The 115,343-nt window shown below is 48.3% G+C and carries 106 protein-coding genes and 5 tRNA genes (1 of these 111 running past the window's edge); 44 read left to right on the top strand and 67 right to left on the bottom strand.

Going from position 1 to position 115,343, the window contains the following annotated elements; translation table 11 throughout:
• Together DUW71_RS15000 and DUW71_RS14995 are read left to right on the top strand one after the other, a co-directional pair.
• Positions 1–572, top strand: the 3' portion of a protein-coding gene (locus DUW71_RS15000) for a MalY/PatB family protein (protein ID WP_158584155.1). Its footprint begins 529 nt before the window's first position; the window shows 572 of its 1,101 coding nt (coding positions 530–1,101); its start codon lies off the left edge, out of view; it ends in the stop codon at positions 570–572.
• A 1-nt stretch (position 573) separates the two neighbouring features.
• A complete protein-coding gene (locus tag DUW71_RS14995) occupies positions 574–990 on the top strand; it encodes a hypothetical protein (protein ID WP_119396078.1) in 417 nt (138 codons plus the stop codon).
• 74 nt (positions 991–1,064) lie between these two features.
• On the opposite strand, the gene DUW71_RS14990 is transcribed toward DUW71_RS14995, so the two are convergent.
• The 6 genes from DUW71_RS14990 to DUW71_RS14965 all read right to left on the bottom strand — a co-directional run bounded on the left by DUW71_RS14990 (position 1,065) and on the right by DUW71_RS14965 (position 8,368).
• Complete coding sequence (locus DUW71_RS14990) at positions 1,065–1,505, bottom strand: DNA binding protein (RefSeq protein ID WP_119396077.1); 441 nt, start codon at positions 1,503–1,505, stop codon at positions 1,065–1,067.
• A gap of 173 nt (positions 1,506–1,678) precedes the next feature.
• Complete coding sequence (gene lysS / locus DUW71_RS14985) at positions 1,679–3,175, bottom strand: lysine--tRNA ligase (RefSeq protein WP_119396076.1); 1,497 nt, start codon at positions 3,173–3,175, stop codon at positions 1,679–1,681.
• A gap of 15 nt (positions 3,176–3,190) precedes the next feature.
• Positions 3,191–4,289 (bottom strand): peptide chain release factor 2 gene (gene prfB / locus DUW71_RS14980; protein WP_119396110.1). Its coding sequence is split into 2 segments (ribosomal slippage): positions 3,191–4,213 and positions 4,215–4,289, totalling 1,098 coding nucleotides; the frame shifts between segments, so codons are not numbered across the junction.
• Between the two features lie 67 nt (positions 4,290–4,356).
• Positions 4,357–6,069, bottom strand: coding sequence for a single-stranded-DNA-specific exonuclease RecJ (recJ, locus tag DUW71_RS14975; RefSeq protein ID WP_233546161.1), 1,713 nt, complete (start codon positions 6,067–6,069; stop codon positions 4,357–4,359).
• A gap of 126 nt (positions 6,070–6,195) precedes the next feature.
• Positions 6,196–7,698, bottom strand: coding sequence for a hypothetical protein (locus DUW71_RS14970; protein ID WP_158584154.1), 1,503 nt, complete (start codon positions 7,696–7,698; stop codon positions 6,196–6,198).
• A gap of 106 nt (positions 7,699–7,804) precedes the next feature.
• Entirely contained in the window at positions 7,805–8,368 is a 564-nt protein-coding gene (locus DUW71_RS14965; protein ID WP_119396074.1) for a rhomboid family intramembrane serine protease, read from the bottom strand.
• 130 nt (positions 8,369–8,498) lie between these two features.
• On the opposite strand from DUW71_RS14965, the gene DUW71_RS14960 reads away from it, so the two are divergent.
• On the top strand, positions 8,499–9,242 hold the full coding sequence (locus DUW71_RS14960) for a flagellin (RefSeq protein ID WP_119396073.1): 744 nt from the start codon (positions 8,499–8,501) through the stop codon (positions 9,240–9,242).
• Between the two features lie 83 nt (positions 9,243–9,325).
• Here the strand turns inward: DUW71_RS14960 and DUW71_RS14955 are convergent, their stop codons facing one another.
• The 16 genes from DUW71_RS14955 to gyrA all read right to left on the bottom strand — a co-directional run bounded on the left by DUW71_RS14955 (position 9,326) and on the right by gyrA (position 25,014).
• On the bottom strand, positions 9,326–11,272 hold the full coding sequence (locus DUW71_RS14955) for a HAMP domain-containing methyl-accepting chemotaxis protein (protein WP_199671237.1): 1,947 nt from the start codon (positions 11,270–11,272) through the stop codon (positions 9,326–9,328).
• Between the two features lie 329 nt (positions 11,273–11,601).
• Positions 11,602–11,686: transfer RNA gene (locus tag DUW71_RS14950), tRNA-Leu, on the bottom strand.
• A gap of 30 nt (positions 11,687–11,716) precedes the next feature.
• Positions 11,717–11,792: transfer RNA gene (locus DUW71_RS14945), tRNA-His, on the bottom strand.
• 14 nt (positions 11,793–11,806) lie between these two features.
• A tRNA-Arg gene (locus DUW71_RS14940) sits at positions 11,807–11,883 on the bottom strand.
• 11 nt (positions 11,884–11,894) lie between these two features.
• Positions 11,895–11,971: transfer RNA gene (locus DUW71_RS14935), tRNA-Pro, on the bottom strand.
• Between the two features lie 427 nt (positions 11,972–12,398).
• Positions 12,399–12,474: transfer RNA gene (locus DUW71_RS14930), tRNA-Glu, on the bottom strand.
• Positions 12,475–12,629: 155 nt separating this feature from the next.
• Positions 12,630–13,493, bottom strand: coding sequence for a hypothetical protein (locus DUW71_RS14925; protein WP_119396072.1), 864 nt, complete (start codon positions 13,491–13,493; stop codon positions 12,630–12,632).
• Positions 13,493–13,693 carry a hypothetical protein gene (locus DUW71_RS14920; protein WP_119396071.1) on the bottom strand — a complete coding sequence of 67 codons (201 nt, stop codon included), beginning with the start codon at positions 13,691–13,693 and terminating at the stop codon, positions 13,493–13,495. Before DUW71_RS14920 ends, DUW71_RS14925 begins: the two co-directional genes overlap by 1 nt.
• A gap of 51 nt (positions 13,694–13,744) precedes the next feature.
• Positions 13,745–14,047, bottom strand: a complete 303-nt coding sequence (ihfB, locus tag DUW71_RS14915) for an integration host factor subunit beta (RefSeq protein WP_119396070.1) — start codon at positions 14,045–14,047, stop codon at positions 13,745–13,747.
• A 150-nt stretch (positions 14,048–14,197) separates the two neighbouring features.
• Positions 14,198–15,877, bottom strand: coding sequence for a 30S ribosomal protein S1 (rpsA, locus tag DUW71_RS14910; RefSeq protein ID WP_119396069.1), 1,680 nt, complete (start codon positions 15,875–15,877; stop codon positions 14,198–14,200).
• Positions 15,878–16,215: 338 nt separating this feature from the next.
• A complete protein-coding gene (gene cmk, locus DUW71_RS14905; protein ID WP_119396068.1) occupies positions 16,216–16,890 on the bottom strand; it encodes a (d)CMP kinase in 675 nt (224 codons plus the stop codon).
• On the bottom strand, positions 16,887–19,085 hold the full coding sequence (locus tag DUW71_RS14900; protein WP_119396067.1) for a prephenate dehydrogenase/arogenate dehydrogenase family protein: 2,199 nt from the start codon (positions 19,083–19,085) through the stop codon (positions 16,887–16,889). Before DUW71_RS14900 ends, cmk begins: the two co-directional genes overlap by 4 nt.
• Positions 19,082–20,182, bottom strand: coding sequence for a histidinol-phosphate transaminase (hisC, locus tag DUW71_RS14895; protein ID WP_119396066.1), 1,101 nt, complete (start codon positions 20,180–20,182; stop codon positions 19,082–19,084). The genes DUW71_RS14900 and hisC overlap by 4 nt, the downstream gene beginning before the upstream one ends.
• A 7-nt stretch (positions 20,183–20,189) precedes the next feature.
• Positions 20,190–21,302, bottom strand: coding sequence for a prephenate dehydratase (pheA, locus tag DUW71_RS14890; RefSeq protein ID WP_119396065.1), 1,113 nt, complete (start codon positions 21,300–21,302; stop codon positions 20,190–20,192).
• A complete protein-coding gene (gene serC, locus DUW71_RS14885) occupies positions 21,299–22,375 on the bottom strand; it encodes a 3-phosphoserine/phosphohydroxythreonine transaminase (protein WP_119396064.1) in 1,077 nt (358 codons plus the stop codon). Before serC ends, pheA begins: the two co-directional genes overlap by 4 nt.
• Before the next feature lie 2 nt (positions 22,376–22,377).
• Positions 22,378–25,014, bottom strand: a complete 2,637-nt coding sequence (gyrA, locus tag DUW71_RS14880) for a DNA gyrase subunit A (protein ID WP_119396063.1) — start codon at positions 25,012–25,014, stop codon at positions 22,378–22,380.
• Between the two features lie 298 nt (positions 25,015–25,312).
• On the opposite strand from gyrA, the gene DUW71_RS14875 reads away from it, so the two are divergent.
• Complete coding sequence (locus DUW71_RS14875) at positions 25,313–25,960, top strand: rhomboid family intramembrane serine protease (RefSeq protein WP_119396062.1); 648 nt, start codon at positions 25,313–25,315, stop codon at positions 25,958–25,960.
• A gap of 197 nt (positions 25,961–26,157) precedes the next feature.
• On the opposite strand, the gene DUW71_RS14870 is transcribed toward DUW71_RS14875, so the two are convergent.
• Together DUW71_RS14870 and DUW71_RS14865 are read right to left on the bottom strand one after the other, a co-directional pair.
• Entirely contained in the window at positions 26,158–27,423 is a 1,266-nt protein-coding gene (locus DUW71_RS14870; protein WP_119396061.1) for a metallopeptidase TldD-related protein, read from the bottom strand.
• A complete protein-coding gene (locus DUW71_RS14865; protein WP_119396060.1) occupies positions 27,423–28,781 on the bottom strand; it encodes a TldD/PmbA family protein in 1,359 nt (452 codons plus the stop codon). Before DUW71_RS14865 ends, DUW71_RS14870 begins: the two co-directional genes overlap by 1 nt.
• Before the next feature lie 203 nt (positions 28,782–28,984).
• Here DUW71_RS14865 and DUW71_RS14860 point away from each other — a divergent pair, with 203 nt between their 5' ends.
• On the top strand, positions 28,985–29,449 hold the full coding sequence (locus DUW71_RS14860) for a hypothetical protein (RefSeq protein ID WP_119396059.1): 465 nt from the start codon (positions 28,985–28,987) through the stop codon (positions 29,447–29,449).
• A gap of 49 nt (positions 29,450–29,498) precedes the next feature.
• Here DUW71_RS14860 and DUW71_RS14855 read toward each other — a convergent pair whose 3' ends face one another.
• The gene (locus DUW71_RS14855) at positions 29,499–32,195 is read right to left on the bottom strand and encodes an ImpA family metalloprotease (RefSeq protein WP_119396058.1); all 2,697 of its coding nucleotides are present in this window, start codon (positions 32,193–32,195) and stop codon (positions 29,499–29,501) included.
• Between the two features lie 250 nt (positions 32,196–32,445).
• On the opposite strand from DUW71_RS14855, the gene DUW71_RS14850 reads away from it, so the two are divergent.
• Together DUW71_RS14850 and DUW71_RS14845 are read left to right on the top strand one after the other, a co-directional pair.
• Entirely contained in the window at positions 32,446–34,608 is a 2,163-nt protein-coding gene (locus tag DUW71_RS14850; RefSeq protein WP_158584153.1) for a substrate-binding and GGDEF domain-containing protein, read from the top strand.
• Complete coding sequence (locus tag DUW71_RS14845) at positions 34,580–36,844, top strand: diguanylate cyclase domain-containing protein (RefSeq protein WP_119396056.1); 2,265 nt, start codon at positions 34,580–34,582, stop codon at positions 36,842–36,844. The genes DUW71_RS14850 and DUW71_RS14845 overlap by 29 nt, the downstream gene beginning before the upstream one ends.
• Here the strand turns inward: DUW71_RS14845 and sbcB are convergent.
• Positions 36,831–38,264, bottom strand: coding sequence for an exodeoxyribonuclease I (sbcB, locus tag DUW71_RS14840; protein WP_158584151.1), 1,434 nt, complete (start codon positions 38,262–38,264; stop codon positions 36,831–36,833). The genes DUW71_RS14845 and sbcB overlap by 14 nt on opposite strands.
• A gap of 45 nt (positions 38,265–38,309) precedes the next feature.
• Positions 38,310–39,152, bottom strand: coding sequence for a universal stress protein (locus DUW71_RS14835; RefSeq protein WP_119396054.1), 843 nt, complete (start codon positions 39,150–39,152; stop codon positions 38,310–38,312).
• A gap of 200 nt (positions 39,153–39,352) precedes the next feature.
• Here DUW71_RS14835 and DUW71_RS14830 point away from each other — a divergent pair, with 200 nt between their 5' ends.
• From DUW71_RS14830 to DUW71_RS14800, 7 genes are all read left to right on the top strand, one after another.
• The gene (locus DUW71_RS14830; RefSeq protein WP_119396053.1) at positions 39,353–39,895 is read left to right on the top strand and encodes a GbsR/MarR family transcriptional regulator; all 543 of its coding nucleotides are present in this window, start codon (positions 39,353–39,355) and stop codon (positions 39,893–39,895) included.
• Position 39,896: 1 nt separating this feature from the next.
• On the top strand, positions 39,897–41,216 hold the full coding sequence (locus tag DUW71_RS14825) for a cytochrome ubiquinol oxidase subunit I (RefSeq protein ID WP_119396052.1): 1,320 nt from the start codon (positions 39,897–39,899) through the stop codon (positions 41,214–41,216).
• Positions 41,209–42,228, top strand: coding sequence for a cytochrome d ubiquinol oxidase subunit II (locus tag DUW71_RS14820; RefSeq protein WP_119396051.1), 1,020 nt, complete (start codon positions 41,209–41,211; stop codon positions 42,226–42,228). Before DUW71_RS14825 ends, DUW71_RS14820 begins: the two co-directional genes overlap by 8 nt.
• Before the next feature lie 618 nt (positions 42,229–42,846).
• Entirely contained in the window at positions 42,847–44,658 is a 1,812-nt protein-coding gene (locus DUW71_RS14815; RefSeq protein ID WP_119396050.1) for a S8 family serine peptidase, read from the top strand.
• Positions 44,655–45,089, top strand: a complete 435-nt coding sequence (locus DUW71_RS14810; RefSeq protein WP_119396049.1) for a hypothetical protein — start codon at positions 44,655–44,657, stop codon at positions 45,087–45,089. Before DUW71_RS14815 ends, DUW71_RS14810 begins: the two co-directional genes overlap by 4 nt.
• Positions 45,090–45,213: 124 nt before the next feature.
• A complete protein-coding gene (gene putA / locus DUW71_RS14805) occupies positions 45,214–48,357 on the top strand; it encodes a bifunctional proline dehydrogenase/L-glutamate gamma-semialdehyde dehydrogenase PutA (protein ID WP_119396048.1) in 3,144 nt (1,047 codons plus the stop codon).
• Positions 48,358–48,620: 263 nt separating this feature from the next.
• The gene (locus DUW71_RS14800) at positions 48,621–48,947 is read left to right on the top strand and encodes a hypothetical protein (protein ID WP_119396047.1); all 327 of its coding nucleotides are present in this window, start codon (positions 48,621–48,623) and stop codon (positions 48,945–48,947) included.
• Here the strand turns inward: DUW71_RS14800 and DUW71_RS14795 are convergent.
• On the bottom strand, positions 48,944–50,161 hold the full coding sequence (locus tag DUW71_RS14795) for an NADH:flavin oxidoreductase/NADH oxidase family protein (protein ID WP_119396107.1): 1,218 nt from the start codon (positions 50,159–50,161) through the stop codon (positions 48,944–48,946). The two genes, DUW71_RS14800 and DUW71_RS14795, sit on opposite strands and share 4 nt — an antisense overlap.
• A gap of 64 nt (positions 50,162–50,225) precedes the next feature.
• Between DUW71_RS14795 and DUW71_RS14790 the strand changes: the two genes are divergently transcribed.
• Complete coding sequence (locus tag DUW71_RS14790; RefSeq protein WP_119396046.1) at positions 50,226–50,597, top strand: MerR family transcriptional regulator; 372 nt, start codon at positions 50,226–50,228, stop codon at positions 50,595–50,597.
• On the opposite strand, the gene DUW71_RS14785 is transcribed toward DUW71_RS14790, so the two are convergent.
• Both DUW71_RS14785 and DUW71_RS14780 read right to left on the bottom strand, forming a co-directional pair.
• A complete protein-coding gene (locus DUW71_RS14785) occupies positions 50,594–51,475 on the bottom strand; it encodes a helix-turn-helix transcriptional regulator (RefSeq protein ID WP_119396045.1) in 882 nt (293 codons plus the stop codon). The genes DUW71_RS14790 and DUW71_RS14785 overlap by 4 nt on opposite strands.
• The gene (locus DUW71_RS14780; protein WP_119396044.1) at positions 51,468–52,265 is read right to left on the bottom strand and encodes a hypothetical protein; all 798 of its coding nucleotides are present in this window, start codon (positions 52,263–52,265) and stop codon (positions 51,468–51,470) included. Before DUW71_RS14780 ends, DUW71_RS14785 begins: the two co-directional genes overlap by 8 nt.
• A gap of 269 nt (positions 52,266–52,534) precedes the next feature.
• Between DUW71_RS14780 and DUW71_RS14775 the strand changes: the two genes are divergently transcribed.
• Positions 52,535–54,400, top strand: coding sequence for a phytase (locus DUW71_RS14775; protein ID WP_158584149.1), 1,866 nt, complete (start codon positions 52,535–52,537; stop codon positions 54,398–54,400).
• A 7-nt stretch (positions 54,401–54,407) separates the two neighbouring features.
• Here DUW71_RS14775 and DUW71_RS14770 read toward each other — a convergent pair whose 3' ends face one another.
• The 11 genes from DUW71_RS14770 to DUW71_RS14720 all read right to left on the bottom strand — a co-directional run bounded on the left by DUW71_RS14770 (position 54,408) and on the right by DUW71_RS14720 (position 63,490).
• Positions 54,408–55,271 (bottom strand): VanZ family protein, encoded by an 864-nt coding sequence (locus DUW71_RS14770; RefSeq protein WP_119396042.1) that lies wholly within the window; start codon positions 55,269–55,271, stop codon positions 54,408–54,410.
• Positions 55,265–55,951: an SDR family NAD(P)-dependent oxidoreductase gene (locus tag DUW71_RS14765; protein WP_158584148.1), complete on the bottom strand. Its 687-nt coding sequence runs from the start codon at positions 55,949–55,951 to the stop codon at positions 55,265–55,267. Before DUW71_RS14765 ends, DUW71_RS14770 begins: the two co-directional genes overlap by 7 nt.
• A gap of 19 nt (positions 55,952–55,970) precedes the next feature.
• Positions 55,971–56,291 carry a DUF2288 family protein gene (locus tag DUW71_RS14760; RefSeq protein ID WP_119396040.1) on the bottom strand — a complete coding sequence of 107 codons (321 nt, stop codon included), beginning with the start codon at positions 56,289–56,291 and terminating at the stop codon, positions 55,971–55,973.
• A gap of 12 nt (positions 56,292–56,303) precedes the next feature.
• Positions 56,304–57,059, bottom strand: a complete 756-nt coding sequence (locus tag DUW71_RS14755; protein WP_119396039.1) for a Nif3-like dinuclear metal center hexameric protein — start codon at positions 57,057–57,059, stop codon at positions 56,304–56,306.
• A 71-nt stretch (positions 57,060–57,130) separates the two neighbouring features.
• Complete coding sequence (locus DUW71_RS14750) at positions 57,131–57,712, bottom strand: DUF459 domain-containing protein (RefSeq protein ID WP_199671236.1); 582 nt, start codon at positions 57,710–57,712, stop codon at positions 57,131–57,133.
• A 124-nt stretch (positions 57,713–57,836) separates the two neighbouring features.
• Positions 57,837–58,700, bottom strand: a complete 864-nt coding sequence (locus DUW71_RS14745; protein ID WP_119396038.1) for a DUF2971 domain-containing protein — start codon at positions 58,698–58,700, stop codon at positions 57,837–57,839.
• Positions 58,701–59,211: 511 nt separating this feature from the next.
• Complete coding sequence (gene hisD / locus DUW71_RS14740; protein ID WP_119396037.1) at positions 59,212–60,513, bottom strand: histidinol dehydrogenase; 1,302 nt, start codon at positions 60,511–60,513, stop codon at positions 59,212–59,214.
• Positions 60,514–60,579: 66 nt separating this feature from the next.
• Positions 60,580–61,209, bottom strand: a complete 630-nt coding sequence (hisG, locus tag DUW71_RS14735) for an ATP phosphoribosyltransferase (protein ID WP_119396036.1) — start codon at positions 61,207–61,209, stop codon at positions 60,580–60,582.
• A gap of 9 nt (positions 61,210–61,218) precedes the next feature.
• Positions 61,219–62,478: a UDP-N-acetylglucosamine 1-carboxyvinyltransferase gene (gene murA, locus DUW71_RS14730; RefSeq protein WP_119396035.1), complete on the bottom strand. Its 1,260-nt coding sequence runs from the start codon at positions 62,476–62,478 to the stop codon at positions 61,219–61,221.
• A gap of 6 nt (positions 62,479–62,484) precedes the next feature.
• The gene (locus DUW71_RS14725) at positions 62,485–62,715 is read right to left on the bottom strand and encodes a BolA/IbaG family iron-sulfur metabolism protein (RefSeq protein ID WP_119396034.1); all 231 of its coding nucleotides are present in this window, start codon (positions 62,713–62,715) and stop codon (positions 62,485–62,487) included.
• A gap of 148 nt (positions 62,716–62,863) precedes the next feature.
• Complete coding sequence (locus tag DUW71_RS14720; protein ID WP_119396033.1) at positions 62,864–63,490, bottom strand: MlaC/ttg2D family ABC transporter substrate-binding protein; 627 nt, start codon at positions 63,488–63,490, stop codon at positions 62,864–62,866.
• Between the two features lie 139 nt (positions 63,491–63,629).
• Here DUW71_RS14720 and DUW71_RS14715 point away from each other — a divergent pair, with 139 nt between their 5' ends.
• The 13 genes from DUW71_RS14715 (at position 63,630) to DUW71_RS14655 (ending at position 73,129) form a co-directional block, all read left to right on the top strand.
• On the top strand, positions 63,630–64,592 hold the full coding sequence (locus DUW71_RS14715) for a KpsF/GutQ family sugar-phosphate isomerase (protein ID WP_119396032.1): 963 nt from the start codon (positions 63,630–63,632) through the stop codon (positions 64,590–64,592).
• Positions 64,592–65,113 carry an LPS export ABC transporter periplasmic protein LptC gene (gene lptC / locus DUW71_RS14710; protein WP_119396031.1) on the top strand — a complete coding sequence of 174 codons (522 nt, stop codon included), beginning with the start codon at positions 64,592–64,594 and terminating at the stop codon, positions 65,111–65,113. The genes DUW71_RS14715 and lptC overlap by 1 nt, the downstream gene beginning before the upstream one ends.
• Entirely contained in the window at positions 65,076–65,570 is a 495-nt protein-coding gene (lptA, locus tag DUW71_RS14705; RefSeq protein WP_158584146.1) for a lipopolysaccharide transport periplasmic protein LptA, read from the top strand. The genes lptC and lptA overlap by 38 nt, the downstream gene beginning before the upstream one ends.
• Positions 65,551–66,273: an LPS export ABC transporter ATP-binding protein gene (gene lptB / locus DUW71_RS14700; protein ID WP_119396029.1), complete on the top strand. Its 723-nt coding sequence runs from the start codon at positions 65,551–65,553 to the stop codon at positions 66,271–66,273. Before lptA ends, lptB begins: the two co-directional genes overlap by 20 nt.
• Positions 66,274–66,321: 48 nt before the next feature.
• The gene (locus DUW71_RS14695) at positions 66,322–67,806 is read left to right on the top strand and encodes an RNA polymerase factor sigma-54 (RefSeq protein ID WP_119396028.1); all 1,485 of its coding nucleotides are present in this window, start codon (positions 66,322–66,324) and stop codon (positions 67,804–67,806) included.
• A gap of 94 nt (positions 67,807–67,900) precedes the next feature.
• Entirely contained in the window at positions 67,901–68,200 is a 300-nt protein-coding gene (gene hpf, locus DUW71_RS14690) for a ribosome hibernation-promoting factor, HPF/YfiA family (RefSeq protein ID WP_119396027.1), read from the top strand.
• Positions 68,201–68,207: 7 nt separating this feature from the next.
• Positions 68,208–68,660, top strand: a complete 453-nt coding sequence (locus DUW71_RS14685) for a PTS sugar transporter subunit IIA (protein ID WP_119396026.1) — start codon at positions 68,208–68,210, stop codon at positions 68,658–68,660.
• Positions 68,657–69,517, top strand: a complete 861-nt coding sequence (gene rapZ / locus DUW71_RS14680; RefSeq protein ID WP_119396025.1) for an RNase adapter RapZ — start codon at positions 68,657–68,659, stop codon at positions 69,515–69,517. The genes DUW71_RS14685 and rapZ overlap by 4 nt, the downstream gene beginning before the upstream one ends.
• A complete protein-coding gene (locus tag DUW71_RS14675; protein WP_119396024.1) occupies positions 69,510–69,779 on the top strand; it encodes an HPr family phosphocarrier protein in 270 nt (89 codons plus the stop codon). Before rapZ ends, DUW71_RS14675 begins: the two co-directional genes overlap by 8 nt.
• 148 nt (positions 69,780–69,927) lie before the next feature.
• Complete coding sequence (gene mgtE / locus DUW71_RS14670; RefSeq protein ID WP_119396023.1) at positions 69,928–71,283, top strand: magnesium transporter; 1,356 nt, start codon at positions 69,928–69,930, stop codon at positions 71,281–71,283.
• Between the two features lie 7 nt (positions 71,284–71,290).
• Positions 71,291–71,824, top strand: a complete 534-nt coding sequence (gene yjgA, locus DUW71_RS14665) for a ribosome biogenesis factor YjgA (protein ID WP_119396022.1) — start codon at positions 71,291–71,293, stop codon at positions 71,822–71,824.
• Between the two features lie 61 nt (positions 71,825–71,885).
• Positions 71,886–72,500 carry a sigma-70 family RNA polymerase sigma factor gene (locus tag DUW71_RS14660; RefSeq protein WP_199671235.1) on the top strand — a complete coding sequence of 205 codons (615 nt, stop codon included), beginning with the start codon at positions 71,886–71,888 and terminating at the stop codon, positions 72,498–72,500.
• The gene (locus DUW71_RS14655; RefSeq protein WP_119396021.1) at positions 72,497–73,129 is read left to right on the top strand and encodes a ChrR family anti-sigma-E factor; all 633 of its coding nucleotides are present in this window, start codon (positions 72,497–72,499) and stop codon (positions 73,127–73,129) included. The genes DUW71_RS14660 and DUW71_RS14655 overlap by 4 nt, the downstream gene beginning before the upstream one ends.
• A gap of 63 nt (positions 73,130–73,192) precedes the next feature.
• Here DUW71_RS14655 and DUW71_RS14650 read toward each other — a convergent pair whose 3' ends face one another.
• From DUW71_RS14650 to DUW71_RS14630, 5 genes are all read right to left on the bottom strand, one after another.
• Positions 73,193–74,689 (bottom strand): TyrR/PhhR family helix-turn-helix DNA-binding protein, encoded by a 1,497-nt coding sequence (locus DUW71_RS14650; protein WP_119396020.1) that lies wholly within the window; start codon positions 74,687–74,689, stop codon positions 73,193–73,195.
• Between the two features lie 294 nt (positions 74,690–74,983).
• The gene (locus DUW71_RS14645) at positions 74,984–75,511 is read right to left on the bottom strand and encodes a phosphatase PAP2 family protein (protein ID WP_119396019.1); all 528 of its coding nucleotides are present in this window, start codon (positions 75,509–75,511) and stop codon (positions 74,984–74,986) included.
• Between the two features lie 53 nt (positions 75,512–75,564).
• The gene (locus DUW71_RS14640; protein WP_119396018.1) at positions 75,565–76,632 is read right to left on the bottom strand and encodes an MJ1255/VC2487 family glycosyltransferase; all 1,068 of its coding nucleotides are present in this window, start codon (positions 76,630–76,632) and stop codon (positions 75,565–75,567) included.
• Positions 76,633–76,636: 4 nt separating this feature from the next.
• Positions 76,637–77,149 (bottom strand): phosphatase PAP2 family protein, encoded by a 513-nt coding sequence (locus tag DUW71_RS14635; protein WP_119396017.1) that lies wholly within the window; start codon positions 77,147–77,149, stop codon positions 76,637–76,639.
• Between the two features lie 204 nt (positions 77,150–77,353).
• Complete coding sequence (locus tag DUW71_RS14630; protein WP_119396016.1) at positions 77,354–77,779, bottom strand: HIT domain-containing protein; 426 nt, start codon at positions 77,777–77,779, stop codon at positions 77,354–77,356.
• Between the two features lie 38 nt (positions 77,780–77,817).
• Here DUW71_RS14630 and DUW71_RS14625 point away from each other — a divergent pair, with 38 nt between their 5' ends.
• From DUW71_RS14625 to DUW71_RS14610, 3 genes are all read left to right on the top strand, one after another.
• Positions 77,818–78,915, top strand: a complete 1,098-nt coding sequence (locus tag DUW71_RS14625) for a GNAT family N-acetyltransferase (RefSeq protein ID WP_158584144.1) — start codon at positions 77,818–77,820, stop codon at positions 78,913–78,915.
• Positions 78,916–79,186: 271 nt separating this feature from the next.
• On the top strand, positions 79,187–80,920 hold the full coding sequence (locus tag DUW71_RS14620; protein ID WP_119396014.1) for a proline--tRNA ligase: 1,734 nt from the start codon (positions 79,187–79,189) through the stop codon (positions 80,918–80,920).
• A 226-nt stretch (positions 80,921–81,146) separates the two neighbouring features.
• Positions 81,147–81,554, top strand: coding sequence for a CBS domain-containing protein (locus DUW71_RS14610; protein WP_119396012.1), 408 nt, complete (start codon positions 81,147–81,149; stop codon positions 81,552–81,554).
• Positions 81,555–81,575: 21 nt separating this feature from the next.
• On the opposite strand, the gene DUW71_RS14605 is transcribed toward DUW71_RS14610, so the two are convergent.
• From DUW71_RS14605 to DUW71_RS14585, 5 genes are all read right to left on the bottom strand, one after another.
• Positions 81,576–82,052 (bottom strand): YbjN domain-containing protein, encoded by a 477-nt coding sequence (locus DUW71_RS14605; RefSeq protein WP_119396011.1) that lies wholly within the window; start codon positions 82,050–82,052, stop codon positions 81,576–81,578.
• A gap of 113 nt (positions 82,053–82,165) precedes the next feature.
• Entirely contained in the window at positions 82,166–82,732 is a 567-nt protein-coding gene (gene dcd / locus DUW71_RS14600) for a dCTP deaminase (protein WP_119396010.1), read from the bottom strand.
• Positions 82,733–82,876: 144 nt separating this feature from the next.
• Positions 82,877–83,230: a HopJ type III effector protein gene (locus tag DUW71_RS14595; protein WP_119396009.1), complete on the bottom strand. Its 354-nt coding sequence runs from the start codon at positions 83,228–83,230 to the stop codon at positions 82,877–82,879.
• Between the two features lie 193 nt (positions 83,231–83,423).
• Positions 83,424–84,431: an iron-sulfur cluster carrier protein ApbC gene (gene apbC / locus DUW71_RS14590; protein WP_119396008.1), complete on the bottom strand. Its 1,008-nt coding sequence runs from the start codon at positions 84,429–84,431 to the stop codon at positions 83,424–83,426.
• Between the two features lie 59 nt (positions 84,432–84,490).
• Entirely contained in the window at positions 84,491–85,171 is a 681-nt protein-coding gene (locus DUW71_RS14585; RefSeq protein ID WP_158584143.1) for an HAD family hydrolase, read from the bottom strand.
• A gap of 99 nt (positions 85,172–85,270) precedes the next feature.
• Between DUW71_RS14585 and phnX the strand changes: the two genes are divergently transcribed.
• Complete coding sequence (gene phnX / locus DUW71_RS14580; protein WP_119396006.1) at positions 85,271–86,080, top strand: phosphonoacetaldehyde hydrolase; 810 nt, start codon at positions 85,271–85,273, stop codon at positions 86,078–86,080.
• Positions 86,080–86,952 carry an EamA family transporter gene (locus DUW71_RS14575; RefSeq protein WP_119396005.1) on the top strand — a complete coding sequence of 291 codons (873 nt, stop codon included), beginning with the start codon at positions 86,080–86,082 and terminating at the stop codon, positions 86,950–86,952. Before phnX ends, DUW71_RS14575 begins: the two co-directional genes overlap by 1 nt.
• Here DUW71_RS14575 and DUW71_RS14570 read toward each other — a convergent pair.
• On the bottom strand, positions 86,949–87,659 hold the full coding sequence (locus tag DUW71_RS14570; RefSeq protein WP_119396004.1) for a UTRA domain-containing protein: 711 nt from the start codon (positions 87,657–87,659) through the stop codon (positions 86,949–86,951). The two genes, DUW71_RS14575 and DUW71_RS14570, sit on opposite strands and share 4 nt — an antisense overlap.
• Before the next feature lie 190 nt (positions 87,660–87,849).
• On the opposite strand from DUW71_RS14570, the gene DUW71_RS14565 reads away from it, so the two are divergent.
• The 4 genes from DUW71_RS14565 to DUW71_RS14550 all read left to right on the top strand — a co-directional run bounded on the left by DUW71_RS14565 (position 87,850) and on the right by DUW71_RS14550 (position 92,751).
• A complete protein-coding gene (locus DUW71_RS14565) occupies positions 87,850–88,860 on the top strand; it encodes a putative 2-aminoethylphosphonate ABC transporter substrate-binding protein (protein WP_119396003.1) in 1,011 nt (336 codons plus the stop codon).
• A gap of 114 nt (positions 88,861–88,974) precedes the next feature.
• On the top strand, positions 88,975–89,943 hold the full coding sequence (locus DUW71_RS14560) for an ABC transporter ATP-binding protein (RefSeq protein ID WP_119396002.1): 969 nt from the start codon (positions 88,975–88,977) through the stop codon (positions 89,941–89,943).
• Positions 89,943–91,655 (top strand): putative 2-aminoethylphosphonate ABC transporter permease subunit, encoded by a 1,713-nt coding sequence (locus DUW71_RS14555; RefSeq protein ID WP_119396001.1) that lies wholly within the window; start codon positions 89,943–89,945, stop codon positions 91,653–91,655. The genes DUW71_RS14560 and DUW71_RS14555 overlap by 1 nt, the downstream gene beginning before the upstream one ends.
• Position 91,656: 1 nt before the next feature.
• Positions 91,657–92,751: a 2-aminoethylphosphonate--pyruvate transaminase gene (locus DUW71_RS14550; RefSeq protein WP_119396000.1), complete on the top strand. Its 1,095-nt coding sequence runs from the start codon at positions 91,657–91,659 to the stop codon at positions 92,749–92,751.
• 79 nt (positions 92,752–92,830) lie between these two features.
• Here DUW71_RS14550 and cspE read toward each other — a convergent pair whose 3' ends face one another.
• Positions 92,831–93,037 (bottom strand): transcription antiterminator/RNA stability regulator CspE, encoded by a 207-nt coding sequence (gene cspE, locus DUW71_RS14545; RefSeq protein ID WP_119395999.1) that lies wholly within the window; start codon positions 93,035–93,037, stop codon positions 92,831–92,833.
• A gap of 257 nt (positions 93,038–93,294) precedes the next feature.
• A complete protein-coding gene (locus DUW71_RS14540) occupies positions 93,295–95,490 on the bottom strand; it encodes an OsmC domain/YcaO domain-containing protein (RefSeq protein ID WP_119395998.1) in 2,196 nt (731 codons plus the stop codon).
• Between the two features lie 138 nt (positions 95,491–95,628).
• On the opposite strand from DUW71_RS14540, the gene DUW71_RS14535 reads away from it, so the two are divergent.
• Positions 95,629–96,324: a substrate-binding periplasmic protein gene (locus DUW71_RS14535; protein WP_119395997.1), complete on the top strand. Its 696-nt coding sequence runs from the start codon at positions 95,629–95,631 to the stop codon at positions 96,322–96,324.
• On the opposite strand, the gene DUW71_RS14530 is transcribed toward DUW71_RS14535, so the two are convergent.
• Positions 96,317–97,921 (bottom strand): methyl-accepting chemotaxis protein, encoded by a 1,605-nt coding sequence (locus DUW71_RS14530; RefSeq protein ID WP_119395996.1) that lies wholly within the window; start codon positions 97,919–97,921, stop codon positions 96,317–96,319. The genes DUW71_RS14535 and DUW71_RS14530 overlap by 8 nt on opposite strands.
• Positions 97,922–98,020: 99 nt before the next feature.
• Between DUW71_RS14530 and metG the strand changes: the two genes are divergently transcribed.
• Together metG and DUW71_RS14520 are read left to right on the top strand one after the other, a co-directional pair.
• Positions 98,021–100,153 (top strand): methionine--tRNA ligase, encoded by a 2,133-nt coding sequence (gene metG / locus DUW71_RS14525; protein WP_119395995.1) that lies wholly within the window; start codon positions 98,021–98,023, stop codon positions 100,151–100,153.
• Between the two features lie 401 nt (positions 100,154–100,554).
• Entirely contained in the window at positions 100,555–102,288 is a 1,734-nt protein-coding gene (locus DUW71_RS14520) for a choice-of-anchor I family protein (protein ID WP_119395994.1), read from the top strand.
• A 258-nt stretch (positions 102,289–102,546) separates the two neighbouring features.
• On the opposite strand, the gene DUW71_RS14515 is transcribed toward DUW71_RS14520, so the two are convergent.
• The 11 genes from DUW71_RS14515 to DUW71_RS17605 form a co-directional block, all read right to left on the bottom strand.
• Positions 102,547–103,467 (bottom strand): hypothetical protein, encoded by a 921-nt coding sequence (locus DUW71_RS14515; protein WP_119395993.1) that lies wholly within the window; start codon positions 103,465–103,467, stop codon positions 102,547–102,549.
• A 201-nt stretch (positions 103,468–103,668) separates the two neighbouring features.
• Positions 103,669–104,160 (bottom strand): hypothetical protein, encoded by a 492-nt coding sequence (locus tag DUW71_RS14510; protein ID WP_119395992.1) that lies wholly within the window; start codon positions 104,158–104,160, stop codon positions 103,669–103,671.
• A gap of 241 nt (positions 104,161–104,401) precedes the next feature.
• Positions 104,402–105,445, bottom strand: coding sequence for a hypothetical protein (locus tag DUW71_RS14505; protein ID WP_199671234.1), 1,044 nt, complete (start codon positions 105,443–105,445; stop codon positions 104,402–104,404).
• Positions 105,446–105,557: 112 nt separating this feature from the next.
• Positions 105,558–105,830 carry a hypothetical protein gene (locus tag DUW71_RS14500; protein WP_119395991.1) on the bottom strand — a complete coding sequence of 91 codons (273 nt, stop codon included), beginning with the start codon at positions 105,828–105,830 and terminating at the stop codon, positions 105,558–105,560.
• 118 nt (positions 105,831–105,948) lie between these two features.
• A complete protein-coding gene (locus tag DUW71_RS14495; protein ID WP_119395990.1) occupies positions 105,949–106,308 on the bottom strand; it encodes a Ypar14, super integron cassette in 360 nt (119 codons plus the stop codon).
• Between the two features lie 190 nt (positions 106,309–106,498).
• Positions 106,499–106,744, bottom strand: coding sequence for a hypothetical protein (locus DUW71_RS14490; protein ID WP_119395989.1), 246 nt, complete (start codon positions 106,742–106,744; stop codon positions 106,499–106,501).
• Complete coding sequence (locus DUW71_RS14485) at positions 106,741–107,892, bottom strand: hypothetical protein (RefSeq protein WP_119395988.1); 1,152 nt, start codon at positions 107,890–107,892, stop codon at positions 106,741–106,743. The genes DUW71_RS14490 and DUW71_RS14485 overlap by 4 nt, the downstream gene beginning before the upstream one ends.
• Before the next feature lie 2 nt (positions 107,893–107,894).
• Complete coding sequence (locus DUW71_RS17610; protein WP_158584141.1) at positions 107,895–108,038, bottom strand: hypothetical protein; 144 nt, start codon at positions 108,036–108,038, stop codon at positions 107,895–107,897.
• A gap of 82 nt (positions 108,039–108,120) precedes the next feature.
• A complete protein-coding gene (locus tag DUW71_RS14480; protein WP_119395987.1) occupies positions 108,121–108,366 on the bottom strand; it encodes a LysR substrate-binding domain-containing protein in 246 nt (81 codons plus the stop codon).
• Positions 108,367–108,424: 58 nt separating this feature from the next.
• Positions 108,425–109,720, bottom strand: a complete 1,296-nt coding sequence (locus DUW71_RS14475; protein ID WP_119395986.1) for a hypothetical protein — start codon at positions 109,718–109,720, stop codon at positions 108,425–108,427.
• Positions 109,686–110,246, bottom strand: a complete 561-nt coding sequence (locus DUW71_RS17605) for a c-type cytochrome (protein WP_158584139.1) — start codon at positions 110,244–110,246, stop codon at positions 109,686–109,688. The genes DUW71_RS14475 and DUW71_RS17605 overlap by 35 nt, the downstream gene beginning before the upstream one ends.
• Before the next feature lie 535 nt (positions 110,247–110,781).
• On the opposite strand from DUW71_RS17605, the gene DUW71_RS14460 reads away from it, so the two are divergent.
• On the top strand, positions 110,782–112,284 hold the full coding sequence (locus tag DUW71_RS14460) for a hypothetical protein (RefSeq protein WP_119395983.1): 1,503 nt from the start codon (positions 110,782–110,784) through the stop codon (positions 112,282–112,284).
• On the opposite strand, the gene DUW71_RS14455 is transcribed toward DUW71_RS14460, so the two are convergent.
• A complete protein-coding gene (locus tag DUW71_RS14455) occupies positions 112,279–112,563 on the bottom strand; it encodes a putative quinol monooxygenase (RefSeq protein WP_119395982.1) in 285 nt (94 codons plus the stop codon). The genes DUW71_RS14460 and DUW71_RS14455 overlap by 6 nt on opposite strands.
• 237 nt (positions 112,564–112,800) lie before the next feature.
• Here DUW71_RS14455 and DUW71_RS14450 point away from each other — a divergent pair, with 237 nt between their 5' ends.
• Together DUW71_RS14450 and DUW71_RS14445 are read left to right on the top strand one after the other, a co-directional pair.
• Entirely contained in the window at positions 112,801–114,243 is a 1,443-nt protein-coding gene (locus DUW71_RS14450) for a leucine-rich repeat domain-containing protein (protein ID WP_119395981.1), read from the top strand.
• A 134-nt stretch (positions 114,244–114,377) separates the two neighbouring features.
• Positions 114,378–115,139, top strand: coding sequence for a Fic family protein (locus DUW71_RS14445; protein ID WP_233546158.1), 762 nt, complete (start codon positions 114,378–114,380; stop codon positions 115,137–115,139).
• Positions 115,140–115,343 lie beyond the last annotated feature (204 nt).

Below are 115,343 nucleotides of genomic sequence, written 5' to 3'. Positions count from 1 at the left end.
GTCATCAACACAATGTATTATTAGTTAGTGATGAAATTCATGCTGATTTGGTGCTAGCAGGCAAAGCGCACGATAGCGCCTTGCATTACAACACGGATCATCTAGTGGTATTAATGGCCGCCAGCAAAACCTTTAATATTGCTGGCCTTGCCACCAGCTATATGATCTGCCCAAATGCCAAGCTTAGAAAACGGGTTCAAAAAGCGGGGGCGGGCATTGCTGGGCATGCCAATGTATTAGGGGTAATGGCTACAGCGACCGCCTATCAGGCCGCTAAACCTTGGCTTAATGAGGTAAAAACCCTGCTCACGAATAATTTGTCGGTGCTGAATCGCTGGCAAGAGACGCAAGACAGTCTTATAAGCTACCCGGTCAATGCAACCTATTTAGCTTGGATGGATTGGCGGCAGTTAACAGACACCCCCTATCCACATTTATTATCATATGGCATTGCCCTATCAGATGGCGCTCCTTTTGGGGCTCCGGGTTGGGCACGACTTAACTTCGCTTGCTCAAGCGACACTTTGAGCCAAGCCCTTCAACGTATGCAGCAAGCTATTGAGGCACTTTAAAATGAAAAAATGGTTATTGGTTCTGGCAACACTAGTAAGCAGTCAGAGCTTTGCTTTGGCAATAGGGACGGATGTAGTGAAACTGGCCGACCAAGGGCAGTTTAATATCACCATTGAAAGCCCGTTAACACGCGTTTCCTCGCTACATTTGAACTTAGCGACGCAATCTGGCAATACGTTTGCGATCGATGCGCTGTACAAGGCCTACACAGGTAGCATGTTTAACAGCGTCAACCTGCAGGCGGGTGGTAGCATTAACTCAGGTGAGAACACCCAGTTTGGTTTTGTTGGCGCCATCGGCTATGAAACCTCACCAGCACGCAGCTTTGTTGGTTTTGGTAGTGTACGCCTGACTTATTACCCAGGCAGCAGTGACATTATGTGGTCACCAACCTTAGGCATTATGTTTGCCTTTTAACTCAGTCAACAACTTCAATGGAACTGCCATAAAAAAAGCGCCGTAGTGGCGCTTTTTTTTAATAAGTCTACAAATTAGTCGACTAACCAGCTAGCAACGGTATCGAAACCGTTTTCGTCAATCCACTGGTCAAGCGGCTTAGGGTTACGCTTGATTTTTTCGATTACTTCACCAGTATTCGGGTTGCGGTACTTACCTACTTTTAACTTAGGGCCAGTAGATACCGCTGCTTTCTTCTTCTTGCCATCATAACGTGAGAAGTATGCATTTAATGCATCAACAATGGCAGCAGGTGATTCAGAACGCGCTTGTGCTTTGATCCACTTTTCAATTTCTTTTTGCTTAAAGGCAAAATAGTCGTCTTCAGTTAATGAAAATTCGCTGTAAAAACCAGCAAATTTTGCATCTAATTGACGCAAACCTTCTTGGCGTTGAAGCTCTGCTTCTTTTTGCTGAACTAATTGTTCGATTTCTTTCTTTTTCTGCTCAATAAGTGCGTCAAAATTCTCGGCCATGCCTGTGACTCCTCTGAATATATACACTGGTCAAATCGACTGCCTTAGTATAGGCAGCTAAAGATAAAATACAAACATATTAATCAAAAAATATTTATTCGCTCACATACTCTTTAGACAAGTACGCTTTTTTTGGCATAAAAAAAGGAGCATTGCTGCTCCTTCTTTATTACTTACTGGTTATCTACCGGCTTCATATGCGGGAATAAGATAACGTCTTTAATGGTTGGCGAGTCGGTAAAGTACATCACTAGGCGATCGATCCCAATACCTTGACCAGCCGTTGGCGGAAGGCCATATTCCAGCGCACGAATATAGTCAGCATCATAAAACATGGCTTCATCATCACCAGCTTCTTTTTCTGCTACCTGTGCTTGGAAACGCTCAGCTTGATCGATTGGATCGTTTAACTCAGAGAAACCATTGGCAATTTCGCGACCACCAAGGAAGAACTCGAATCGATCAGTTACTTCTGGGTTATGATCATTGCGACGCGCCAATGGCGACACCTCAGCTGGGTATTCAGTGATAAATACTGGACCAGCGAGCTTTTCTTCCACCGTCTCTTCAAAGATCTCGGTTAATACCTTACCCCAGCCCCAAGATGGCTTAATATTAATGCCAAGGCGCTTAGCCACTGCGGTGACACCCTCTAGGGTTTGCAGCTCTTCCAAGGCAATGCCGTCGTTGTATTTAACCACTGAAGCAGTCATTGGCAGGCGCTCAAAGGCCGCACCTAAATCAAAGGTTTGCTCTTGATACGTTAGCGTGGTGGTACCGAGTACATCTTGCGCAATTTGGCGCAACATGTTCTCGGTATGGTCCATCATGTCATTATAGTCAGCGTAGGCTTGATAGAACTCTAACATGGTGAACTCAGGGTTGTGACGCGTTGACACCCCTTCATTACGGAAGTTACGGTTAATCTCATACACCCGCTCAAAACCACCTACTACCAAGCGTTTTAGATATAGCTCAGGTGCAATGCGAAGATACATATCGATATCCATTGCATTGTGGTGGGTAATAAATGGTCGCGCCGTTGCACCACCAGGTATTACTTGCAGCATAGGCGTTTCAGCTTCTACGAAGTTCTGCTCAGCTAAATAACTGCGAATGCCTTGAATCATTTTGGCGCGCACAGTGAAGGTATGACGTGTTTCTTCGCTAACAATTAAGTCGACATAACGTTGGCGGTATTTAACTTCCTGGTCCGATAAACCTTTCCATTTATCTGGCAGTGGTCGCAGTGTTTTGTTTAACAAACGAAACTGCTCTGGCTTTTGTGCCTGCACATATAGCTGACCACGACCCGAAAGGCTGATGACACCTGAAACCGATACAATGTCACCAATATCTAGCGCTTGCCAGTCTTCCGATTCTTTTTGATCCTGTTTACCAAGATATGCTTGCACTGTGCCCGACATATCACGCACCGTAATAAACGGCCCACCACGGCGTACAACACGACCAGCAATGGTTGCCGTTGCACCTAACTCAGCTAATTCGTCTTGGCTTTTACCATCATATTTTGCTTGCAGTTCACCTGCGTAGGCATCACGGCGAATATCATTTGGGTAAGCGTTGCGTTTAGCTTTAATCTTTTCTAGCTTTTCTTTGCGCAAGGCGACGATTTGGTTTTCATCTTGAAGTGGCATGTCATTAGCCATAGTTAGCTCCTGTTGTTATAGGCCTTGCTTAAGTGACGCTTCGATAAATGGGTCGAGAGCGCCATCGAGTACTTGTTGGGTATTGCGATTTTCAACGCCAGTGCGTAAATCTTTAATACGGGCATCGTCTAAAACGTATGAGCGGATTTGACTGCCCCAGCCAATATCTGACTTAGAGTCTTCTTGCGCTTGTGCCGCTTCATTACGCTTTTTCATTTCTAGCTCATAAAGCTTGGCTTTTAGCTGCTTCATGGCGGTATCTTTGTTTTTATGCTGCGAGCGGTCATTCTGACACTGCACCACAACATTGGTTGGCAAGTGGGTGATGCGCACGGCGGATTCAGTTCTGTTTACGTGCTGACCACCGGCACCACTCGCGCGATATACATCAATGCGCAAATCTGCAGGGTTGATATCAATATCAACATTGTCGTCAACTTCAGGCGAAACAAACACCGATGAAAATGATGTATGACGACGACCGCCTGAGTCGAATGGTGATTTGCGAACCAAGCGGTGCACGCCTGTTTCGGTGCGCAACCAACCAAATGCATATTCACCTTGGATGTGCAGGGTTACACTTTTAATCCCGGCGACTTCACCGTCAGACTTTTCCAACACGTCAACTTTAAAGTCTTTATCTTCGGCCCAGCGCGAGTACATGCGCAGCAGCATTTCGGCCCAGTCTTGCGCTTCGGTTCCGCCAGAACCTGCTTGGATATCTAGATAAGCATTGTTCTCATCCATTTCGCCAGCAAACATGCGGCGGAATTCCAAATCTGCAAGCTTGGCTTGCATGGTTTCAACTTCCGCTAAAATATCTGCCACGGCATCTTCATCATTTTCCTCAACCGACATGTCTAATAAGTCGCTTGAGTCTTCGATGCCTGCGTTTAGATCATCAATGGTTTTCACCACTCGTTCTAAACTTGAACGCTCTTGACCTAGCTTTTGCGCCCGCTCAGGATCGTCCCAAACGGATGGCTCAGCTAGCTCCATTTCAACTTCAACTAATCGTTCTTTGCGATTGTCGTAGTCAAAGATACCCCCTAAGCACGTTGGTGCGGGTTTGAAGGTCTTTTAGCGCCTCGCGAATTGGATTAACTTCCACAATTAACTCCAGCAAATAAATGGGGCGCGTATTGTAGCCTAAACGATGGCTTAGCTCTATAAAGCTAGCACTATTTAGGCTCAATATATTGCACCATTAATTGCAGGCTGGTATTGCCGCGAAAATGATTGGCGTCTAACTGATAAACAACATGCGCTTGGCGCGCTTGGTTTGGCCAAATATCTAGGTCGACATTAAACGCGATGGCGTCGATGGTTTGACCGGCTTCGTCTTGTAGCAGGAGTTTTAGGTGCTTTTCACCCACAATGCGCTGCTGAATAATAGTGAAATAATCATCAAAGCATGGCTCCGGAAACTTTTGTCCATAAGGGCCAAAGGTTTTTAATTGATAACAAAACTCTATGGTGCGCAACGACGCCGGTAGTGAGCCATCGGTCAATAATTCAGGGTTAAGCAGGTTGGCATCAATTTGCGTTTCAATGACATGGTTGAAGGCTTGGCGAAATGCTTGAATATTGTCCGCTGCGATCGTCAAACCGGCCGCCATGGCATGACCACCAAACTTGCTAATCAGGTTGGGATATCGCTTGTCTAGTAGGTCCAGCATATCGCGCAAGTGCAGGCCGGGTATCGAGCGGCCAGAACCTTTTAGTTCGGTTTGCTCATCATTCATGGCAAAGGCAATCACCGGTCGATGCAGGCGCTCCTTAATGCGAGAAGCGAGTATACCCACTACCCCCTGATGCCAACTTGGCTCAAACAGCACCACCCCAGTTGGCTGCTCATCCAGTTTAATCGCTTGCAGTGCTTGCAGGGCGTCATCATGCATGGACTGCTCAATGCTGCGCCGGTCACGGTTGAAACTGTCTAATAGGGTGGCAAGCTCACGGGCTGTGGCTGCGTTCTCTGTTAATAAGCATTCAATGCCAATCGACATATCATCTAAGCGACCGGCTGCATTGATTCTAGGGCCAAGGGCAAAACCAAAATCAGCCGCTTCTATACGCTGGTATTGACGCCCTGCCACTTCGATGAGCGCCATAATCCCAGGGCGAGCTTGACCTTTGCGAATACGTTGAATGCCAGCGGCTACCATTATTCGATTATTGTGATCAAGTGGCACCACATCCGCTACCGTTGCCAACGCCAATAAATCGAGAAACTGCCCCATATTGACCTGCCAGCGAGGATCATTGGCTGCCTTTAACCTAGCTCTGAAAGCAGATAGCAGGTAGAACATCACCGCACAGCCACAAGCAGCCTTAGACGGAAACTGGCAGCCTGGCTGGTTAGGATTAACAATGGCCTGCGCTTCTGGCAACTGGTCACCAGGCAAGTGATGGTCGGTGACTAGCACCTTAATACCCAGCGCCTGAGCTGCCTGCACCCCATCGACGGCGGCAATGCCATTATCAACCGTGATGATTAAGTTGGGGTTTAGCTTGGCAGCCTCACCCACCAGCCCAGGTGTAAGCCCATAACCATAGGAAAAGCGATTAGGTACCAGGTAGTCTACTTGCTGAAAGCCAAATGCCTTTAAGCCCTGCACTGCCAGCGCTGTACTGGTTGCACCATCCACATCAAAATCACCTACGATGAGCACAGACCATTGCTCGAGCAAGGCTTGTTGCAGTAGTTCCGCGCCTGCATCAATGCCTTTTAATGATTGGAAATGCGCTAGCGACTGCAGCGATAGATCACCATCTTGCGGGGTATTCACGCCTCGAGCAGCCAGCAAGCGGGCAATTACCTCGCCATGCTGCGCAACCATGTGTGGATTTAGCTGATCAACTTGGCGGCGAACAATAGCAGGATGTCTCAAGAGCAGGCCTTAAAAAATATGAATGGGCGCCAGATGGTAAAAGAATTGCAAGATAGGGTAAATAACCAATGCCTTGCTTCGCTCTGTGGGTAAGGCGCCATGAAGCAAGGCGTTAGTAGGTGATGGCTATTGTGCTAGCACGTCCACCATTTCCTCTTTCGCTGCCTGGTTAAACATAATCGCCCAACCGTTTTTGCTCGCTGATACGCGTGAAAATTCAAACCAGTTGGCTAATAACAAATGCTTAATTTCACCCGTTGCAGTGTTCGTTTGCTTGCCTGTACCGCGAACACGAACGAGATAATGCGCTTCGAAGAACTCATTCGCGGCAAACTCATAGCCAACAAGATTGCCAGCACTAAACGGCATAACGCTTACAAACCCAAGAGAGGTGCTGTCCTCTGCCAATACTTCGCCTGTACTTAGGTTAATTTTGCACGCTTCACCTTGGCAAACAAGTGGATGCTCATCGACTGGATATTGATCGACACGACGTTTATCACAAGGACTATCCGTGCATTCAATGAGCACCTTTAACTTAAGTGTTGGGTTAGACCTTGGCAGGGCTGACTGTGTTCGGTAAATGGCCATCCGCGCTTGCTCACTAAAAAGCGTGCCGTTAGCAAGCGATTGCTCCGGGCAGGATATTAGCCCACAAAAAACTCCACCGAAGATTTCAATGCCCTCGAGCGTAAAAATGGCGCTGTCAGTAATACTCACGTCGGTTTGCTCAACACTTTGCAACGCATTGCCTAGCTCGAAGCGGTTTTGTACCCGCCAACCATTAGGCAAACGACTATATGCCATTTCCCTCTCATCGTAAGAAATATAACCAGGCTGATCATTTACCAAGGACAAGCGAGGCTGAGGCGTTGCCAATACCTGCGCCACCTGAATTGGTTGGCAAGCATCAACAAGTTGATCGTTTTCTGCTACACAGGCGACAGGCGTATCACGCATATCGCTATATATCATCTTATAACCACTAGCAATACGACCAAAGGCATCTAGCTGAATACCATAAACATCCAATAAATGTTGATTGGCGATCGGTGTCGGCACCACCTCATCCAATGTAGTTGATGGGAACGAAGTTGGCTGCACATCTTCGGTGACCACAACAACGGTTTCTGTTGTGACTGGTGTTGGGGTCAGTACTGGCGTATTGCTTGGTGTAGTACTTGGTATTACAGCACCAGTTGGCAATGACGTTACCGTAGCTGTGACAGGTGCAGTAACGTGAGCCGTAGTGGTGACAGACACAGTTGGCGATGCAATTGGCACTGTCACTGATGGCGAAGGCAGAACAGTGACTGGCAATGGCGTAACCAAGTTGGTTACCGTGGCTAGCGTGTTTGTCACGACAACCTGAGTGACTGTCGCCTGTGAAGTGGGTTGCGTCGTAGGCTGCGTAGAAACCTGAATCGTTGCCTGGCTAGTAGGGCTGATTGGCGTAACAGCAGAAGTAATAGTAGTTGGAACCCGAGTTACGAGCGCCTGAGAAGGCTTTGTAGCCACCTGAGAATCGTCTTGCTTAGGACTATGATTAGGCTGACTACACCCCACCAAAAGCACTACTGGCAGAAGTGACAGCATTAAGTTTAGTCGCACGGCCTTGCGCAGCATCACGCCCACTCCATAAGATTGGTATTAGGTGATAAGTTTAACACCCTTCTATGGCATGTTTTGTACTTTTTTTGTGCGAAAAGCAGCCAATAAAATGGCTAAATAACTGTCAAATATTTGATTCCTTTATATTTCGGCGCAACCAGGCAGCCAACACACCAGCCAATAACCCAAAAAAGTGGCTCGACCAACTGACATTGGGCAATAAACGAAAGAGCGACCAAAACAGCCCACCGTAAATTGCTAACACAAGGATAGCGATGACAACATCCGTCAACCGGCGACGAAACACTGCAATACTAATTAAATACCCCCAGTAACCAAACACTAAAATACTGGCCCCTGCGTGATATCCAAGGCTGGCAAACAGCCATACCGCTAGTCCTGCAACCATAGTAACTAAGAGTGTAACGAACAAATAGGCTCGAACGCCTTGCCGAAGTATTAACCAGCTTAATAGTAAAAACGGAATAATATTGGCAAAAAAGTGCGACCAATTATGGTGAATAAATGGTGCAATGGGAATATACAATAGCGCATCGAGCTGGCGTGGCACGATACCAAAACCAGATACCCAGCCGCTTGTGATGAAGTTGATCAATTGCAAGGCAAACATTACCAATGCGAGCGCCACTAATAGTGTAAAGTCCTTTTTTACCTTGTTATCAGTCATGTTTTTCCTCTTACTAACGACTCGCTGTTGCAACAATATGTAAGCAACTGAATCGATTTGTCTACTTTTTAACCACTCAGGGCAGTATAACGCTAAAATATAAGCCATAACCAGTTGTCGAGGAGCAGCTATGGCGATTTCATTAGATGCCAACATGGCAGTTCAGCAAACGCAGCAAAGAATTAGCAGTGGCAAACAGATCAACAGCGCCAAGGACGACGCCGCTGGAAGTGCCATCAGCACTCGTATCGACGCTGCCGTGAATGGCAAAACACAAGCGATTAAAAATGCTGGTGATGGCGCTTCACTTCTGCAAACCGCCAGCGGCACATTATCGTCTGTGACTGATGGGCTGCAACGATTGCGCGAACTAACTATGCAGTCTGGTAATGGCATATACAGCGAGTCAGACAAAGCACTGCTTGAAAAAGAAAAGCAGCAACTACTGTCGGGCATTAATGAATCATTAAAGAGTGCTTCGTTTAACGGACAGTCGTTGTTCAGCGAATCAAAATCACTCGACTTACAGGTTGGCGACCAAGCTGGCCAAACGTTAGCTGTTGCATTGCCCGATTTAAGTGATTTGAGCAATAACCTGAACAGTCTCGACGATATAGATGCTGCAATTAGCACGGTAACAGAGCAAGCCGTCAACTTCGGCGCTGCCCAAAACAGGCTAGACGCCACGGTAGAGCGCCTAAGTCAATCAAGCCTAGATGCCCAGCAAGCCAGATCACGGATAGAAGACGCAGATCTTGCCAAAGAAATCAGTGAGCTAACGGCAAATAATGTGCGTGATCAAATAGATATCGCGATGCAAGCACAAGCGAACCAAGACCAAGGAAAAGTACTTCAGTTACTAAATCTAGCCTGATCACAATTAATAATACGATACAAAAAAGCGCTGATATTCAATCAGCGCTTTTTAATGCCAGCCCCTTGTTAAGGCTTGCATCATTAGAATCTCACGTAGGATTGAGCACCCTCATCATGGTCATCATCATTGCTAGATACCGCAGGCTTAGGCTTAGTCGATGCTGCTGACAACGGCCTTACTGCATTTCTAGTTGTAGCGTTAATTTGAAAGAACGTCATTAGCTGCTGCAATTGCTGCGCCTGACTGCTCATTTCTTCTGATGTGGACGCTAGCTCCTCTGCAGACGAAGCGCTTTGTTGGGTAATACTATTAAGTTGCTCCATCGCCGTATTAATTTGGCTCGCCCCAGTAGCTTGCTCCACTGATGCAGCACTGATTTCTTGTACCAAGCTGGACGTTTTTTCAATCGAAGGCACCATTTCATCTAACAAACTGCCCGCCTTTTCTGCCAAGCTGACACTGCTTTGTGCCACCTCGCCGATTTCTTGCGACGCAACCTGGCTGCGTTCAGCCAACTTTCTCACCTCAGCCGCCACAACGGCAAAGCCTTTACCGTGCTCTCCGGCCCTCGCAGCCTCGATAGCAGCATTCAAGGCCAGCAAATTGGTTTGGTAGGCAATGTCATCGATGATACTGATTTTCTCAGCGATGGATTTCATTGCAGCAACGGTATCATTTACCGCCACACCGCCTTCTCTCGCTTCAATCGCAGATTTTGTCGACATGCTGTCGGTGACTTTGGCATTTTCATTATTCTGCGCAATTGACGCCGACATTTGTTCAACCGAGGCAGTTGTTTCTTCAACACTTGCCGCTTGCTCGCTTGCCCCTTGGCTAAGGTTTTGAGCCGTTGCTGACACCTCTTCTGAAGCCGAGGCGAGTGCATCACTGGCGCTATTTACCTCAGAAACAATCTGAGTTAACCGGTCAACCATAGATATGATGGCAGCGTAGAGACCGGTCGCGGCATCCCGATTGGTAAACGTCATCGTCAAATCACCCTCGGCTAGGCGCTCAGCAATAGCCTTCATCTCTGCCGGTTCACCACCAAGTGGACGCTTAACGATTCGCACTAAGAAAAACGATAACACAATTGCCAATAAAACTGAGGCGACAGACACCCAGATAATCATTTGTTGGGTTGCTTCGTTATTGGCTCGAACCTGCGGACCCAGCGTATCCTGATCGGTTTGCACGGATAGTTTTACATCTTCCGTTGCTTGCGCAATTACAGGCCCAATGCGGTCTAGCTGATTAACAATTAGATTCTCTCGTTGAGAAATAACCACATCAAGCCGATCTAAAGCTGTTGCATAGCTCTGCATCGCCGTATCAAATTGGCGCACTAGATCTCGGGTTTCACGATCGACAACTACGGCAGTTAAACGCTCTAGGTTAGTTGCTGTATTATCATCCAGCTCTTGATGAGCAATCTGAACCTGGGCTGGGTCGGCGGACTCTAAAAACTTGGCAACAGCCAGTCGAGCTTCCAACATAGAAGCTTGTACCTTACCAGCGTAATAGAGTGCTCTGGTGTTATTGTCTGAAAAAGTGCGATCAGTGATTTGCTCAATACTGTCAATCATGGCAGCACCTGCCGTCAGTATCTGTTGATTTACGATTTGCTCCTCTTCGGAGAGCAGCTCAACAACCCGCTCGAAAGCAGTGCGATAGCTATCTAGTTCATTGACGACGATATCAACTTTTTCAGCCCGTTCCGGCTTTTGAATTTCTTCGTCTGCCTGCGCTACTAACTCTTTCAAAAGTTCATAGCGTTGCTCAAAGTTATTCTTCGCTTCTTGCGTGCCATTTAAAATGTAGTTTTTGGCATCAATGCGGACTTCAGACATATTAGCCTGAACTCGACCAGACAGGTTGGCATCTCGCGCCAGATTTCGGTATTCGTTAAACCCTGCAATCGCTGAGCTAAGACCAATAAAAGAAACAACTGAGATAACTAATAGAAATACGACGACTACGCCGTATCCGAGGCTGAGTTGTGTACCGAGCTTCATCTTAGAGAACATCGCGAACTCCTTGTGGGCAGCAACCATTAGGCGAGTTAACTGCACGACATACGTCACCGCTATTCGCTTGCATACCGCTTCCGTCCCCATGCGGCTCGACTAGGTCTGGACTGTTAACTTCCGGTAATAAAGCAGTTATTGTTTAGCGTAGACGAGCAATGAGCGCTAAAACGCAGCGTATTGTTCATTCGTGTTAAGAAGTGTTGGATTTGTATTAATACGAGTGATTTTTATTGATGGACATCAATTGGCACATTAACAGTGGCCATTGAGCAATATCCTTAAAAAGCAAAAAACCCGAAGGCGTTAACCTTCGGGCTTCTTTAAATTGGTGCGGATGGAGAGACTCGAACTCTCACGCCTCGCGGCACTGGAACCTAAATCCAGCGTGTCTACCAATTCCACCACATCCGCATAACTTGTTGCAGCATTTAAAGTGCTACTTGGGGTGACCGATGGGGATCGAACCCACGACCGCTGGAGCCACAATCCAGAGCTCTACCGACTGAGCTACGGTCACCACATTTGTCAACTTGGCACGCCCGGCAGGATTCGAACCCGCGACCCACGGCTTAGAAGGCCGTTGCTCTATCCAACTGAGCTACGGGCGCTCAGTTTTCATTGGTCGGAGCAGAGGGATTCGAACCCCCGACCCTCTGGTCCCAAACCAGATGCGCTACCAGACTGCGCTATGCTCCGATCAATCTCGCCGACGTCATCGCCGTTGACGGGGACGCATTATAGGGATTCCCAAACCAGCGTCAACACCTTTTTTGCCATATTTTCTTAATAAGACAAATAAAATTTTCATTTGCTTACAATTTAAACAATTTTTGCCAGCTGGTAATTGTTTCGAAAACCAACCGTAGGTTGTACGGCGCATGTTTTCGCGCCGGGCAACAGTCATTCCCGCGTAGGCGGGAATCTAATCACCACATTCGAAACAACAAGCTAGACACCCGATAAAAGCACTCGGGTGTGACGCAGTGATTTGTTTCCCAAACCTTCGGTTTGTAAAACCTACAGACTTTTTATTTCGCAGAAACCAAAAAAGCCAGCTATTTCAAGCTGGCTTTAANCCCCAACCTTGGCAAGGTTGTGCTCTACCACTGAGCTATTCCCGCAATGGCATCCCGTAGGGGACTCGAACCCCTGTTACCGCCGTGAAAGGGCGGTGTCCTAGGCCACTAGACGAACGGGACGCAGTTACTAACTTTTTAAACCTGCCTAACAGGCTTTGTTAGCTTCCGAACAGCTTATTAGCTGTTGGCCTCGGAACGGTTGTGTATATTACTGATATCACCGTTCCTTGCAAGGACTTTTTTAAAAATATTTAAAAAAATCAAAAGCTTAGCGGCTACACTTCATCTTTTAACGTCTCCCAGTGCTCGCATTGAGGGCATTGCCAGTAATGCTGACTGGCTGTGTAGCCGCAATAGTTACATTGATAGCGTCGTTGCAACCATCCTGCCTGTTCCAACTGACTATAAAGCTGAGCAAGCGACAAACCATTTTTATGGGCTATCAGTAGTGCTTGCTGAAACTTCGCCATATTCGGTTCAGACTCAAGCAACTGCGCCAGCGATTGGCTGTGTGGCAACTGCCCGGTCGCCGCTGGCTGGGTGGCCATCATCTTGACTCTAGGGTGCTCAGCAAAAGATTTCTGTAGTCTCTTAATTGTTTCGTCGGCAAGCTCTACTAGCCCATGCTCCCTATGGCGTAAGGCTATTTCGCATTGACTATGCACATAAAGTTTCGCTAGTTCACCCTCTAAGCGTTTTTCACTGCTTAACAACTCACTTAAGCGCTGCCAGTCACGCAACCTAGCAGCAATACTCGCAAGTCTTAGTAATGCTTTGTGGTGAAATTCTTTGGTTTCTAGCGCTAGGTGATAAATACGCTCGGCTCGGTCATATAGGCCCGAAAAATAGAAGTCTTCGGCTAGTTGAAACTGTATAGACTGATAGCATGATTGCCATTGATCGTCGGCAAGCATCGACTGATGTAACTGCACCGCTTCGTCGTAGCGCCCTTCTTTGCGCAGCTTTTCACCAAAGCTTAGCAGCTGCTCCCAGGATGAGAACTCTACTTTGACGTCTGGAACTTTTAGGCGCTCGGTGAAGTCTTTTTTCAGCACACGCTGGCGTTTGAGCCGGTAGCCTACAAGCAGCCCTATAGAAAAAACGATACCAACAGCCAATAGCACTTCAACAGAAATCATTATTTGCGACGTACCAACAACAAGCTAGATAAAATACCGGCCAGAAAGGCCAAGCCTAACCACACTTGCACGCCTAACGCAGGCGATTGCCAAATAACAAACTGTAAGGAAACCGCTTGGTGATTTTGAATACCAAACACCAAAGCAATACATGATATGAGCAGAATCAACGCTATGCGAAGCCACTTTAGAATTTGCATGGTCCCTCCATGAAGAGCAGACCTTGATCTTACCTTAGCGCGCTTTGAATGCTAGCGTTTTTTTGCAGCATTGACTTGCTCGCGCAGGTCTTTACCTGGCTTAAAATGCGGGACAAACTTGCCTTCTAACTCTACCGCTTCGCCCGTTTTAGGGTTGCGCCCTACTCTAGGCGCGCGGTAGTGCAAAGAAAAACTACCAAATCCACGAATTTCAATTCGATCACCTTCAGATAATACATCTGACATTTGCTCAATAATCGACTTTACCGCTAGCTCTACTTCTCTGGAAGTAAGCGAGACGTCTCGCTCAAGCGCAAGTGCTGTAACCCTTTCAATCAACTCTGACTTGGTCATAAGTTGTCTCCGTCGTACTTAGCTTGTTTAAAGCTTATACAACAAAGATGACAGAATTAGTATGTTTTTCAACCACTTATGGAAAATTGATTTATGTCTAGTCATAAAAAAACCGCGCCTGAGCGCGGTTTTTTTTGATAAAAAGAAGAATTACTTGTCTTCTTCCATCTTCTGGCGGATCAACTCACCTAGTGTCGTTGGGCCGCTAGTGTCAGCTTGTGGCGCGTTACGTAGTTCGCGAACTGCTGCTTTTTCTTCTTCTAGGTCTTTAGCCTTGATAGAAACAGCTACAGTGCGGTTCTTACGGTCAACGTTGATGATCTTAACTTCGATCTCTTCGCCTTCTTTCAGCTCGCTACGTGCATCTTCAACACGCTCAACGCTGATGTCACCCACTTTCAAGAACGCTTCAACGTCTTCAGCTAGCTTAACCACTGCGCCTTTGGCGTCTACTTCAGTGATTGTACCAGTTACGATCGCGCCTTTGTCGTTCTCAGCAACGTACTCAGCGAACGGATCGCTATCTAGCTGCTTGATACCTAGTGAGATGCGCTCGCGCTCAGGGTCGATAGACAGGATAACTGTCTCAACTTCGTCACCTTTCTTGAACTTGCGTACCGCTTCTTCACCAGACTCGTTCCAGCTGATGTCTGATAGGTGCACAAGGCCGTCGATGCCACCGTCAAGACCAATGAAGATACCGAAGTCAGTGATTGACTTGATCTTACCAGAGATCTTGTCGCCCTTGTTGAAGCTTGAAGAGAAGCCTTCCCATGGGTTCTGCTGAGTTTGTTTGATACCCAGAGAAATACGACGACGCTCTTCGTCGATATCAAGAACCATAACTTCGATCTCGTCGCCAACTTGAACAACTTTCGAAGGATGGATGTTCTTGTTCGTCCAGTCCATTTCAGAAACGTGTACTAGACCTTCAACGCCTTCTTCTAGCTCAGCGAAACAACCGTAGTCAGTTAGGTTAGTTACTTTCGCTTTCACAACTAGCTCTTCAGGATAACGCTCTTTGATGCTTACCCATGGATCTGCACCTAGCTGCTTAAGACCTAGTGATACGCGGTTACGTTCACGGTCGAACTTAAGTACTTTAACGTCGATCTCGTCACCAACTTGTACGATCTCGCTTGGGTGCTTGATGCGCTTCCAAGCCATGTCAGTGATGTGTAGTAGACCGTCAACACCACCCAAGTCAACGAACGCGCCGTAGTCAGTAAGGTTCTTAACGATACCTTTAACTTGCTGACCTTCTTGTAGGTTAGCCAGTAGCTCTTCACGCTCAGCACTGTTTGCTTCTTCAAGCACCGCACGGCGAGATACAACAACGTTGTTACGACGACGGTCAAGCTTGATTACTTTGAACTCAAGCTCTTTGCCTTCTAGGTGTGCAGTGTCACGTACAGGGCGTACGTCTACCAAAGAACCAGGCAAGAATGCACGGATACCAGTAATGTCAACAGTGAAACCACCCTTAACTTTACCGTTGATGATACCCATAACCACTTCTTCTTTTTCAGAAGCAGCTTCTAGCTCGCCCCAAACTTCGGCGCGCTTAGCTTTTTCGCGAGACAGACGAGTGTCACCGAAGCCATCTTCAACCGCTTCAAGTGCTACTTTCACTTCGTCGCCAACAGCAACTTCCAACTCGCCTTTATCGTTTAGGAATTGGCTACGCGGCACAACACCTTCAGACTTAAGGCCAGCGTGGATAGTTACCCAGTCGCTGTCGATAGCAACCACAACACCATTAATGATGCTGCCTGGCTGCATTTCAATTTCTTTTAAGCTTTCTTCAAATAATTCAGCAAAATTTTCCATTCGGAAAAACCCAGTTCTTTGTGATTAACGGTCTACAGATAAAACTCTGCAGACTTCTCCGTACCCCAGCTAGCACGGGTCAATCTAGTTTAGCGACGCAATCTGCAATGCTGGTTTCGGTAAGAAACAAACTACGCCGCACCCAAAATAGTGGTTCGTTTATAGAGATAAACGGGCGCATATTGTACATGATTTAAGCGCAATAACAACGCTTCGAGGGATTCTTTGTAGGATGTGTGTAGATGGCGCTGGTTTTACAGTTCATCGCCATAGCCAAGGTTGACCGGCAGCAAAAAAAGCGCCGTGCAACCTAGCGACTTGAAACGCGAAAATATGGCTTATTTAATCAACCCTTTTTCAATAAGCAAGCGCTCAACGCGTTGAATCACTTCGTCGATGCTAAGCTTGGAAGAATCAATCTCAATGGCATCCGCAGCCGGTTTCAGCGGCGCAACAGTGCGATTCATATCGCGATCATCGCGCGCTTTTATGTCGGCGAGAATGGTTTCATAGTCGACCTTTTCACCTTGTTCTTTTAGCTGTAGCACACGGCGCTTGGCACGCTCTTCGGCACTGGCCGTTAAGTAAACTTTAGCTGGCGCATCAGGGAACACCACAGTGCCCATATCACGACCATCAGCAACTAAACCTTGCTCGGCAGCAAAGTCTCTCTGGCGCTGTAATAACGCATCCCGAACCGATGGTAATTTTGCCACTCTTGATGCAAGAGCAGCCACTTTTTCGGTGCGAATGGTAGCAGTGACATCAACCTGCTCTAGCAGTACGCGTGTTGATCCTTCGGTCTGGTCAAACTCCACATCTAGATTGCGCGCCACTTCGGCAACGGCTGGCTCGTCTTCTAGGTCAATGTCTTTACGGTCACAAGCCAAACCGGTGAGACGATATAGCGCACCCGAGTCGAGCAGCATCCAGCCGGTATCGAGCGCGATACGAGCTGCAATAGTGCCTTTACCAGAGCCACTAGGACCGTCGATGGTTAATACTGGTTTCATACCGTTTCCTCTCTTATGTGCACACCAAACTGGCTCCAATTCGGCCACTCTGGGTACAAGCCCGACAAGTCTCCGGGCTCAGTGATCTCGACCAACTGGTCATTACGACATTGCAGCAACATGAGCGCAATGGTCAATACGGGATCGTTTTGGGCTGATATCACACCGCCACTCAACTCACCACCTTGCACACTCAACACATCACCATGTAATTCTGTTTGTATACCTAACTTTGCCAGTGCTGTCATTAAACCCGTTAGCCGGTCTGACAGGTTATCGCGCAACACAGCTACGCCAGCTATCGTTGTTTCGCGCTGAGCATGGGCAGCTAAAGCAATCAGTAACGGCAACTCATGCACCATGCTTGCGGCCTCGAACTCCGCTACATGCGTACTACTCAGCTCGCTGGCGCGCACGGTGATATTAGCCGTTGGTTCTGGGCCAAATAACTTGCCTGGCGAGACCTGCAGTAGCGCACCCATGCGCTGTAATACGTTAAATAATGCTGAGCGCGTTGGATTCATACTAATATTGTGCAGCTGCACTTCGCTGCCTGGCGTTAATATTGCTAAGGCAGCAAAGAAGCCAGCCAGCAGTGTGTCACCTGGGATTTGGCATTTTTTCGCTTGCAACGGTTCACCACCGCCGGCGACCTGTACATGACCAATGCTGCTCACAACACCTGCCCCCATATAGGCTAGCCAACGCTCCATGTGATCTGGAGTATTAGGCAAATGGCGAATACTGGTTACACCTTTCGCCTGCAGTGCCGCAAGCATCAGCGGCCCTCGCTCCAAGCCACCACCACTACCTGCTTGCACTGTGGCACTGTGCAACGAATTGCGGCCATGGACGGTAACGGGCGCACTATAGCGCGGGCCAAGCTCAATATGGGCATTCATTTGCTTCAATGGTGCCACCATAGGCATCAAAGACAACTGCTCTAGCCGCTTACTAGCGGTCAAGCGCGCGGTAAAGGGTTGCGACACCAGCAGCCCAGTTAACAGGCGCAGGCTAGTGGAAGACTCGGCCACATAAATATCACCGCTAGGCTCAGTAAACCCTTCACTGCCAACGCCCTTGACTCGAGTAATATGATCATCTTGATGAATTTCAACACCGAGTTCTTGCAGAGCTTGCGTCGTCGCTAGCACACTTTCATTTTGCGCCAGCGAGTCAAATTGTGATTCGCCATCTGCCAGTGCGGCGAGAATCAACGCATGGTGACTGGTCACTCTATCGCCAGTGGGATAGAGATCACCGGCTAGCGCTTTTTCTATGGCTAGCGTTACCCGCAACCTTGGACCACTGGTTCGGTCCAATGCCCGCTGGGTTAGAATACGAGCAAACTGGTTACGTGCTGTTCTAGCTCGCTGAAATACATCAATCATATAATCGCCATTTTCGGCGGCGATTGCTTGTTTGAGCGTATTTAGATCATTACTAAAGCGATCCAACACGGCTAATGTGGCAGCCTTGTTGGCGACAAATATATCACGCCACATTACAGGGTCGGAGGCGGCAATTCGGGTAAAGTCTCGAAAGCCCCCGGCGGCATGATGAAACACATCATGGTTATCGGGCGCTTTGGCAAGCGTATCAACCAGGCTGAAGGCTAATAAATGTGGTACATGACTGGTCGCGGCTAACACTTCATCATGGCGCTGCACTGGCATTTCCACTACGTGCGCATGACAGCCTTCCCATAGATTTCGAACCTGTTCGATCGACTCGGGCAAGCTTTGCGATAACGGCGTTAAGATCACATTGTGCTTAGCAAACAAGTCGGGTTTGGCAGCGGTGACGCCACTCTTTTCAGCGCCAGCGATTGGGTGGCCAGGCACAACATAAGGCAAGCGGTGTGGAATTTGCTCACGCACACAGAGATCAAATTCGCGTTTTACCGAGCCAACGTCGGTAATCACACAATGCTCGGGCAGATAAGACTCAATTTCAGCCAATACTTTTCGAACCGCTAATACAGGAACGGCCAGCATTAGCACATCAGCTTGCGGGGCAAGTTCGGCCAGACGACCACCACGGTCAATGATGCCGCGATCCAGTGCGATATCGATCGATTCCGCATGCGCATCATAACCAAGCACTTCGCGTGCTCGACCACTGCGCCGAACTGCCAACGCAAATGATGCACCAATCAGCCCTAATCCCACGACAAGGACAGACGGTGCACTCATTCGCTTAACACCGCCTCAAGCGCATCTAAAAAGCGCTGATTTTCGGACTCTAAGCCTATAGTGACGCGCAAGTACTCTGGCATACCATAACCAGCCACCGGGCGAGTAATCACACCCTTCTCTAGTAGCTTCTGATAGACCAAAGCAGCATCACCCACATGCACGCAAAGGAAATTACCGACTGAGTCGATAAACGGACGGTTTAAACTTTGCAAGCCTCGACGAACTTGTGCTAAACCGGCACTATTGAGCTCACGACTGCGAACCACATGTTCTTCATCTAATACCGCGGCCTGCGCTGCTGCCAGTGCAACCGAATTGCAGTTAAACGGCTGGCGAACACGATTTAGCATGTCGGCAACCTCAGGATGCGAAATGCCATAGCCAATTCGCAAACCCGCTAAGCCATGAATCTTCGAAAACGTGCGGGTAACAATGACATTGTCGTAGCGTTTGGCTAGTTTCAACCCATTAGGATAATTTTCTTGCTCAACATACTCATAATAAGCTTCGTCTAGCACCACGATGACGTGACTAGGGACAAGCTTTAAAAAAGCTTTTAACTCACCTTTCGATAACCAAGTACCGGTTGGGTTGTTAGGATTGGCAATAAAGATGACCGACGTTTTATCTGTGATCAGCTGTGCCATCGCATCCAAGTCATGGCCGTAGTTATCTGCTTTGGCAACACAGGCGGTCGCACCCACTGCAGCGGTCGCGATTGGGTAGACTGCAAACGCATGCTCAGAGAAAATTGCTTCTCGGCCCGGGCCTAAAAAAGCCCGCGCGACAAGATCTAATACGTCGTTAGAGCCATTACCTAAGGTAATCTGCGCTGGCGCCACATTATGTAGGTCGGCCAAAGTTGCTTTCAGCTGAAATCCAGAGCCGTCTGGATAGCGGCCTAAGTTCTGGCTTGCATCAGCAATGGCCGCGAGTGCCTTCTCGCTTGGACCCAGTGGGTTTTCGTTCGATGCAAGCTTGACGATATCAGTCAGCCCCAGCTCTCGCTGAAGCTCATCTTCTGGCTTGCCCGGTTGATAGGGTTGCAGGGTTTGCACCCCTGCAGTTGCCAATGCGCTAAAGTCGGTTGTCATACAATCCTCACAACACCGCTACTGGATAAGAGCCAAGCTCTTTTACATTTACCGCCAGCTTACCGAGTGCTTGCATGCACTTGCGTACTTCTGGCTGCTCAATGTGGCCAGCAAAGTCGATAAAGAATACATAAGCCCAAGTCCCGTTGGGGCTAGGTCGGGTTTCCACACGTGTCAGGTCAATATCATGCACATGGAAAGGTTGTAACAAGTGGAATAATGCACCGGGTTCATTGCGCATTTCAACAATGATCGATGTTTTATCTTTGCCGCTCGGGGCCACTTGATCTCGAGAAATAATTAAGAAACGCGTTGAGTTATCTGGGCGGTCTTCAATATTCTTTTGTAGAATTTCAAGATCGTAACGCTCAGCTGCGAGCGCTGAGCCAATCGCCGCACTGTTCCACTCTAATTTGACTCGCCGCGCTGCTTCAGAGTTGCTAGACACCGCAACTCGTTCGACGTTCGGGTAATACAAGTCGAGCCATTTACGGCATTGCGCCAAAGACTGTTGATGGCTATAAATTCGAGTAATGCCATCTGCCTTGGTGTTCTGACCAATCATCAAGTTCTGATGAATACGCAACTCAACTTCGCCGCAAATTTTCACACCAGCGCTTAGGAAGCTATCCAAGGTGTGATTCACCACGCCTTCGGTTGAGTTTTCGACCGGCACGACACCATATTGAGCCGCGCCTGCTTCGACTTCACGGAATACTTCATCGATGGCAATCATTGGCTTAGTGATCGCCCAGTCGCCAAAGTGCTTCATTGCTGCTTCTTGCGTGAAGGAACCTTCGGGCCCTAAAAACGCGACCGTTAATGGCTGCTCAAACGCCAGACAAGCTGACATTATTTGGCGAAATAAGCGAGCGACATCTTCGTTTGGCAGTGGCCCTTGGTTAAGGTCCATGATCTTCTGCAGCACTTGTGCTTCCCGCTCTGGACGGTAAAACACAACATCTTTCACGTTGCCACCCATAGCAGCGGTTTTCACTTGCGCGACTTCCAACGCGGCTTGTGCGCGTTGGCTAATTAAGTCTAGGAGTTGACGGTCGATGCCATCAATCTGATCGCGCAAGCCTAATAAGCGTTTGTCATACTCTTGTTGGTCACTCATGCGTATTTCTTCTCAAATGCGTGAATGAAATCAATTAACGCGTCAACACCCGCCTCAGGCATGGCGTTATAGATGGATGCGCGCATACCACCCACGCTGCGGTGTCCTTGCAGAGTTAACAACCCAGCATCTTCCGCTTGCGTTAAAAATGTGCTGTTCAGTGACTCATCGGCTAGAACGAAAGGCACGTTCATCCAAGAGCGAGACTCTGGCGCAATGGGATTGCTAAAAAAGTGCGAACCATCAATGGCTTGATAAAGTTTTTCAGCTTTGCGCTGGTTCACTTTTGCCATGGCATCCACACCACCTTGGCGTTTAAGCCATTTAAACACCAGACCGGCCAAATAAATCGAAAAGGTCGGAGGGGTATTGATCATCGAATCGTTTTTGGCAACTTCTGCAAAATCGAACACGTTAGGTAAGCCGTCGACCAAGCCCAGCAGGTCTTTGCGAATAATCATCACCACCAAGCCGCTTGGACCAATGTTCTTCTGGGCGCCAGCATAGATAATGCCAAACTTAGACACATCAATCGGGCGAGACAAAATTGTTGAGCTCATGTCGGCAATCAGCGGCACATCAACTTGCGGAATATAGTCAAACTCTACGCCACCAATGGTTTCGTTTGGGGTGTAGTGCAAGTAAGCGGCATTGTCACTCAGTTGGATTTCATCTTGACGCGGCGCGCGGGTAAAATTTTCATCTTCGGTTGACGCAGCCACATGAACCTGGCCGTATTTTTTGGCGGCGGCAATGGCTTTTTTCGACCACTGCCCAGTAATGAGGTAGTTACCAACCTTGCCATCGCTCAGCAAGTTCATTGGAATGGTGAAGAACTGCTGCGTTGCACCACCTTGCAAAAATAGCACTTCGTAGTCGTTAGGGATTCGCATTAAATCGCGCAAATCTTTAACCGCTTGTTCATAGACCTCAACAAAGGTATCGCCACGGTGCGATACCTCCATGATCGATGCACCTGAACCACGAAAATCTAGCAGTTCTTGTTGCGCTTGTTGTAATACTTCGGTCGGCAACATTGCCGGACCACTACAAAAGTTATAAGCACGAGCCACGATTATTCTTCCTCTTGTCCATCAACAGGCGGCTCATCGGCGCTATCTACTTGGCCGGCGTCATCCGTCGCGCCATCTACTTCGCCTTCAAGAACCGCATCTGCTTCTTCTTCTTCCACTTCAGCAATGCGCTCCACCTGCACTAGATGCTCACCTTCACCAACGCGGATTAATTTAACGCCTTGTGTATTACGCCCAGTGGTTGAGACCTCGTTAATTCGGGTACGAATCAGCGTACCTCTATTTGAAATCAACATAATTTCGTCGTTTTCGTTAACTTGCAACGCACCAACCAAAGCGCCATTGCGCTCATTGGTAATCATCGCTATCACACCTTGTGTACCACGCCCTTTAATTGGGAAGTCATTAATCACGGTGCGTTTGCCATAGCCATTTTCAGACGCCGTCAGGATGGCACCTTCAGGATCTGGAATAATTAACGAGATGACTTTGGCATCACCTGGCAGTGAAATACCCCTAACACCACGCGCCGTACGTCCCATGGCTCGCACATGCTCTTCACTAAAGCGCACGACTTTACCTTGGTCGGAGAACAACATGACGGTGCAGTTGCCATCCGTGATATTGGCACCAATTAGATGGTCACCTTCGTCGAGGCTCAAGGCAATTAAGCCGTTACTGCGTGGGCGTGAGAAGGCTTCCAGTGATGTCTTCTTAACGGTGCCATTCTGGGTTGCCATAAAGACAAACTTATCGGCGTCATAGTCACGCACTGGCAGCAGCTTGGTGATGCGCTCTTCTTCATCTAGTGGCAGCAAGTTAACAATTGGGCGGCCACGCGCTTGGCGAGAGGCAATTGGAATATCGTACACTTTTAGCCAGTATACTTTGCCGGCACTCGTGAAACACAGCAAGGTGTCATGCGATGAAGTACACACTAGATGCTCAATAAAGTCCTCATCTTTCATCGCTGTTGAGGAGCGACCACGACCACCACGCTTTTGCGCTTCATAGTCTGCTAGTGGCTGAGTCTTTGCGTAACCACCATGGCTGAGTGTCACAACCATTTGCTGTTCATCAATCAAGTCTTCGATTGAGAAGTCTTGACGGTTAGCAACAATTTCAGTGCGACGCACATCGCCAAACTCATCTTTTACTTCTGCTAGTTCTTCGCGAATAACTTCCATCAAACGCTCAACTGAGCCCAAGATTTTCAGCAGTTCGGCGATTTCATCGATGATATTTTTGTATTCATCGATTAACTTTTCGTGCTCTAAGCCAGTCAGTTTTTGCAGTTTCAAATCAAGAATGGCTTGCGCTTGATCCGGGCTTAGGTGATAGCGACCATCATGAATACCATATTGCTCTTCAAGATCATCTGGGCGACAAGCATCTGGGCCTGCTTTTTCTAGCATTGCCGTAACACCGCCTAGCTCCCACGAGGTGGCGATCAGTTTTTCTTTCGCTTCGGCACCATTGGCAGAGTTGCGAATCAATTCAATCACTGGGTCGATGTTTGCTAGGGCAACCGCTAACCCTTCCAATACATGGCCACGTTCACGCGCTTTGCGCAACTCGTATACCGAGCGGCGGGTGACCACTTCGCGGCGGTGGCGGATAAAGGCTTCAACAATTTCTTTTAGGTTCAACGTTCTTGGCTGGCCATCCACCAAGGCAACGTTATTGATGCCAAACACAGATTCCATCTGAGTCTGTGAATATAGGTTATTGAGAATAACGTCCGAGTTTTCGCCTCGTTTTAGCTCAATTGCAATGCGTAAACCATCTTTATCTGATTCATCACGCAACTCTGCTATGCCTTCGATTTTCTTCTCTTTTACCAAGTCAGCGATTTTCTCAATTAGCTTCGCTTTGTTCACTTGGTAAGGAATTTCAGTGACGATAATGGCTTCGCGGCCCGAGCGAGCTTCTTCAATATGCGTTCTGGCACGAACATAAATTCGACCACGCCCTGTGCGGTAGGCATCTACGATACCTTTACGGCCATAAATAAAGCCTGCTGTTGGGAAGTCGGGGCCAGGAATGTATTCCATTAATTGATCGACTTCCAAATCTGGGTTGTCGATCAACGCCAAGCAGCCGTCTACCACCTCTGTAAGGTTATGCGGTGGCATGTTTGTCGCCATACCAACGGCAATACCGGCTGAACCGTTGACGAGTAAGTTTGGAATACGAGTCGGCAACACCGTTGGCATCTGCTCAGAGCCATCATAGTTGTCGTGGAAATCAACCGTTTCTTTTTCTAGGTCTTTTAATAGTGCGTGCGAGAATTTCTCCATGCGCACTTCGGTATAACGCATTGCCGCTGCGTTGTCGCCATCAATTGAGCCAAAGTTACCCTGACCATCGACTAGCGTGTAACGCATGCTGAAGTCTTGCGCCATGCGAACAATGGTATCGTAGGCCGCAGTATCACCGTGCGGGTGGTATTTACCAATCACATCACCAACAACACGAGCCGACTTTTTGTAGGCTTTATTCCAGTCGTTACCCAACTCATGCATTGCATAAAGCACACGCCTGTGCACCGGCTTAAGGCCGTCGCGAACATCTGGCAGCGCCCGGCCCACAATTACACTCATAGCGTAATCGAGGTACGACTGTTTCAGTTCTTCTTCAATGTTGATCGGTAAAATTTCTTTGGCTAAATCACCCATAAACTCAGGCCATCCTTACATATGGTTGTGCTGCCTAGGGTAAGAGGTCAAGGCAACATCGAGCGGATCACTATAGCACTTTAAACGGCCGTGTGACACGCCTGTGGCACTTTTTATTTACCCTATTCCCAAGCCAACACCTCACCAGAGCGCCTGTAAGGCTTTCTGAGCGCTTTTGCTGGTTTTTTAGCCAGATCAACATAGTGAAAACTCGACAAGCCAAGCCCCTTTCCTTGCAGTTAAGCTGTCATTAGGGTTAATAGCGTAAGCTGTAGGCGCAAACATCATAGGAGCCACCATGCTAAGCCTTTTTAAAGTTCGCCCCGGTTATGTGCTCACGCCGATTATTATGTGGCTGTGTGTTGCTGCCTATCTGGTTGTCATCGCCTTCACTGGCAGTTTTATTTGGTTTAGCGCCTATGATTTGGCTCGACTTGGTGCCAACTATGGCCCAGCAGTGATTGAAGGCGGCCAATGGTGGCGATTGCTCAGCGCCATGTTTTTACACGGCGGTGCCATGCATATTTTCTTCAACCTTGTGGTACTGGCCAATATTGGCATGCTGCTTGAGCCCGTTATTGGTCGCTGGTTTTATGGTGCGATTTATTTAGTCACCGGCATTATCGCCAGCCTGGCGAGCATAGTGTTCAGCTATGGCGCCGTATCGGTTGGGGCTTCGGGGGCGATTTTTGGTCTCTATGGCTGCTTTTTAGGCTTATTGCTTGGCAAGTTTTTTAGCCCTGAAGCAACCAAACAAATGCTGCGAGGCACCCTGGCATTTATTGCCATAAACGTTGCGATTGGTTTTATGATTCCACAAATTGATAACGCAGCGCACCTTGGCGGCGCGATCAGCGGCTTTATTTTGGGGATAGTGATGATTCCAGTGGTGGCCTGGCGCCTGCGGCGCGCCACCCCACCACCAGACAGTGGAGACGGCTTATAGGTTTTACAAACCGCTAGGTTTGGGAAACGTTTTTGTCTCCCGAACCTCTGGTTCGTAAGACCTACGACGATTTGTAGTTTAATCCTTTTCTTGAGATCGGCGGTTTAATCCTCGTCTATTGCAACTAGATCCGCGTCCGGCCGACCCCGATAAAGGCACTCGGGGATGACGGATTCCTACCGAACGAGCATTCAAAGTTAAGAGAACCTCAATCCCTTAATTTGTAGCCATGGCACCTTGTAGCCACCAAAGTCTGTGACTTCGCTACTAATGGCAATGATGTCTTTTAGCATCTGCGCTACATTGCCGGTGATCATGGTCTCAGACAGCGCTTTTGTACGCTTGCCATCTTCAATCAAGAAGCTGTTTTTGATCACCCCAGAGAAGTCACCGTTAGGGGCTGGGCTCCCCATCGACAAACGGCTCACGACAGCACCACGTTGCACTGAGGCAATCATTTCCTGGCGCGATACGTCACCGGCATCAATCGACCAGCCACCTGGGGCGGCAACATAAGGTTTATTGAGCTTGCGGCTACCATAATAGCTTGGCAGCAGATGTTTTAACTTGCCGTTTTCAATCAAGTTGATTGGCTCAACCACAAACCCTTCGGCATTGATTGGTGAAACCCCTGCACCTGCGAGGTTGGCGCGCACCGATAACTTGTCACTGGCAACGAGTGAATCGACTGAGTTTTTATACACTGAGGCGTCGCTGAGTAGCGCGAAGTCGCCAATTTGGCCTGCTAGCCAGCCGAGCAAATCCATGACTGCCATGGGCATCAACACTACCTCACCTTCGAACTTATCGCCGACTAGTTCGGTTTGTGTCTCTTGCACACTGTTGGCCATCAGCGCTTCCAGGTCGAAATGCGCCACTAGATTCTCTGGCAATACGTCTACACTACCACCGGTGTAGTTGAACGAGCTGCTACCATGCTCATCTTTGCTTGAGCCCATAATACTGAACTCGTATTCACCAACATTCGATACTAACTCTGTGCCCTCACTCGTCAGCAGGGTCGTTTTGCTCAGCGAGTGTTTAATACTGGCTTCTTCAATCTGGAACGTTGGGTAGTTACTTGAGCGAAACGCCAAGAAATTTTTTGCCGCCAACGCCAATGCTTCACGATCCACTGTTTGTGGGCCTTTATTAAATACGCCGGTTTGGTTTGGCGCAACGGCGTTAGCAGGGTCTTGCGGTGACGTTTTCACATCTCGAACCATGCCATCAATCACATTCTTAATCGCATCGGTTTCTAAGCTTGAGACTGAGGCGGTGACCTTACGCTGGTCTTGAATGCCAAGTAACGATAACGCTTGGCTATTGGTGCTGCGCATTAGACTGACATGATTGTGCGCCACGCCTAGTTCGTTGACTTCATCTTCAGCAATGGTCACGCGCGCAGCATCAAAACCAGCATCGGTTAATTGTTTGAGTACATCTTTTGCTAACTGCTGCATTATTCGCCTCCTAGCTGGGCTTTGGCACGAATTGCTGGGCCACCCATCGACACAACCATAGGTTGTTTTTTGCCACAGTAACCAGCGTTCTCCCAATACATGTCGTCGGATACGGCATCCACCGTTTGCAACATTTTAATCGCTGAACCTGACATGGTGGTGTCTTTGATCGCTTTGCCTAGCTTGCCGTTCTTAATCTCGTAACCCAAGCCAACACCAAACATAAACTCGGTTGTGGTATCCGCTTGACCATTACTCGTTTTAAGCAAATAGTATCCGTCTTCCACATCAGCAATCATCTGCTCAATTTTATCCTTGCCTGGCAGAATTGCGGTATTGCGCATGCGGATTAGCGGTTCATCATCCGGTGCATAAGCACGAGCACTGCCGGTCGCCTCTTCACCAAAGTGAGCGGCCGTTTCACGGTTATGCATAAAGTCTTTGAGCATGCCATTTTCAATCAGGGTGGCATCTTTCGAAGGAGTGCCTTCGTCATCGGCATAAACTGGCATGAGCAGTTCTTCGCCGTTATAACTATGGGCAAAATCAACCATGGTCACGAGATCGCTTGCAATCTTTTGACCACGCAAGTCCCCTGTTACAGCCCCGCCCAACACAAGGTCAGCTTCACAAGGGTGCCCCATGGCTTCGTGCGCTAAAATTCCCGCCAACTCTGGTGCCATTACCACCGTTTGTAACCCACCTTTGGCATGCACGGCTTCTCGTTTGGCCATTAGGTGTTCATAGATCTTGTCAAGCTTAGCTTCAACCGTCGTCATCGACAGATCTAAATCGCCTAAGCCACCTTTGCCGCCAATGACTTCCGCAAGCTCGACAGGCTTACCATCGTCGTCTTGCACAGTCATAATCAAATAACCAAGGGCGCGCGAGATATTGTTGTACACCCGACTGCCGACAGAGTTTTGCACGTACTTATCGTGAAACTCATCCATGGCAACAATCGAAATCGACGCTAACTTGTCATAGCGACCTTTGGCGAAATCGTTAACAGTTTGCAGCCACTCGATCACTTGCTCAGACGACCAGTTTTGCTTGCCGCTAAAGCCATGTTCGCCAGTATAAGCAGCCGTTGGCAGTGTTTTTTCTTGCCCACCAAACACCTGCATCGCCTTAGCATTAGCAAATGCTTGATTACCGAGCGTTTGCGCGCCGATCGGGCGTGAGCTTGAGGCAAACCCCCAGTATCCACCTTGAAAAACTCGGGCCGACTCACCTACTTGATGAGTACTGTCATTGGCAACTAGGTTGCCATCAACCATAACCATGCGACGCTTGCGCATTTCATGCTGGCGAAACTCGTTATAGTCGCCTGCTTTTGAGAATGTGGCAAAGGACATGTCCTACTCCATTATTGGGTACAAAATTACCATACCAGCAATCGGTAGCGGCGCAACCAACTGTTCTGTATGCATTCAGGCGTGAGTACGTCGAAAAGATGACGCAAAGGTAATACCAATTGTTCGACAAATCGTCAGTTAGTGCTACTTTCATTATTGAAGCAACGAAGAAGTGCGTAAAATAACAACATTGGAGCAAGGTTATGAGCACAGAACTGGATTTACAGCGTATGGCTCGCGAACTAGCCATTGAGAGCAATCACTCCTTTTGGCAGCTTGCCGAAAACGACATTACCGACCAACAAAAGCGCGACCTGCTTTCTAGCGCTCTAGCCTCGGTTTATTTATGGACGGAAGCGGGCAACGAAGAGAATAAGTATTTGGCTTATATGGCCGCCGCGCGCGCCTTTGCCATCAATGAGGTGAGCAGTTTAGCCAAAGAATATGCCTGTAAGGCTTATGCATATTTTAAAGATTCAGATCAACTTTGGATCAGGGCTTTTAGCAATGCCATTTTAAGCCATGCGCTGTTACTTACTGGCCAGTCCGAAATGGCCGAGACCTACTACCAAGAAGCAGTTCAGCTTTCTTTGTCGTTATCAGAACAAGAAAAAATAATCTTCAGCTCTACCCTAGCAAAGATTCCCAATCCAGCTGTCGCAGCCTAGAATCCTTGGTCAAAAAAAAGCGCCCAACCTCGGGCGCTCTTTACAATACTTATTGCTCGTAAACCGGCCAGGTATCGCTGTAGCTAATTGGCTGCTGCTCGAGTGACAAACAGTAGTCACTACCGTTTTGCATGGCAAAATACTGTACCGGCATTGCCTCCAGATTAAGACGTGCTAGCTCCTGCGCAGCTAAATCGCTCATAACATACCCGTATGGTGCGAGAAACGCTCGCATATCTCGTTCACTAACAACCGACATCGCCATGATTAAACGGTCATTTTGCGATAGCGCTTCATATTGCTCTAAGGACAGCGTTGTATAGCCAAGGCTTGCAGCCAGTTTTGCCCACTCTTCGCCGTTGTTATCAGCTTGCCAAAGGTAGCGCTCATAAATATGCAAGCGCGGCAAAACATGGAAGCCGTTCTCCACTATGCCGGCATTCTGTACTGCCATAAACCACTGAATATGAGTCGCGGTGGCTTGACTCCAACTGTTTAGTGGGTTTGCTTGCATATAAGACAGCGGATCTGCCTGAGTTTGGGCAAATGCAATTCGTTCGTGCATCTCTTTAAATGGCAAGTTCTGGCAGGTAGTAGCATCCTGAGTTTCGGCGTTGAAACGCGCTTTGCTGTAGTAAGAGTAAAAGTTGGTTGTTGAGTGACCACCCCAGCCTTCAAAGCGGAAGAAGCCTCGCTCAAGCCCGTGCCCTAGCTCGTGCAAATCACCATGTCCAACTGGCGAAAAGTTCCAGCCAGCATCGTATGGGTTACCAGAACAGCCCCAACCACAGGTTGGCTGATCGGCATTCATATGCTTCACCATATCGATATTAGCCACCTGCCAGCCTTTTGCCGCAACGAACTCATGCACTTCGTCAATCACCGCAACCGCAGGGCCTTGGAAACCGGCCAACGCATGCGGATAACTATTGGTGTAGGTCTCTACTAAGCCCGCAAGCTCGGCTGCATTTTGGTAAGGCGAAATAGTGGTGCGCATTTTCTCTAGCTGCGAGTGTACTTCAAACCCTGCGGTACTAATTTCAGCCCAATCGTAATCTCCCGCTGCCATTTGCTCAGCAAATTTAGCATTGTCTGCTTCACTCGCCCAATATGGGTGCTCACCGACATTTTCAAATGCCAAGGTAACGGGTAAATCATTACTGCCATACAGCACTTGGATTGGCCCACCATAAACCGACGTGAACTCAATCGACTGACCAGAAGCAATGCGCATAGGCTGGCTGCGCACGAACTCTGGGCGACGATAATTGTCCCATTCTTTCGTGGAACCCGGGCGCTGGGTGTTTATTTGTATTCTAACTTCCACATCACTGGTGTCGCTACGTGTGACCCGAACTGTTTCACCTGGAATTGCATACACCCCTGCGGCGCGCATATAACGCTTACTTTGGTAAGTACGGGTCATATCCACTGGCGTGACATGTGAAAAGTCGGTACGCGAGAAGTTGCCTAAATCATTTGGTACAGGTGCGTATGGGCGGGCATTAAACACCAAATGATCGGCAAGATAAGCCTGCACAAAGGTATTGGTTGGCGTGTCACTTGCCGTCATGGATTCTTTAACTGGGTATGAGATCTCTTGCCGGTAGAAGTCGCCTAACAGCACCCATAGCGCTAATAGCCGATCCCTATCAAACACATTCTCATTGCGTTCATCATAACCATTAAGCGCTGCGCGCAGATGATTGGCCGCGCCACTAAATTGTTCAGCGAAGCGGTCGTTAAACTGCTCACACTCAGGCGCCATACTTGCATAACATGCCACATCAAACTGGAACTGATTCTGCTTTAGGCCATCAACTAGCAATTTAGCCGACTGCCACGGCGCCGGCACTTGCGCCGTCGCGGTAGGCGCTTGCTCGCGCAGGCCTAGTTTATGCCAATAGTTGTCGTTTTGGTAATCGATACCAAAAACGTCAAACAAGGCGCGACCAGCGTCTGTCATACCGCCATCATAGTGCATATATAGCACTGGCGTACCTGCTACCATAGCCGCCTCGACCACATTCGCTAGTGTTTGTGCGTCGAGACTACTAACTTGCGAAATAACCAACAGATCGGTTGGTTCAACTAAACAGGCTGCTAGCAGTTCATTATCGCAATCAGTCGCCAATGCTATGTTGGAATGGCGCGTTTGAAACCAATCGCGTGTGCTGCTTTGATCTGGGAAATAATAGTTCTGGCCCATTTGGGCGATGACAACACGTTGACTATCAGGTGTTTCTGCCATCAACCAAGTCAGCGCATTGTCGAGCCACAAGTTTAGGTTCTCATTGCTTTCAAAATTGCGCGCCATGGTACGCATAGGGTTGCTACCCAGCGCGATAAATCGGCTTGGCGACTTGCCAGCCAGAGCAATAGTTTTGGTTTGCGCTGATTTATCGTCAGCAAACGCGGCATTGGTTTCAAGTAACACTTGGTGCTGACCAAAGGTGCCACTTAACATGGCCGCGTCATGGGTTGGATCCCAGGTAATAGGCCCCACTCCGGCAGATAACTGAGCCAAAGCATCGTCAAACTGATGGGTACGGGCATCTATCTCGGTGTCGATGGCATCAAGCAGTTGCGCTTCACTTTCTATATAGCGAAAGTCGCCAGATGCTAACGCTTGCGACACAGCGTCTGGTGTGACGGTTGGCGTTGGTGCCGCTGAACCCGGATTGATTGTAATCGGCTCACAAGCTGCCAACAGCACAGCGGTGATAGCCAAGATTGCAATGCGCATGGAACTACCCTTATGGATTATTTAATGTGCATTCTAACGGCTTTCACGATTTTTTAATTCATTCACGTCTGTGTTTTTGTTAGCCTTTTTTAACGGCGGTCAAAATAACTGACAAATTTTGCGATCTATTGACAGCAATCGTCAGCAAACAAACTTAGTTAATTTTTGTAAAGGCAGACGTTTCAATGTGTGTCTATACTGCTAGCAATATTGTGTTAACTCGTACTTAATTTTGGAGTTGGGGGCGTACTTGCGCGCACTATTTGTTACTAGCAACCTGAACAACGGCTATCAGTCGCCCATTTTTTACGGACTCAATCAGTTTGCTCGCACTCACGATCTACAATTGTTTACCTATGCGCTAACCACAGCGACGCCTGACAAACAAGTACAGCGTTACTTACTCCAGCAACTCATTCATATGCCTAAAGCAGATGTGCTTATTATCAATTCGGCAACCTTTGAGTTCATTAATGACGAAGTTGATCTTCGCCAATTACGCCGCGATTATGGTTGTCACAAGCTAATCGTTGTTGGCCGACACCATGATGAGCATTGCTCGATAGCGATTAACAATGCCTCGGGCATCAGCCAGTGTGTCGCACACTTAGTGGATGATCATCAGTTTGTTGATATTGGGTATATAGGTGGCCCGACCAATGTGCGAGATGCGCAAGAACGACAGGCGGCATTCATCGAATCTATTGAGCAACATCAGATCACCTTACAGCCGAAGTGGATACTTGATGGCGACTTTACCTTTGACGCCGGATATAAGGCGATTCAAGGTTTGTCAGCAAATGATTTACCGCAGGCAATTGTCTGCGCCGATGACTATATTGCATTTGGTGCGCTAAAGGCGATTTCGGATTTAGACTACGACATCCATGTTACTGGCTTTGACAATGTTGACCAAGCGCAGTATAGCGCCCCGCCACTTACTACCGTGCACCAACCGCTTTATGAGATGGGCTGGCAAGCGGGTGAGCAAGCGCTAACACCAGACAACAACAACAATATTTTGGTAGATTGCGAACTGGTGAAACGTTCAAGCTGCGGCTGCCACCCCATCCACTCGCCGATTGTTGCGAGTAACGCGATCGCTCAAGACGATGGTGAACTGATCACAAAGATGGAGGGCGTATTACAAAGCCGGTTGGCGCTGCACAAGGACTCCGTACACTACCTTGAAACCATGCTTGATCTTTACCTGAATCTCGATGAAGCGATAACCGTTGAGCAATTAATTAATAAGTGGCAGCAATGTGTCTTCGCAGGCACACCAAACTATTATGCGTTAAGTGATTGCAATAGTATTTTGACCGAATACTGCTTAACACGGTTAACTAGCTTGGTAGCACAAAACCATTTATTGGAGATATCCAGTCAACTAGATAGTCGCATTCACACGCTTATCAACGATCAATACAATCGATTATTAAATGATCGCAGCGATCAGTTTAGTGGCGTATTAGGGCTTACCCGAGACTTAGATACGAGCACTGACCAACTACAGCTCGTGCATTCCATTGAGCGTGCATTTGAAGCTATTGGCATAGAACAATACTGTTTAGTGTTAACCAAAAAGAAAACAGGCCTGTTTTACGACCTAGGCAATTTACATCACGACGTACAAGTCGCCAGCACCAGTATCAATATAAGCCAAACAGAATTTTCTTTAGCAAGTGCAGTACCGCCCTTTAGTCTCTGGAGCAAAGAGTATCATACGCTTTGCATACTGCCGCTAATGCTGGATAGATTCTATTTTGGCCAGCTAATTTTGGTAAAAACAAATCAGGACTGCGATCTGCTCGAACATATTCGCCACAACATAACGGTAGCCTTGCTTTCGCACAGTAACATCGAGCAATCGAGGTATATAAGACGAGAGCTGGAGTCCACACTCTCGGCCATTGAGTCTCATAATAGAGAGCTATTAGAGAAAACGCATCATGATGAGCTAACAGGCCTCAATAATCGCCGTGGCTTTATGCAGCTTGTAGAAAATAGATTGAACAATAGCCCGCAAGTTCTGTATTTCGGTGACATGAATAACCTAAAAACGATCAATGACCAGTTCGGTCATCATGCTGGTGACAAAGCAATCTGTTTAATCGCTGAAGCCATAGTGCAAGTGTTTCCAGGCAATGCATTGTGCGCCCGTATTGGCGGTGATGAGTTCGTCGTGATGACCGAGCGGAAGATCGATGGGTTGGCAGGTCTAATGCAAGCACAGTTGAACACCTTCAAAGAAAGGTATACTTTGAACTATCCATTGAGTATTGCCTTTGGTGTTGCTGAGAGTTCAGAAGCGAAGGACATCTCAGAACTACTATCCATTGCCGACCAACGACTTTACCAAGCGAAACGCGCTAGGAGGAAGGATGGAACCACATCTAGCGCTAATCATTGATGATGTTTCAGATGGCTACCAGGCGCCAATATTAGCCGGTGTCAATCAAGCTTGTCGGGAACTCAAAGTACCCTTGCGTACATATTGCACCAGCATGTACTTCCCTCTTGATACAGGCCACTGTAACTACGGTGGCTTGATGTTCGATTTAGTCAACGAGAGTGACTGTTTGGGTATAATCGTACCGGCCCAAATATATTTGGCCGTGCAAGATCAAGTGGACATCTTCCAGGTATTGAGGCGGCGAAAAGACATGCCGCTAGTGGTGATTGGCAATGCTGGCGACGGTTACCCGTCGATCAACCTGGATAACCACCAGGGTGTTGTGCAAGCTATGCAGCACTTTATACTTGATCATGGCATACGCCGAATCGCTATGATAAACGGCCCAATGTCTAATCTCGACGCCAAAGTTCGTTTTCACGCCTACCAAGAGCAATTGCGTCACTACGGCATTGCACCGCAAGACAATTATGTTTGGCAAGGCACTTTTCACTTTAATGATGGTAAGCGTGCCGTCGATCACTTTCACACCTTGCCTCTTCGCCCGCAGGCGATTATGGCAGCTGATGACTACATGGCGCTAGGGGCTCTCAATAGGGCGCGCGAGCTCAACTGGTCGGTGAAGGTTATTGGGTTTGACAATATTGAAGCGGCGGCACTATCTGAACCACCACTTACAACCATTGAGCCCGATTTGTTTAACATGGGTCGCGAGGCTACCTTCAAGTTATTTCGACGCATACGCCGACGCCCAGATGACAATGAAAGCCTATTTTCACCCAAGCTTGTTATTCGCAACAGTTGCGGCTGTAGTGATTATTTTGAACGCTTCTCCAGCGGCAGTGCTCGGCAAGTACCAACCACCTTTAAAGTGGGCGAGCTACAAATGCAAGCACTTGCTCTGGCCAAGTCGCTTAGTATCGAGGGCAACGATTTACCACAAGTATTATTCCTGATAGAGAAGTCGATATTGGAGCTGCGCCGGCAGGTGTTAGAGTCAATAAGCCAAACTCAGGTAAGTGATACGTTCCTTGAACTACTCAGTTATAGCGATGATTCGAATTGGCTTGAGCGCTGCCGCAAGGCACTTAAAAAGATGCTCGATATCTTTTTCACCATGCATTTGTCGCCGCAACAAGCGCTCATCGTTCGCCAAGTCCGCTTTCAATGCATGAACGAAATCAACCGCCGCCTTAGGGTTCATCAACAAATCAGCTACGACCGACTTCAGCAACACAAGCGCGATATTGACGAGTTTTGTCAGGCCATCAACACTTGTTTTTCTACCATAGACCTTGTTGAAGTCCTCAAATCGCACAGCGTAATTTTTGAACTAGGCGATTTCGCCATTGGCGTTTATAAGTCTAATCGGCTGTTAGAGCGCTACCCAAGCCAAGCGCCCAAATGGAGCACGGTTATATTCGATCGCTTAGCGGCCAAATGTGACCAGTCCTATTCGATTGCCACAGCTCAGTTGGTGAACAAACAACATAGTGATCGACTGCTAGTAATGCCACTTAGCCACAAAGGGATCGAGCTTGGCTATATGGTCGTTAGCTATCAGGTAGAACTGCTAAAACTCTACTCAGCCATAGCCTTTCATTTAGGTTTTGCGCTGAAGAACATCTTCACCATTAAGCACAGCCAGCAAGACGAGAAAAAACTGAAAGCCACACTAGCGCAACTGCGCGGCGCGAATGCTGAATTGGCTCATAATAGTGTCACGGATGAACTGACAGGCTTGCTTAACCGACGCGGTTTTCATAAAGCAGCCGAGCAGCACTGGCGCTACAGCAAACAGCAGCATGATTCCTTTATCATTGGCTATGCCGATCTAGACGGATTAAAACAAATTAATGATAGCCTAGGTCATGAACAGGGTGATTTAGCCATTTGGGCTGCCGGACAAGTGCTGCAGAACTGCTTCCGCCGCAGCGATATTGTGGCGCGTTTGGCAGGCGATGAGTTTGCCTTTTTGTTGATTGACAGTAACAGTGAGCACGTGATCGCGGCCCTGTCGAAGATTCAACATTTTTGCCACGAGGTCAACCAAGAAGGCTTTGAGTTTAAGGTAAGCATGTCAGTTGGCTTTGCCGTATTTGATCCTGATGCACCCAGCTCGCTAAAAGCGCTACTAAACATTGCCGATGCCCAGCTTTACGATAACAAGGTGTGGAAAAAAGAAAATCAATTACAACTGCCAGCGCCACCATTCAGTGTTAAAACAAGCTAAGCTGCGGCGAATCGACCCGCAATAATTGTGTTTGATACCAGTCTAGAAGCGCTTGCCATATAGCGCTTCGCTCTGGTTCGATTTTCTTTCGCTGGCGAACCTGCTTAATTAAACTTTGCAGTTCAACAGGGCTGGTTCGCTGCTCAAGATACGCTTGCCAACGGCTTTGCTCACTTTGGGTTAGCGTATGTGGAAAGTATCTTGCCCGCAGCCTAACGGCAATTGCGGCTAGCCTTGGGTCGCCTAAGTCTAACTCAAATTTCGACCATTCTTCAGCTGGCAAGGCGCGCATTTTGTCCATTAACTGGCGGTCATGCATACTGATAAAACCGCCATACAGATCTTGCTCGGGGTCCTTATCTTCGGCTTCAAAAGGCTGACTAAACACTTCTACCACAAGTGATTGCCAATCATGAGATTGAAAATAATCCACACACTGGCGCACTTGCGTTTCACTAATTTGAATACGTTTGCTAACCGCTTCATCAAACAGGCTCATTGGTGCCATCATCGGCGCTTTGTTCACATGCACAGACTTAAACCCAGGTCGAACGACATCCTCAGGCAGCTCACTGCTTTTTGCATACAGCCACTCGTTGAGATCTTTGGCCGATGCATCCAAGCAATCCTGCGGGGCAACTCTTGCGTCCCAACATATAATTTCATTGCGATTGGTAGGATGAGTGAGTAGGGGAACCAGTACAGTTGTACCAAAAAACTCGGCCGAGACCTTGCCCGAGGCATGTAAAAACGGCGCTCCGTTTAGTTGCTCAAGAAACCCTTTCGCCCGGTGTTTGTAGCGAAACTCAAACACGTAATGCCAAAGCTTCTCTTGCTGGCGGCGTACTTTTTGTGCCAATGCAATGGTCGCTCGTACGTCCGCCATCGCATCGTGCGCATCGGTATGTTCAATACCATTTGCCACCGACAACTGCTCTAGTTTGTAACTGGGCAACCCATCATCACGCTTGGGCCAATACAACCCTTCCGGGCGCAAAGCTGACGTCAAGCGCATCACATCTAATAAATCAAAGCGAGCGTTGTTATTTTTAAACTCACGCCCATATGGGTCGATCATATTGCGCCAAAACATATGGCGACACACTTCGTCGTCAAATCGTATGGTGTTATAGCCGCAAGTTGTCGTGTTTGGCTGCGCCATCAGCGCATGCACGCGTTCGGCGAACTGATACTCAGGTACACCATTCTGCTGCGCGTGCTGCGGGGTTATACCAGTAATGGCTACCGCGTCGGGCGAAATCATGCGATCAGCAAGTGGCTGACAGTAAAATATTTCGGGGGAGTCTATCGGCATTAAATTATGGTCTGTTCGCTGGGCGGCAAACTGGGCCGGTGAATCAAGCTTGGCGTCGGCACCAAAGGTTTCAAAGTCATACCACAAAATGCTCGGATTACTCACCATCAACCCCTAATTAACAAAACGCTTTATTATTGCAGCATAGTGCTAACGCAACAACAGCACAGGGATGTTTGCCTGTTTTAAGACTTTCATGGTGAAACTGCCGAATAACAAGTCATGCATACGGTTATGGCGAAATGCACCCAACGCAAGCAAATCACAACCCTTGTCCATCATAAACGATACCAGTTGCTCAACACTCGCCCCTTTCATTAAGCAAGTGGGGTATACCAGCCGCCCTGCTAGCCTTAGCGCTCTTGCTGCTTCGGTGAAAGCCTGAGTTTCCTCCCCCAGCTTCACCAATAAAATATCCAAGTCTTGATAAACTGGGCTGGTCGAAATCCAATTTAATGCCCGCTGCCCTGTGTCAGACTCATCAAAAATAAAGGCAACCTTTTTGGGCATTGAAAAGCGCTGATTTGCTACCAGCACAGGCACTTGCATGGCGCGGGCAAGCACCTCCACGCGTTTTGCTAAACGATGGTCATCTTCATGTTGCTCACCCCATGCACCAATAACCAAAACCCTAATTTTCTCCTCATGAGCCAGCAGGTCTTCGGTTAGATCACCATGACGCAAGCGGATTTCGGGTTCAACAATGCCAAATGACTGCGCCCTAACCTTCGCCGAACTCAGCAAGGCTCGCCCAGCCTGCACGGCCAACTTTTGATGCTTCGCCTCTAGGCTTGCCAGCTCGTCGAGTAAATGAGCTTGTGTACTTAATCCAATAGAGCCAGACAAATCCAATGAGCGAGTTGTTGGGGCAGGTTCAGCATTAAACTGAATACGCAGTGGCGTGCCGGTTTGCTGTGCTATCCAAGCTGCATAGTCACAAACAGGTAAATGCAAAGACGAGCGATCAATACATGCATACACATACTGTGACATTGATTGGTGCGCCTCCTAGGCGTTTAGTAGATCAGCATCCATACAATCTAGCTTAGTTGAATTCAGTGACTGCAAGATGAATAAGTCATACAAAGTTGCCAAACATTACCATCTGACCAATTGATGTAAATCAGCTTGCCAGTACCCGCTGGCTACCTTTACAATTTTCAGAAATTACTGAAATTACAGGAAGGTAAGAAATGACACCATCCATGATGACCTGTGTGATGCACTTTGGCGAAATGGGCAGTCGCTGGGGATTCAATCGCACCGTGGGGCAAATTTACGCTCTGCTCATTCTATCGGAAGAAGCACTCTGCGCTGATGACATTGGCGCAACGTTAAGTTTTTCGCGCTCAAATGTGTCGATGGGGCTTAAGGAACTTCAGTCCTGGCGCTTGGTCAACCTCGTACACAAACCTGGTGATCGCAAGGAGTACTTCACGACACCTAACGATATGTGGGACATCGTCAAAACCATTATTGAAGAGCGGCGCAAGCGCGAAGTCGACCCAACCCTTACCCTGCTGCGCAGCACACTAGTAGAGCCGCCACAAAACGAAGAAGAAGCCTACGCCCAAAAACGCATGCAGCAAATGCTGGGCATAATCGAGCAAGCAACAAGCTGGGCGGACGACATTCAATCAATGGACTCAGATACCCTCGCCCGCCTATTCAAGCTCGGCGTTGGCGTTGGCAAGGTACTTCAGATTGGTGAAAAGTTAACAGGAGGAGGCAAGTAGCATGTTAGAAACGTTATTTCTTTCGCGCCTTCAGTTCGCTGCGAACATCAGTTTTCATATGATTTATCCAACGATCAGCATCGCGCTGACGTGGATGTTATTGTTCTTTAAATTGCGCTACAACCGTACAGGTGATCAAGCTTGGCTGGAGGCCTATGGCTTCTGGGTAAAGGTATTTGCGCTGACCTTCGCTTTAGGCGTTGTAAGCGGCATTACCATGACCTTCCAGTTTGGCACCAACTGGATGGAGTTTATGCATGTTGCGAGCGCCATTGCTGGGCCGTTGCTTGCCTATGAGATCCTGACGGCGTTTTTCCTCGAAGCAACCTTCTTAGGCATAATGTTGTATGGCACCAATCGAGTCAGCAACCGCCTGCACACCGCCTCAACATTGCTCGTCGCTGTTGGCACCACCATATCAGCCTTTTGGATTTTGGTGCTCAATAGCTGGATGCAAACGCCAGCAGGCTTTGAAATGGTCAACGGTGAGGTTGTGGTGACAGACTGGCTTGCGGCTATTTTTAACCCGTCGATGCCTTACCGCTTTACCCATATGTTGCTGGCCTCATTTTTGACTGGCTGCTTTCTCATCGCTGGCGGCAGTGCTTACAAAATGCTTAAGGGTGACACCTCGCGGGCTACGAAAAAAGCACTGGCATCAGCCATTGGTTTTGCCATGGTACTTACCCCAACACAAGCTTTTGTCGGCGACTTACACGGGCTTAATACATTAGAAAATCAACCAGCAAAAATTGCCGCCATCGAAGGTATTTGGCATACCGAAGAAGGCGCCCCACTACTATTGTTCGCACTACCAGATAATGACGCCCAGACGAACCACTTTGAAATAGGCATCCCCAAACTTGCGAGCCTAATCCTCACCCATTCACTTGACGGTGAACTGCAAGGCCTAAACGAGTTTGCCGAAGTCGGACACCCACCGGTATTTCCCGTGTTCTGGTCATTCCGAGTGATGGTTGGATTAGGATTATTGATGCTCGCGATGTCTTGGTTGGCGGGTATTACGTTGTGGCGTAAAAAGTCATTGCCAAAATGGCAATTAGTTACCCTAAGTGCCATGACCTTCGCCGGTTCGATTGCCACCCTAGCCGGTTGGATGGTGACCGAAATCGGCCGCCAGCCTTGGTTAATTCATGGCGTATTAAAAACGGCCGACGCGGTAAACGACCTGCCACCAGAACAGGTATTGGCCTCACTATTAACCTACTTGAGTATCTACGCGGTACTGCTGTCTGCCTATATTATGACACTGCGCCACCTAGCACTAAAAAGCATTAATAAGGAGCAACAATATGTTTGAGCAAGCTGAACAATGGTTGCCTATGGTATTTATGGCGCTAATGGGCCTCTCGTTTTTGGTCTATGCCATTCTAGATGGCTACGACTTGGGCGTTGGCATCTTAATGCCAGATGGCAACAAAGCACAGCGTGACACCATGATCGCATCGATCGGCCCATTTTGGGATGCCAATGAAACCTGGCTCGTGCTCGCAGCCGGCTTGCTTTTGGTCGCTTTCCCATTTGCGCACGGCATTATTCTCACTGAACTCTACATTCCAGTGACCGTGATGATTGTTGGCCTCATTGCACGCGGCGTTGCCTATGACTTTCGCGCCAAAGCCAAAACCAATCATCAATTGGCGTGGGACCGAACGTTCAAAGTAGGCTCTATTGTGGCCGCCGCCGCTCAAGGCTATATGATAGGGATGTATGTCGCAGGCTTTGAACAATCACTTGTAGGCTACGGCTTTGCTGTGCTGGGCGCACTGGGTGTGGTTAGCGCCTACACCTTTATAGGTGCCTGTTGGCTAGTAATGAAAACTGATGGTGAGCTACAGCTTCGCTCAGCGCGCTGGGCCCGCCGAACTGGCTGGATAACCGGCGTAGGTGTGATTTTGGTGTCGCTAGCGAACGTGTTTTTTAGCCCTGAGATCGCACAAAAATGGTTTAGCATGCCATCGCTGTTTATTTTATTACCGCTGCCTGTGATTAGCTTGATGCTGTTTGTACTCGTAGACCGCTATCTAGCCAAATTTCCGTATCAAAATGACTTTGGCTATCGCTTACCATTTTTCGCTGCGGCCGGCATTTTCTTTATTGCCGCCCAAGGGCTCGCTTATAGCTACTTCCCTTGGTTAATACCGGGTGAAATGGACATCTGGCAAGCCGCTGCGCCAACGCAAGCATTGCAGGTCATGTTCATTGGTGCCTTATTCGTACTACCCGTCATTGTGGCCTACACCATTTTTATGTATCGAGTATTTGGTGGTAAAACTCAGCCGCTCAATTACGACTTGAAAAAACAAAACTAGTGTTACTTCGTGCGTTTCATTGCGAATAATTTAGTTTAATCATTGGGCAAGGACGCCCAGTGTGAAAACAATGGTTTACGCCATTCAGCACCCAGCGTGACGCTCGTCACATATTTAATTCAGGCAAATATGTTCTTACCGAAATTGTGATCGTTTCTCCATGTAGCGAACATAAAGATTAAATTCGTACTTTTACCTTATTTTTCCAAAACGATATCAACAACTTATACAATAGTTCATGAAACTTCCAATATATCGATCACTGTTACAATAAGCCAAAATATCGAACGCCACTATAAATACCCGCTAGTGTAACGTTTTCTTTCATCTTCCCTTAAGCTTTTAAACGCAGTTTTCAAATGCCATTAAATTATACAACAAGCTTGGTGTTTACGGTGCTCGCTATGAGACCGTCACCCGCAGGGAGCGGGTGCCGACGCTACAAGGACGTACTTGCGCCGTGTCGATTGGCGAGCTCCGTGGACGCCAATACTCTTAAGTTAATGGCATTGAGCTGCCATCACACCAAAGCAATCGTTTCCCATATCTCGCAATTAAAACGATGCTATTTTTCGTGATTGTGAGTGACGGGTGACAAATAACAATAAGGGATCAGAAATGATTAAAAAGGGTATTCTCGCGGTGGCCGTTAGTTCGGTAACAGCCGCAGGGTTTGCATGGGATTTACCACCTAGTGACCCACTCTACCAGTATCAATGGCACTTAAAAAATACTGGCCAAACCGCTTTCGCTGAAAATCCAGGGGTTGCCGGTTATGATGTAAACGTTGAGCCAGCCCATGCACGCGGTATCCATGGCGTTGGCATCACTGTACACGTAGTAGATGATGGCCTAGATGCTGGCCATGAAGACTTAGTTGCTCGAGTGGTTCCAGGCTCGTTCAACTACGCTACTGGCAGCAATGACCCAAGCCCAACGCATTATAATGACTCGCATGGCACGTCGGTCGCCGGCATTATTGGCGCTACCGGCTGGAATGGCGTTGGCGTGCGAGGTGTTGCACCGCGAGTAAACCTGTATGGCTCAAACTTTCTCGCCACCGACTTTGACCGAGACACCTACTCACAGGGACAAGCCTTGTTTGAATCAATCTTGGCGCAAGGCCGCAATGCTCAGGCTGGGGTCTATAACCAAAGCTTTGGTATCACCCTAGGTTGGTTGGAAGTACCAGTCGCTGAACAAGATTTATTCGATGAAGTTCGCAAAGTGGGCTATTTCAACGGCCGCGGCGGCTTTGGTGCTCTGCACATCAAATCGGCTGGCAATGGCTACCGCTACACGCGCGAGCCGGAAAACGGTTTTTATTATCTAGGCCAGTACGATGAGTTTGCCGAAACACGCAACCATAACTTGCCGGTAAAACCCGCCGCAGAAGACTATAACAACGCTAGTTTTTACAACACTGTGGTGTCGGCCACTAATGCTTCGGGCAAGCGCTCGTCTTACTCCTCTACCGGCTCGGCGGTGATTTTTGCCGCGCCTGGTGGCGAGTATGGCACAGAGTTCCCTGCCCATGTAACCACCGACCCATATGGCTGCGACCGCGGGGCGGCCCGACTGGATAACAGCCGTGCAACCACATTCGAAGATGGCAGCCATCCTGAAAACGTCAATTGTGATTACCGCAACACGATGAATGGCACCTCTTCAGCAGCGCCGAATGCTTCTGGTGTCGCGGCATTGGTTATGTCGGCTAACCATGCGCTATCGGCACGCGATGTCCGCCACATTATGGCCGTCACCGCGACACCGATCGACCTAGAGCAGCCGGGTGTACCGTTAACCTTCCGCCAAGCAGATGGCAGCGTTGTTTCCTATGATGCCTTGCCTGGTTGGCAAACCAATGGTGCCGGCATGCCTTTCCATAGTTATTATGGCTTTGGGCAAGTCAATGCAGGCAAAGCGGTGGAACTAGCCCTTACCGCAAACACCTTCTTACCGCCATTGTTAGAAACGGCGTGGATTCCACTAATTGATGAGCTGCCTGTGCCTGATGCCACCCTATCTGGTTCAACCTTGCGTTTGCCGTTCAACCAAGACCTGATCGTTGAAGCCGTACAGCTGGAAATGGATATTGTGCATGAGCGCCCACTCGATCTTGCCATTGAGCTAATTTCGCCTGCGGGCACGCGCAGCGTATTGCTGTCTCCGCGCTCTGGCATGGTTGGCGGTGATGGTGAATTTACGGCTAAACGCTTAATTATCCATAACTTCTACGGCGAAAACCTACAAGGTGAATGGCAGCTAGTCGTGCGCGATACCAGCGCTGACACCGTTGAGCTGCAAATGCTTGATCTAAGCACAGGTGAGCGCACCCTAACGCCCGTTGCCAACAACAGTGTCGACGGTGCGTTGCGCAACGTAAAAATGCGTTTATTTGGCCACCAGCAACAAGGAGCGGCACTATGAGACCATTAATCACCCTGGCTGCGATCAGCTTATCGAGCCTAACAATGGCGACAACCGTTGAATTAAACGGTGCCACCTATGAAGTGGTTAAACCCACAACACAACTACTATTTGAAACCTTTACACCGGTTGGCGCATTACCCATTTCGGTTGGCGATGAAGTGGCACGAGCGGATGTCGCGCTCACTAGCCCTTTAGCTCAGCCGGGGCGCTTAACTGGGTTAGTGATTGTAAAACTCACCGATGGCGCTTCAGCTGCTGATTTAGCAGATCAGGTAGGTGCTACCCTAGTGCATGAGCTCGCAACAACTGCTGTATTAAGTTTTGCCAATGGCACGGTAATCAATGAACGCATCGAAGCGTTAGCGGCCAACGCTGCGGTTAGTTCGATCAGCGTCGACATCAACCAGTCGTTAATCGAGAAGCAATAACTACAGGTGTGAAGTAAACGTTACTCGTAAACGTTGATGAACAGGTACGCTAGCCGTACCTGTTCACTTATCAGCTATGCTAGCTTCAATGCAATGACTTAGCACAATAAAAAGAGAGCTTGCTATGGCGCTAACGTTTTCTAGCGAACAGTTATTTTCTGGTCAATACGCACACCTGACACCTGAGCAATGGCTATCTATGCTCAGCCAACACTATATGGCTGATGAGGAACTAGTGGTCGCCGACCTTCTTTCCAGTCGCTATCCAAGCAACCTAGAAGCGACCATTGCCGACAGTGCAACCCAGTTGGTGACCAGTATTCGCCAGCGCCACGATGGTGCGCATGCGGTAGATAAGCTGCTGCAGCAATACAGTTTAGGTACGGAAGAAGGCGTGATTTTAATGTGCCTTGCCGAAGCCCTGATGCGCGTGCCTGATGCCCATACCGCCGATGCCCTCATTCGCGACAAACTATCGGAAGCCCACTGGGATGCACACTTAGGTCAGTCTGATTCGCTGCTCGTCAATGCGTCGACTTGGGGGCTATTGCTGACCGGTAAAGTGACTGGATTGGCTAGCAAAGAGCAATCTGCCGGGCGCTTACTTAGCAAGCTAATTAATAAAACCGGTGAACCAGTCATTCGCGCGGCGTTGGCACAAGCGATGAAGATCATGGGCAAACAGTTTGTGCTGGGGCGGTCTATTGATGAAGCGATCAAAAACGGCAAATCGTATCGAGAACGCGGTTACACTTACTCCTTTGACATGCTCGGTGAAGCAGCCCTAACAGACAAAGATGCCGAGTTTTACTTTCAGCAGTACCTGACCGCGATCACTACCTTGGCAGCAAAACTTGATGCTTGGGCACCTGGCCTCGCACCGCCTTCAGTGTCGATAAAACTATCAGCCTTACACCCCCGTTACGAAGTCTCGCAAAGCGAGCAAATGCTACCAGAGTTGGCTGAGCGAGTATTAGCATTAGTCAGTGCTGCGCGCGAACACGGCATCAGCATTACCATCGACGCCGAAGAAGCCGACCGCCTCGAACTGTCGCTGGAACTTTTTCGTACTGTTTACCAGCAATGCCAAGGCTGGGGTGGCTTTGGCATGGTGGTGCAAGCCTACTCTAAACGTGCCCTAGCGGCGCTAGGCTATTTACAAGCCCTTGCTAAAGCACAAGGCGACGCCATTCCTGTTCGATTAGTGAAAGGCGCCTACTGGGATAGCGAAATCAAGCACGCGCAACTGCTCGGGTTAGAGGACTATCCGGTATTTACCCGCAAAGACAATACCGACTTGAGTTATTTAGTCTGCGCCCAGTATTTGCTGGGTAACGCAACCGAGCTACTACCTCAGTTCGCTAGTCACAATGCGCACACCGTCTGTGCCATACGCGCCTTGGCAGAGCATTATCAAACTGATCGTTTTGAATTCCAGCGCTTGCACGGCATGGGAGATCGTTTGTATGACGAGGTGATGAGCCAGTATCAACACAATGTGAGGATTTACGCGCCGGTAGGCGCACATAAAGACCTGCTGCCATACCTAGTGCGCAGATTGCTAGAAAATGGCGCCAACTCATCCTTTGTGCATCGCCTAGAAGACGCCAATACACCGGTTAGTGAGCTCGTCGCTTCGCCTATCGCGAGGGTTGCCGAGCGCCAAACATACCGTAACCCGAATATTGTAACGGCGAGATCATTGTTTCACGATCGGCGGAACTCGCGCGGGGTCAACCTGTCGATTGCCGATCAGCGACTTGCGTTTATGCAAGACCTCACAGCATGGCAATCACATGTATGGCAGGCCTATCCGCTGATAGATGGCCAGCCGCTTGATCATGAGTTACAAGCCGTTCTGGCACCATACAACCTTAATAAGCAAGTGGGACAAGTAGCTTTTGCCACCCCAGATGACGCCCAACATGCCCTGACGGTTGCTGATCAATATTGGTGGACTTGGCAGACGGTACCAGTGGCTGATAAAGCAAATGCTATTCGCCGCTTGGCTGATTTAATGGAAGCCAACTTTGCCGAACTCATCGCGTTGTGTGTACACGAGGCCGGTAAAACCCTGCAAGACAGCATTGATGAGATTCGCGAGGCCGTGGACTTCTGCCGCTATTATGCCAACGAGGCCGAGAAACACTTCTCAACGCCAACGTTGCTACCTGGCCCAACAGGCGAGAGCAACGAGCATTATTACCAAGGCCGTGGTGTATTTGTATGCATTAGCCCTTGGAACTTCCCGTTGGCAATATTCACCGGACAAATGGTGGCCGCATTGCTGGCAGGAAACTGCGTATTAGTGAAACCGGCCGAGCAAACAAGCTTAATCGCCTATCGTGCCGTGGAAATGGCGATTGCGGCGGGCATCCCTGCTAGTGCGTTGCATTTTTTGCCTGGCGATGGTGCGCAGCTGGGTGGCAGCTTGTTAACCGACGCGCGCGTAACCGGCGTTGCCTTTACCGGCTCTAACCCAACCGCTAACCTGATCTCGCGCCAGCTAAGCGAGCGCGGCGGAGCCATGGCAACCTTCATCGCCGAAACAGGCGGCCAAAATGCGATGATTGTTGATTCAACGGCGCTGCCAGAACAAGTAGTGAAGGACGCGATGCAATCAGCATTTGCCAGTGCTGGCCAGCGCTGCTCTGCTTTGCGTGTTATGTGCGTACAGGAAGAAATTGCCGATCGTGTTATTGAGCTCATCGAAGGAGCTCTAGACCGCTGGCAAGTGGGCGACCCAAACTTGTTTGCAACCGACTGTGGTCCGGTGATTGATCAGGATGCGCACAACAACCTGCAAGCGTATTTAGACCAGCAAACCATCATTAAGCAGGCCAAGCTCACCACCCAGGCTGGGCACTTTATTGCTCCTAGCCTGATCGAGATAGACAGCATTGCTGAGTTAGGGGCTGAACAGTTTGGGCCGATTTTGCATATTTACCGGTTTAAAGCGAGCGAGCTGGATCAGTTGATTGCCGATATTAATGCCACAGGGTATGGACTAACACTCGGCATTCACTCGCGTAACGAACGCACAGCGGCCTACATTGAAGCACGAGTAAGAGTGGGCAACTGCTACATCAACCGCAACCAGATTGGCGCAGTGGTTGGCGTACAACCATTTGGTGGGCGCGGATTGTCTGGCACCGGCCCCAAAGCTGGCGGGCCAAACTACCTACTGCGCTTTGCCACTGAACGAGTGCGTACCGTTAATACCGCAGCAGTGGGGGGCAATGCATCGCTGTTAGCAATGGATAGCTAGACTCGCAACAATGCAAACTGAAAAGTGTTGGCGCACACGGAACTAGCTTTTCGACACGGCGCAAGTACGTCCCTGTAGCCTCCCTCTCTAGACAAAGAGGCGCTCCCTGCGGGTGACGGTCTCATAGCAAGCACCGTGAGCACCAATTCTGCTTTTAAACTAATGGCCGTTGCGAGCCTCCTACTTTTTGTAACAAAAAAGCTGGCATGCATTGTGGTGCCAGCTTCTATTCTTAACAGATAAACCTATTGTGGGGGAGCGTTATGCTGGATGCGCAAAAACTGACACTTTATATGCGAATTGATCCAACAGCGCTCGGCCCAGATGCTGCGGGTGAAGTAGAGGCATTCAAAGCCTTTGCCGAGCCGCTTTTAAACGACAAGTTTGACGAGCACATCCGTATCGTACTCAAAGTTCGCCAGTCACCTGATGAGCCACCCTGCGAATATTTCGCCCTCAAGAAGCTGCTCAATGCAGATCAAGCCGACAAATACCTAGCGGTATTTGAACAAGAGCTCGATAGCATTGAAGCAGCCGTTGAAGAAGAAATGTCGCAACTAATGGACGAATTTATCGCGGCGCGCAACTAGCCTAGCTGCTTTTTATAGCGCTTCACCAGCTTCTGCATGCGCCACTGAGACCAGGCTAACGTAACAACGGGTGACACCTGTTTAACTGGTTTACCGGCCGCCATACGACCCAGCTGGCGGCTCACCAACATCATATTAGCCATACCGCGTAGCGACTTACTCTTAAAGCTAGCCGTTTGCACTGGCGCCACATAATCCGCTTGCTGCTGCCATTGGTTTGGCAAATCAGGGCAATAAGCGAGCGCCGACGCCACACCCACTAACTCAATACCCTGCACCACCACATTTTGCGCAACCGGTAGGCGGCGAATGCCACCAGTTGTCATTAATGGCACGGTAAGCGACTGGCGCATCTCTTTGGCAAACTCCAGGAAGTAAGCCTCGCGCGCGAGTGTGCGCTGATCAGCGGTGTCACCCTGCATCGCCGGCGATTCGTAGCTGCCGCCACTGAGTTCAATCAAACAAACACCAGCTTTTTCCAGCCACTTTGCCACCAACTTTGCATCATCAACGTCAAACCCACCACGTTGAAAGTCAGCCGAGTTCAACTTTACCGCGACAGGAAAATCTGGCCCGCACTTGTCTTTGATTCGCGCTACGATGGCCAGCAAAAACCGAGCGCGGTTTTGCAAGCTACCGCCCCACTGATCATCACGCTGATTGCTCAATGGTGATAAAAATTGAGCAACTAAATATCCATGCGCACCATGCACTTGCACAGCATCAAACCCAGCTTGCTTGGCTTTACTCGCTGTGATCGCAAAGTGCTCAATGGCTTGTTCAATTTCATCCTCAGTCATGGGGGTTGGCATCGCGAACATTTTTGAGGCACCACCCATTTCTAGTGCCACAGCGGATGGCGCTACCACCTTACCGCCGAGTGCCGCATAAATTTGTCGACCGGGGTGACTAATCTGCATCATCATTTTGCAGCCATTTTCCTGCCCAGCCTGAGCCCATTGTTTAAAGCGTGTGAGATCAGTATGCGCTTCAAGCGCTACCCCACCAGGGCCTGTCATGGATCTATGATCCACCATGACATTACCGGTAATCAGCATGCCTGTACCCCCTTTCGCCCAAGTGCGATAAAGGTTGATAAGCCCGTCACTTGGCAAAAATTGCTCACCCGCCAGGTTTTCCTCCATCGCTGCCTTAACAATACGATTTTTCACTGTTAACCCATCTGCAATGGTAAATTCACTAAATACCGACATAACAGCCCTCGCCACCCTATTTAAAAACGCTACAATAACCTTAAAGTTTACTTGAAGGTCAACCATGAAAATTGGTGAGTTAGCTCAGCGTACAGGTGTTAGTGCCAGCACCATTCGGTACTATGAAGATCAAGGCATTCTGCCCAAACCAAAACGCCAAGCCAGTGGCTACCGAGTTTACGACGACACCAGCATGCAAAAGCTGATGCTGATTCGTTATTCACTTCAGCTTGGCTTTAGCTTGCAAGAGTTACAGCAATTACTAACGGATGAGTACGACCAACAGGCACTGATGCAATCGATAGACGCCAAAATGGCCGAGATGGAGCGCAACATTGCTAAGTTGCGAGCACAAAAAGCGGAGCTAAAAAAGCTACAGCAAACACTCAGTCAAGCTTGGCAAGCTGGCCAATGCCCAAACATTGATCTTGGCTAATCTAAAACTGTTTTAATGCTGGCAAACCAGCGCTGATAAGCTCGATTGAAGGTACTACGATCATGGATATTAAATTTATCCATTAGCGTTGTTTTGTCTGCGCCTAGGTAGCACTCAGCGTGGTCGCATAGCATTGCGTTTAGCAACTGCTGTTGCTTGCGAAAACTAGTTCGCCTTGTTTTCAAATGGCGCTTGAGCGTAGCCATGCTCATATTTAGCGCCCGCGCAGTCCCCTCGAGATCTTTCTGGACAAGTATTTGTTGGCGAACCAAATATAACAAGTCTTGCTCCATAACTGTAAGCGCACCGTTGCCTCGAGGCAGAGTTTGCTGCCAACAGGCATTTGGAACCCGCAACACGGGAAATCGCTTTTTCTCGATTACTTTCACATGCCACTGTTGCAGATAGCTAGGTAAGGCTTCATCACTATACCAAGGCAGGGCCACCTGCATAGATCTTACGTCAGCGCCTAACCATTGCAGCAAGCTAAACAATGACGATAACCAGATATTCACCGCAACTTGCTGAATTCTTTCTCCCTGCGCATTGCGGTAGAAAAACCCGTATTGATCGACCAAATAAACATCAAAAAAAGCAGGGCTTGTTAATACAACCGGTGCGCATAGGTTGTTCATCGCGGAGCGACTAAGCCAACTAATTAAACTCCCAACCGAAGGGGCGCTCAGCATTTGCGCTGCGAACTGACTGGGTGGCCATAAGTGCTGGCCAAGCCCCAATACATGCTCAGGCACATAGGATAGGTTCAAGTAGACTTGCGCAGTTTTTGCAGCCACATCTGTTTGATGGCAGTTAGCCAATGCCAACGATTGTGTACTGGTAGGTAAGGCGTTGAGTAGTCGCTGAAGGTGTTCATCCATAACTTAGCTCGGATTCTGCCTGCCATAATGCCTGCTGTGGCGACGTATTGGTAAGCACTTGCTCACTAACTTGTACTGGCAGGTTAAACTGCGCTAGCAACGTCAACCAAGGCTCAAGGATAACGGCCTCGTTACAAGCCACAGCCAACCGATTTGAAGAAAGGCTGACCAAAATACTGTATTTTGGAAGCTGATCTCGCAACGCAAGCACACTCCACTCGGGCATCGAACGAGTGAAATGAACGATCAGTAATCGTTGGCGAGGTGACTGCTTGTGTTTTGCTAGCAACAATGGCCAAGTAGGCAAACCTGTGCTGCTATCCATCGGCGCTTCTGGCTCAAATTGGTAGCTTTGCAACAATCGTAAGGTTTTCCAGTGCACCGTTAACCAGCGGCTAATCCCAATTGCCAAAAGCAACCAGCCTATCGGCAAGGATTCAATCACACTAGTGAACCAGTATTGATCGGACACCGACCACCATTCATCTAGCGCATCCTGACTATGGGCTAACACTAACCAAAGTACCCCCAATGTCATCCAGCGTGTTGTTGTATTATTTGGGCGCAAATAGCAGAGCACAACGAGCAACAGTGCAAAGCAAACGGCGGTGAGGGTTTCGCCTATCACATCTACCCAATCAATGGCGCCCTTTGCTTCACCCAGCCAAGCGTTCACACCGATTAGCAGGCTTAACACTAGTGCTGACATCAGCAAGGTATTCATGTGCTGCGCCAAAAAATGTGGATGCCGCCAAAATCTTTGCCACCAAGGCCATTTTATTTGGTTCATAACCCCTACCTCCAATACCGATCAGCATATGACAGCAGCATGACAACCTAGTGACTAAGGTAGGCCGAAAAGCTCAAATTAACTTGCCGATTGGATGCAAGAATTAGCTCAACGTCAGATAAGCGCTGCTATTTAGTCGGCTCAAACAAGGTCAATTATGGCGATGAAACGAGCTAGTTATCGATGGAATGTCGCATCTTTGAGGCTCCTAACGTTGAACTGTCACATGAGCACACCAGCATGACCGTCGTTCATTAACGGAGGACATGATGAAAAAACTAACGATGGGTTTATTAACGGCCGCAGCCTTACCAGCAATGGCGATCACTACTGAGGTGTCATTTGAAGACTTTGCTGACGGCACTTTTATCAACAACACGCTGATTACAGCAGCCGAGGGCGACGGCTTAGTGCTATTTAACCGTCAAGGGCAAGTAGTGGAGCACATCACGTCGATCGAAGCCATGGGGGCAGATAGTCGCACACTCGGCCAGCTACCTGTGGTAGCCGTTGCAAGTGAAGACAGCTTACATGTGGGCACAGTGGTAGACGGCTGGCTAGCACATTGGCAAGTCACATTAGACTTTGAAGCCGCGGGAACCTGCTTGTATCAAAACCCTACCAACCAAACGCTGAGCGCGTTTGTTTATAGTGAGCTTGGCCATGTTAGGCAATATAAGTTGGCGCTAAAACAAGGCAAACTTGGCAACGCGCTAAATGGCAGCACGCCAGTTCGCAGCTTTAAACTGGATGGCGAACTAAGCGGCTGTATTGTTGATGATGCCAGCCAAACTCTGCTGCTAGCCGAGCAAGAAGTGGGAGTATGGGCTTATGGTGCAGAAGCAGAAACGAGCCGAGTACGCCAAATATTTGCCGCTGTACCTAACCATCTTGAGGAGCTAGAAGGCATTGCACTGGCAACCTTGAATGATGGCCGCCGCTTGTTGTTCTTAGGTGATGAAGGCTTAGGCTTACAAGTATTCGATTTCGCCAACAAAACATTTTTAAGCTCCTTCACCCCAACAGGGTTTGATGAGGTCAAACCAGTTGTCGTGGCCGACAATGGGCTTTGGTTAGCGAATACCGAGCTGGACGAGCCAGTTTATGAGTTTATTGCTTGGGCCGATGCGCAAATTGGCGAAGACCTAACCGGTAAAGTTGTATTATCCCCGAATTACGATGGCATTGCCCTGGTGAGCGCAAGCTTTGAAACTGATGCGGTGGCTGATGACGACGATGCAGCCGACGACCCAGCCATTTGGATAAACAACCGCAACCCAGCTAACAGCTTAATTATTGGCACCAATAAACAAGCTCAACTAGAAGTTTACAACTTGCAAGGCAAACGACTAACCGCCATAGACGCTGGTGAACCAAACAATGTTGATGTACTTACCATCGGCGAGCAACCCATTGCTGTTACCAGCAATCGTGATCTCAACACCATTGCATTCTATGACTTAAGCCCACAAGCCCCATACCTTACTAAGCGCCACGTGGTCGCGAGCGAAACCGAAGAAGGCGAGGTAATTAGCCAAGTCAATGAAGTGTATGGCTTGTGCAGCGCTACCATTGGCGGCGAGCACTATGTCTCGGTAAATGGCAAAAATGGTCAAGTCGAACTTTGGCAGGTCGTCGAAGAAAACAAAACGCTGAACGCCAAGCTTAATTACGTTTGGCAGCTACCATCACAACCAGAGGGTTGCGTATTCCATCAAAACACCTTGCTCGTTGGTGAAGAGGACGAAGGCATATGGTCACTTAATATCACTGACAAACGCCAAACTAAGGTCATCAGCATTGAAGACTCGCCGCTGGTAGCAGATGTTGAGGGCTTAACGCTTTACAAGGATATGCTGATCGCTTCAAGCCAAGGGAATAGCAGCTATGTATTGTTTGCTTTAGCCACCTGGCAGCCACTTGGCCGGTTCGCAATCACAGCCGATGACAGCAATGGCATCGACGGCGCCAGCGACACCGACGGCATCGCCGCCACCAGCGCTTCGTTGCCAGGCTTTCCAGAGGGATTATTTGTTGTGCAAGATGGCAACAATGTTGATGCCAACTACCGTTACCAAAACCAAAACTTCAAACTGATTGACTGGCGCCAGATCACTCAGCAACTTGGCTTATAACAAGGGGTTAATCAAGGAATAACTTATCGATCAGCAGGGTGCGAGGTTCAGGCAAGGCGGTGGTAAACAGCATCACTGCTTGAATCTCGCCCATATTCATTGACCGATCGCGTGGCGCATTTTTTACTGTTAGCAAGTCGATGTTGATCGACGATTCGCCTGGCGGCACCTCAAAACGATGGCGGTACCGGTCGGTCTCCTCTTGATCCACATAGATATGCTGAATATCGTTGATTCTTAGCACCACAGACAACGCCTCGTCACTAGGATTCACCATTTTCATTACCAAGGTTTGATAACCACGCCAGTCTCTTGGCATATCATCAAGCATCACTGTGCTAAAGGTGTCGGTGCTGAAGCTAATTTGGCCAAGTTGCTCCGGCGTTTGTGTGATGGGCCCGCGCCACTGGCGTAACTGGCCTGATGTAGAAAAGTCGGCAAGCAAAGGGAAGCGCTGAACTTGTTGGTAATAGGCCAGACCATGCAGACCAATATCACCCCATTGCCACAATAACGGCAGCATTACCACTAACCGTTGCCACATTGGGCGCGACCACACCAAATAAAATGCCGCACCGAGCAGATTATTAACAATATCCATCAGGCTAAAACTGCGAGAAAAGGCAATTTGCACGGTTTCTATTGCTAAACTCACGGCTAGTAGTAATAACAAGTATTGCCACCAATCGCGGCGCAATGGCCAAAACTGGGCAATAAACCAGCTGAAAAAGAAGAAGAAAAACACATGCCCCTGATTCCATACCGCCCGGTACACATCAGGTGAATGCCAGTGCGGGCCACCTAAAAAGAACAGCGGCGTAATCGCTGCCAGCGCAAGCCCTAAAAAAATGGTTTTTTTGCTGATCACCATGCTAATTCGCCATCTTCAAGCGAAATAAACTGACCACTTTTAAGCGAACCACTTTGGTACAGCGCTAGCAAGCGCTCGGCACTCGCCTGCGGGGTAAGATGGGCATCCGGCGACGCAAGTTCTGTCAGCAACCGCCCTGGATGAATGGCTACCGAAGTAAACTGCGGAAACTCATCAACCAAGGCAAGAGTGAACATATTCTGCGCTGCTTTCGCCATGCGATAAGAATAGGAACAGCCTTTGGCTACACCCGAAGCCTGGCGCGACAGCGAGCCAAACCGGGAACTAATATTGATAATTGTTGCGCCAACCGACAAAGCCGCCAGAGATCCTTGCACGGTATGCACGGCTCCCAAACAGTGACTGTTAAACTCGCGTGTCATCGCTGCCGTCGTGGTCGTCGCAAGCGTGGGTGCATGAGCGGCGGTACCAGCATTATTGATCATTAAATCAAGCTGACTGTCGCCTAGATGGTTAGCCAAATGTTGCGCCAGCTGCTCAACATAGCCGCCATCACTAATATCGGCTAGTAAAACGCTGGCATTATCGAATCGCTTTAATAAGTCAGCTTGTTGCGATTGGCTTCGCACCACCAACACCATATGGTTGGCGTGCGTAGAAAACTGTTGCGCTAGCGCTAGGCCATAGCCGCGCCCAGCACCGGTAATTAATACTTTCATCCTTGGGCATCCAGTACGCTTAAGCGGGTTGCACGAAAACGTAGGGCTCAATAACAAAAGCCCATACCGTTGCATTCGCGCCAAACCAAAGCTTGGCTTGATGATCAGTCACAACATCAAGTTGACCTGCCTTTTGCCAATGAGTAATAGACGCAGCATCGTCCTGCACAATCGCCACCCCTACATCCACCATATCGAGCGCACGGTCTACAAACATCACCTTGCCTTGCGCAAACGCACGCGCTAACTCGGAAAACTGAATTTTTGATGTTTGACCTAGGATGTAGGCCTTGGCGACTTCAGGGTCGGTTAAATCTGGTTTTTCTACTGATTCTGACATCGGATTCACTTTTTAAACAGGAATTGGGCAATCGATAAACTGCACATCAAGGTCAAACTTTTCGCCAAGGTGTTGGCCAATCAATTGTGGACCAAAGCGCTCGGTTGCATGGTGGCCCGCAGCATAATAAGCCACACCAAACTCTTGCGCCAAGTGTGCGGTCGGCTCGTTGATCTCACCGGTAATAAAGGCATCGGCACCCAAATCGATGGCCGTTTGCAAATAGCTCATCGCCCCACCGGTGCACCAAGCAATGCGATTAAGGGGTTTATCAGTTAACGGTTCGGTCACAATTGGCTTAAACGCCAATTCGGCTTCTAGCTTGGCAGCTAGGCTTGCGACGGTGTAGTCACCCGTACCAATTTGGCCAATGCCTCGGTCGTCCAATACTGGCTGAATAAATTGCTCATGCGTTAGGCCAAGCACTGCCTGCAAACCGGCATTATTGCCAAGCGTTGGATGGGCATCCATTGGTAAGTGGTAACCCAACATGCTAATACCATTGTCAATTAGCGGCTTTAAGCGATTAAACTTCTGGCCGGTAATCGTTGGGTCCTCGCCCTTCCAAAACCAACCATGGTGCACCAAAATCGCATCAGCCCCCGCCTCGACGGCTGCATCAATTAAGCGCTGCGACGCCGTGACACCTGTAATGATTTTTTTTACCTCAGCTTTGCCCTGCACTTGCAAACCATTGGGTGCATAGTCTTTAAAGGCCGTCGGCTGAAGTACATCATCAAGATAAGATACTAATTCGGTCAGTTGCATAGCGCCCACCTACAGAAAATTTGCATGCGGTATTCTACTAGGTTTTCAGGCTTATAACAGCGCGGTCAAAACTACCCCTTACCCGACTCGGCAATTATGCTAGCCATCTTGTTATAACCAGCCTGGCGTGGATGCGAGCCATCAAAGTTAGCGACTGACTCTTGATAGGCTTGGTCTTGCGAAAGGTGTGAATACAACTCAATGAAGGGAACACTCATTTCACTGGCGGCTTGCTTATAGGCTTTAGATAGCAGCTCAATTCGCCCGTTTTGAGCACTATTAGCAACCGCTGGCGGGCCAACTAAAATTGGCGAATAAGCCTTAGCGGCAGTTAACACTTTCTGCATGGCCAATACAGACGCGTCGAACGCCACCCTTGGTTGCCCATCTTCAATGGAAGTGTCATTTACGCCAAACGAAAACACAATGCGACCGTCGCAGCTACCTGGCAATCTCGGCTCACACTCCGCCTGCCACCGATTTAGCACATCAACGCTGGTGTTACGGCGAATACCAAGGTTGTAATAGGTTACCTGCGAACTAGCCAAATTAGCTTCTCGACACAACCGTCCCGACCAACCCAGCGCTTGCTCGTCACCCACGCCAGCAACAAATGAGTCACCGATAAAACAGATTCTGATGTCTTTTTGCAATATATCTCTACCCTGAACGCTAACATAAACGAACCACATTGATAGGTAAACCAGCGCCAGACGGTGTTGGTCAATGCACACCCTTGTTAGCCTGACGGTATCGCGTTTAAATCTAACAAAGCTCCTACCTTAGCGAAATCAACGACTTAACGACTTTAATAGACGTTTCTTCATGATGATCGCTCTTTTGGCTAAAGTGCCGAACAAGCTCGTATACCTTATCTTCTGGCATCGGGTTTTTGGGACCAATTACAACCTGTTTAACCATTTCTTCGAGGGAAATGTCTCTAAAACTTAGCTTCCTTCTAGCGGTTATGTTGCCGCCTCTGTTCATAAAATCGTATGTTGGGCGAAAAAAGTGCTCTCCACCCTCGTCCTCTGGCAAGTTACCAGACACGAATTCATTGGACTCCTTTCCCATATTAATGACAATCCTACACTCTTGCTCTTGTTTAAACCCTGCATTTTTAAACACAGTGTTTTTCGCCTCAGCCTGCATGCTAACGCCCAAGCGTTCGAGTATGCCCATGATTTGCACTTCATGTTTGTAACTACCCAAAACTCGAGCTATCAGATTATTAAGCTCTTTGCATTTGGTATCGTCGTCATAGATACAATCCAGTAGTTTGCTACTGAAGCCATACTCATCGTCAAGCCATCGCACCAAGCGCTGCTTAGAAAAGCCAATACTAAACCCCGCACCACTATCACCATAAGAAATCCATTGCGATAATAAATCTTTCGCTTGCGAAAAGCAGACAGCACCGATCAATTCTTTATTGATAAGTTCGCGAACAACCTGTTCTTCATTATCAAGTAACCCGTTGGCAGCCAAACAGCGTTGAAGCGTGTTTTCAAATTCCTTTTTTTCGAGGTGATCATTCATGCACTCCACATCAAACGCCCAGAGCTCTTTGTTTGAGATTATGTTTAAAAAGGCATCTGCGTTGGTGTAGTGCCAGATTAGGTCTTCGTTTCCTTCATTCATTGGTGAACTTCCTTAAATCGAAAATAAAGCATGACCATACCAATCCAGTTTGGCCTGTGCAGCATAAATCTGGGGAGTGGATTTGCTCTATTTAGCGGTGATTCAGTATTCACGAGGGCGTAGAAAGCAAGAGTATAAGCGCAGAGCGTGACACCACACTAAGTGGGAAGCGCCTCGCTACTCGCCATTTTTTCATCCCGACCTGATAGCTGTCAAAATAGACTCCCGCCTTCGCGGGCGTGACGGCTGCGCTGGCACATGACAATTTTGGTCGCGAATAACATGGGCGAATACCAGCTTGCTTTAGCTAAGAGAGCGGCGTGTCGCATAAGCAGACCGTCATTTGGCAGGGATGCCAAATGCGAGCCTACAGGGACGTACTTGCGGCGTGTCTGCGTTGCGATAAGCTGCTCGATAAGCGGCAAGCGCCACAGTTTTAGCCAATGTTTTCGCGCTGGCCCGAAAGCGGGCAATCTAGGCTCCCGCCTTCGCGGGAGTGACGGTGCTGGTCTTATTTCTTAACGCGGCACTCGGCTGAGCGGGCGTGGGCTTCGAGTTGCTCGCCACGCGCTAGTTCAGCGGCGATTTTGCCTAGGGTATCACCACCTTCTTCACTTACCATGATCAGCGATGAGCGTTTTTGGAAGTCGTATACACCTAGTGGTGAACTAAAGCGCGCCGTGCCAGACGTTGGCAAAACGTGGTTTGGACCAGCACAGTAGTCACCGAGTGATTCAGCTGTGTATTTACCCATAAAAATAGCACCCGCGTGGCGAACCTGCTGGGCCATTTTTTGCGGTTCAGCAACTGATAGCTCCAAGTGCTCTGGGGCGATACGGTTAATTAACTCAATCATTTCTTCTTCTGACTGCGCCAGAATCAACGCACCACGGTCTTTTAGCGATGTGAGAATAATTTCTTTACGCGGGTGCGTTTGTACCTGTTCCACCATCGCTGCTTCGACTTCGGCCAAGTGCTCAGCACTGGTCGTCACTAAGATCGATTGTGCATCAGTATCGTGCTCGGCTTGTGAGAACATGTCCTCAGCTAACCACGAAGCTGGCGTTGTGCCATCGCTCACCACCATGATCTCACTAGGACCAGCAATCATGTCAATGCCCACTTTACCAAACACTTCGCGCTTAGCAGTGGCCACAAAGATATTACCCGGGCCAACAATTTTATCGCAGGCAGCCACAGTTTGGGTGCCATAAGCTAGTGCCGCAATCGCTTGTGCACCACCAACAAGGAACACACGATTAATGCCCGCAACGTGTGCTGCTGCTAGTGTGAAGTCTGATACCTTGCCATCAGGGGCTGGCGTGACCATCACAACTTCTGGTACACCGGCCACTTTGGCTGGCAAAGCATTCATCAAAACACTCGATGCCAGCGGTGCTGTGCCACCAGGTACATAGAGGCCAACACGGTCCATCGGAGTGATCTTTTGGCCTAATAAGGTGCCATCGGCCTCGGTGTACTGCCAAGACTCGCTGACTTGCTTGTTGTGATAACGCTCAATACGCTCTGCCGCTTGCTTAAGCGCTTCTAGTTGCGCCGCGGGAATGCGTGCGGCAGCATCGGCTAAACCTTGCGCTTCAATAGTGAGCTCACTCATCGATGAGACACTAACTCGGTCAAACTTATTGGTGTAATCAATCAGTGCGTCATCACCACGCTGGCGGATGTCGCTAATCACATGTTGAACCGTATGTAGCACCTCATGGTTAGAAACCGACTCCCAAGACAGCAATGCATCTAGCTGCTGGTTAAAGTCTTTATCTGTGGTGTTGAGCTTGCTTACGGTTAACATGGTTACATCCTAATAATATAAACGAGCGCTGATTTGTGCGGCAAAAACACGCCCGTCGAACTTTAACTACTTAACTGCCGCGGCCAACTGATCAACAATCGGCTGAATACGATTTTGGAATCGTTTGTAAGCTGCACGACTTACTACCAAGCGAGAGCTAATATGATCGATTAGTTCGCGCTCCTCCAAGCCATTGGCTTTTAGTGTGCCGCCAGTATCCACGATATCAACAATTTCGTCGGCAAGACCTAGAATTGGCGCCAGCTCCATCCCACCATACAGTTTGATGATATCCACTTGTCTGCCTTGCTCGGCAAAGTACTTTTTAGCGGTTTTTACAAATTTGGTTGCTACCTTCATACGACCAGCAGGCGGCTTTTGACCAACAATGCCTGCCGTCATTAATCGACAGGTAGCAATGTTGAGATCTAGCACTTCGTAAACATCTTGCGCACCGTGCTCCATTAGCACGTCTTTGCCAGCAATGCCCATATGGGCAACACCGCGCTCGACATATGTTGGTACGTCAGTTGCGCGAATCACGATGAACTTTACATCGTCGTGATTGGTGTCAAAAATCAGCTTTCGGCTTTTGCTGATATCTTCAGAAGGCTCAATACCTGCTGCAGCAAGCAGTGGTAGAGTATCTTCAAGAATGCGCCCCTTCGAGAGCGCAATGACTAATGGTTCACTCATTATATGTCCTTAGCTGAGCCGAGTGATCGGCGCACCCAATTGGGCCAGCTTTTCTTCAATGCATTCGTAGCCTCGGTCAATGTGATATACACGGTCCACCAGAGTTTCACCGTCAGCCATCAAACCGGCCATCACCAAACTTGCCGAAGCTCGTAAGTCTGTTGCCATCACGGGCGCACCTTGCAGGCGCTCAACGCCTTTAATCACCACACTATTGCCTGACACTTTGCAGTTTGCACCCATGCGCTGCAGTTCAGAAATATGCATAAAGCGGTTCTCAAATACGGTCTCTTCAACCGTCCCAGTCCCCTCAGCTAGCGCATTCAGCACACAAAATTGTGCTTGCATATCGGTGGGAAAGGCTGGATGCGGTGCCGTGGTGATATCCACCGCCTGCGGGCGCTTGCCATGCATATTAAGTTCAATCCAGTCGTCACCAGCGGTGACTTCTGCCCCCGCTTCGCGCAACTTCGCTAACACTGCATCAAGGTGCTTAGGCTCAGTGTTGTTTAATTTAACTCTACCGCGTGAAATAGCACCCGCCACGAGGAAAGTGCCGGTTTCAATGCGGTCTGGCGTGACACTATGAACACCGCCTTTTAGCGATTCTACGCCATGAATGGTCAGCGTATCGGTGCCCTCACCTTCAATATTGGCGCCCATCATGCGCAAACATTCAACCAAATCAACAATTTCTGGTTCGCGCGCTGCATTGTGAATCACCGTTGTGCCTTCAGCCAATGTTGCCGCCATTAACGCGTTTTCAGTACCACCAACAGTGACCTTGTCAAACATGATCGTGGCGCCTTTTAGGCGGCCATCAACACGCGCTTTGATATAACCCTCTTCCACCGTAATGTTGGCACCTAACGCTTCCATTGCTTTTAAGTGTAAGTCAACGGGGCGAGCGCCAATGGCACAGCCTCCAGGTAGCGACACGTCCGCGCGGCCAAAACGAGCAAGTAGAGGCCCAAGCACAACAATCGAAGCCCGCATGGTTTTCACAAGCGAATACGGCGCTACTTGATTATGAATATCGGTGGCGTCGATGGTAACTGACATATCTTCCGCCAACGTGGCCTGCACACCCATGCAGCTTAATAGCTCAATCATGGTGGTTACATCTTGCAGGTGCGGCAAATTCTTAATCACCAGTGGCGTTTCTGCTAGTAGACTTGCAGCAAGAATCTTCAGTGCCGAGTTTTTTGCTCCCGAAATACGCGTTTCACCGCTGAGAGGGCCATTTCCACGAATTAGTAACTTATCCATTCGACCTTACGCCTCTTCAGGCGTTTTGAGCTGGTAGCTCACAGCGTGTAGTTCTCCCGAAGCAATTAAGTCGCCAAGCAAGCCATTCAATAGCTGCTCGCGAGCCACACGGCGTTTGCCCGCAAAGCTCGATGATACCACTGCAACAAGCGCTTTATTGCCTTCTACTTGCACAGCAATTTCGCTGTCTTCTGCAACACCTTGGGCGACCAATGATTCAATTTGCTCAGCTAGCATGAAGGACTCCTATATTCAATTGCTGGCGATTATACGCAAACCACCGCCGAAGTTCTAAAAAAGATAGAGGGTAAATGGAAGTTTTTAGTTTGACCATAAAAAAAGCTGGCGATTGCCAGCTTCTCATTGTTTAGCGCTTGGTGGTCAGTTACCGAAATGATGTTTCTTCGTACTCCGCTTGCGCGTAGGCAGACCAGCGCTCAATGGCAGCATTCAGATCGCCGTTCGTTTCGCGCAGTAACGCCTCAAACTGGCGACGGAAAAAACTCCCCATATTGATGCCATTTACCGTAATATTTTGCAGCATCCAACGCTCATTTTTCTCGTCGTAATAAACGCTTTGTGACATCAAATAGCGTGAACCATCGTCGGCGAGTGCTTCGACAAATACTTGAGTATTGGTTAGCGAATCTTGGCGATCACCTTGATCCTCGGCCAATGCGATATCCAGCTCCGAGAACTGCAACATAGCGCGCGCGTAGGTATTCACCATTGACTCACGAAAGGCTTGATAAAAAGCAATGCGCTGATCGCGGTTCGCTTGCGTCCAATACTCGCCCATCACCCCGTATACAATTCGTGCGTAACTGACTTTGTCAGCCAACACATCATCAACTTCGGCCATAAATGCTGGGTCGTTAGGGCTCACCCCAGGGTACTTTTGTACCACTTGCACAACTTCATTCACGCCATCTAGTACTGTTTCTTGCGGTGATGGCACAGCACCAACAAGGGTGCTTAAACTTACTAATATTGCGGCGAACAACTGACGCATAAAACTTTCCTCTAACTCACAACTTTGGTTCAAGCTGAACCCTTTCCATCGTTTACGTGGAAAAAAATCCTTTAGCTTTTGTTCATTGTAATACGCCGCGTTATGCTTACGGAAAATTTTGTCTTAGGAACACTCATACATGTCAGATTTCATTCAGTCAGCCAAACAAAGTATCAGTAAACAGACGGCAGCGATTGAATCCTTGTTACCGCAGTTAGATGACAATTTCACGAAAGCCTGTCAGCTCTGTTTGGCATGCACTGGTCGCGTTGTCGTAACCGGCATGGGTAAATCTGGACACATCGGCAATAAGATTGCGGCAACACTGGCGAGCACGGGTACACCGGCTTTTTTTGTCCATCCAGGTGAGGCCAGCCACGGCGACTTAGGCATGATTCAACCTAACGACGTCGTCATCGCCCTTTCAGACAGCGGCGAAACAGGTGAGTTGGTATCTATCATTCCGCTACTTAAACGAATGAACGTGCCAATGATTAGCATTACTCGCAAATCAAGTTGCACATTGGCTGAGAACGCGAATGCAGCCCTGGCGACTGGTATCAGTGAAGAAGCATGCCCGCTGAACCTAGCCCCTACCTCTTCTACCACAGCCTCACTTGTATTGGGCGATGCACTGGCCATCGCATTACTCGAGGCACGTGGATTTACTGCAGAAGACTTTGCTTTTAGCCACCCCGGCGGTTCATTAGGTCGCAAGCTGTTAACACGTGTGCGTGACCTAATGCATCAAGGTGATGAACTACCTGTTGTGGATATCAATATGAAAGCGCCACAAGCGCTTTCGAGTATGTCACAAAAACGCTTTGGCATCACCGGCGTCGTCGATGCAGAAGGCAAACTGGTAGGCGTTTTCACCGTGGGCGACTTACTACGCGTCGTAGAAAAGGGCACAGATATCGCCGCTGTAAATATTGGTGACATCATGACGCCCGGCGGACAAACCATTTCACCCGATGCCCTAGCAGTGGAAGCGTTAAAGCAAATGGAAGGCAAAATCACCGCACTATTTGTTTGCTTAGGTGACAAAAAGCCAGTAGGCATTATCCATCTACATGACGTGCTGCAAGCTGGAATTGGCTAATGAAACAGTGGCTTGGCGTACTCACACTTATTGCACTCGGCATTGCCTTTGCTCTGCTTAATACGCCTGAGTCGGCACCGAATGCTGCAGGCGAAGCTCGGCGACTACAAATCAGCGCAAGTGACCTCACACGTCAGCAATATGATTTAAATGGTAACTTAGTGGAGCAGCTGAATGCAGAGACCTTCCAGCAATTCACTAACAGCAATGCCGAAATGACGCGAATGATGTTAGTGCAGCCGGACTGGACGATAAGTGCTAATCAAGCCACAACAGAAGACCAAATTAATTTTAATTTGCAGGGTAGCGTGAAAGTCAGCACTAGCGATGGGCTAACACTCACCACCGAAAAACTGCTTTACCAGAGCAACACTGAAACAGGGCATGCCCCTAATTATGCCGAACTGACGCGGGCTGGTTCCATTTCCACGGGTAGATCGCTAAAGTTTGACTTAACCAATGAGTTTATGGAATTCGAGCAGCATGAGAGCAGTACTTTTGTCACTAATCGTGATCAGTAGCACAAGCTTGGCGCTAGAGAGTGATCGCAGCTTACCGATTAATATTCTACAAGCGGATCGCAGCGAATGGGACAACCAAGCCAACGAAGTTCGTTACTTTGGCAATGTCATTGTTGTACAAGGCGAGCTACGTATAGAAGCCGATTCACTGGTGGTGCGCAGTGAAGACATTAATGGCACTGCAACTGTGTCGAACATTATTGCGACAGGAACGCCAGCCTACTATCGCGACCTACTCAACCCAAATGAATCACCAATGGAGCTTTGGGGCAACACATTAACCTATCAAGTATCGCCGGAGAGAATATTGGCAGAGGGCGATGCGCGTATGCAGAAAGGTTGCAACCAACAACAAAGCCCAACCATCGAGTATGATGGCGAAAACCAAAAACTCATTACCGGTAAGGTATCGGGATCAGTTCTACCAGGATTAGCAGATGGCACTGACTGCGAGTAATTTAAAAAAGCGCTACGGCAAACGGCAAATCATCCATGACGTTTCCATGCAGGTTGATGAAAACCAGATCGTTGGCCTACTTGGCCCAAACGGTGCCGGTAAAACGACCTGCTTTTACATGATTGCAGGCCTAGTGGAGAGCGATGCTGGCAGCGTTTCTCTGGACGGTCAACGCCTTGACCACCTACCCATGCATAAGCGCGCCCAGCTTGGCCTGGGCTACCTGCCACAAGAGGCTTCAGTTTTTCGCAAACTCAGCGTTTTCGACAACATCATGGCAGTGCTTGAGCTGCGCAAAGAACTCAAAAAAGCTGACCGACTCGAAAAAGCGAATGCGCTGTTAGATGAATTTAATATCCAGCATATTCGTGATTCACTTGGCATGGCACTTTCTGGCGGTGAACGCCGGCGCGTAGAAATTGCTCGGGCTCTCGCTGCCAACCCCAAATTTATTCTTCTAGATGAGCCCTTTGCTGGCGTTGACCCAATTTCGGTTGGCGATATCAAGGATATCATACGACACTTAAAGGACCGAGGCATTGGTGTGCTAATTACTGACCACAATGTTCGAGAAACACTAGACATTTGTGAAATGGCCTATATTGTTGGGGAGGGAAGAATCATTGCACAGGGCGACGCTGCTACCGTCTTAGCCAACCAAAAGGTACGAGACATCTATTTAGGCGAATCGTTCACTCTGTAGCCTTGGTTCACAAGGATTTTCTTTTGCGTCGTATGAAGTATTGAGCCGATGAAAACTAGCTTACAAATAAAAATGAGCCAACAGCTGACGATGACTCCTCAGCTGCAACAGGCCATTAAGTTACTGCAGTTATCTACCTTGGATTTACAGCAAGAGATCCAACAGGCACTTGACGCCAACCCACTGTTAGAAGTGGAAGAAGATAGCGCCCGCAGCGCCGACGAAATCCTAGCTGGAGAGCAAACACCAACCGAAAAAAACCAAGACACCGCCAGCGATGGCGATGCGTCTGCTAACGAGACGATTCCTGATGACTTGGTTGTAGACACCGACTGGGATGAAATCTATACGCATACGCCAACCTCACACGGCCTAGGCAGCCCAGAAGATGACTGGAACATCGAGGCCTACGGCGTTACCGGAGAGTCATTACAAGACCACATACTTTGGCAGCTAAATCTTACTCATTTTAGTGAGCGCGACGCGCAAATAGCTGAGTTTTTAACCGACTCACTCGATCAAAAAGGATACCTAAATATTTCGGTTAACGAGGCCCACGAAGCGCTTGCAGAGCAAGTGGTTAATGCCAGTGAAGACCCGCTTGATGTTGAAGAAGTGGCAGCGGTGCTTACTCGGCTACAGCAGTTTGACCCGCCTGGCGTGTTTGCCCGCGACCTAACCGAATGCTTGCTTATCCAACTGAACCAACCAGAGTTTGACGGGCAAGATTTAACCCTAGCAAAAACATTAATTTCTGATCATCTCGATAAACTGGGCACTCGTGATTACGCGGGATTAATGCGTGCATTGGGTATTAAAGAAGATGAATTGCGCGATGCCATCGTTCTAATCCAATCACTAACACCACACCCCGGTGGCACCATTATTTCCGGCGAGGACAGCTATGTCATTCCTGATGTTGTAGTGTTTAAAGACCCAGAAAAAGGCAGCTGGCGAGTTGAGCTTAATCCTGAAGTAGCGCCGAAGATCCGTCTGAACACCAGCTACTCGTCACTCGCCCAAAGTGCTCGCAGCGACAAAGACGGCCAGTACATCAAAGACCAGATGAACGAAGCTAAATGGTTCTTAAAAAGTCTGCAGAGCCGCAATGAAACCCTGCTCAAAGTGTCCAGAAAAATTCTCGAAACACAAATTGGCTTTTTTGAACACGGCGTTGAAGCCATGAAGCCCATGGTACTGGCAGATATTGCAGAAGCTGTTGAAATGCACGAATCGACTATTTCACGCGTCACCACGCAAAAATACATGCACACACCTCGCGGTATTTTTGAACTGAAATATTTCTTTTCTAGTCACGTTGCCACCACAGGCGGCGGCGAAGCGTCGAGCACCGCCATTAGAGCGATCATCAAGAAGCTTATCGCAGCAGAAACCCCACGCAAGCCGTTGAGTGACTCTAAGCTGGCAAAATTGCTTGAAGAACAAGGCATTAAGGTTGCTAGACGCACCGTAGCCAAGTATCGTGAATCAATGAACATTCCTCCTTCTAATGAGAGGAAATCCTTGGTTTAATGAGAAATATCAGTGATTCAGAATGATTTGAGTCTAAACTGATAATTAGAGCGAAGGCTCTACTTTATTTAGCCGTTGATTAAGGAGTAAGCGCATGCAAATAAATATTAGTGGTCATCACTTAGACCTCACTGATGCATTACGCGACTACGTACATAATAAACTCGAACGCCTAGAACGCCACTACGACCAAATTAGCAACGTTCAGGTGACGCTATCCATCGAAAAAGAACGGCAAAAGTCAGAAGCGATTATGAACGTCAAAGGCGGCCAAATCTTTGCTGACTCAGAGCACGAAGACATGTACGCTGCGCTTGACCTGATGGTTGACAAGCTAGATCGTCAACTGCTTAAGCACAAAGAAAAATCCGTGGCGAGACAACAAGGTAACTAAAAAATCCATGGCTGATTTTTTCTCCCTACTTAACAAGGGGCGCACCATTATGTGCGCCCCTTCTGCTAATAGCAAAAAGAAAGCACTCGAAGATATTGCCGCAATCATTGAACAGGACACCGGCTTAAGCAAAGCCGATGTATTTGACGCACTATCTTCACGCGAGCGCCTTGGCACAACTGGCTTTGGTGGTGGCGTTGCAATCCCACATTGCCGCATGCCGTCGGTCAGTGACCCCATCGCCTGCTTGATTCGTTATGAACAAACCATCGAGTTCGATGCAGTAGATGGGGCGCCGGTAGACTTATTGTTCGTACTATTAGTCCCCGATACAGCTAATGAGACACACCTTGCTCTGCTAGCAAGCCTTGCTGAGCGCCTACAAACTACTAGTTTGGCGGATAAGTTGCGCCAGGCAAGCAATAGTGATGACTTGTTTGATATTGCAAAATCAGCATGAACACTGAGCTTATTATCGTAAGCGGCCGCTCAGGAGCAGGCAAAACTATTGCCCTGAGCGCCCTAGAAGACTGTGGCTACCACAGCATAGATAATCTACCGCTTACCCTATTACCCGATTTAGTTGATCAACTTAGTGCACAAGCAACTAGAAAAGTTGCTGTTTGTATCGATGCTCGCAATGCGGCGGCCGCTTTGCATAACCTGGATGCAGTATTGCGCTTATTGGCAGAGCGCGAAATCAATACGCGGTTACTGTTCCTACAATGCAGCAACCAAGTGTTGATACAGCGCTTTTCTGAGACCAGGCGCAAGCATCCTTTATCCACTCGGTCAAAGCTATCATTACAAGAAGCACTCGATGCAGAAATAGGGCTTGTTGAGCCTCTGCGAGATAAAGCTGAGCTGCATATAGATACCAGCCAGCTCTCGGTGCACGACCTAAGATCACAAGTGCAAGAGTTTGCCAATGCGATGCCAAACCAAACTGCACTGACTATCATGTCTTTTGGCTTCAAACATGGCATCCCACTTAACGCCGACTACGTATTTGATGTACGTTGCTTGCCCAACCCCTATTGGCAAGCGGAACTTCGGCCTCACTATGGCACCGAACAGCCGATTATTGACTTTTTAGCCAACAAGCCTGATGTTAACGAAATGATTCAAGATATCGAGCGCTTCTGCCTGCGTTGGTTATCGAAACTTGCCAGCAGCAATCGCGCATACTTAACAGTCGCCATAGGCTGCACAGGTGGCCATCACCGCTCTGTTTATGTAGGAGAACAGCTATGCAAATTATTAACACCTCACTGGCAACATGTCAGATTGCAGCATAGAGAAATAAGCCATGGTTGAAAAACAAACAAAGCTAATCAACCTCCGTGGCTTACATGCTAGAGCAGCGAGCAAACTAGTGAACACTGCCAGTGCGTTTGGCAGCAGCATCACTGTAGAAAAAGATGGCAAAGAAGCTGATGCAAAAAGCATTATGGCCGTTATGATGCTTGCTGCCGCAAAAGACCATCAGCTCACCATTAAAGCTACCGGCAGTGATGAAGAAGCCGCACTCGATGCCGTCCTGGCTCTGATTGAAGATAAATTTGGCGAGGAAGAATAGCTTGTCAATCATACCGGATACACCTAGAGTACTCAGTAGCCAAAGCATATCTGGGTGTATCTAAAAACCTCTGCTGCCTTATTCGGTAGCCGCAATACCCGTCCTGAGTTTTTTAAATGCGCCCAGCAGAAAGAAGTAGGGAATTCTGATGGCGCAAGTACTCACAGAACAAGCACTCATAAATGAAGCCAAACTACAGCAAGCAATCACCGATGGTGATTTAGCACTCGCTGAAGAACTGGTAAACGAAGACCTAGGGCCGGCCGAGGTGGCTGACGTCATTGAGTCGACGCCGCCCCGTCAACGCGAGCAAATCTGGTCTTTATTGCAAGACAGCATGCGCACGGCTGTGCTGCCTTATTTACCGGAATCATTGCAAACCGATTATCTAGCAATGATGACACCTCAGGCCATTGCCGATGGTGCTGCAGGCATTGATAGCGACGACTTGGTGGACGTAATCAAACGTCTACCTGATGACATATCACTACAAGTTCTCGATGCGTTAAATGACATAGACCGGGTAGAGATTGAGCCACTATTGCAATATCCAGAGGATGTTGCCGGCGGTTTGATGACGACTGACTATGTCACCGTTCGGGCGAATGTCTCAGTTGACGTAGTGCTGCGCTACTTGCGTGCGCTTGGCGAGCTCTCTAGTGACCTCGACGCGCTATTTGTGATCAACCGGAGTGGTCAGTATATCGGTAAACTGCCGCTGACCATGATATTGACGGCACAACCCGAAGCCATGGTTCGAGAGATAATGCTCGATGCGGAAGCGATCCCCGCCGACATGCCAGAAAGCGATGTTGCCTTGCTGTTCGAGCAACAAGACTGGATTTCCGCACCCGTTGTTAACCAAGACAACCTTTTAATCGGGCGCATCACAGTAGATGATGTTGTCGATGTGATTCGTGAGTCAGGTGAACACTCACTTCTAAGCATGGCGGGTTTGGATGAAGAAGCTGACACATTCGAACATGTTATCCCAGCCGCTAAAAGTCGCGCCGTTTGGCTGGGTATTAATCTAGTGACAGCTGTAATCGCTGCAGCAGTGATAGGTCAGTTTCAAGGCACTATTCAGCAACTTGTTGCCTTAGCTGTATTAAGCCCAATTGTTGCCTCGATGGGCGGGGTAGCCGGCAGCCAAACCCTTACCCTCGTCATTAGGGCGCTGGCAGTTGGTCAGATTAACAGCAAAAACATTCCCTGGCTGCTACTACGTGAGGCTGGCGTTGGCTCACTAAACGGCTTGTTATGGGGCGTACTAATTGGTGCCGGTACTTATTTATGGCAGCAAGATATCCTATTGGCAGCGGTAATTTGCACCGCTACCTTTACGAATTTGCTAGTCGCCAAGCTAAGTGGAGCAGTTTTACCTATAATGTTACAAAAATTAGGCATCGATCCAGCGCTTTCCGGCAGTGTAGTGCTCACAACAGTCACAGATGTGATAGGATTCCTGTCCTTTTTAGGTTTAGCAACATTAGTCCTTTTGTGAGTTAACTATGAGTAAGCGCCCGTTCCAAGACAATCCAGACTACATGCAAGATGACGAGGATTTTGGCCCGTCAAAATCGCAAGTAAAACGCGAAATGCATGAACTGCAAGCCATTGGCGAGCGTTTACTAGTACTGAAAGACGATCAAATCGCCAATATGCCTTTGACCGATGAACTCGTGGTCGCCATTCACGACAGTCGCCGAATCACCAAAAACGAAGCGCGCCGACGGCATCTGCAATATGTGGGCAAACTTATGCGCAAAGCTGATACCGAGGCAATCATCCACGCACTCGACTTACTAGACCCGAGTAGCGAAGCTTTTCAACAACAAGTTGCGCTAGTAGAACATTGGCGTAACAAACTATTGACCCAGGACAATGCCAGCATGGCAGAGTTTCTGGATGAATATCCCTCAGCTGATCGCCAACATTTGAGACAGTTGGTGCGCAATGTACCAGTAAAAGCCGACGGCCCAGACTTAAGCCATAATTCGGCGAAAAAACTATTTAAATATCTTAAATCGTTGCTTTTAAATTGATCTAGCGCAACTTGTCCCTCGTATTACTTGTCACAACAAACCAAATTAAAGGTGTGACTCGATGGCAAGCGCGATGATTGATATGCAGCAGCGTAAGGCAAAGAGCAGAATGGACAGATCCGATGATGAGTGGGGAATATTGCTCGAGAAAATAGCACGTGATCAAGACATGCGTGCGTTTGAGAAAATATTCGGCCACTTCGGTCCGCAAATAAAAAGCTTTGCGCGCACTAGCAGCATTGGCAAGCTTGGTGATAGCTTTCCCGATGATTTGGTGCAAGAAGTTATGACATCGGTTTGGCGCAAGGCACATCAGTACGACCGCAGTAAGGCTAAGGCAAGTACTTGGATATTTACGATCGCTCGTAATCAGCGTATTGATATGCTGCGCCGTACCGCAAAGCTTCAGAACGAAGTGCTGACAGAAGAAATTTGGGATGAGCCTGAGATCGACGGTCCGATCGTAGACGTGCAGCGTCGTGCAGCAGAGCGTTTAATTCATAGCAATTTAGGCGCACTGCCTCCTGAACAGCGTGAAGTGCTCGGCAAAGTATACATGGAAGAGAAGTCCCACCAAGACGTTGCCAACGAACTCGGCATTCCGCTTGGAACGGTAAAAAGTCGAGTAAGATTAGCATTGAACAAATTAAAGGTTTTAGTGGAGCCTGCAATATGACGGTAAAATGGCATCCTGAATTTGATCTCTTAGTTGAGTATGCCGCAGGCAACTTATGCACTGCTCAAGCAATGATGGTGGCAACCCACCTACAGTACTGCCCGCATTGCAAATCTGCGGTAAACAAGCTTGAAATTTTGGGTGGTGAGCTGATGAGTAAAACACCTAATTCAAGCTCGGAGACAGTGTCACCAGACGTATGGCAAAATACACTGGCGGCCATTGCGAAACCAGCGCCTAAGCCGCAGCCAAAGCGCTCGCTCATGCAACGAATCGCACCAAACGGTTTGTCGGCGCTAGACTGGAAGGGTTTGGGTCCAGTGCAAACTGCTCACGTTGATTTAGGTGATGAACGAAATGGTCGGTTGAGTTTATTGAAAATCCGAGCAGGTGCACGAGTCCCCGTTCATAGCCATCACGGGAACGAATGGACACTAGTGCTAGAAGGTGGTTTTTCTGATCATATGGGCAAGTACAATGCCGGTGATTTTGTATGCTTAGATGGCAATCACAAACACTCCCCGGTTGCGGCGGTTAATGAAGACTGCATATGCATGGCTTATGTCGATGAGCAGCTTCACTTCCAAGGCTGGTTAGGCCCGATACTCAACCGAGTAATCAAGCTGTAAAAAGAAAGCAAACGTAAAAAGCCGCTTCAAAAGAAGCGGCTTTTTTATTGCATACAGCGTCGCTTACTCTCGGTTAATACCGTACTCTTTTAGCTTGTTGGCGATTGCCGTATGCGACAGACCTAAACGTTTCGCCAACAAACGGCTTGATGGGTACTGCGGGTAGAGTTTGCGAAGAATGGAGGATTCAAAGCTGCGCACCGCATCTGGCAACGTAGAAATATCTTCTGGCAACTCAACCGCTTCCACTTCACCAAACTGAAAATGTTCTGGCTTCAACAAGTCGCCTTCACAGCGCGACAATGCCATGCTCATACTCTGCTCTAGTTCAGTCAAGTTACCCGGCCAATGATAGCGGCGCAGCATCAACGATGCGTCCTCAGACAGCGTTACCGAGCGCTGGCGAGAAATAGCATAACGGTGCAGGAAGAACCTTGCCAGAGGCACAACATCTTGTGGTCGCTGGCGTAAAGGCGGTAAATCAATTAACGCTGGACTGAGCAGCTTCCATAGTTCTGGCGCCATAACGTCGGCAATTTTTTCACCTGATGCCAGCGGCTCAGCATTAAACATGATGCGCGATTGCATTGGCTTAGGCTCAACACCTACCCCATCATCATATTGATTAGCAGAGATCAATTGCGCTAACTGCTTCTGCAAATTCAGCGATAGCATTTCGACCCGCTCAATGATTAAACTGCCCTTGCCGACTTTGTTGAGCAAGCCATCCGGGGCAGTAAGCATGTCAAGGTTACCTCGATTGTTGAGCACACTAGAATGCACGCGCTCGATCTTACTGTCAGCCCCGAAGCCATATAAATGAATCGCCTGCCCCATTTCGCGCTTACCTACGCCAGGTTCACCCAAAATAATCAGCGGAATAGTCTGGCTTGCTAGGTGCCGTGCTTGGCGATCAAGCTGGCGGGTAAGCGGACCATCGGCCGACAACCATTCGAGCGATGTCACCCCACGCTCCAACACTTGAATTTGGCGACCCAAGCGCTCTGGAGACTTCAGAGTAATCACTGCACCCGATGGCATATCCGGTTCAGCGCCATATTTTTCGCTTGGCAACAAAATGGTGTAAACATCTGCGAGGAACTGGCGACCAGCAAAGCGCACCATCGCAGCACTTTTGCTTTGAATTTCTTCAAACTCTCCTTCCAGGCCGCTGATGTACTGACGCACTGAGCGCCCCTCTAGTGCGTCAACCATGGTACCTAACAGGTTAGCCGCTGAACGGTTCGCAAAGGTAATTCGACCGCGAGCATCAACCGAAAAAACTGGTTCTGGCAGTGCATCAACCAGGGTATTCAAAGCCTGTTGCTGCTGCTCAATTGGCATGTATGGAACAATAGACACATCGTGAACACCATCCGTGCGGCGCAACCGCGGCATGATGGTTTGCAGCTTTTCAAACTCAACCGTCGGGAAATTCAGATACATACCAGTATTTGGTGCTAGCTCAATGCCCGCCAAACTAATATCGTTTTCAACCAAAATACCCAAAATTTCTTGTGCAATGCCAAGCCGGTCATCGCAGACGATCTGTAGCCGCATAGATGTAATTCCTCCTCGAAGGCTATAGTATCGTTCGGAGAAACCAATTTGTCACGGCATCTTTACACAGAATTTGCTGCACCAAGTCAAATAAGCTGGCAATGAAACAGTATTGAAAAGATCAAAGCGTATGGATATCAGCACTTTAACTCATTTTAACTACAAAGTAGCGGCATTTTCACGATGAATGAAATATTAACATTTACCTTAACAACTTAAACCAAAGTGTAAGTTTTTCTTCACTCAATAGAAAACACAAATCATTGGCCTTGAGTGCGCTGCTAAAGGGAGCTTCTAAAGCATAAAACTAAGCGTTGAATGGGCGGCAATACTGCCCAATACAGCCCCTATGATCACATCACCTGGGAAGTGTACCCCCATCATAATGCGACTAGTGCCTACTAGCCCTGCCCAAAAATAAAACATGATGGCCCACACCGGTGCCAGAAAAGTGAGGATCGTTGCCGTTAGGAAGGCCGCCGAAGCATGCCCTGACGGCAAGCTAAACCTGTCGTGAGGGGTAATATAACTAACAAAGTTATCAAGACTATCTTGCGGCCGATTACGTCGTAACCCATTTTTCATCACGAAATAGATCGCACGCTCAATAGTGAACGCTTGCAGTACAACTAAGAAAAAGCGCTGGTTAATCACATCTAGGAGCAGCAAGGCTAAGAACAACCCCGCATACCACCAACCATCGCCAGATCTAGAAACCATTCGACTAAGACGTTGCCAAAATGCTTGATAGCGTGACGACAACATCCATAAAAACACCGCTGCATCTAGGCGATGCACGCGGTGGATAAAACTACGCAACATAAAACCCAACTTTCGCCCTAACACCCACCATTGTAGAGCTTAGTTAGAAAAAATCACGCTAATTGCGCATCGAAACCTTTGGCACTTGTTGCCGTCACGGCTGGCAGGTGCGCGTCTGTCCATAGTTTGTTTGCTAAATCAGTTACCGATTCATGCGCACCTGAAGCAATCCAATGGGCAATCGCATTGGCAACATTCGGGTATTTCACTGCCACCGCTTGTTGCGTGGCCAGCCAGCTCGCAATTTTTTTACTATCTAGCGTCTTCATTACCGATCCATAGCCAAGCTGCTCAAGTGCCGCGGCGTTCGAGCATTGCTCCATCTGGCCACGGACAGGCTTGACTAAAATACGTCGCCCCAGCTGCAGTGCCTCACTAGCTAGCTCAAACCCCGCATTGCACAACACTGAACCACATTGATGCAACTGCGTTTGAAAGTTAGTACGACTAAAACCATGCACCGTTACATTGCCATATACACCAGGTGCTAGGTCACCACAGAAGTATTCAAATGTGGCATTTTGTGCCTGCAACATTTGCAGTACCTGTGCACCAGACTCAAATGGCAAGTAGACCAACACTTTGTTGAGGGGTGCTGTATGTGCCACTTCTGGCTCGATAAGGGGTGGCAAAATAGGTTGCTGGAAATGGTGCCAATGCAAACCCACTTCCAAATCACCTGGTGCGAACCATCGCATAATCGCTTTGGCTGCGGCGGTTTCATTCGCTACCGGAATTTGATGACGAAAAGCATACTGATGACCAATTGCAATAGAGCGCACACCGGCTCGCTTTGCCGCCCACGCACTCACAGGCTCAAAGTCAGTAATCACCAAATCATACTGCTCAATATCCAGCGATTTCACTTCTTTGTATAGCAGGCCGATGCGCGCGTTTTGAATGGTCTTCACAGCATTAAGCTTGCCTGCTTCGGTCACAAACGTCATACCTTGACGGACGATATAATTACCAAAAACATCCATATCAAAGAGCTGCTCTGGCGCTCGGCCTGAGAACAGCCATTGCACCTCAACGCCCAGCCGCTTAAGTTCCGGAGCCAGTGAGCGAGCTCGTGTAATGTGGCCATTGCCCGTTGCTTGTACACCAAAAAGTATTTTCATATTGTTACCCTACAACCATCCATGCGGTCGCCACTCCCAAGCTCGCACCAACTAAGATGTCGCCTGGAAAGTGAACCCCTAGAAATACTCGACTCAACCCAACTAATGCAGCCCAAAGGAAAGACACAGCTGCCCAAGCGGGGAACAAAATTGTTAAAAGTGATGCAGTTAAAAACGCAGCAGAGGTATGGCCGGAAGGGAAGCTAAATTTGTCGTGTGGCTGGATAAAACTAGAGAAACCTTTGATTTTCTGCGCAGGGCGGTTGCGCTTAAGGCCGTTTTTCATCACGAAATAAATGATTCGCTCAATGCTGAACGCAAATGCGATTAATAACAGCATGCGAGATGACAAGGCCTTGCCGATCCACAATCCAACAAACAACACGATATACAGCCAACCATCGCCGGTTTTTGATACCACTCGTCCAAAGCGAGTCATTTGCTGACGGTGCTTCCTGTCCATACACCATAAAAACAGTGCCGAATCGACATTTTGTAGTGGCGCTATCCACTTCATTGTAACCCCCTATACCAAGGACCCCGCGAACCGACCTGCCAATCGGCAATGCACACGGCGTTTGATATAGGCTCAACAAATTAAGTGACAACTAGGTGATAGGTTTATGAAATTTGTATGTAAAATAGCCAGCTAGGGCTAACTGGCTATTTTATGGTTGGCATAAAGAGGTTCACACGAAAAGTGACGATACCGGTACAGATTTCAGTCAGCCGGCACAAAACATGATGTGGCAAACACCTGTTGCAGTGCGGCAACTCGTTGCTCAAGCTGCTCTTTTAAATAGCCCTGAACAGGCACCTTACCCCAAATCGGGCTTGGCCAGGCAGGGTCGGTTTGTTTGCGTGCTACATGATGAATATGCAGCTGCGAAACAACATTACCTAATGCTGCAACATTCATTTTGTCAGCCTTAAAGTGCTGCGACATCTTTTTGGAAACAAAAGATGATTCCCAAATAAGCTGTTCTTGGTCTAGTGCATCTAACTGATAAATTTCCTCAACCCCCTCGCGCTGGGGCACCAAAATCACCCAAGGGTAATTGGCATCTTTCATCAACAGAACGCGGCATAACACCAAACGACCAATTTCTCGACAGTCTGATTCTAATCGGTAATCTAGCTCAAACATGGCAAGCGTATCCTAAGCAGTCTATGGGAGGAAAAATCTTGCAACTCGACATCTATGATTCTATACGGCAACTAGCCAACGACTGGCCTAATAGCGATTATCCGTTTATTCGATACGAGTTTCTTGCGGCACTAGAGCGGCACAATTGCACCAGTGATGACACCGGCTGGGCACCTCATCACTTTGCCATTACCACACCACAAGGCAAGTCCGTTGCTCCAGCATATATTAAAACCCATAGCTTTGGCGAATACGTTTTCGATCAGCCATGGGCGCAATATTATCAAGCACATGGCTATCAGTATTATCCAAAACTCCTATTGGCCATTCCGTTCACCCCAGTCAATGGCCCTCGTGCTATCGGCGCGAATCAAACAGAACTGCTGCAAGCGATTGATCAGTATCTAGTAGACCAACGAAACGTACTGTCATCCCACCTGCTGTTTGCCGAGTCTAGCCAGCGAAGTCTAATGCAAACCCATGCGGTTAAACGTCAAGATGTGCAATATCATTGGTTTAATAATGAATATCAACACTTCGATGCCTACCTTGAACAACTAAAATCCCGTAAACGCAAACAGATTAAAGCCAGTAAACGAAAAATTGCCGATGCTGGCGTGACTATAAAACGCTACCGCGGCGAGCAACTAAACGAAGAAAAACTAGCGCTGTTTTATCATTGTTACCACATCACATATCTTAAACGTGGCCGCATGGGCTACTTAAACCGTGGTTTCTTTGCCGAGCTATTTGAGACAATGGCCGACCAACTAATGCTCACGGTTGCTTACCAACACGGCGCCCCCATTGCCTGCGCCCTGTTCTTTCAAGACAGCAACAACCTATATGGCCGCTATTGGGGCGCCACCACATTTGTCCCCGAGTTGCACTTCGAAGTCTGTTACCAGCAAGGCATTGAATACTGCATTGAGCAAGGGTTGCAGCACTTTGACCCTGGCACACAGGGAGAGCACAAATTATTGCGTGGCTTCACCCCAGTGATCACCGAATCACTGCACTGGTTACCCGACGACCCATTACTTCCCGAAGTTAAACGCTGGGTTGACCAAATGAATGCACAAGCTCACCAATGGTACGAAGAAGCCCAGCTTTATTTGCCTTACAAACAGTCATAGGTCTGGTGATAAAAAATGCTAGGCAAAGCGCAATGCCGTTAACTGTTTTACTAAGCTTGGTGTTCACGGTGCTTGCCATGAGACCGTCACCCGCAGGGAGCGGGTGTCGAAGCTACATGGATGTACTTGCGCTGTGTCGATTGGCGAGTTCCGTGGGCGCCAAAACGGACTAGTTAATGGGATTGAAGCAAAGCGAGAACGAGGTTTTGTAAATTGCCATGAAACCAACGTACAATGCGTGGCTCAGAATAATTCAGATGGAATAAACACTATGCGCGCTAGTAAATATCTTGTCGCAACCGTTAAAGAAACCCCTACCGATGCCGTCATCGCTAGCCACCAACTCATGCTACGTGCTGGCATGATTCGTAAGGTCGCTTCGGGTCTTTATAACTGGTTGCCCTTGGGGTTACGTACGCTGCGCAAGGTAGAGAAAATTGTTCGCGAAGAAATGGATCGTGCTGGTGCCTTAGAGGTGCTAATGCCTTGCATTCAACCAGCGGAAGTATGGCAGCAAACTGGTCGTTTCGAAAAAATGGGCGGAGAAATGCTGAAAATGCAAGACCGTCACGGTCGCGATTTTGTATTTGGTCCAACGCACGAAGAAATCATTACCGAACTAGCGAAGAACGAAATTTCTAGCTACAAACAGCTGCCGCTAAACATGTACCAGATTCAAACCAAGTTTCGTGACGAATTTCGTCCACGCTTCGGTGTGGTACGCGCACGCGAGTTCACCATGAAAGACGCCTACTCTTTCCACCTAACACCAGAGTGTTTGCAGAAAGAGTACGACAACATGCACGCAGCCTACTGTCGCATCTTCGACCGCCTTGGCTTGGACTACCGTCCAGTGCAAGCCGATACCGGTGCAATTGGTGGCAGTGCCTCGCATGAGTTCCAAGTACTGGCTGACTCAGGTGAAGACTATATTGCTTTCTCTGACGAAAGCGATTACGCCGCCAACATCGAGATGGCGGAAGCCATATGCACGGATGAGCGCAAGGCAGCAACTGAGGAAAAACGTACCGTTGACACGCCAAACGCTAAAACGATTGCTGAGCTAGTTGACCAGTTTAATGTCGACATCAAACAAACGCTGAAAACCTTGTTTGTTGTGGCAGAAGAAGACAGCGAGCACGACGTCATTGCGTTGGTGCTGCGTGGTGATCACGAGCTTAATGATGTGAAAGCCGAAAAGCTCCCTGGTGTTAAAGCCGAACTTGAAATGGCGACCGATACGCAAGTTCTGGCAGCAACCGGCGCCAACCCAGGGTCATGCGGCCCAATTGGGTTAAACATCCCTGTTTTTGTTGACCGCTGCGCGGCGGTAGCAAGCGACTTTGTCGTAGGTGCCAATGTTGATGGCCAGCACTTCTTTGGCGTGAACTGGGAACGCGACGTCGCCTTGGGCGAAGTGGTTGATATTCGCAATGTAGTGGAAGGTGACCCAAGCCCATGCGGCAAAGGCAAGCTAGTCATTAAGAAAGGCATTGAAGTAGGCCATATCTTCCAGCTCGGTGGTAAATATGCTGAGGCCTTGGGTGCATCGGTACTCAATGAGCAAGGCAAAGACCAAACCATGATTATGGGCTGCTATGGCATTGGCACGAGCCGCATTGTGGCAGCGGCCATTGAGCAAAACCATGATGAAAACGGCATCATCTGGCCGGTACAGATTGCGCCTTTCCATGTTGGCATTGTGCCACTAAATGCGCATAAATCGGAAGAAGTCACCGAGGTGTCTGAGCGTATCTATAACGAGCTCGCTGCCAAAGGCATTGAAGTATTCTTAGATGACCGCGACAAAAAAACTAGCCCAGGCAAAAAGTTTGCCGATATGGAACTCATAGGCCTTCCGCATCGAGTGGTCGTCTCCGACCGTGGCCTAAAAGATGGCAAGGTAGAGTACCAAGCCCGAACTGAAAGCGAAAAACAAGCCTACACTGTAGAAGAGGTGATCGAATTGATTGTCTCAGACGTGCAGAATAAGCTTAAAGGGTAAACCATGATTCGAGCAGGCATGCTGCAAGTAATCTTTGGCATACTAGTGTTGGGCACCCCTGTGGTGCCCTTACTATTTGCTACCGCAGGAATGTCGCTGCTCACACCCTGGGTACCTTACGTGGCGCTACCTTTAATTATTCTTGGACTAATCTATTGTTTAATAGGTGGTTTGCATTGGCTGCGACACCAAAAACACTTTCGAAATAGATGAGGTATGAGTATTGATGAAAGCACTAAAGGATATCACCGTACGCCATTTTATGCGCAATACCACCGTAGCAGCTCACCCACAAACAACATTGAGTGAAGCGGCTAAACTGCTGTTAAAGCATGGTTTAACCGGTTGTGCCGTAGTTGACGATTCAGGAAAAGTGGTTGGGTTCATCTCTGAGCAAGACTTTCTAAAGCAGTTAATTTCGGCGGGCTATCATGGCGAGGGTGAAGCCACGGTAGGTGAGTTGATGCGCACAGATCCACTCACTGTTTCACCGAACGATAATGTGGTAGACCTAGCAGAGCAAATGACTGGGCCTAAGCCAAAAATCTACCCCGTCGTAGAAGGCGGCAAACTGCTTGGTGAAATTGCCCGCCACGATTTGTTACGCGCATTCTTAGATGCACGCGGCAAATAACAGCAGTTCTTAAGTGGCTCCCTAGTGCATACCCCCGGCTGTTGGATTATCCAACATAGATAAGTCTAGCTGCTCGGGGTCTTCAACTGCGACCAGCTCAAACTGCTCAGCAAACTGCAAGGCATAGCTCATCGCATCTTGCGTGGCTTTGACAAAGGTTACAAGCTGATCTGGCGACACACTGTTAACGGTGAATATAGAGTGTGTCATGATCATTTTTGGCAATGCATCATCAACAACATCCAAAAATACTTTCAGGGTAGGCAAGCGCAAATTAAACTCGGCCATTTTTGCCATTGCATTAAACAGCGCTGAAGGCAGGATTTCCACCTCCGTGACAAACATGACCCACTCATTTTCAACGAATAAGCGCGACTCGATTACCGCCTCATGTGCTTGCAAGTCAGGCATGTGTAGGCCTTCACAATCATCACACAGCTCGAATTCAATTTCAGCTAAGCCAAGCCAGGCCATCACCTGAGCGCGTTCAACAGACATAAATTACCTCAATTACTATGGCGGCGTATTGTGGCAGGGCAAGCCGGAATTGCAATCAATAAAAAAGCCGCGCAACCATGGCTGCACGGCTTAACAGTGTTAATGTTTACGCATTATGCCCGTGGCAAGGTTACACCGCGCTGGCCTTGATATTTACCTCCGCGATCACGGTACGATGTTTCACAGGCCTCATCGCTTTGTAAAAACAGCATTTGCGCCACGCCTTCGTTAGCGTAAATTTTTGCTGGCAAATTAGTCGTATTCGAGAACTCAAGTGTTACGTGGCCTTCCCACTCTGGCTCGAGCGGTGTGACGTTAACAATGATACCGCAACGGGCATAAGTCGACTTGCCTAAGCAGATGGTTAATACATCGCGCGGAATACGGAAGTACTCAACCGTGCGCGCTAGTGCAAAACTGTTAGGGGGAATAATGCAGACATCACTTTTTACATCTACAAAGCTGTTGTCGTCGAAGTTTTTAGGATCCACTACCGCCGAGTGAATATTTGTGAATACCTTAAACTCATTTGAGCAACGCACATCATAGCCATAGCTTGACGTACCATAAGAAACAGCTTTTTCGCCATTTACTTCACGTACCTGACCTGGCTCGAACGGCTCAATCATGCCGTGCTGTTCAGCCATTTTGCGAATCCACTTATCTGCTTTAATTGTCATGCCTACCGCCCTCAAAATTTGGCGCTATTCTACTGGTTTCTTGCGCTATTGTTAATGCAAAAAAGTTAATGCAAAAAAAAACCAAAGGTAATATCAATACCTTTGGTTCTATGACTTTACCGCATTCAGCAGTTAGGTGGGCACTTAAGCTGCCGCTTTGCGCACCAGTGGCTGGCCGCTGAACTTAACACCACCCCAGCCGTGTAACATAAACTGGCGGATATTTTGATGGTCGCTCGAATCAGGATTTTGCAGCACATCTTGGCGATAAAAACGACCAAAACAATGCAAGGTTTGTGCTTGTGTGAAACCCATGTGTTTTGCCATTGCCAAAATCTTACATGAGCCCTCGTTCTGACCCGCTTCGTTTACCACATCACCATTTTCAAAGGCTGTTGGCTGGTAGTCATAATGGCGCTCAATAAACGCCATTACATCTTCAAACTCCACAAGCTCAGGAGATTGATTTAATCGGTCGATGAATACATTCAGGTCCATAAGCCCTCCTCAATCGGTGCGGCAATTTATCACAGTTACAACGCGATAAAATGTGAACAAGAACAAAATGTCTTCAATCAATGTTCAACTAAGTTACCACTGCCAAACTGGGTACGTTCCCAGTGTGCAATGCGGCGCATGTTCGGCATTTCAACCGGCAACCAAAGCATGCGCCATAGGATTCAAATCGCGACTACTCAAAACTAATCGTCGGCGCCTGCTGCACGGTTTGCAGTGCTAGTGACGCCGCAACATTACGTGCTAAACGCTGATACGCCTGCCCCGCTGGTGATGCCGTATCCGCCACAGCTGTTGGTTTACCACCATCCGCTTGTTCACGAATTGTCGCTTCTAGCGGCATACTCGCCAACAAACGAGTATCATAACGGTCAGCGATCGATTGCCCGCCACCTGAACCAAAAATGTGCTCAATATGACCACAGTTCGAGCAAACATGTTGCGCCATGTTTTCAGCGATACCCAGCACTGGCACATTAACCTTATTGAACATCTCGATGCCTTTTTTGGCATCCAGTGTGGCTATTTCCTGTGGCGTCGTAACAATCACTGCGCCAGAAACCGGTACTTTCTGGCTGAGCGTCAGCTGGATATCACCCGTACCCGGTGGCATATCAATAATCAAGTAATCTAGGTCATCCCAGCGTGTTTGCGTTAATAGCTGCTGCAATGCGCCACTGACCATAGGGCCGCGCCATGCCATAGGCGTCTCTTCAGTCACCAAATAGGCCATGCTCATCGACTGAATACCATGCGCCACAATCGGTGACATTTCTTTTTCAGCCACTGGTTCTGGTCGCGTACCATCGGCGACACCGAGCATTTTGCCAATACTTGGGCCATAAATATCGGCATCGAGAATACCAACTCGCGCCCCCTCATTGGCCAGTGCAAGCGCTAGATTTACCGCTGTCGTTGATTTACCCACCCCACCCTTGCCAGAGGCAACAGCGATGATATTTTTAACACTAGCCAGCTGCGGAATTGGGCCGTTTAACTGCGCCACACCCACCTGAAAACTCAACGTTACCGGCTTGCCGTAGTGCTCAGACAACTCAGCGATTAACTCCTCACTGACCGTTTGGCAGGCAATACCCACTACTACTTCTAGCCGGTCACCCAAATCAACCACCTGCTGAATGGGTAACTGGTCCACATACGCACTGGAAAATACTTCACTCATTATTCTGCTGCCTAGTACCTGACAAATTTACTCAAGTATACCGAACTGGCAGTAACAATTCATCCAATCTGAGCGGTCAGCACGCTAACTTGTGGCAAGCTCCAGTTCACCTGGTACCAGCCTTTTTGTGTGGCAGCCGTGCGCAGGCGCTTATCTGGGTTAACACACACAGCATGGCGTACCACTTCAAGTAGTGGCACATCATTGTGCGAATCGGAATAAAAGTAAGCCGCTTGATATGCCCCACCCTGCCGCGCCAGCCAAGCTTGCACTCGTAACCGCTTGCCTTCGGCAAAACAGCCGGTACCAGCTACCTTGTTATCGGACCCGTTTACTAGCTCGGTGGCCAGTATGTGGGTAAACCCTAAGGATTGCCCAATGGCGTCGGCCAACACACGGTTGCTCGCCGTCGCCATCAGTAACTCATGCCCTTGTTGGCGGTGCCACTCAAGTTGCTTGAGCGCCTGCGGGAAGATTTTTGGGCGAATATGATTGGCGACAAAGTCACTTAGATAAGCACTCAGCGCCTCGCTACTTAAGTGATTCCACAAGCCTACCGAGTAGGCAATATACTGCTCGAAATTCAATGTGCCGTTGCCGTAGTCGTCAAAATAGTCGCGCATCACCTGCAAACATTGTGTGGTAATTACTTGTTCTTGCGCCAAATAACACGCCCATTGCAGCTCACAATCGACTGCGATAAGGGTGTGGTCTAGATCAAAAATGGCTAGCTGCTTCATTAATGCCTCTGTGAATTTTTTGTGACTGCTATTGTGCGCTATCCTAGAACACAATACCATCTGGTCTATACCAATTATTCAGATGAAAGTGACAGTCGTATGACAAACATTGAAGCAGTGATTTTCGACTGGGCCGGCACCGTCGTAGATTTTGGCTCGCTGGCACCAACCAGTATTTTTGTGCAAGCATTCAAAGCGCAGTACCACTTCGATTTATCGCTAGATGAAGCTCGCCAACCGATGGGGCTCGGTAAGTGGGACCATATTCGAGCACTCGGAAACCTGCCTAGTGTCGACCAACGCTGGCAACAGCAGTTTGGTCATAGCATGACAGACCAAGAAGTAGATGCCTTATACGAAGCGTTTATGCCACTACAAAAAGCAAAAGTGGCTGATCATGCTGGATTAATTCCCGGTGCCAGTGAAATCATTCAGCACTTAACGCAGCAAGGCATAAAGATCGGCAGTTGCTCAGGCTACCCAAGAGAAGTTATGGACATTCTAATCGCCGCTGCAGCTGAGCTAGGCTATCAGCCAGACCATGTGGTTGCCACCGATGACTATCCACAGGGCGGGCGCCCTCATGCCACTATGGCCTTGGCCAACGCACTGGCACTCGGCGTTACAAGCGTTGGCCGTTGTGTGAAAGTAGACGATGCAGTGCCTGGCATTGCAGAGGGTCTAACCGCCGGCATGTGGACCGTCGCGCTCACCGATACAGGCAACGAAATGGGGCTCACAGAAGAAGCATACCAACAAACGCCAGAAGCAGAGCTTGCCAAGCGTCGCCAAACAATAACTGAAAAGTTTCAAGCGGCTGGTGCTCATTACTGTGTCAAAAGCATCGCCGACCTTCCACCCGTGCTAGCCAAGATCAACAAGCGGATTGATCGTGGTGAGCGCCCATAATGCCGGTTACCGCACTGTCGCTGGTATTGATATCGGCATTAATGCACGCTATCTGGAATCTTCGAGGCAAAGCGCAATTAGCCGATGAGCGCTACTTTTTCTGGGTAGCACTCTGTGCTGGCCTAACCATGCTCCCGGTAATCGTCTGGGTGCAAAGCCAGTTTTTGCCTTCACTCAAGTTTGTGGCGCTGCTGACCATGTCGGGCATTTGCCAAGCGGCCTACATGATTGGTTTAGCTCGGGCTTATCAGTTGGGCGACCTAGGCTGGGTGTACCCCATTGTGCGAGCACTTCCGGTGGTACTGGTCATGCTAATTGCCCAAGTTACCGCCACCCCACTAGGCCCAATGACTATAGGGCTGATACTAATAGTGATTGTTTTAACCTTGCTACTGGGCGCTGAGCAAGGCAGCGCCAACCACGGCCGAGTCAGTCGCAAATTGATGGGTTGGTGTGCACTGGTGATTATGGGTACGGTTGGCTACAGTCTCGTCGACCAACAAGCCATGCTGCTACTCGCACCCTTGCCAGTCCCAGCGATATTACAAGCCATGTATTTTGCCGGTTTACAGTTACTGGCGGCAGCAGTATTTATCCGTTTGGCGATGTGGCGCAAGCCCAGTAGAATCTCGCTGCTGGAGGTTCGCTCACCCTGGTTAACGGGTATGATGATGATGAGCACCTACTGCTTGATTTTGCTGGCAATGCCCATGGTCGACAACGTGAGTCTAATCGTTGCTCTGCGCCAGCTAAGCATCCCCTTATCGGTGGTCGCTGGAATAGCAATTCTTAAAGAGCCTGTCATGTGGCGACGACTAACCTTGTCAGCCGCCATTGCCGCTAGCCTTGGTGGCATTGCACTGACCAGTTAGTCTTCATCATACTTGGCGTGCAAGTGGATTTTTATCGCATCAGCACGCCACAGTTCTTCATCGTACTCGAAGATTTCATTGGTATTAAAGCTGTACGAGCGTTGAATATGCAAAGTGGCAGCACCCTCGGTCGTTTGCAGTATTTCTGCGTCCTCGCCCGTGGCACAAGTCACTGTGATGTCAGACTCATTTTCACCAAACTTTACATTATATTTTTCACGCAAAACTTGGTGGATAGACCCACTAAAATCCTCATTCTCAATGCCGGGAATCAGATCTTCACGGAACAACATTTTCTCTAACACTACCGGGCGGTCATCCAAGTAGCGCAATCGGTTTACGCCTACCAAGGGCTTACCTTCACTGGTGCGCATGGCCAAAGCAAGTGTTTTATCACAGCGAATCCGAAAGATTTTTACCACCTCGGACCTAGGTTCAAACCCCTGCTCTCTAGCAAAGACCATGATACTTTTTTTAGCGTGTAGGGCTGGGTCGTACTTTAATCTTGCCGGGCTTGGGTACCAGCCACGTCGGTTCGAGCGATAGATTTTGCCTTCACTTTCTAGTAGCTTTAACGCTTCACGAATGGTGATTCTGGTGGTGTTAAACTGCTGGCTAAGTTCGCGTTCTGACGGCAACTTGCTGCTATCTTGCTGAATTAACTCGCTTAGAGCGTTTTTTATTTGAATTGCCTTACTTACAGCCAAGGTGGTCTACTCCATGTCGTTCACCTGCAGATTACCAAAAGCCCGTTACAGATAAAATAATTAAGAAATTTGCCTAGATTTCATCAAACCCTATTCAAACTGTCACATAGGTGTCACATCACAAACCAATAATGACTCTCGAATCTGGTATATACCAGAATACAAAAAACGGGAATCCTACGGAGTCATTATGAATAACAAAATCACCGCACTAGTAACCGGCCTTGCTCTTGCTGCAGGCGTTGCGGCAAAAACTGAGCTAACTGTCTACACAGCTGTTGAAGCCGAAGATCTTAAGCGTTACGCCGACACCTTTGAAGCGCAAAACCCAGACATCGAAATCAACTGGGTGCGTGATTCAACCGGCATCATTACAGCCAAACTTCTGGCTGAAAAAGAAAACCCACAAGCAGACGTTATTTGGGGCCTAGCGGGCACTTCTTTGATGGTATTGGGTAATGAAGGCATGCTTGCATCATACAAGCCACAAGGCTACGAGTTGCTAGACCCTAAATTCCGCGACAACAGCCCTGAGCCACAATGGGTAGGCATGGACGCTTGGATGGCGGCAATCTGTGTAAACACAGTTGAAGCAGAAAAGCATAACCTGCCAATGCCAACGTCATGGGCCGACCTAACCAACCCGGTTTACCAAGGCCATGTGATCATGCCAAACCCAGCATCGTCGGGCACTGGCTTTTTAGACGTATCGTCTTGGATGCAAATGATGGGTGAAGATCAAGCATGGGATTACATGGATGATCTGCACAACAACATTTCGCGCTACACCCACTCTGGTTCTAAGCCTTGTAAGCTCGCTGCCTCAGGCGAAACGGCGATTGGCGTTTCATTCGCCTTCCGTGCTGCTAAGTCGAAAGAGCAAGGCGCGCCACTGGAAATTGTATTCCCAACCGAAGGTTTAGGCTGGGATATGGAAGCAGCTGCCATTGTTAAAGGCACTGAAAAACAAGCGGCGGCAGAGCGTTTGATGGACTTCATCATCTCTCGTGAAGCAATGGAAATGTACAACGTTGGCTACGCTATTGTTGCAATGCCTGGTGTTGCTAAGCCAGTGAAGCACTTCCCAGAAAACGCGTCTGAGCTAATCATCGACAATGACTTTGCTTGGGCAGCGGCTAACCGTGACCGCATCCTTTCTGAATGGACGCGTCGATACGACGGTAAGTCAGAAGCAAAATAATTCGTTCATCCTTGAGAAGCACTTGGGCTGGCAGTTGCCAGCCCCTTTTTTCTAGGAAGGTTAGGAAACCTGATAAGCGGTTTCCTAACCTTCTTTGCAGTATGGGGAGTCACCATGAGTTACCTAAATATTAAAAATGTAAGCAAGTCTTTTGGCAGTAAAGAAGTGCTAAGCAATATTAACCTTGATATCCAACAAGGTGAGTTGGTGTGTTTTTTAGGCCCTTCGGGCTGTGGCAAAACCACACTATTGCGCATTATCGCGGGTTTAGAGCAACAAAACAGTGGAACATTAACTCAGGCTGGGCATGACATCTCATCCTTGCCAGCCATTGATCGCGACTACGGTATCGTATTCCAGTCTTATGCGCTGTTTCCAAACCTGACCGTTAGTAAAAACATCGCCTTTGCGCTGAAATCTCTGAAGCTTGCTAAAAGCGAGCAGAAAAAACGTATTGAGGAACTATTAGAACTAGTTGGCTTGGCCGACCATAAAAACAAACACCCAAACCAGTTATCCGGTGGTCAGCAACAACGGGTTGCCCTAGCACGCGCGTTGGCATTAAACCCTGGCTTATTATTATTGGATGAGCCATTGTCAGCACTAGATGCCAAAGTGCGTCAGTTTTTACGTGGCGAGATTAAAAAATTACAACAACGCTTAGGGGTCACAACCATTATGGTGACCCACGACCAAGAAGAAGCCCTAGCCATGGCAGACCGTATTGTTGTCATGAACCACGGCTGCATTGAGCAAGTGGGCACCCCAGAAGACATCTACCAACGCCCTATTAGCAAATTTGTCGCCGACTTTATTGGCAGCATTAACTTTTTCGATAACGACCAGTTCGCTATTCGCCCAGAGCATATATCACTGAGCCTATCCGCAAGCGAAAAGAGCCGAGCGGTAGAGGTTGCGGCAGTGGAATACCTAGGCAGCTTCACGCGCTTCACGGTAAAAGACGAACATGGGCTGTACACAGTGGATATCGATAGCAATGAAGCCTCGGCCATGGCGCACGCTAACACGCTACATATGCACTGGTTAAACGAGCATGTGCTCAACATGCAAGGAGCGGCCTAATGACTAGTATCTCCATTGCCCAACCTAGCAACAGCAAGGCTGCTCAACGCAAAAGGTTAACCATTAAATGGACGGGCATAGCAGCATTAGTCACCTTGGCTGCCTTGGCAATCTTTGTGCTACTTCCTTTAGTTGAGGTGGTTAGCCGAGCGCTGGCCGACAAAGATGGTAATTTTGTTGGCATTAGCAACTTTATTACTTACTTCCAGTCGCCGTCGCTGGTCAATTCATTGTTCAACACCCTATCGATAGGCCTAATGGTCACCTTTTTTGTGGTCACGCTGGCCTTTTCGTATGCCTATGCGCTCACTCATACGCGCATGCCGTTTAAGGGCTTTTTTCGCGCTTTGGCCATGCTGCCGATTTTTGCCCCATCGCTGCTGCCTGCCATTGCCCTTGTCTACTTATTTGGCAACCAAGGCATTCTAAAAGAGTGGCTATTCGGCGCCAGCATTTATGGCCCAATTGGCATTGTTATTGGCATGACGTTCTGGATTTTCCCGCATGCTTTTATGATCATTTATACCGCCTTGCAACAAAACGATGGCCGACTTTATGAAGCCGCCACGAGCTGCAAAGCGGGTTTTTGGCACACGTTTTATTCGGTAACGCTCTCCAATGCCCGCTATGGTTTACTTTCCGCCGTGTTTGTTAGTTTTACCCTAGCCGTGACTGATTTTGGCGTGGCCAAAGTCATTGGTGGACAGTACGACGTGTTAGCGACCGATATCTATAAACAAGTGATTGGTCAGCAAAACTTTGCCATGGGCAGCGTGGTAGGTGTGGTGCTGTTATTGCCAGCACTATTTTCCTTCGCCGCCGACCGATGGGTGCAAAAAAAGCAGCAGTCTACTTTAAATGCCAAGTCCACGCCTTTTACACCCGAAAAGTCTTGGTTGACCTCAGGCGTCGCCTTGGCCACCACATCATTAATCACCATTACCCTACTCACCATTGTTGGTATGGCCGTCTACGCTAGCTTCATAAAATTCTGGCCTTACAACCTAAGTTTTAGCCTCAACAACTACCAGTTCGATCTGATGGACGGCGGTGGCTGGGAAAGCTATTTCAACTCACTAAAAATGGCGACACTAACGGCTATGATTGGCACCGTGTTTATATTCGTCACCGCATGGTTAAACGAACGCTGCCAAACCAATGCCATCATGCGCCAAGCGGTAGACTTTTTGTCAATGATTCCAATGGCTGTGCCTGGCATGGTACTCGGCCTTGCCTATATTTTCTTCTTTAACCAGCCAAACAACCCGCTGAACTTCATGTATGGCACGTTGTTGATTCTGGCCGTGTCGAGCATTGCGCACTTTTATACGGTATGCCATTTGAGCTTTAAAACTGCGTTTAAGCAGATCGATAAAGAGTTTGATCAAGTCGCACTGTCGGTGAATCGAAGCCGCTGGGACATGCTGGTTAAGCTCTACATTCCACTCAGCATGCCAGCCATCTCAAGTGTGTTCTTATACTTATTCGTAAACGCCATGACGACCGTTTCCGCTGTGGTATTCCTCTATGCCAGCGATACAGCACTGGCATCGGTTGCTGTGCTCAACATGGACGATGCAGGCGACATTGCACCCGCGGCAGCCATGGCAACGCTGATCATGGTCACCTGCCTAGCAGCCAAAGCCGTGCATTGGTTGATCTTTGATGTATTGATAATTGGTCGCCAAACGTGGCGCACAGCAGGAGCCTAACATGCAGCAACCTATCTTACTGACACCCGGCCCAATCACTACCACTATGGCAACAAAAGAAGCCATGCTGTGGGACTACGGCAGCTGGGATGGCGATTTTAATCAGGTAACGGCCGATATTTGTCATGACATTGCCCATATTGCCAACGCTGAGCACACACACCAATGCATTTTAATGCAAGGCAGTGGCACCTTTATGGTAGAAGCCACGTTAGCTTCGCTGATTGGTAAACAAGACAAAGCACTGGTGATTATGAATGGTGCCTATGGCCAACGCATGGCGACCATACTTAGTTATCTGGGGCGTCAATATGTCACTCTGGACATGGGCGACTATCTGCCGCCTAAACCGAATGAAGTCGCCGGCATTCTAGACGATGACCCAGATATCACACATGTGGTGATTGTGCATTGTGAAACCAGTTCAGGTATTTACAACCCAGTGGAAGCGGTGTTCGAAGTGGTGCAACAGGCAGGCAGAGAATTGATCATCGACTCAATGAGCGGCTTTGGCGCCCTGCCATTTAACGCCCAAGACATGCCGGTTGCCGCCATCATTAGCTCGGCCAACAAGTGCTTAGAGTCGGTTCCAGGCTTTGCCTTTTGCTTAGTGCGCAACGACCTCATTGATAGCATGCAAGGCAATGCCCACTCGCTTAGCCTAGATTTGTATGCCCAGCATACCTGCCGTCTAAAAACAGGTCAGTGGCGCTTTACTCCGCCTACTCACTCCGTCGCAGCGGCGCGCCATGCAATTCAGCAGTATCTCGCTGAAGGGGGTCAACCAGAGCGATTGGCGAAGTACCAGCGCAATTGCCAAGTGCTCGTAGAGGGCATGCGCCAGTTAGGCTTTAAAACCTTATTGGAAGACCAGTGGCTGTCACCCATTATTGTTACCTTCTTGGCACCAGATAATGAGCAGTGGCAGTTCACAGAGTTTTATAACGCTCTAAAGCAGCACGGGTTCATCATCTACCCAGGTAAGCTAACCGAAGTGGAAAGCTTTCGAATCGGCTGTATCGGTAGCCAAAGTGTGCAGGATTATTACCGCTTGCTAGACACCATTGCCAATGTAATGGCGTTAGAGCTCGCCTAGTCCAATGGTCACTTCTAAAGCAACAGAAACAAAAAAACCGCGCTATTGCGCGGTTTTTTAACTGAATCAACAAAGCAAATTAGATTGCAGTGATGTTCTCAGCTTGTGGGCCTTTTTGGCCTTGAGAGATAGTGAACTCTACACGCTGACCTTCAGCAAGCGTTTTGAAGCCAGAGCCTTGGATCGCGCTGAAGTGTGCGAAAACGTCTGGGCCGTTTTCTTGTGCGATGAAGCCGAAGCCTTTAGATTCGTTGAACCACTTAACAGTACCAGTAGTAGTAGACATGTTGTATATCCTGTATCAAAAATATTTCAGCCGTTAGCACTATGCCAAGGGCTAGGTGTTGCTTGGAAAAAATAGGCTGAAACAATTACTGCAGGACGTGGTATCGCGATGAATCCAACGAAATGGAGATTGTAAATCTAAGACTTTCTTTCTAGCTGCGTGCAAGATAGTGACTAACCTGAATAAAGTCCAGCGAATTCGACAAAATAATGAAAATAGTTGTCACTTTTACCGAAGCCGCTGGTTTACAGGTGCTGTTAACGGCCAGAACAGGCCTTCGCACGCGCCGCATGCAGCTTTTTATAGCTGTCGAGCAAACGCAAGTGGCGGTCTAACCCTTCAAGCTGCATATTGGTTTCTTCCATGCCGTAAAATTTCACATCACCGTTAATAGAGCCCACCACGGCATCCATCACTTCATTGCCAAACATGCGGCGCAAATTGCGATCGTAGTCCATGTAATCCAGCTCGTCGTTGATGGCGATTTCTAGCGTGGCATTCATTGCTTGATAGAACAGACCTCGCGCTACAGTGTTGTCGTTGTACTGCAGGAAGCTCTCAACCATCTCTTTGGCCGATTCATAGTCCCCTATCGCTAGGTAAATTAGCCCTTTAAGCTCAAGAATCGTTAGCTGACCCCATACCGTATTCTCATCGAACTCAACGCCAATCAAGGTGCGAATATCCGACTGCTCATCTTGTTCGCTGTTTTCTAGGCGCTCGACTAGGCTTGCCAGCTGATCGTCCGATAAGCGATGGATATTGAGGATATCTTCCCTAAACGCCAAGGCTTTATTGGTGTTATCCCAAATTAAGTCTTCTACTGGGTACACCTCTGAGTAGCCTGGCACCAAAATACGGCAGGCATTCGCGCCTAGGTCGCTGTAATTGGCGATATAAACCTCTTTGCCCATATCAGACAAAATGCCCATCAGCACATCCACTTCGGCTTTATTGGTGCCTTCGCCGGTGAAGTCCCACTCAACAAAGTCGTATTCTTCAGCTTCACTAAAGAAACGCCAAGAGATCACCCCGGTTGAATCAACAAAGTGTTCAACAAAGTTGTTTGGCTCACTAACAGCTGTGCTATTAAACGTTGGTGGTGGTACGTCATTTAGGCCTTCAAAACTGCGACCTTGCAGCAACTCGGTTAAGCTGCGCTCCAGCGCCACCTCAAAGCTTGGGTGAGCACCGAATGACGCAAACACACCACCTGTGCGTGGGTTCATTAGCGTCACACACATTACCGGGAACTGACCACCTAATGACGCGTCTTTCACTACCACTGGAAAGCCTTGCGCCTCGAGTGCGTCGATACCCGCTTTAATGCTTGGGTACTTAGCTAATACCGCTTCGGGTACTTCTGGTAGGACTATTTCGTTCTCGATGATCTCTTTTTTTACCGCCCGCTCGAAGATTTCTGACAAGCACTGCACCTGCGCTTCTTCAGCCGTGTTACCAGCACTCATACCGTTAGATAAGAACAGGTTTTCGATTAGGTTGGAGGGGAAATAAACCGTTTCGCCATCGCTGTGGCGGGTAAATGGCAACGACACAATGCCTCGCGCCACATTACCCGAGTTGGTATCAATTAAGTGTGAACCACAAAGCTCACCATCTGGGTTGTAAATATCAAGGCAGTAGTCGTCCAAAATGCCTGCTGGCAAGGCGTCGTCGTCACCTGGTTTGAACCACTTTTCATCTGGATAATGAACAAACTCGGCATTGGCCAGCTCTTCACCAAAATACTGGTCGTTATAAAAGAAGTTGCAGTTCAATCGCTCGATGAACTCGCCCAACGCCGAGGCCAATGCACTTTCCTTGGTGGCACCTTTACCATTGGTGAAACACATAGGCGACGCTGCATCACGAATATGCAACGACCAAACGTTTGGTACTATGTTGCGCCACGACGCCACCTCAATCTTCATGCCTAAGTCGGCCATTATTTGGCTCATATTGGCAATGGTTTGCTCAAGTGGTAAGTCTTTACCGGTAATATAGGTTTCTTGGCCTGCCTCGGTGTCAACCATCAACATGGCTTGCGCGTCGTCATCAAGGTTGTCAACCACCTCGATGTCAAATTCTGGCCCGGTTTGCACCACTTTTTTGACCGTGCAACGATCAATAGAGCGCAAAATGCCCTGGCGGTCTTTGTCGGAAATATCTTCTGGCAGCTCAACCTGAATTTTAAAAATTTGGTTGTAGCGGTTCTCTGGGTCAACAATGTTGTTTTGTGACAGGCGAATATTCTCGGTCGGAATATCTCGCGCTTTGCAATACACCTTCACGAAGTACGCCGCGCACATGGCCGAAGAGGCCAAAAAGTAGTCGAACGGGCTAGGTGCCGAGCCATCACCTTTATAACGAATCGGCTGATCGGTGATCACGGTAAAGTCGTCGAACTTGGCTTCTAAGCGAAGGTTGTCGAGAAAGTTAACTTTGATTTCCATTGCGCACCAGCGTAGATAATTAAACTTGGCTGCGCATTATCCAGATTTTCGTCGCGCTTGCCTCCTTGTTCGCCAATAATTGCCGCTCGACTATACTTGTTATCGTAAAATCAGCCGCATGAGTTCAGGGAGAGCAACATGTTCCAAACAATACTAAGCGTTGCATTACTGACCGCGCTAGTAGGCCTAGCCCAGGCTAAAGCACCGTTAACAATGATAAGCGCTGAAGTGGTTACCACCGAGTTCACCGACTACATTACTGCCTTAGAAAAAACAATGGCATCCAGCGGCTTACAATTTCATCACCAAAGCTTCCCAGATCAAAGATATAACGTTGTACTCGAACAAGGCATGTTTGATGTGGCAACCTTGGTATCAACCAGCCAAATTGAGCAAAGCGGCCTGCTAAAAATAGAGCCATATATTACCTATGCCTACATTTACATGTTTTACAACGATCAACTTGATCTAACAGACCTCAACAATAAGACGATGGCAATTGTAAATGGCACAACGTTTCCAATCCCCTATGAGAAAACCTATTCGCTCAATAGGATACTGGTTCGCAGCAATGATGACGCCTTAAAAATGGTCAGCAGTGGTCGAGCCGACATGACCTTTTTATCAAACTCAGCTAATAGATTTATTGAACAACTAGCCCTTACTGGCATCAAGCAAAGCGATGAGCCGATAAGTTCAGAGAGCTTTCACATTGCCCTGCCAGCAAAGCAAAGTGCCTTAGCGCCGGTCATGTCTGATGTTGTGAAACAAATGAAGGAAGCAGGCCTATATGTATACCAACGAGAGGACGGCACCGTAACGAGCGCTAACTAAGCTTAAACGCGGCTACCATTTCCTCAAGCGCTTGCGCGAGTTCCAGCAACTGGCTGGCCACACCAGAGGTTTGACTAGCTAAACCAGCATTTTTCTCAGTGTCGTTGGTGATCTCGGTAATGCGGCCATTGATATCTTCCGATACGGAATACTGTTCGCTGGCGGCACTGGCCATCTGTTCATTTAACCCCTCTAACGTCTTCACTGCCGAGGTAATTGCCGCGAGCTGCTGCGAGGTTTGCTGCATTTTTTGAGTTTGTGCCTGCGTTTGCTCAGAAGCAGAGTTCATTGCTGCCACACTGTCTTTGGCTTGCACCTGTAATGCCAAAATAGTTTCACTAATCTCTTTTGTCGCCTCCTGCGTTTTGCCAGACAAAGCTCGCACTTCTTCGGCCACCACTGCAAACCCACGGCCATGCTCGCCGGCTCTTGCTGCTTCTATGGCAGCATTGAGGGCAAGCAGGTTTGTTTGCTCGGTAATGCCAGTAATCAGTTGCAGCACACTACCAATACGCTCGCTTTGCACCGCTAGCTGTTCGATTTGCTCACTCGCTTGCGACATTTGATTGACTAACACATCAGAAGCCTGCATAGCCGACTGCAGCACCCGCTCGCCTTCATTTACCTGCTGCTGTGCACTTTGTGCTTCCGAAGCTGCCTGCCCTGCAAACGCCTTTACTTCGTTAGATGATGCAGTGAGCTCGTGCACAGCTGCTGCAACTTGCTCAGAGCTGCCCTGCTGCGAAACCGTTGCTTGCGTGGTGGTATTGGCAAGCGCCTGAATGCTTTGAGCTGAACGAGTTAACTCGCTACTGCGCTGGCGCACGGCTTGCAAGCTGGCATTGAACTGCCCAAGCAACTGGTTAAACGCGTTGGCGACTTGACCAATCTCATCATTGCGCGACACCTCAACCGACTGCGACAAGTCAGACGTGTCGGCGATGCGTGCCATACTCTGCTGCAGCCCACGCAACCGGCGCACAATCAGTTGATTCAGCAGCCAAGCGCTCAACCCAAAGCCCAATAAAAATAAAACACCTTGCAGAGCCCCAGTGCGAACAAGGCTTGCTTGCAGCGCTTGATCCCCCGTTGCCAAAGAGTATTCCACTCTTACAGCACCCAAAATATCGCCTTCTTGAGCCGCATGACAGGCCAAACAGTTAGTACCTTGATAGTCACTTTGCGCCTCGATTGGGCGCAAGATGGTTAGCACGCGACCATTGTCTGACTCGCGAATTTGCGTACTAGCCTGCCCTTGCAGGGCTTGCTGGTCGAGCGCATCTTGCGCTTGCCCAGACTCAGGCCCTGGACCATATAAATTATTGACGATATCGCTGCGCACAATGCGCACATCACTAACGCTCCCTACCGACATTTTGCTACGCAGGCTATCGCGCTGGGCAATAGAACCCATAATCATCATGGTGTTGATTGAGTCAAAATAAGACTTGCTGACCAGCTCGGCTTGCTCAAGCGCACTGGCTTCAAGTTGCTGCTTTTGCTCTCTGGAAATATCAAGCATGGTGCCTAACAACACGAGCGAAAAAACAACCAGCAATGTGAGGAGAACACTATAACGAATCGACAATTTGGTCATGCCAACATCCAAATAAAAACCATTGATTTAAGCGTAGTGCAAAGGTATTGGTTTTGTGGACATACGAGGGCCCAACACTGTAAAAGCGGCAGACCAGAAATGCAGGCAAACTCGTATCTTGCCGGTCGCAAACCACAACACAAGCAGGTAAACTACGCCTTTTTTCATCCACCAAAAAAAAACGAGACACGTATGAGCCAACGCGAGATTCTTGTGACAAGCGCCCTGCCTTATGCCAATGGTGATATTCACCTAGGCCACCTGCTAGAGTACCTACAAACTGATATGTGGGTTCGCTTTCAGAATGCTCGCGGCAATATGTGTACTTACGTTTGCGCCGATGACACACACGGCACCGCCATTACCCTGCGTGCCGAAAAAGAAGGCATTACCCCAGAGCAGTTGATTGACCGTGTGCATGGCGAACACTATCAAGACTTCCAAGACTTCTTGATTAAGTTCGACAACTACTACTCAACGCACTCAGATGAAAACCGCGAGCTTGCCGAGCTAATATACAAACGCTGCAAAGAAGGCGGTTTCATTGCTACTCGCGACGTAAAGCAAGCCTACGATCCGGAAAAAGGCATGTTCCTAGCCGATCGTTATGTAAAAGGTACTTGCCCAGAATGTGGCGCCGAAGACCAATACGGCGACAACTGCGAGGTATGCTCGGCAACCTATGCACCACTAGATTTGAAAGATGCCTATTCAGTGGTATCCGGTGCTAAGCCAGTTGAGAAGTCATCTGAGCACTTCTTCTTCAAACTGCCAGAGTTCCAAGGCATGCTAAAAGAGTGGACACGCTCTGGCACGCTGCAGCCAGAGGTTGCCAACAAACTAGCCGAATGGCTGGATGGCGAACTACTAGAGTGGGATATCTCACGTGATGCGCCCTACTTTGGCTTCGAAATCCCTGATGCGCCTGGCAAATACTTCTACGTTTGGCTAGATGCCCCAATCGGCTACATGAGCAGCTTCAAAAACCTATGTGAGCGCCGTGCCGATCTAGATTTCGACCACTACTGGAAAAAAGGCTCTACCACCGAGCTGTACCACTTTATTGGTAAAGATATCGTTAACTTCCATGCGCTATTCTGGCCGGCAATGTTAGATGCCGCCGACTTCCGCAAGCCTAATGCGGTCAACGTACACGGCTATGTCACCATTAACGGTGAAAAAATGTCGAAGTCGCGTGGTACCTTTATTACCGCTCGCACTTACCTAGATCACCTAGATCCAGAATACTTGCGCTACTACTACGCTGCTAAGTTGAATGACAAGGTTGACGATATGGACCTTAACTTCGACGACTTTGTCCAGCGGGTAAATACCGACGTAGTGAACAAACTGGTTAACATTGCTAGCCGCTGCCAAGGTTTTATTGGCAAGTTTAACGACGGCAAACTCGCCGCCGAGTTGCCAGAACCTCAAATGTATGCCGACTTCGTTGCTAAGTCGGAAGAAATTGCCGAGCGCTTTGAAGCCCGCCAATTCTCGGCCGGTGTACGCGAAGTTATGGCGCTGGCAGATCGTGCCAACGAGTACATTCAAGCACAAGCGCCATGGAAACTAGCCAAAGAAGAAGGCAAAGGCGACGAAGTAGTCGCCGTGTGCTCGCAAGGCATTAACCTATTCCGGGTATTGCTAACATGGCTAACACCGGTACTGCCAAACATGGCGGCCAAGGCACAAAGTTTCCTAAATGTAGCAGACCTAAACTGGGGCAGCATTGAGCAGCCACTACTAGACCACCAGCTAGGCAAGTTTGAACCGCTTATGCAGCGTGTAGACGGCAAAGCCGTTGCCAAAATGCTCGAAGCTAATAAACCAGCCGAGGCTGAAAAGCCAGCAGATAAGCCAAAGAAAAAGGCGAAAAAAGAAAAGCAAGCGCCTGAAACCCCAGACGTCATCGACTTCAACGACTTCGTTAAAGTCGACCTGCGCGTTGCCAAAGTCGTGAAATGCGATCACGTAGAAGGCGCCGATAAACTACTTTCTGTAACGCTAGACGTTGGTGAACTCGGCGAGCGTCATGTATTCAGTGGCATCAAGGCCTGCTACCAACCAGAAGATTTGCTTGGCAAAAACGTGGTTTTGGTGGCTAACCTTGCACCGCGTAAAATGAAATTTGGCATGAGCGAAGGCATGATTCTCGCTTCTGGCGATGACAAAAACATCTCGGTGGTGATGCCACCAGAAGGTGCAAAACCAGGCGATCGTATTTCGTAACCATCGCCCTTATTGCCCGGCTTAATGCCGGGCAATACATGAAAAATACCCCCTCTATGCCAGTCATTCCCGCGAAGGCGGGAATCTAGCCAAAACATTCAATGAGCACCTGACTCCTTACACACATACCCCTCGGTTGAAACACTGTGCACATTGCTCGCGCCACATGCCTACACACACCATAATAAGCGCCAACAAAAATGACTATGGCATGGTTTACAAACCTACTAAATCCAAGCAATCGTTCCCATTACAACATCTAGTCAAAGGATGTTAAAAAAGGCGCATACCATATTGGCTAGGGCTTTTTTAATTGTTACAGCTTTATTACATTCTGTTTCATGCTGTAAAGCACGACACAGGAAATGGATTTAACCGATAACAATAGAAAGGGAAAAACCATGAAGAAGAACCTTCTAGCGCTAGCAGTGGGGGCAACCATTTTAGCTGGCTGCGCCTCAACCCAAACCACTTCAACTGATAAGTCCATTGACGGCACGCTCGTTGCCCGAGCAACGCTTGGCGCCGGTGCCAGCGAGGGTGCCGCTGAAATTGTGCAATATCACAAAGCTAGCCAGCGCATCTTGGCGATCAACAGCTCTGGTGACAAACCGCTTGTGGAGATTATTCCAACGGCCGGTTTTGACCGCGATGCATTAGTTGCCGACAGTGAAGGCGTAGTGAACAACGCCAACCTAACCTCTGAAGCAACCATCGACTTACAAGCCGATAACCCAAGCCTCAGTGATGCCAACTCGATTGCTGTAAATGGCGATTTACTGGCTGTGGCCATGGCCGGTGCCGAACATGCCGACAACGGCGCTGTAATGTTTTATCGCTTAACCGAAACCGACGGCAAACTAGCCGCGGAATACATTAAATCGGTAGCAGCAGGCAATTTGCCAGACATGGTTGCCATTAACGCCGAAGGCACCAAAGCGATTGTGGCTAACGAAGGCAAGCCGAGCGATGATTACACCTTCGACCCTGAAGGTTCGATCACAGTCATCGACATTGTAGACGGAGTACCGGCCGATACGGGCACACAGATCGATTTTCGTGCCTACAACGGCATGCAAGCAGAGCTTGAAGCGCAAGGCATGTACTTCGCAAGCCCAACTGAGCGCGTTATCAATGGCAAGCAGGTGATGCCAAGCACCGTTGCGCAAGACCTAGAGCCTGAATACGTTACCACGCATGGCAACAAAGCCTGGGTAGCACTGCAAGAAAACAACGGCTTCGCGATTGTTGATTTAACCGACAACAGTGTTGAAGTAGTTGGCTTGGGTTTAAAAGATTGGTCCATGTACGACATCGACACCTTTGAAGATGGCAAAGTTGGCTTTGAGCGCTACAGCAACCTGGTTGGTATGTACCAACCAGACTCGATTGCTGCCTACGAAGTAGATGGCCAAACCTATGTGGTAACCGCTAACGAAGGCGACTCGCGCGAGTACTTCTTTGATGCCGACAGCGCTGAAGCCTGCGAAGCCTTAGGTGGTATTGACTACGACGAAGATGACGGCTGCCTAGCGTTTATCGACGAAACCAAAGCCAGCGCGATTGCCGACAAGATTGAAGATGCCGACCTAGCAGCCGCTGCCGCAGGTAATGGCACATTAAATAAACTACTTGTGAGCAAACTGCGTGGCGATAACGATGGCGATGGCATGTACGAGCAGCTATTTGCTTATGGCGCCCGTTCATTCTCCATCTTTAATGCCAATGGCGAACTTGTGTTCGACTCTGGTGATGACCTAGAAAAGATCACCGCTGAAAAACATGGCGATGCCTTTAACAACGACGAAGACGCCAACGAGGGTGATGCGCGCTCAGCCAATAAAGGCCCAGAGCCAGAGGCCCTTACTCTTGGCACCATTAACGGCCGCACCTATGCATTTGTTGGTATGGAACGTATGGGTACCATCTTCGTTTACGACATCAGCAACCCACAAGCGCCTGAATTTGTCGACTACCTAAATAACCGTGGTTTGGTTGAAGGTGCCGACATCACTGGTGATATGGCACCAGAAGGCATGAAGTTCGTAGATGCAAAAGACAGTGCAACAGGGCAGCCACTGCTAATTATCGGCAACGAAATCAGTGGCACGGTAAGTGTTTGGGAATTTAAATAAGCTGGTCCCTGCAGTGTGATAGGCACTGCCATAAACACACCGAGGGCGGCATTCTTGCCGCCCTTTTTACTCTCTAAAAGCGCTACCCTAGCGCTGCATTTCGTACCGCTGCTTGACGTGCTCATGGTAGAAAGCAGGTGGCTCAAATGGATTACCCATATACTGCCGCCGACAGCACATTGTGGCAACAGCATTACTTTCTTCACAATACGTGCACGAATATTTCTTTTTCAATGTCGCGCTGAGGGCCAAACTTTTCTACTGAAGCGGATCGAACCGAACCGGCAAGAAATCTGGGTCAAAGTATATCTTGTCCTTTGGCTGCAGCACGTTAAACAACTCAGTTGCATTGGCCTCGTAAGCCGCATTCGCATTCGAGTACGCAATGACCCTATCGGTTGTTATGTCAGCAACCTCAACAAAGTATCCACTTGCGTCTTGAATCAAGGCTTTAGGGTTCCAGCCCTGTACGACATTGGCTGGATTAATACTATATCGAACGACTGCTTGGGTATCTGATATCCTTTCGATACTTTGGAGTGCACGGGGGCTTGGAGAATAAACAATATCATTCCAAACAGGATACACAGTCAGAGTAATACCATCTATACTCTCTATATCAGATCGCCATATACTGCTATAAAAAACAACAGATTCGTTAGCTGATACGCAAAGATGATACTCAGATAAAAACTCGAATGAATTATTAAGCGTATTTAAACCATAGTGATATTTATCATCATCAGTTGAAAGCTGATAATTAAGCTCATTACAATACACGTCACCAGTATTATTAGAAGCCTCTACAAACAAATAAGTTGAATAAGTACTGGTTTCTGAAATGTAAGCGCGTGTTATTTCTAAGCCACTCAAATCACCTTCAACTTTGGTTGGCACCACTTTAACCTTGCGTGGCACTGTTCTAGCGACACCGCACTGATCGCTAGATAGCGACAAATATGGTCCAAACTTATCCGAACCAGTGCTGCTAAGCACAGTGAAATGGCAATCTGGCGTTGCCGTAAGTGGCAGCTCAATAATCTTCCCTGTTTTAGGTTGTAATACTGGCTGGGCACCTGCATTAGCCCCGCCTTGACCAACTGACATGGTCTGATCGCCTGTATCGCTGCACCCAACCAATAAAAATGCAAACGTCGCAGCGGTAACTAAATTTTTCATTCCTTGCTCTCTTAATTGCCCGTAATGAGTGGGCTCAATTGATGGTCTGTTGATTGCACAAACATAACAAAACGTGGACTGCTGTGCACTATGAACCGGCGTTAATAGCGTTTTTATATATACTCAAAGAAACAGCACGAACTACTAACCTAACGCACCAGCAACACCTGAACTGTTCGCCACTCTTCCATGGCTCGAATACTATGCACGAAGGGCTCTCAGCCCTTGTAACGCTCGCTCAGTTGAGCTCGCCAAATCAGTTTTATTTAGTTTATGTCGAATATCCAAAGCTTCTTTGAGCTGCTGCTCCGCTAGCTCATAGCGGCCAAGCTCAACATTTAGCTTCCCCAAGTGCTGTAGACTAAAACTTAACTGCAAGGCATTTGCGTAACCTTGGCTTTGAAAAAATGCCCTCTCAGCACCGCGCAAGTCACCTGCATAATGCAAAGCTACCCCAGCAGCATGAGTTGACCAAAACCTGTGTTTATCAGTTGTGGCTGCTACGTGCACCGATAAGGCCAGCCGAGAAGCTAAGCGACAACAGCCAATGATTCGAAGACCATCAGCAACAAGTATTTTTTGCCATGCTAACTTCTCTTGTTGGCCAGATATTTTAAACACCAGCGCTTTATAAAGGCTCGTCGCAAGCCTTGTTAGCACGCCAACGTTTAGCCTGTCTCTTTGAAATTTCATTGATTATACTGCCCCAGCAACCATTGAAAGAAACCACCCAATTGGAACTAACGCAAAAATAGCGGGATACTCGTCAATCGGACTCCACTCAACCCCGCCGGGATCAGCATTGGCTAGCTTTCAAAACACAATAGATAGAAAAATTGCCAAGCAAGACTAACCTATACTTAGGTTTAGCCATACTCCAGTCAGTGGATTTAATGAACTTTTAACGCCGCGCTCAGACGGCTGCAGCGTCTTGTTATGGATTGCTTACCGTAACCAGCCTTACTTCTGTTTGCACTCCAAGATACTCATAAACCGCCCGTACCTTTTTTACAAAGTTCTCATCTCTTGACAATAATAAATTGCAGAACGAGGCCATTGATGCGTGACTATTATCACTCATTGCGGCAATAAATCGTCTTTCCTTATGTAATTTGGAATCGGGAAAGTAGCCAAGAGTGTTAAGCATGTTATACATGCCGGTTACCTTCTGGTGTAGATGGTAAGGTCTGTCAGGGTAGATAGGGTTTATGCGGATCTGGAAAAAGTCTTCTAAGCTGTTGACGTGGTCGTTTTTGGGAAGCTTAACTTTGAAAGTATCCCATATTTTTTCTATTACATTCGGTGGCTCTAGGTTATTTAATTCCATTGGGCCTATACCCACTGACTCTCTGTAGGACTTTATTCCATTCCACTCCTTCGTATCAGGAATGTCCTTTGACATCGTATTTTCAAACTCATGAAGCGTAGATTTATATTGCTCCATCATTAGCTCGGAATACTCTTTTATCTGCGCCCGCATGTCGAGAGGAAGTTCATCAGCGTTTTCGAGCATGCCACCCATAAGCTGCGCAAAAGCAAATAACTGTTCCTGGTGAATATCAGAAATGCTATCACCCGATCTTCCGCCAGAGAACTTAAACAGCCACTGGTGCATTGAATTTTCAATGCTTCCATATTCATTATCATTGCGACAGTGTTCTTCGAATGCTTCAAATACGTCCCTGCTAGTAATGGTCGCTTTGTCAGTTACAATGAAGCCAGGCTGATCAATAACCATCTTTAAATGATAAGAATCAAGGTCATTTAGAACATTTAGAAAGTCATTTTCATATCCAGCAGATCGTCTTATCTCTTTGAGAGTTTCATCAGAATAAACAATCTGGAACTTGTCCATAAGTTCTCGCCCAAAACTACCCACTCCATTTTTAACGAAGAGATCGAGTATGTTTTGATCTAGGTATAGTGTCGGCTTTCCTGTATATTGAGGTGTAGAATCCATGCTCATCTCAGCCTGCATAACGCCTTTGTCATTTACGTTTTGGTTGTAGTGGAGTTTTAGGGTAAAGTGGCGTAGCCACCCCAAAGCGGAGCGTAGACCAAAACGTCAAATGGACAAACTTGTTATGCATTTATTCTTCCGGCTTGCTATTTGATAACACATAACCCGCAACAGTTCCTAAAAGAGCTGCAAGTGTCTCAGCCTGAAACTGAGTTAAAATAGCCATAATTAAAATTGTTGGAATAAAAAGAACTACCCCAATTGCTTTTAACGTATTTGGGCCGAACCCTTGGTCTTTAGCTTTAATTCTTTTGTAAATGATATTTAGCCCATATAGCATTGCTGCTACTGCGCCTATTACAGCAATGAAGTGAATCCAAGTGATAGATAGTTCAATTTCCACTTCTTATTCCTCTTGATATCTGTATCTTATTCATGGTACATAACGCCGCCAGCAGCGGCCGAGTGAAACGAGGTCCAGCGAACGCAGTGAGCGAGGCTGGCTGGCCTGGTTATATGCTTTATCCATAGAGCACTACATTGATATTTGGTTTGACACGAACCCTAACACCAAATGGTATGGATTGCTCTCCATCGTAGCGCGAGCCAAAATATTTAGATGGCGCAAACTCTAAGAATTCCCCTGTTTTATCAAATGTACGACGAACACCTTGGCAATCGATTAGTTGCATGGAGAACAAACTACTGCCACTTGAGATATTGGTTAACTCGATCCGAACATCACCGTCGTATTGGTAGATAATAACCTTAAGTTGGATGCCTTCTTTCTCTACTACGTATTGATGCCATATACCGTCTGACACTACTTCAGGTATTACTTCTAATACGCTTAAAACATCCGTTTCATCCCAAACTAGCAAGTTTGCTCCTTTTGCATATAACTGTTTATATATAGTGCATGCACGGTTTTGCACTGCACACTAATATGCGTGATGCCTTAGTCGAAACCTGATACATATTGCCGAAATCCATCACGAACAAACTGTGGCAAAACCGTGCGTACTTTAACGCCGCTTATTACACTACTTTACACACAAAAACTCACAACGCCTAGGCGCGCAGGGCAACGGATGCGCCGGTGGCGGCCATTACTGCGCCAGCCAGTTTTTGAAGCTTGCTAAACGTGCGTTGCTGTTTTACTTGTTTTGCCATCGCTCCTGCTAATAGTGAATAACCTAGATTAACTGAACCGAATGCAAGGGTGGCACAAATCATAATGCCAATAACATTGGTGATGGTTATGCTGGCTAGGTTAACAAAGGCTGGAAATAGGGCTAGGTAATTATCTACTGTCATTGTACTTGTTCTACTGTAAAGTCGCTGGGGGCTTCCAGGGTGAAGGTAGCGCTGGGCTGCCAAACATCGGGTAAGTGGGTGGCCACTAATACATTATCGATGGCAAACCAATGCTCATCTTTGTCTTCTGCTGGGTAATGGTTATAAGCGTCGTTACCCCCAATGGCTATTACGTTCCACTTCACCATGTTGCGGCCATCGTCTACCCAGGCTATTTGGTCTAGGTGCATAATGCGTTGGTCATTAAGCCATTGCATAAACACGCCATCGTGCACACCTGGGGCTGAATTCATTTTCACATACAGCCCCATGGTGACCCAGGTTTTCTCATCGCCAAATATTTGGTCTAGTTCACCACGGTTGGGCCCTATGGGCGTGCCGTCGTTTAGCAACAGGTTCGGTAATATTGAGTCTGAGCCATCTGGCATCATGCCTTTAATGGTTGAGAAGTAACTGGCGGACATGCCGCCCATATGCATTTGGTGCGGCGGGTTAAGTACGGCATCGTAATCACGACCAACTTGGCGGGGCAAAAACGCCAGTAAGTTGCGAAAACCATAATATTGATGACCACCCGACATATCCCAAACCAAGCTTGGGTTTTGCTTACCTTCAAAATAGGAATACAGCTTGCCGGGCTCACCATCGAAGTGAAAAATTCGGGCAATTTTGCCTTGGCCTACGCTATGGTCGTAGTAGCGCGCAATCATATCGTTAGAGAAGGTTATATCGAACTGCAAATATACTTCGTCGTAACCCGATGTTGGGTCGTATTGCTTACTTGAGTCCCACTGGGTATTCAGCTCAGGCAAAAACAGCGCCAAAATAGAATCTGAGTTCCATTGTTTGGGCACCCCTTCAGATTCACGATACATCACATAAGATTTCCCAACACCATTCACAGCCCGCTCAGCGTTGGCGGCTAAAATCTGTGCATTGGGCTGGCTATTTGGGAAACCCGTCGCAGGCGACCACTCTTCTTGCGCTCGCGCCGAAAACCAGCCTTGTGGAAGGGCTCGGTCATTCAAATAGTCATCGGATGTCCAATCAGGCTGCTGGTCAAACGAGTCGTAAAACAGTACTTCGCTAGCACTGGATAAGGTGGACGTGAGCAAGGCAGCAGCTAGTGTGATGGTAATTTTTTCCATGCTTAGGCCACCTCAGTGGTAGCGCGGTTTGTAGCGGTGAGCAAGTCGGACAATGGGTCATCGTAAATTTCACCCCTATGCATGGGCTGAAGCTTGGCGTTAATTGTGGCAACGGCAAATTGTGAAGTTTCCTTTTTATGTTCCATCACTGTCTCCTTGTTTTTTATGCAATATTCCATAGTGGCGGTACCGGTTGCAAGCCTGCTTATGTCTAAAAAAGGTTGGCCGCTATTTGCTTGCAAACCATTGCTCAATAAATGCCACACAGTGCGTTACCCTAGGCGGTACATGTTTGCGGTTTGGGTAGATGGCATATAGCGCTAAATTTGGCCGCTCGTAGTTGGCCAGTATTTCTACAATGTCGCCTTGTTGTATTGCGCTGTCGCAAACAAAATCGGGCAAAAAACCAATGCCTAGGCCTTTTTTGACTGCCTCTAGTATCCACCTGCGATGAGTAGCGCGAGTAGAGCCAATTAAAAGAGGGGTTTGTAAACATCACCCCTCTTAACTACTAATCATGTTGCCTATATTTTCAGCCAAATATTCGGATGTTGTTTTCTCCCAGCGGAAACTGTTTTTGCACGGCCTCCGTGTTCACCCCAAAGTACTCGCGTATGGCAACGGTTAGGTTGGCAATGGTGATCTGTTCGCAATTGTTGTTTGGCTGCAGCGTCACTGGGTCGAGCTTGTAAGCATTCAATCCTTCATCTGTTTTGCCAACTACGCTGTTGCGCTGTGCGACATGGCTGCGCACAAGTTCGGCTTCGCGGGCAAAGATCGAGACTAACTCGGAATCAACTGCCTGCCTTTCTGGTGTGATCAAGCTATGCACACCGCTACCCGACATCGCTGTGCGGCCAATCACGCCACGCTCCCAAGTAGTCGACATGGAATCAACGAGCCAGGGCATCGAATGGTTTGCACCATTTTTGGCGGCAAACAAAGCAGCAATACTAGGCGATGAGCGGCGTGTACCTGTGGCAACGTACTCACGCGCTGGCCGGTGGTTAATCGAGTTAAAATTTATGCCATTTATCACCATCATTTTTTGATGGTGCTTGTCGAAAAATGACTGATGATCGGCGAACGGCGCGTAGGGAATATTACCGGCCTGCTGCACGTCATGGTCAGTTGACCAGTTGTTGATGATGGCTTCACCGGGTTGATTAATCTTAGGGTCACAAAAATTGGTAATATCCCAACCACCGTCAGCCAATAAGTTTATGAATAACTGACCTTGAAACTCAGTTTCGGCAGCAAACAACGCACGTTCGTCGGCAGTGCTATTCCACTCGTTCAGCACAATCAAACAAGCATTTTGGAATGCTGCGCGCTCCAGCACTTTGTGCATCATAGGTGTAATGGCACGTACCCGCTCCACGCTAAGCAATGAATCAATACCACCATATAGGTCATAAAACTCACCGGTGAAAATCTCGATCGGTAATCCAGTCAGCGACTGATACTTTGCGGTTAACTCTTCGCCAGTTAATAAGCGCTTACCACCTGTGAAATAAATAACCTCGGAATCATTGCTAACGACCCGCTTGGCGCGATACCAAGGTGACATCAAGATATCGGCTAATAGTTGTTTTAAGTTTTGATCTGGCTGAAAACCTTGGGCCCAGGTGTGCATGTCTTGCATACGCTGCTGCAGCTGCCGTTCGCTTAACTCGTCGTGGATCAGCTCTTCACCAATCAGTGCTGGGAACCAGAACTTAATAGCGCCTTCGGCAAATCGACTGTCGTTGGCTGTCTGTTCACCCAGCCAAGCGATACCTCGATTTTGATCATCAAGTTCGGTGCCATAATAGCCCGGTGGTAGCATGGCGCTCAGGCGCTATTTGCGCCAGTGGCTCCACATTATCGCTATTATTGTCGCTGTTAATGTCATTAATTGATCGCAGCCAGGCAACAACACTTTGTGCACAAGTCGTATCACATAGATTCGGATTGGCTACCGGCATGGTATTTGTGGTCTTTTCGATAGCTAGGTTAGGCACCTTCAATACATCAATAATTGAGGTGCCTGTTCGACCACCGTCGCCCGTTTCACCATGACATGCCGAACATTGCTGCTGATAGACTAACTGCCCACTCAAGGTAGGCTCGGTCGTTGGACTAGCAGTTACCACAGTGGATGGCAACACCCAAGGATTAGAGGTTGTAGATGGCACAATGACAGGAGTAGTCGATGGCGCCAGCGTTGCAGAGACACTGCTTGAAGGCGCCAAAGTAACGGTTGAGCTAGCCTGCGGTGCCGTGGTGACTGTTGTAGTGTCGATTGGCACCAATACGGGTTGGCAGCCAGCTAGGGCAAATAGCACTTGGGTAGAAAAAAGTTTGCGCTTCATTTTGGCCTCACGATTTGATCACCGTATTAGGCCTTTAACCGACTTAAGGTAATATTGAGCAAGCGTTCGAACACTATATTAAATAGGTATCTAAGTTATACAAAATACAATTACATTCACTGTTGTATTATTAATTAACATCAGGTACCGAGACAGAAAAACAACGACAACTTCCAACATTTTCACAACTTTTAGCCACATTTAATGGCTCTTTAAGCCATTTTTTGTCAAGTAATCGCTGCCAATTTACGATTTCTTCGAGCTGTAGCGTTGCACCAGCAAAATGACTGTTCGCTTAGAAATGTGAAATATTTCACACCAGACTATATTTGCTCTATGTGAGTTCTAAGTGTTGTACCTGTGACGATTCTAACGACGAACACCTCGGCCATGTTGACCGCTATTGATGCCTGCTATTCTTTTGCCGAACAAGAAATGCGCGGCGAGCGCTGAACAGCACTAAAAGTAAGCAAGTCACTAAACTTGTTGCCAAAATAGATAGGCTATAAAGTGTAAGCATTACATGGAGACCAACATGAAAAAGCTTACCCTTATATCACTTGCCGCACTGGCGCTAGCTGGCTGCAACGTTGAAACCAATAATGGCTCAACACCTACCGCCACCCCTGCTGTAACGGCCACACCAACCGTTAGCCCAACCCCTACAACGGGGTCAGTGGCCAGCTTGAGCTTTATCGATAGCAATCTTCAGCACTGTGTTGAAGCAACCGGCGTAGAAATGATTCGCGACCTGACTAGCCTGACTTGTATAAACCAAGGCATAAGCGATGCCAGTGATATTGGCGAACTGTTTAGCCTGCAAACGCTGAACTTGAGACACAACCCGTTGACCCGAATAAACGTTGAGAACATGGCGCTAACAACGCTTGATGTGAGCAATATTGCCGGAGAGGGCCAGCTTACAAGTATTTCTTTGGCAAACATGGAACAACTAACCTGGTTAGACGTTTCTGGCAATAAACTACGGAGCTTAAGTGCACCTCAATCAGCAGACCTGTCAGAGGTCTACTTCAACAACAACCAAATTGCTACCGTTAGCTTTCAAGCCAATGGCCAATTGCGCGTATTGCATGGCGAAGGCAATGGACTAGAGAGCATTATCGTGGCAAACGGGCCGCTTACCAATGTAGACTTGTCCAACAACAAGCTTAACGATATCGATTTCCCACAACCATATTCCTTGCGCTATGCCGACCTCTCTAACAATAAGTTCATAGACTTTCCAGATTGGAGCATCAATGCAGAGCGTGATTATACCCGCGATCTAGAAACGCTTAATTTGTCGGACAACTCAATCGACTCAATTGCTTTGCCTAAGGTAGTCGAAACACTTATTTTAGATGGCAACAACTTTACAGCTTGGGCACCAAGCGAGGCCAACTCAACGCTTACAACGTTAAGCATGGATAATAACAAGTTAGAATCTATTACGCTTCCGGATGGCGTCGAGGATGTTTCCTTGGCTAATAATTCACTTAGTTCTCTACTTGTGCCAACTTCGGTGGTCAGTTTAGATATCAGCCAGAACAGCTTCACTGCATTAGATTTAGTGAACAATACGAATATGCGCGCGCTTAACGTTGCAGACAATGGGTTTGACCGCTTCGACTTCCCTACAATGCCAGCAGGGTTAACCTCGCTTAACATTGCTCGCAACAACTTTATTGCAGCAAACACCAATCGCTTTGCAAATCTGACGGACCTCACGGTTGATGGCAACGCACTTACCGCGTTAAACGTCGACTTTAACACCGAGCTAGTAAGTCTGTCGGCTGAGGCAACGACTTTGAGCGATCTAGTGTTAACCGAGAACGAAAAACTGCGAACGATTAACCTTACCAACAACCTTTTTGCTAGTGTCAACCCATTAAACAACGCTGAGGGTTTAACATTAAATACTTCACAGCGTTACACCACGGTGGAGTTATCACAGAATCCTTTGCCAGAGAAAGAGATTACTGAGTTGAACAATCTCAATATCGACACCTTGGTTGTAGACGCAAATAGTGACCTATAAGCGCTCTAGATCTGATACCTGATAAAAGCGCTGCACATCTTGTGTAGCGCTTCCCCAATAAGAGGCCTGCACGCGCTGCTGATGATGCTCGAATGCCGCCTTATCAACGAACACTTCAAATACATTAAAGCGCAGCGGGTTGTCGGGGCATTGCACTACCTCAAATCGCAAACAACCAGGCTCCTCGCGCGTTAGGCGTGTGTGTTCTATCAACGCCTCTTTTACCACTTTCAGCTGCTCGGTGGGCACAAGGATATAACCACTTAGGGTAACTGCCATTTTTGCTGCCTTTCTCTATTTAGCCTGCATATAAAGGTGTTCGTTGTTTAATTGATTTGTCTGCTAGCATACGGCTAACGCCGCATGACTAACAGACCTACAAAACCATACCACGATGTGCCTCACCATATTCATCCAGAATTCAGTGTTCGAACCGCTTATGAACGGGGTTTAGGGCGTTCAGGTGGTAGCCATTGCATGTTGCCAATACTTACTGGCAAGCAATGGAGACATGTTATGAAACATCTGATTTTGGCCGCTCTGTCGGCATTGGTTTTATCAGGCTGCTATGTATCAACTTATCCACCAGCGGATGATACTGGCTACCCAACTTATCCTACGTCGCAGCCAACGAGCGTGCCGACCGGTATACCAAGTAGTGGTTTAGTGAGCGATATTTATTTTGCCGATGCCAATTTGCGTGCCTGCGTGAGCCGAACGGGCGTTTATTATGTCAATCAGCTTACCCGCCTTGAGTGCCCAAATCAGAGCATTCGCAGCACAACAGGTATTCGAGAGTTGACGGCATTGCGCACACTGAACTTGCGCAACAACCCAATTAATCTGTTAGATGTGCGTGGCCTGCCACTTGTAACGCTAGATGTTAGCAACGATTGGCAAAACGGCATGCTTAGTTACATTAATATGGGTGGCCAGGAAGCTCTGCGCAATGTGAATATTAGTGGCAATAACTTTAGTGCTTTTAGCACCCAGTGGATGCCAGCCCTAACAAGCATTAACTTTTCCTATAACAGCATTACGCAAATGGACTTTAGCAGTAACCGCCAATTAGAAACCCTGCATGGTCGTGATAACCAGCTTACGTCGATTAGTGTTGCCAATGGCCCACTGACTAACGTTGATTTGCAGAACAACCTGCTTCGCGCAGTTTATTTCCCTAACCCTTGGTCGCTGCGCGAAGCGAACTTGGCGAACAACCGCTTGTATCAATTTGGCGCCTACGATACTCGCCGCTTAGATTACTTAAACCTGGCTAACAACGACTTCACTGAGTTTGCCCTACCCGACTACGTGGGTGATTTAGTGTTAGACGGAAATCAGCTGCGAACCCTAAATGCCAGCAACAATAGTGAGCTGCGCAACCTAAGTGTGGCGAACAACCAGCTAAGCAGCATCTGGCTGCCAGCGCAGTTGCAGTACCTAAATGTCGCCAACAACCAGCTTGCTTCAATTCAGTTACCGCGCCAACTTACGTTTGCAGACGTATCAAATAACCGGCTAACTGAAATGAACGCCGATATCGCAACATTAGATACCCTAAATGTTGATGGCAATTCATTGGCTTATATGGATATTAGAACGGCTAACAACCTTGTAGAGCTGTCGGCGCAAAATGCTGGGCTAAGCAATGTTAACCTGACCGAAAACCCTGCTTTGGTGAACCTAGACTTAGATAACAATGATTTGCAAAGCTTGCTTACAGACTACAACCCTCAGCTGCAAGATGTGTCGGCTAACGATAATCGCTTAACCAGTGCCTTGGTGGATTTTCGACAGCAGCAAGCACTGCGCAGTTTGTCGCTGCGCAACAATGACATTACCGAGCTGCGTTTGGACTACAGCAAATACCTAAGCTCGGTAGACCTGCGTGGCAATCGCCTCACAGGTAAAACAGTCGAGCACCTGAATGGGTTGGGTTTAGATAAGTTAAATTATTAGGTGTGTCGATATAGTCACTCCCGCGCAGGCGGGAGTCTAGTTGCTAAACCATCTTTCCCGAACCTTCGGTTCGAAAAACCTACCCAAATGCATCATACAACCCGTAGGTTGCACGGCCGTTTTGGCCGGGCAACATGCGCTGCTTGCTATACCTTGGGCATGCGTCGGTTTATAATGGCGACACAGCTCTGAAAGGTTTTGTCATGATGGCGACGGATACACAATGGCTTATGAAGCCAAACGTGAAACTAGCGATACAGCTTGCGAAGCGAGAGATACCCTCTCTCGTTTATAACGCGGTGAATCTCGAAGGCGTCGCCATGACTCTGCCAGAAGTACAAACCATTTTGGATGGCATAACGGTTGGCGGCCACAGAATTAGTGATCAAAATATGGCGATCAATCAAGCGAATGCTTGGCGGCACGTATTCGATCTAGTTGCCAAAGATCAGTTTGCATTCGATAGAACGACCGTGCTTTCAATTCATAAAATCGCTGGGCAAGAGGAAGCTTTGCAATGGGGTGAGTTTCGCTCGGGGTACGTTTCGATCGCTGGCTCGGAATATGAACCGCCAGCACCAGATGAGCTCAATTCAATTTGGCAACAAATAGAGCACCAAATTGGCCAGTTAAACGACGTATATGACCAAGCCATAACAGCGTTTTTGCAAATGGCACGCAGCCAATTCTTCTGGGACGTGAATAAGCGAACAGGGAGATTTATGATGAACGGCATACTGCTGCAGCAAGGATACCCTATCATTAATGTACCAGCGAAGAGGCAACAAGAGTTCAATACTCTCATGCTAGACTTCTACGACACGAATAATATGACCCCAATGAATCAGTTCCTACGGTCATGTATTGACGAGAAGATTATCCAGAATTTCAAATAACCCCTTGATTGCACGGCCGTTTTTTGACCGGGCAATATGTATCAACACCAATCAATATTTCCCGAACCTAGGGTAGCTAACCCCACATCGAGTAGGGTGAGGCGTTACCGCCTCATCCCTCTCACAGAACCGCACGTACGGACCTCGTATACGGCTCCTGCATACTTCTTATCTGTTCTCGTCCAGACAGAATTCCCGTTTTAA

Origin of the sequence: Salinibius halmophilus (assembly GCF_003577475.1) — a bacterium.
Classification (GTDB): domain Bacteria; phylum Pseudomonadota; class Gammaproteobacteria; order Pseudomonadales; family Natronospirillaceae; genus Salinibius; species Salinibius halmophilus.
Note: the sequence above shows the minus strand (reverse complement) of the source record. Positions and strands in the feature narration are given on the sequence as shown.

What these genes read in the sequence shown, in the direction of transcription:
- DUW71_RS14995 (WP_119396078.1), top strand. Translation starts at nt 574, where the DNA reads ATGAAAAAATGGTTATTGGTTCTGGCAACACTAGTAAGCAGTCAGAGC.
- DUW71_RS14990 (WP_119396077.1), bottom strand. Translation starts at nt 1,505, where the DNA reads ATGGCCGAGAATTTTGACGCACTTATTGAGCAGAAAAAGAAAGAAATC.
- lysS (WP_119396076.1), bottom strand. Translation starts at nt 3,175, where the DNA reads ATGGCTAATGACATGCCACTTCAAGATGAAAACCAAATCGTCGCCTTG.
- DUW71_RS14965 (WP_119396074.1), bottom strand. Translation starts at nt 8,368, where the DNA reads ATGACTGATAACAAGGTAAAAAAGGACTTTACACTATTAGTGGCGCTC.
- DUW71_RS14960 (WP_119396073.1), top strand. Translation starts at nt 8,499, where the DNA reads ATGGCGATTTCATTAGATGCCAACATGGCAGTTCAGCAAACGCAGCAA.
- DUW71_RS14955 (WP_199671237.1), bottom strand. Translation starts at nt 11,272, where the DNA reads ATGTTCTCTAAGATGAAGCTCGGTACACAACTCAGCCTCGGATACGGC.
- DUW71_RS14925 (WP_119396072.1), bottom strand. Translation starts at nt 13,493, where the DNA reads ATGATTTCTGTTGAAGTGCTATTGGCTGTTGGTATCGTTTTTTCTATA.
- DUW71_RS14920 (WP_119396071.1), bottom strand. Translation starts at nt 13,693, where the DNA reads ATGCAAATTCTAAAGTGGCTTCGCATAGCGTTGATTCTGCTCATATCA.
- ihfB (WP_119396070.1), bottom strand. Translation starts at nt 14,047, where the DNA reads ATGACCAAGTCAGAGTTGATTGAAAGGGTTACAGCACTTGCGCTTGAG.
- rpsA (WP_119396069.1), bottom strand. Translation starts at nt 15,877, where the DNA reads ATGGAAAATTTTGCTGAATTATTTGAAGAAAGCTTAAAAGAAATTGAA.
- cmk (WP_119396068.1), bottom strand. Translation starts at nt 16,890, where the DNA reads ATGAAACCAGTATTAACCATCGACGGTCCTAGTGGCTCTGGTAAAGGC.
- DUW71_RS14900 (WP_119396067.1), bottom strand. Translation starts at nt 19,085, where the DNA reads ATGAGTGCACCGTCTGTCCTTGTCGTGGGATTAGGGCTGATTGGTGCA.
- hisC (WP_119396066.1), bottom strand. Translation starts at nt 20,182, where the DNA reads ATGACAACCGACTTTAGCGCATTGGCAACTGCAGGGGTGCAAACCCTG.
- pheA (WP_119396065.1), bottom strand. Translation starts at nt 21,302, where the DNA reads ATGAGTGACCAACAAGAGTATGACAAACGCTTATTAGGCTTGCGCGAT.
- gyrA (WP_119396063.1), bottom strand. Translation starts at nt 25,014, where the DNA reads ATGGGTGATTTAGCCAAAGAAATTTTACCGATCAACATTGAAGAAGAA.
- DUW71_RS14875 (WP_119396062.1), top strand. Translation starts at nt 25,313, where the DNA reads ATGCTAAGCCTTTTTAAAGTTCGCCCCGGTTATGTGCTCACGCCGATT.
- DUW71_RS14870 (WP_119396061.1), bottom strand. Translation starts at nt 27,423, where the DNA reads ATGCAGCAGTTAGCAAAAGATGTACTCAAACAATTAACCGATGCTGGT.
- DUW71_RS14865 (WP_119396060.1), bottom strand. Translation starts at nt 28,781, where the DNA reads ATGTCCTTTGCCACATTCTCAAAAGCAGGCGACTATAACGAGTTTCGC.
- DUW71_RS14860 (WP_119396059.1), top strand. Translation starts at nt 28,985, where the DNA reads ATGAGCACAGAACTGGATTTACAGCGTATGGCTCGCGAACTAGCCATT.
- DUW71_RS14855 (WP_119396058.1), bottom strand. Translation starts at nt 32,195, where the DNA reads ATGCGCATTGCAATCTTGGCTATCACCGCTGTGCTGTTGGCAGCTTGT.
- DUW71_RS14845 (WP_119396056.1), top strand. Translation starts at nt 34,580, where the DNA reads ATGGAACCACATCTAGCGCTAATCATTGATGATGTTTCAGATGGCTAC.
- DUW71_RS14835 (WP_119396054.1), bottom strand. Translation starts at nt 39,152, where the DNA reads ATGTCACAGTATGTGTATGCATGTATTGATCGCTCGTCTTTGCATTTA.
- DUW71_RS14830 (WP_119396053.1), top strand. Translation starts at nt 39,353, where the DNA reads ATGACACCATCCATGATGACCTGTGTGATGCACTTTGGCGAAATGGGC.
- DUW71_RS14825 (WP_119396052.1), top strand. Translation starts at nt 39,897, where the DNA reads ATGTTAGAAACGTTATTTCTTTCGCGCCTTCAGTTCGCTGCGAACATC.
- DUW71_RS14820 (WP_119396051.1), top strand. Translation starts at nt 41,209, where the DNA reads ATGTTTGAGCAAGCTGAACAATGGTTGCCTATGGTATTTATGGCGCTA.
- DUW71_RS14815 (WP_119396050.1), top strand. Translation starts at nt 42,847, where the DNA reads ATGATTAAAAAGGGTATTCTCGCGGTGGCCGTTAGTTCGGTAACAGCC.
- DUW71_RS14810 (WP_119396049.1), top strand. Translation starts at nt 44,655, where the DNA reads ATGAGACCATTAATCACCCTGGCTGCGATCAGCTTATCGAGCCTAACA.
- putA (WP_119396048.1), top strand. Translation starts at nt 45,214, where the DNA reads ATGGCGCTAACGTTTTCTAGCGAACAGTTATTTTCTGGTCAATACGCA.
- DUW71_RS14800 (WP_119396047.1), top strand. Translation starts at nt 48,621, where the DNA reads ATGCTGGATGCGCAAAAACTGACACTTTATATGCGAATTGATCCAACA.
- DUW71_RS14795 (WP_119396107.1), bottom strand. Translation starts at nt 50,161, where the DNA reads ATGTCGGTATTTAGTGAATTTACCATTGCAGATGGGTTAACAGTGAAA.
- DUW71_RS14790 (WP_119396046.1), top strand. Translation starts at nt 50,226, where the DNA reads ATGAAAATTGGTGAGTTAGCTCAGCGTACAGGTGTTAGTGCCAGCACC.
- DUW71_RS14785 (WP_119396045.1), bottom strand. Translation starts at nt 51,475, where the DNA reads ATGGATGAACACCTTCAGCGACTACTCAACGCCTTACCTACCAGTACA.
- DUW71_RS14780 (WP_119396044.1), bottom strand. Translation starts at nt 52,265, where the DNA reads ATGAACCAAATAAAATGGCCTTGGTGGCAAAGATTTTGGCGGCATCCA.
- DUW71_RS14775 (WP_158584149.1), top strand. Translation starts at nt 52,535, where the DNA reads ATGAAAAAACTAACGATGGGTTTATTAACGGCCGCAGCCTTACCAGCA.
- DUW71_RS14770 (WP_119396042.1), bottom strand. Translation starts at nt 55,271, where the DNA reads ATGGTGATCAGCAAAAAAACCATTTTTTTAGGGCTTGCGCTGGCAGCG.
- DUW71_RS14765 (WP_158584148.1), bottom strand. Translation starts at nt 55,951, where the DNA reads ATGAAAGTATTAATTACCGGTGCTGGGCGCGGCTATGGCCTAGCGCTA.
- DUW71_RS14760 (WP_119396040.1), bottom strand. Translation starts at nt 56,291, where the DNA reads ATGTCAGAATCAGTAGAAAAACCAGATTTAACCGACCCTGAAGTCGCC.
- DUW71_RS14755 (WP_119396039.1), bottom strand. Translation starts at nt 57,059, where the DNA reads ATGCAACTGACCGAATTAGTATCTTATCTTGATGATGTACTTCAGCCG.
- DUW71_RS14745 (WP_119396038.1), bottom strand. Translation starts at nt 58,700, where the DNA reads ATGAATGAAGGAAACGAAGACCTAATCTGGCACTACACCAACGCAGAT.
- hisD (WP_119396037.1), bottom strand. Translation starts at nt 60,513, where the DNA reads ATGTTAACCGTAAGCAAGCTCAACACCACAGATAAAGACTTTAACCAG.
- hisG (WP_119396036.1), bottom strand. Translation starts at nt 61,209, where the DNA reads ATGAGTGAACCATTAGTCATTGCGCTCTCGAAGGGGCGCATTCTTGAA.
- murA (WP_119396035.1), bottom strand. Translation starts at nt 62,478, where the DNA reads ATGGATAAGTTACTAATTCGTGGAAATGGCCCTCTCAGCGGTGAAACG.
- DUW71_RS14725 (WP_119396034.1), bottom strand. Translation starts at nt 62,715, where the DNA reads ATGCTAGCTGAGCAAATTGAATCATTGGTCGCCCAAGGTGTTGCAGAA.
- DUW71_RS14720 (WP_119396033.1), bottom strand. Translation starts at nt 63,490, where the DNA reads ATGCGTCAGTTGTTCGCCGCAATATTAGTAAGTTTAAGCACCCTTGTT.
- DUW71_RS14715 (WP_119396032.1), top strand. Translation starts at nt 63,630, where the DNA reads ATGTCAGATTTCATTCAGTCAGCCAAACAAAGTATCAGTAAACAGACG.
- lptC (WP_119396031.1), top strand. Translation starts at nt 64,592, where the DNA reads ATGAAACAGTGGCTTGGCGTACTCACACTTATTGCACTCGGCATTGCC.
- lptA (WP_158584146.1), top strand. Translation starts at nt 65,076, where the DNA reads ATGAGAGCAGTACTTTTGTCACTAATCGTGATCAGTAGCACAAGCTTG.
- lptB (WP_119396029.1), top strand. Translation starts at nt 65,551, where the DNA reads ATGGCACTGACTGCGAGTAATTTAAAAAAGCGCTACGGCAAACGGCAA.
- DUW71_RS14695 (WP_119396028.1), top strand. Translation starts at nt 66,322, where the DNA reads ATGAAAACTAGCTTACAAATAAAAATGAGCCAACAGCTGACGATGACT.
- hpf (WP_119396027.1), top strand. Translation starts at nt 67,901, where the DNA reads ATGCAAATAAATATTAGTGGTCATCACTTAGACCTCACTGATGCATTA.
- DUW71_RS14685 (WP_119396026.1), top strand. Translation starts at nt 68,208, where the DNA reads ATGGCTGATTTTTTCTCCCTACTTAACAAGGGGCGCACCATTATGTGC.
- rapZ (WP_119396025.1), top strand. Translation starts at nt 68,657, where the DNA reads ATGAACACTGAGCTTATTATCGTAAGCGGCCGCTCAGGAGCAGGCAAA.
- DUW71_RS14675 (WP_119396024.1), top strand. Translation starts at nt 69,510, where the DNA reads ATGGTTGAAAAACAAACAAAGCTAATCAACCTCCGTGGCTTACATGCT.
- mgtE (WP_119396023.1), top strand. Translation starts at nt 69,928, where the DNA reads ATGGCGCAAGTACTCACAGAACAAGCACTCATAAATGAAGCCAAACTA.
- yjgA (WP_119396022.1), top strand. Translation starts at nt 71,291, where the DNA reads ATGAGTAAGCGCCCGTTCCAAGACAATCCAGACTACATGCAAGATGAC.
- DUW71_RS14660 (WP_199671235.1), top strand. Translation starts at nt 71,886, where the DNA reads ATGGCAAGCGCGATGATTGATATGCAGCAGCGTAAGGCAAAGAGCAGA.
- DUW71_RS14655 (WP_119396021.1), top strand. Translation starts at nt 72,497, where the DNA reads ATGACGGTAAAATGGCATCCTGAATTTGATCTCTTAGTTGAGTATGCC.
- DUW71_RS14650 (WP_119396020.1), bottom strand. Translation starts at nt 74,689, where the DNA reads ATGCGGCTACAGATCGTCTGCGATGACCGGCTTGGCATTGCACAAGAA.
- DUW71_RS14645 (WP_119396019.1), bottom strand. Translation starts at nt 75,511, where the DNA reads ATGTTGCGTAGTTTTATCCACCGCGTGCATCGCCTAGATGCAGCGGTG.
- DUW71_RS14640 (WP_119396018.1), bottom strand. Translation starts at nt 76,632, where the DNA reads ATGAAAATACTTTTTGGTGTACAAGCAACGGGCAATGGCCACATTACA.
- DUW71_RS14635 (WP_119396017.1), bottom strand. Translation starts at nt 77,149, where the DNA reads ATGAAGTGGATAGCGCCACTACAAAATGTCGATTCGGCACTGTTTTTA.
- DUW71_RS14630 (WP_119396016.1), bottom strand. Translation starts at nt 77,779, where the DNA reads ATGTTTGAGCTAGATTACCGATTAGAATCAGACTGTCGAGAAATTGGT.
- DUW71_RS14620 (WP_119396014.1), top strand. Translation starts at nt 79,187, where the DNA reads ATGCGCGCTAGTAAATATCTTGTCGCAACCGTTAAAGAAACCCCTACC.
- DUW71_RS14610 (WP_119396012.1), top strand. Translation starts at nt 81,147, where the DNA reads ATGAAAGCACTAAAGGATATCACCGTACGCCATTTTATGCGCAATACC.
- DUW71_RS14605 (WP_119396011.1), bottom strand. Translation starts at nt 82,052, where the DNA reads ATGTCTGTTGAACGCGCTCAGGTGATGGCCTGGCTTGGCTTAGCTGAA.
- dcd (WP_119396010.1), bottom strand. Translation starts at nt 82,732, where the DNA reads ATGACAATTAAAGCAGATAAGTGGATTCGCAAAATGGCTGAACAGCAC.
- DUW71_RS14595 (WP_119396009.1), bottom strand. Translation starts at nt 83,230, where the DNA reads ATGGACCTGAATGTATTCATCGACCGATTAAATCAATCTCCTGAGCTT.
- apbC (WP_119396008.1), bottom strand. Translation starts at nt 84,431, where the DNA reads ATGAGTGAAGTATTTTCCAGTGCGTATGTGGACCAGTTACCCATTCAG.
- DUW71_RS14585 (WP_158584143.1), bottom strand. Translation starts at nt 85,171, where the DNA reads ATGAAGCAGCTAGCCATTTTTGATCTAGACCACACCCTTATCGCAGTC.
- phnX (WP_119396006.1), top strand. Translation starts at nt 85,271, where the DNA reads ATGACAAACATTGAAGCAGTGATTTTCGACTGGGCCGGCACCGTCGTA.
- DUW71_RS14575 (WP_119396005.1), top strand. Translation starts at nt 86,080, where the DNA reads ATGCCGGTTACCGCACTGTCGCTGGTATTGATATCGGCATTAATGCAC.
- DUW71_RS14565 (WP_119396003.1), top strand. Translation starts at nt 87,850, where the DNA reads ATGAATAACAAAATCACCGCACTAGTAACCGGCCTTGCTCTTGCTGCA.
- DUW71_RS14560 (WP_119396002.1), top strand. Translation starts at nt 88,975, where the DNA reads ATGAGTTACCTAAATATTAAAAATGTAAGCAAGTCTTTTGGCAGTAAA.
- DUW71_RS14555 (WP_119396001.1), top strand. Translation starts at nt 89,943, where the DNA reads ATGACTAGTATCTCCATTGCCCAACCTAGCAACAGCAAGGCTGCTCAA.
- DUW71_RS14550 (WP_119396000.1), top strand. Translation starts at nt 91,657, where the DNA reads ATGCAGCAACCTATCTTACTGACACCCGGCCCAATCACTACCACTATG.
- cspE (WP_119395999.1), bottom strand. Translation starts at nt 93,037, where the DNA reads ATGTCTACTACTACTGGTACTGTTAAGTGGTTCAACGAATCTAAAGGC.
- DUW71_RS14540 (WP_119395998.1), bottom strand. Translation starts at nt 95,490, where the DNA reads ATGGAAATCAAAGTTAACTTTCTCGACAACCTTCGCTTAGAAGCCAAG.
- DUW71_RS14535 (WP_119395997.1), top strand. Translation starts at nt 95,629, where the DNA reads ATGTTCCAAACAATACTAAGCGTTGCATTACTGACCGCGCTAGTAGGC.
- DUW71_RS14530 (WP_119395996.1), bottom strand. Translation starts at nt 97,921, where the DNA reads ATGACCAAATTGTCGATTCGTTATAGTGTTCTCCTCACATTGCTGGTT.
- metG (WP_119395995.1), top strand. Translation starts at nt 98,021, where the DNA reads ATGCAGGCAAACTCGTATCTTGCCGGTCGCAAACCACAACACAAGCAG.
- DUW71_RS14520 (WP_119395994.1), top strand. Translation starts at nt 100,555, where the DNA reads ATGAAGAAGAACCTTCTAGCGCTAGCAGTGGGGGCAACCATTTTAGCT.
- DUW71_RS14515 (WP_119395993.1), bottom strand. Translation starts at nt 103,467, where the DNA reads ATGAAAAATTTAGTTACCGCTGCGACGTTTGCATTTTTATTGGTTGGG.
- DUW71_RS14510 (WP_119395992.1), bottom strand. Translation starts at nt 104,160, where the DNA reads ATGAAATTTCAAAGAGACAGGCTAAACGTTGGCGTGCTAACAAGGCTT.
- DUW71_RS14505 (WP_199671234.1), bottom strand. Translation starts at nt 105,445, where the DNA reads ATGCAGGCTGAGATGAGCATGGATTCTACACCTCAATATACAGGAAAG.
- DUW71_RS14490 (WP_119395989.1), bottom strand. Translation starts at nt 106,744, where the DNA reads ATGACAGTAGATAATTACCTAGCCCTATTTCCAGCCTTTGTTAACCTA.
- DUW71_RS14485 (WP_119395988.1), bottom strand. Translation starts at nt 107,892, where the DNA reads ATGGAAAAAATTACCATCACACTAGCTGCTGCCTTGCTCACGTCCACC.
- DUW71_RS17610 (WP_158584141.1), bottom strand. Translation starts at nt 108,038, where the DNA reads ATGGAACATAAAAAGGAAACTTCACAATTTGCCGTTGCCACAATTAAC.
- DUW71_RS14475 (WP_119395986.1), bottom strand. Translation starts at nt 109,720, where the DNA reads ATGCTACCACCGGGCTATTATGGCACCGAACTTGATGATCAAAATCGA.
- DUW71_RS17605 (WP_158584139.1), bottom strand. Translation starts at nt 110,246, where the DNA reads ATGAAGCGCAAACTTTTTTCTACCCAAGTGCTATTTGCCCTAGCTGGC.
- DUW71_RS14460 (WP_119395983.1), top strand. Translation starts at nt 110,782, where the DNA reads ATGAAAAAGCTTACCCTTATATCACTTGCCGCACTGGCGCTAGCTGGC.
- DUW71_RS14455 (WP_119395982.1), bottom strand. Translation starts at nt 112,563, where the DNA reads ATGGCAGTTACCCTAAGTGGTTATATCCTTGTGCCCACCGAGCAGCTG.
- DUW71_RS14450 (WP_119395981.1), top strand. Translation starts at nt 112,801, where the DNA reads ATGAAACATCTGATTTTGGCCGCTCTGTCGGCATTGGTTTTATCAGGC.
- DUW71_RS14445 (WP_233546158.1), top strand. Translation starts at nt 114,378, where the DNA reads ATGCGCTGCTTGCTATACCTTGGGCATGCGTCGGTTTATAATGGCGAC.